Source organism: Exiguobacterium sp. JMULE1, from assembly GCF_013337175.1.
Classification (GTDB): Bacteria; Bacillota; Bacilli; order Exiguobacteriales; family Exiguobacteriaceae; genus Exiguobacterium_A; species Exiguobacterium_A indicum.
In genome coordinates, this window is sequence record NZ_SGWC01000002.1 from 691,888 (window position 1) to 807,230 (window position 115,343).

At 46.6% G+C, this 115,343-nt stretch carries 108 protein-coding genes and 2 pseudogenes (2 of these 110 only partly in view); 88 read left to right on the forward strand and 22 right to left on the reverse strand.

Annotated elements, in window-relative coordinates; translation table 11 throughout:
* The 7 genes from EXW93_RS03730 to EXW93_RS03760 form a co-directional block, all read right to left on the reverse strand.
* Positions 1–59 carry the start of a phytoene desaturase family protein gene (locus tag EXW93_RS03730; protein WP_035398446.1) on the reverse strand. Its footprint begins 1,414 nt before the window's first position, so only the first 59 of its 1,473 coding nucleotides appear in the window; it begins with the start codon at positions 57–59; the stop codon falls past the left edge of the window.
* A gap of 15 nt (positions 60–74) precedes the next feature.
* Positions 75–1,151: a glycosyltransferase family 2 protein gene (locus EXW93_RS03735; RefSeq protein WP_023467398.1), complete on the reverse strand. Its 1,077-nt coding sequence runs from the start codon at positions 1,149–1,151 to the stop codon at positions 75–77.
* The gene (locus tag EXW93_RS03740; protein WP_058712897.1) at positions 1,148–1,849 is read right to left on the reverse strand and encodes a lysophospholipid acyltransferase family protein; all 702 of its coding nucleotides are present in this window, start codon (positions 1,847–1,849) and stop codon (positions 1,148–1,150) included. Before EXW93_RS03740 ends, EXW93_RS03735 begins: the two co-directional genes overlap by 4 nt.
* Complete coding sequence (locus tag EXW93_RS03745; RefSeq protein WP_023467400.1) at positions 1,818–2,573, reverse strand: carotenoid biosynthesis protein; 756 nt, start codon at positions 2,571–2,573, stop codon at positions 1,818–1,820. The genes EXW93_RS03740 and EXW93_RS03745 overlap by 32 nt, the downstream gene beginning before the upstream one ends.
* Before the next feature lie 136 nt (positions 2,574–2,709).
* Positions 2,710–3,456: a CDP-diacylglycerol--serine O-phosphatidyltransferase gene (gene pssA / locus EXW93_RS03750; protein WP_174316042.1), complete on the reverse strand. Its 747-nt coding sequence runs from the start codon at positions 3,454–3,456 to the stop codon at positions 2,710–2,712.
* Between the two features lie 21 nt (positions 3,457–3,477).
* A complete protein-coding gene (locus tag EXW93_RS03755; protein ID WP_035398441.1) occupies positions 3,478–3,945 on the reverse strand; it encodes an aminoacyl-tRNA deacylase in 468 nt (155 codons plus the stop codon).
* Complete coding sequence (locus EXW93_RS03760; protein WP_055966974.1) at positions 3,905–5,287, reverse strand: MATE family efflux transporter; 1,383 nt, start codon at positions 5,285–5,287, stop codon at positions 3,905–3,907. The genes EXW93_RS03755 and EXW93_RS03760 overlap by 41 nt, the downstream gene beginning before the upstream one ends.
* A 193-nt stretch (positions 5,288–5,480) precedes the next feature.
* Between EXW93_RS03760 and EXW93_RS03765 the strand changes: the two genes are divergently transcribed.
* The gene (locus EXW93_RS03765) at positions 5,481–6,254 is read left to right on the forward strand and encodes an enoyl-CoA hydratase/isomerase family protein (RefSeq protein WP_035398437.1); all 774 of its coding nucleotides are present in this window, start codon (positions 5,481–5,483) and stop codon (positions 6,252–6,254) included.
* Between the two features lie 57 nt (positions 6,255–6,311).
* Here the strand turns inward: EXW93_RS03765 and EXW93_RS03770 are convergent, their stop codons facing one another.
* Both EXW93_RS03770 and EXW93_RS03775 read right to left on the reverse strand, forming a co-directional pair.
* Positions 6,312–7,463 (reverse strand): cation:proton antiporter, encoded by a 1,152-nt coding sequence (locus EXW93_RS03770; protein WP_055966971.1) that lies wholly within the window; start codon positions 7,461–7,463, stop codon positions 6,312–6,314.
* 140 nt (positions 7,464–7,603) lie between these two features.
* Positions 7,604–9,391, reverse strand: a complete 1,788-nt coding sequence (locus EXW93_RS03775; protein ID WP_058265058.1) for a glycoside hydrolase family 13 protein — start codon at positions 9,389–9,391, stop codon at positions 7,604–7,606.
* A gap of 455 nt (positions 9,392–9,846) precedes the next feature.
* Here EXW93_RS03775 and EXW93_RS03780 point away from each other — a divergent pair, with 455 nt between their 5' ends.
* The 7 genes and pseudogenes from EXW93_RS03780 (at position 9,847) to EXW93_RS03810 (ending at position 19,600) form a co-directional block, all read left to right on the forward strand.
* A complete protein-coding gene (locus EXW93_RS03780; protein ID WP_174316741.1) occupies positions 9,847–11,103 on the forward strand; it encodes an extracellular solute-binding protein in 1,257 nt (418 codons plus the stop codon).
* 126 nt (positions 11,104–11,229) lie between these two features.
* Positions 11,230–12,585 carry a carbohydrate ABC transporter permease gene (locus EXW93_RS03785; RefSeq protein WP_023467408.1) on the forward strand — a complete coding sequence of 452 codons (1,356 nt, stop codon included), beginning with the start codon at positions 11,230–11,232 and terminating at the stop codon, positions 12,583–12,585.
* A gap of 1 nt (position 12,586) precedes the next feature.
* Positions 12,587–13,420, forward strand: coding sequence for a sugar ABC transporter permease (locus EXW93_RS03790; protein ID WP_023467409.1), 834 nt, complete (start codon positions 12,587–12,589; stop codon positions 13,418–13,420).
* Positions 13,421–13,442: 22 nt separating this feature from the next.
* Entirely contained in the window at positions 13,443–14,966 is a 1,524-nt protein-coding gene (locus tag EXW93_RS03795; RefSeq protein WP_035398431.1) for an alpha-amylase family glycosyl hydrolase, read from the forward strand.
* A gap of 34 nt (positions 14,967–15,000) precedes the next feature.
* Complete coding sequence (locus tag EXW93_RS03800) at positions 15,001–16,032, forward strand: LacI family DNA-binding transcriptional regulator (RefSeq protein ID WP_035398727.1); 1,032 nt, start codon at positions 15,001–15,003, stop codon at positions 16,030–16,032.
* Between the two features lie 227 nt (positions 16,033–16,259).
* Positions 16,260–18,561 (forward strand): annotated as a pseudogene (locus tag EXW93_RS03805) (glycoside hydrolase family 65 protein).
* 187 nt (positions 18,562–18,748) lie between these two features.
* Positions 18,749–19,600, forward strand: coding sequence for a YitT family protein (locus EXW93_RS03810; RefSeq protein WP_023467413.1), 852 nt, complete (start codon positions 18,749–18,751; stop codon positions 19,598–19,600).
* A gap of 50 nt (positions 19,601–19,650) precedes the next feature.
* Here EXW93_RS03810 and EXW93_RS03815 read toward each other — a convergent pair whose 3' ends face one another.
* A complete protein-coding gene (locus EXW93_RS03815) occupies positions 19,651–20,460 on the reverse strand; it encodes a Cof-type HAD-IIB family hydrolase (protein ID WP_023467414.1) in 810 nt (269 codons plus the stop codon).
* 198 nt (positions 20,461–20,658) lie between these two features.
* On the opposite strand from EXW93_RS03815, the gene EXW93_RS03820 reads away from it, so the two are divergent.
* The 15 genes from EXW93_RS03820 (at position 20,659) to EXW93_RS03890 (ending at position 32,984) form a co-directional block, all read left to right on the forward strand.
* The gene (locus EXW93_RS03820; RefSeq protein ID WP_023467415.1) at positions 20,659–20,853 is read left to right on the forward strand and encodes a YjzD family protein; all 195 of its coding nucleotides are present in this window, start codon (positions 20,659–20,661) and stop codon (positions 20,851–20,853) included.
* 63 nt (positions 20,854–20,916) lie between these two features.
* On the forward strand, positions 20,917–22,050 hold the full coding sequence (gene iadA, locus EXW93_RS03825) for a beta-aspartyl-peptidase (RefSeq protein WP_055966962.1): 1,134 nt from the start codon (positions 20,917–20,919) through the stop codon (positions 22,048–22,050).
* A 13-nt stretch (positions 22,051–22,063) separates the two neighbouring features.
* On the forward strand, positions 22,064–22,552 hold the full coding sequence (locus EXW93_RS03830) for a thioredoxin family protein (protein ID WP_023467417.1): 489 nt from the start codon (positions 22,064–22,066) through the stop codon (positions 22,550–22,552).
* Complete coding sequence (locus tag EXW93_RS03835) at positions 22,545–23,324, forward strand: phosphatidylserine decarboxylase (RefSeq protein ID WP_051353617.1); 780 nt, start codon at positions 22,545–22,547, stop codon at positions 23,322–23,324. The genes EXW93_RS03830 and EXW93_RS03835 overlap by 8 nt, the downstream gene beginning before the upstream one ends.
* A 50-nt stretch (positions 23,325–23,374) precedes the next feature.
* The gene (locus tag EXW93_RS03840) at positions 23,375–24,724 is read left to right on the forward strand and encodes an ArsB/NhaD family transporter (RefSeq protein WP_023467419.1); all 1,350 of its coding nucleotides are present in this window, start codon (positions 23,375–23,377) and stop codon (positions 24,722–24,724) included.
* 136 nt (positions 24,725–24,860) lie between these two features.
* Entirely contained in the window at positions 24,861–25,445 is a 585-nt protein-coding gene (locus tag EXW93_RS03845; RefSeq protein WP_023467420.1) for a YqeG family HAD IIIA-type phosphatase, read from the forward strand.
* Positions 25,446–25,588: 143 nt separating this feature from the next.
* Positions 25,589–26,698, forward strand: coding sequence for a ribosome biogenesis GTPase YqeH (yqeH, locus tag EXW93_RS03850; RefSeq protein WP_023467421.1), 1,110 nt, complete (start codon positions 25,589–25,591; stop codon positions 26,696–26,698).
* Positions 26,698–27,486: a shikimate dehydrogenase gene (gene aroE, locus EXW93_RS03855; protein ID WP_035398421.1), complete on the forward strand. Its 789-nt coding sequence runs from the start codon at positions 26,698–26,700 to the stop codon at positions 27,484–27,486. Before yqeH ends, aroE begins: the two co-directional genes overlap by 1 nt.
* A 2-nt stretch (positions 27,487–27,488) precedes the next feature.
* On the forward strand, positions 27,489–27,782 hold the full coding sequence (gene yhbY, locus EXW93_RS03860) for a ribosome assembly RNA-binding protein YhbY (protein WP_023467424.1): 294 nt from the start codon (positions 27,489–27,491) through the stop codon (positions 27,780–27,782).
* Entirely contained in the window at positions 27,779–28,348 is a 570-nt protein-coding gene (gene nadD / locus EXW93_RS03865) for a nicotinate-nucleotide adenylyltransferase (RefSeq protein ID WP_174316043.1), read from the forward strand. Before yhbY ends, nadD begins: the two co-directional genes overlap by 4 nt.
* Entirely contained in the window at positions 28,338–28,913 is a 576-nt protein-coding gene (yqeK, locus tag EXW93_RS03870) for a bis(5'-nucleosyl)-tetraphosphatase (symmetrical) YqeK (protein ID WP_023467426.1), read from the forward strand. Before nadD ends, yqeK begins: the two co-directional genes overlap by 11 nt.
* On the forward strand, positions 28,910–29,257 hold the full coding sequence (rsfS, locus tag EXW93_RS03875) for a ribosome silencing factor (RefSeq protein WP_023467427.1): 348 nt from the start codon (positions 28,910–28,912) through the stop codon (positions 29,255–29,257). Before yqeK ends, rsfS begins: the two co-directional genes overlap by 4 nt.
* Positions 29,257–29,985, forward strand: a complete 729-nt coding sequence (locus EXW93_RS03880) for a class I SAM-dependent DNA methyltransferase (protein WP_174316044.1) — start codon at positions 29,257–29,259, stop codon at positions 29,983–29,985. Before rsfS ends, EXW93_RS03880 begins: the two co-directional genes overlap by 1 nt.
* A 228-nt stretch (positions 29,986–30,213) precedes the next feature.
* Positions 30,214–30,822 carry a helix-hairpin-helix domain-containing protein gene (locus tag EXW93_RS03885; protein ID WP_023467429.1) on the forward strand — a complete coding sequence of 203 codons (609 nt, stop codon included), beginning with the start codon at positions 30,214–30,216 and terminating at the stop codon, positions 30,820–30,822.
* A complete protein-coding gene (locus EXW93_RS03890; protein WP_174316045.1) occupies positions 30,822–32,984 on the forward strand; it encodes a DNA internalization-related competence protein ComEC/Rec2 in 2,163 nt (720 codons plus the stop codon). Before EXW93_RS03885 ends, EXW93_RS03890 begins: the two co-directional genes overlap by 1 nt.
* 36 nt (positions 32,985–33,020) lie before the next feature.
* On the opposite strand, the gene EXW93_RS03895 is transcribed toward EXW93_RS03890, so the two are convergent.
* Positions 33,021–33,182: a YqzM family protein gene (locus EXW93_RS03895; RefSeq protein ID WP_023467431.1), complete on the reverse strand. Its 162-nt coding sequence runs from the start codon at positions 33,180–33,182 to the stop codon at positions 33,021–33,023.
* A 100-nt stretch (positions 33,183–33,282) separates the two neighbouring features.
* Between EXW93_RS03895 and holA the strand changes: the two genes are divergently transcribed.
* Together holA and EXW93_RS03905 are read left to right on the forward strand one after the other, a co-directional pair.
* Positions 33,283–34,284, forward strand: coding sequence for a DNA polymerase III subunit delta (gene holA, locus EXW93_RS03900; RefSeq protein WP_023467432.1), 1,002 nt, complete (start codon positions 33,283–33,285; stop codon positions 34,282–34,284).
* 13 nt (positions 34,285–34,297) lie between these two features.
* Positions 34,298–34,741: a GNAT family N-acetyltransferase gene (locus EXW93_RS03905; RefSeq protein WP_041255011.1), complete on the forward strand. Its 444-nt coding sequence runs from the start codon at positions 34,298–34,300 to the stop codon at positions 34,739–34,741.
* Positions 34,742–34,867: 126 nt separating this feature from the next.
* On the opposite strand, the gene rpsT is transcribed toward EXW93_RS03905, so the two are convergent.
* Positions 34,868–35,128 carry a 30S ribosomal protein S20 gene (gene rpsT / locus EXW93_RS03910; RefSeq protein WP_023467434.1) on the reverse strand — a complete coding sequence of 87 codons (261 nt, stop codon included), beginning with the start codon at positions 35,126–35,128 and terminating at the stop codon, positions 34,868–34,870.
* A gap of 232 nt (positions 35,129–35,360) precedes the next feature.
* On the opposite strand from rpsT, the gene lepA reads away from it, so the two are divergent.
* The 15 genes from lepA (at position 35,361) to EXW93_RS03985 (ending at position 52,634) form a co-directional block, all read left to right on the forward strand.
* Positions 35,361–37,184, forward strand: a complete 1,824-nt coding sequence (lepA, locus tag EXW93_RS03915) for a translation elongation factor 4 (RefSeq protein WP_023467435.1) — start codon at positions 35,361–35,363, stop codon at positions 37,182–37,184.
* A gap of 58 nt (positions 37,185–37,242) precedes the next feature.
* Entirely contained in the window at positions 37,243–38,388 is a 1,146-nt protein-coding gene (gene hemW, locus EXW93_RS03920) for a radical SAM family heme chaperone HemW (protein ID WP_035398414.1), read from the forward strand.
* Positions 38,389–38,704: 316 nt separating this feature from the next.
* Positions 38,705–39,739 carry a heat-inducible transcriptional repressor HrcA gene (hrcA, locus tag EXW93_RS03925; RefSeq protein ID WP_023467439.1) on the forward strand — a complete coding sequence of 345 codons (1,035 nt, stop codon included), beginning with the start codon at positions 38,705–38,707 and terminating at the stop codon, positions 39,737–39,739.
* 24 nt (positions 39,740–39,763) lie between these two features.
* Entirely contained in the window at positions 39,764–40,321 is a 558-nt protein-coding gene (gene grpE / locus EXW93_RS03930; protein ID WP_023467440.1) for a nucleotide exchange factor GrpE, read from the forward strand.
* Between the two features lie 52 nt (positions 40,322–40,373).
* Positions 40,374–42,200, forward strand: a complete 1,827-nt coding sequence (dnaK, locus tag EXW93_RS03935) for a molecular chaperone DnaK (protein ID WP_035398411.1) — start codon at positions 40,374–40,376, stop codon at positions 42,198–42,200.
* Positions 42,201–42,332: 132 nt separating this feature from the next.
* Positions 42,333–43,439, forward strand: coding sequence for a molecular chaperone DnaJ (gene dnaJ, locus EXW93_RS03940; protein WP_174316046.1), 1,107 nt, complete (start codon positions 42,333–42,335; stop codon positions 43,437–43,439).
* Between the two features lie 25 nt (positions 43,440–43,464).
* Positions 43,465–44,412 carry a 50S ribosomal protein L11 methyltransferase gene (prmA, locus tag EXW93_RS03945; RefSeq protein ID WP_029341002.1) on the forward strand — a complete coding sequence of 316 codons (948 nt, stop codon included), beginning with the start codon at positions 43,465–43,467 and terminating at the stop codon, positions 44,410–44,412.
* Between the two features lie 4 nt (positions 44,413–44,416).
* Positions 44,417–45,163, forward strand: coding sequence for a 16S rRNA (uracil(1498)-N(3))-methyltransferase (locus EXW93_RS03950; protein WP_075642007.1), 747 nt, complete (start codon positions 44,417–44,419; stop codon positions 45,161–45,163).
* 5 nt (positions 45,164–45,168) lie between these two features.
* Entirely contained in the window at positions 45,169–46,503 is a 1,335-nt protein-coding gene (mtaB, locus tag EXW93_RS03955; protein WP_023467445.1) for a tRNA (N(6)-L-threonylcarbamoyladenosine(37)-C(2))-methylthiotransferase MtaB, read from the forward strand.
* 107 nt (positions 46,504–46,610) lie between these two features.
* Positions 46,611–47,306 carry a 23S rRNA pseudouridine(2604) synthase RluF gene (gene rluF / locus EXW93_RS03960; RefSeq protein ID WP_174316047.1) on the forward strand — a complete coding sequence of 232 codons (696 nt, stop codon included), beginning with the start codon at positions 46,611–46,613 and terminating at the stop codon, positions 47,304–47,306.
* A 47-nt stretch (positions 47,307–47,353) separates the two neighbouring features.
* Complete coding sequence (gene rarD, locus EXW93_RS03965) at positions 47,354–48,235, forward strand: EamA family transporter RarD (RefSeq protein ID WP_217448895.1); 882 nt, start codon at positions 47,354–47,356, stop codon at positions 48,233–48,235.
* Positions 48,236–48,251: 16 nt separating this feature from the next.
* Positions 48,252–49,136, forward strand: coding sequence for an EamA family transporter RarD (gene rarD / locus EXW93_RS03970; RefSeq protein ID WP_023467448.1), 885 nt, complete (start codon positions 48,252–48,254; stop codon positions 49,134–49,136).
* A gap of 76 nt (positions 49,137–49,212) precedes the next feature.
* Positions 49,213–49,878 (forward strand): deoxyribose-phosphate aldolase, encoded by a 666-nt coding sequence (deoC, locus tag EXW93_RS03975; RefSeq protein WP_023467449.1) that lies wholly within the window; start codon positions 49,213–49,215, stop codon positions 49,876–49,878.
* A 135-nt stretch (positions 49,879–50,013) separates the two neighbouring features.
* The gene (locus EXW93_RS03980) at positions 50,014–50,988 is read left to right on the forward strand and encodes a BMP family lipoprotein (RefSeq protein ID WP_023467450.1); all 975 of its coding nucleotides are present in this window, start codon (positions 50,014–50,016) and stop codon (positions 50,986–50,988) included.
* The gene (locus EXW93_RS03985; RefSeq protein ID WP_174316048.1) at positions 50,985–52,634 is read left to right on the forward strand and encodes a methyl-accepting chemotaxis protein; all 1,650 of its coding nucleotides are present in this window, start codon (positions 50,985–50,987) and stop codon (positions 52,632–52,634) included. The genes EXW93_RS03980 and EXW93_RS03985 overlap by 4 nt, the downstream gene beginning before the upstream one ends.
* A gap of 76 nt (positions 52,635–52,710) precedes the next feature.
* Here EXW93_RS03985 and EXW93_RS03990 read toward each other — a convergent pair whose 3' ends face one another.
* The gene (locus EXW93_RS03990) at positions 52,711–53,958 is read right to left on the reverse strand and encodes a murein hydrolase activator EnvC family protein (RefSeq protein WP_023467452.1); all 1,248 of its coding nucleotides are present in this window, start codon (positions 53,956–53,958) and stop codon (positions 52,711–52,713) included.
* A 334-nt stretch (positions 53,959–54,292) separates the two neighbouring features.
* Positions 54,293–55,042 (reverse strand): SDR family NAD(P)-dependent oxidoreductase, encoded by a 750-nt coding sequence (locus tag EXW93_RS03995; RefSeq protein ID WP_023467453.1) that lies wholly within the window; start codon positions 55,040–55,042, stop codon positions 54,293–54,295.
* Between the two features lie 136 nt (positions 55,043–55,178).
* Between EXW93_RS03995 and EXW93_RS04000 the strand changes: the two genes are divergently transcribed.
* The 3 genes from EXW93_RS04000 to EXW93_RS04010 all read left to right on the forward strand — a co-directional run bounded on the left by EXW93_RS04000 (position 55,179) and on the right by EXW93_RS04010 (position 56,951).
* Positions 55,179–55,613, forward strand: a complete 435-nt coding sequence (locus EXW93_RS04000) for a YkvA family protein (RefSeq protein ID WP_174316049.1) — start codon at positions 55,179–55,181, stop codon at positions 55,611–55,613.
* Between the two features lie 131 nt (positions 55,614–55,744).
* Positions 55,745–56,308, forward strand: coding sequence for a DedA family protein (locus tag EXW93_RS04005; RefSeq protein WP_035398399.1), 564 nt, complete (start codon positions 55,745–55,747; stop codon positions 56,306–56,308).
* A 13-nt stretch (positions 56,309–56,321) separates the two neighbouring features.
* Positions 56,322–56,951 carry an HAD family hydrolase gene (locus EXW93_RS04010; protein WP_035398397.1) on the forward strand — a complete coding sequence of 210 codons (630 nt, stop codon included), beginning with the start codon at positions 56,322–56,324 and terminating at the stop codon, positions 56,949–56,951.
* 86 nt (positions 56,952–57,037) lie between these two features.
* Here EXW93_RS04010 and EXW93_RS04015 read toward each other — a convergent pair whose 3' ends face one another.
* Positions 57,038–58,096: a PTS sugar transporter subunit IIC gene (locus EXW93_RS04015; RefSeq protein ID WP_055966945.1), complete on the reverse strand. Its 1,059-nt coding sequence runs from the start codon at positions 58,094–58,096 to the stop codon at positions 57,038–57,040.
* Positions 58,097–58,284: 188 nt separating this feature from the next.
* Between EXW93_RS04015 and EXW93_RS04020 the strand changes: the two genes are divergently transcribed.
* Positions 58,285–59,280: an NADP-dependent oxidoreductase gene (locus EXW93_RS04020; RefSeq protein WP_023467457.1), complete on the forward strand. Its 996-nt coding sequence runs from the start codon at positions 58,285–58,287 to the stop codon at positions 59,278–59,280.
* A gap of 58 nt (positions 59,281–59,338) precedes the next feature.
* On the opposite strand, the gene EXW93_RS04025 is transcribed toward EXW93_RS04020, so the two are convergent.
* Positions 59,339–59,503: a hypothetical protein gene (locus tag EXW93_RS04025; protein WP_023467459.1), complete on the reverse strand. Its 165-nt coding sequence runs from the start codon at positions 59,501–59,503 to the stop codon at positions 59,339–59,341.
* Positions 59,504–59,790: 287 nt separating this feature from the next.
* Here EXW93_RS04025 and EXW93_RS04030 point away from each other — a divergent pair, with 287 nt between their 5' ends.
* The 13 genes and pseudogenes from EXW93_RS04030 (at position 59,791) to pulA (ending at position 77,342) form a co-directional block, all read left to right on the forward strand.
* A complete protein-coding gene (locus EXW93_RS04030) occupies positions 59,791–62,415 on the forward strand; it encodes a glycosyltransferase (protein WP_174316050.1) in 2,625 nt (874 codons plus the stop codon).
* Positions 62,412–63,416, forward strand: a complete 1,005-nt coding sequence (locus tag EXW93_RS04035) for a class I SAM-dependent methyltransferase (RefSeq protein WP_035398389.1) — start codon at positions 62,412–62,414, stop codon at positions 63,414–63,416. Before EXW93_RS04030 ends, EXW93_RS04035 begins: the two co-directional genes overlap by 4 nt.
* Positions 63,311–64,627 (forward strand): glycosyltransferase family 4 protein, encoded by a 1,317-nt coding sequence (locus EXW93_RS04040; protein WP_235147622.1) that lies wholly within the window; start codon positions 63,311–63,313, stop codon positions 64,625–64,627. The genes EXW93_RS04035 and EXW93_RS04040 overlap by 106 nt, the downstream gene beginning before the upstream one ends.
* Complete coding sequence (locus EXW93_RS04045; protein WP_174316051.1) at positions 64,624–65,877, forward strand: glycosyltransferase family 4 protein; 1,254 nt, start codon at positions 64,624–64,626, stop codon at positions 65,875–65,877. The genes EXW93_RS04040 and EXW93_RS04045 overlap by 4 nt, the downstream gene beginning before the upstream one ends.
* Before the next feature lie 278 nt (positions 65,878–66,155).
* The gene (locus tag EXW93_RS04050; protein ID WP_023467466.1) at positions 66,156–67,448 is read left to right on the forward strand and encodes a nucleotide sugar dehydrogenase; all 1,293 of its coding nucleotides are present in this window, start codon (positions 66,156–66,158) and stop codon (positions 67,446–67,448) included.
* On the forward strand, positions 67,445–68,245 hold the full coding sequence (locus EXW93_RS04055) for an ABC transporter permease (RefSeq protein ID WP_023467468.1): 801 nt from the start codon (positions 67,445–67,447) through the stop codon (positions 68,243–68,245). Before EXW93_RS04050 ends, EXW93_RS04055 begins: the two co-directional genes overlap by 4 nt.
* Before the next feature lie 11 nt (positions 68,246–68,256).
* A pseudogene (tagH, locus tag EXW93_RS04060) lies at positions 68,257–68,997 on the forward strand (teichoic acids export ABC transporter ATP-binding subunit TagH); the annotation flags it as partial.
* A 112-nt stretch (positions 68,998–69,109) separates the two neighbouring features.
* Positions 69,110–70,210, forward strand: a complete 1,101-nt coding sequence (wecB, locus tag EXW93_RS04065; RefSeq protein ID WP_174316052.1) for a non-hydrolyzing UDP-N-acetylglucosamine 2-epimerase — start codon at positions 69,110–69,112, stop codon at positions 70,208–70,210.
* Entirely contained in the window at positions 70,207–70,692 is a 486-nt protein-coding gene (locus EXW93_RS04070; protein ID WP_023467474.1) for a hypothetical protein, read from the forward strand. The genes wecB and EXW93_RS04070 overlap by 4 nt, the downstream gene beginning before the upstream one ends.
* Positions 70,682–72,070 carry an MBOAT family O-acyltransferase gene (locus EXW93_RS04075; RefSeq protein WP_023467476.1) on the forward strand — a complete coding sequence of 463 codons (1,389 nt, stop codon included), beginning with the start codon at positions 70,682–70,684 and terminating at the stop codon, positions 72,068–72,070. The genes EXW93_RS04070 and EXW93_RS04075 overlap by 11 nt, the downstream gene beginning before the upstream one ends.
* A 15-nt stretch (positions 72,071–72,085) precedes the next feature.
* Positions 72,086–73,261, forward strand: a complete 1,176-nt coding sequence (locus EXW93_RS04080; RefSeq protein ID WP_058265078.1) for a DHHW family protein — start codon at positions 72,086–72,088, stop codon at positions 73,259–73,261.
* A 13-nt stretch (positions 73,262–73,274) separates the two neighbouring features.
* Positions 73,275–74,201 carry an LCP family protein gene (locus EXW93_RS04085; protein ID WP_023467480.1) on the forward strand — a complete coding sequence of 309 codons (927 nt, stop codon included), beginning with the start codon at positions 73,275–73,277 and terminating at the stop codon, positions 74,199–74,201.
* 228 nt (positions 74,202–74,429) lie between these two features.
* Positions 74,430–77,342 (forward strand): type I pullulanase, encoded by a 2,913-nt coding sequence (gene pulA, locus EXW93_RS04090; protein WP_174316053.1) that lies wholly within the window; start codon positions 74,430–74,432, stop codon positions 77,340–77,342.
* 68 nt (positions 77,343–77,410) lie between these two features.
* On the opposite strand, the gene EXW93_RS04095 is transcribed toward pulA, so the two are convergent.
* Positions 77,411–78,670, reverse strand: a complete 1,260-nt coding sequence (locus EXW93_RS04095) for a dicarboxylate/amino acid:cation symporter (protein ID WP_050678369.1) — start codon at positions 78,668–78,670, stop codon at positions 77,411–77,413.
* Positions 78,671–78,983: 313 nt separating this feature from the next.
* On the opposite strand from EXW93_RS04095, the gene rpsU reads away from it, so the two are divergent.
* The 21 genes from rpsU to EXW93_RS04200 all read left to right on the forward strand — a co-directional run bounded on the left by rpsU (position 78,984) and on the right by EXW93_RS04200 (position 98,141).
* Positions 78,984–79,157: a 30S ribosomal protein S21 gene (gene rpsU / locus EXW93_RS04100; protein ID WP_012369719.1), complete on the forward strand. Its 174-nt coding sequence runs from the start codon at positions 78,984–78,986 to the stop codon at positions 79,155–79,157.
* Between the two features lie 21 nt (positions 79,158–79,178).
* Complete coding sequence (locus EXW93_RS04105; RefSeq protein ID WP_023467485.1) at positions 79,179–79,625, forward strand: GatB/YqeY domain-containing protein; 447 nt, start codon at positions 79,179–79,181, stop codon at positions 79,623–79,625.
* Positions 79,626–79,806: 181 nt separating this feature from the next.
* Positions 79,807–80,316, forward strand: a complete 510-nt coding sequence (locus EXW93_RS04110) for an NfeD family protein (protein WP_023467487.1) — start codon at positions 79,807–79,809, stop codon at positions 80,314–80,316.
* The gene (gene floA, locus EXW93_RS04115) at positions 80,313–81,296 is read left to right on the forward strand and encodes a flotillin-like protein FloA (protein WP_023467489.1); all 984 of its coding nucleotides are present in this window, start codon (positions 80,313–80,315) and stop codon (positions 81,294–81,296) included. Before EXW93_RS04110 ends, floA begins: the two co-directional genes overlap by 4 nt.
* A gap of 13 nt (positions 81,297–81,309) precedes the next feature.
* Positions 81,310–81,780 carry a hypothetical protein gene (locus EXW93_RS04120; protein ID WP_023467490.1) on the forward strand — a complete coding sequence of 157 codons (471 nt, stop codon included), beginning with the start codon at positions 81,310–81,312 and terminating at the stop codon, positions 81,778–81,780.
* A gap of 171 nt (positions 81,781–81,951) precedes the next feature.
* Complete coding sequence (locus EXW93_RS04125; protein ID WP_023467492.1) at positions 81,952–82,914, forward strand: PhoH family protein; 963 nt, start codon at positions 81,952–81,954, stop codon at positions 82,912–82,914.
* Positions 82,915–82,950: 36 nt separating this feature from the next.
* Positions 82,951–85,008 carry an HD family phosphohydrolase gene (locus EXW93_RS04130; RefSeq protein ID WP_058265081.1) on the forward strand — a complete coding sequence of 686 codons (2,058 nt, stop codon included), beginning with the start codon at positions 82,951–82,953 and terminating at the stop codon, positions 85,006–85,008.
* Positions 85,005–85,481, forward strand: a complete 477-nt coding sequence (gene ybeY / locus EXW93_RS04135; protein ID WP_029341033.1) for an rRNA maturation RNase YbeY — start codon at positions 85,005–85,007, stop codon at positions 85,479–85,481. The genes EXW93_RS04130 and ybeY overlap by 4 nt, the downstream gene beginning before the upstream one ends.
* Positions 85,478–85,828, forward strand: a complete 351-nt coding sequence (locus tag EXW93_RS04140) for a diacylglycerol kinase (RefSeq protein ID WP_174316054.1) — start codon at positions 85,478–85,480, stop codon at positions 85,826–85,828. Before ybeY ends, EXW93_RS04140 begins: the two co-directional genes overlap by 4 nt.
* Before the next feature lie 48 nt (positions 85,829–85,876).
* Positions 85,877–86,275, forward strand: a complete 399-nt coding sequence (locus EXW93_RS04145) for a cytidine deaminase (protein ID WP_023467498.1) — start codon at positions 85,877–85,879, stop codon at positions 86,273–86,275.
* Positions 86,268–87,176 (forward strand): GTPase Era, encoded by a 909-nt coding sequence (gene era, locus EXW93_RS04150; RefSeq protein ID WP_023467500.1) that lies wholly within the window; start codon positions 86,268–86,270, stop codon positions 87,174–87,176. The genes EXW93_RS04145 and era overlap by 8 nt, the downstream gene beginning before the upstream one ends.
* Before the next feature lie 3 nt (positions 87,177–87,179).
* A complete protein-coding gene (gene recO / locus EXW93_RS04155) occupies positions 87,180–87,929 on the forward strand; it encodes a DNA repair protein RecO (RefSeq protein ID WP_023467502.1) in 750 nt (249 codons plus the stop codon).
* A 288-nt stretch (positions 87,930–88,217) separates the two neighbouring features.
* The gene (glyQ, locus tag EXW93_RS04160; RefSeq protein ID WP_029341034.1) at positions 88,218–89,108 is read left to right on the forward strand and encodes a glycine--tRNA ligase subunit alpha; all 891 of its coding nucleotides are present in this window, start codon (positions 88,218–88,220) and stop codon (positions 89,106–89,108) included.
* Positions 89,101–91,161 carry a glycine--tRNA ligase subunit beta gene (gene glyS / locus EXW93_RS04165; RefSeq protein ID WP_174316055.1) on the forward strand — a complete coding sequence of 687 codons (2,061 nt, stop codon included), beginning with the start codon at positions 89,101–89,103 and terminating at the stop codon, positions 91,159–91,161. Before glyQ ends, glyS begins: the two co-directional genes overlap by 8 nt.
* A 21-nt stretch (positions 91,162–91,182) precedes the next feature.
* Positions 91,183–91,812, forward strand: coding sequence for a transcriptional regulator CcpN (ccpN, locus tag EXW93_RS04170; RefSeq protein WP_023467507.1), 630 nt, complete (start codon positions 91,183–91,185; stop codon positions 91,810–91,812).
* Between the two features lie 12 nt (positions 91,813–91,824).
* Positions 91,825–92,634, forward strand: coding sequence for a pyruvate, water dikinase regulatory protein (locus EXW93_RS04175; RefSeq protein ID WP_029341037.1), 810 nt, complete (start codon positions 91,825–91,827; stop codon positions 92,632–92,634).
* A gap of 146 nt (positions 92,635–92,780) precedes the next feature.
* On the forward strand, positions 92,781–94,577 hold the full coding sequence (dnaG, locus tag EXW93_RS04180) for a DNA primase (RefSeq protein ID WP_023467510.1): 1,797 nt from the start codon (positions 92,781–92,783) through the stop codon (positions 94,575–94,577).
* Positions 94,578–94,611: 34 nt separating this feature from the next.
* Positions 94,612–95,697, forward strand: a complete 1,086-nt coding sequence (rpoD, locus tag EXW93_RS04185; RefSeq protein WP_023467512.1) for an RNA polymerase sigma factor RpoD — start codon at positions 94,612–94,614, stop codon at positions 95,695–95,697.
* 153 nt (positions 95,698–95,850) lie between these two features.
* Positions 95,851–96,192: a cytochrome c550 gene (cccA, locus tag EXW93_RS04190; RefSeq protein WP_023467513.1), complete on the forward strand. Its 342-nt coding sequence runs from the start codon at positions 95,851–95,853 to the stop codon at positions 96,190–96,192.
* Between the two features lie 117 nt (positions 96,193–96,309).
* Complete coding sequence (locus EXW93_RS04195; protein WP_326937793.1) at positions 96,310–97,029, forward strand: tRNA (adenine(22)-N(1))-methyltransferase; 720 nt, start codon at positions 96,310–96,312, stop codon at positions 97,027–97,029.
* Positions 97,029–98,141, forward strand: coding sequence for a Nif3-like dinuclear metal center hexameric protein (locus tag EXW93_RS04200; RefSeq protein WP_058712882.1), 1,113 nt, complete (start codon positions 97,029–97,031; stop codon positions 98,139–98,141). The genes EXW93_RS04195 and EXW93_RS04200 overlap by 1 nt, the downstream gene beginning before the upstream one ends.
* An 83-nt stretch (positions 98,142–98,224) precedes the next feature.
* On the opposite strand, the gene EXW93_RS04205 is transcribed toward EXW93_RS04200, so the two are convergent.
* Positions 98,225–99,172: a 4-hydroxy-3-methylbut-2-enyl diphosphate reductase gene (locus EXW93_RS04205; protein ID WP_023467517.1), complete on the reverse strand. Its 948-nt coding sequence runs from the start codon at positions 99,170–99,172 to the stop codon at positions 98,225–98,227.
* 144 nt (positions 99,173–99,316) lie between these two features.
* Here EXW93_RS04205 and EXW93_RS04210 point away from each other — a divergent pair, with 144 nt between their 5' ends.
* From EXW93_RS04210 to EXW93_RS04230, 5 genes are all read left to right on the forward strand, one after another.
* Complete coding sequence (locus EXW93_RS04210) at positions 99,317–101,080, forward strand: sensor histidine kinase (protein ID WP_023467518.1); 1,764 nt, start codon at positions 99,317–99,319, stop codon at positions 101,078–101,080.
* A complete protein-coding gene (locus EXW93_RS04215; protein ID WP_174316056.1) occupies positions 101,077–102,030 on the forward strand; it encodes a sugar ABC transporter substrate-binding protein in 954 nt (317 codons plus the stop codon). The genes EXW93_RS04210 and EXW93_RS04215 overlap by 4 nt, the downstream gene beginning before the upstream one ends.
* Positions 102,031–102,077: 47 nt before the next feature.
* Entirely contained in the window at positions 102,078–103,430 is a 1,353-nt protein-coding gene (locus EXW93_RS04220; protein ID WP_023467520.1) for a DEAD/DEAH box helicase, read from the forward strand.
* Positions 103,431–103,528: 98 nt separating this feature from the next.
* Entirely contained in the window at positions 103,529–104,431 is a 903-nt protein-coding gene (locus EXW93_RS04225; protein ID WP_174316057.1) for a deoxyribonuclease IV, read from the forward strand.
* 20 nt (positions 104,432–104,451) lie between these two features.
* Complete coding sequence (locus tag EXW93_RS04230) at positions 104,452–105,069, forward strand: hypothetical protein (protein WP_058712879.1); 618 nt, start codon at positions 104,452–104,454, stop codon at positions 105,067–105,069.
* Positions 105,070–105,190: 121 nt separating this feature from the next.
* On the opposite strand, the gene EXW93_RS04235 is transcribed toward EXW93_RS04230, so the two are convergent.
* The 3 genes from EXW93_RS04235 to EXW93_RS04245 form a co-directional block, all read right to left on the reverse strand.
* The gene (locus tag EXW93_RS04235; RefSeq protein ID WP_023467523.1) at positions 105,191–105,361 is read right to left on the reverse strand and encodes a XapX domain-containing protein; all 171 of its coding nucleotides are present in this window, start codon (positions 105,359–105,361) and stop codon (positions 105,191–105,193) included.
* 65 nt (positions 105,362–105,426) lie between these two features.
* Complete coding sequence (locus EXW93_RS04240) at positions 105,427–107,580, reverse strand: RNA degradosome polyphosphate kinase (RefSeq protein ID WP_023467524.1); 2,154 nt, start codon at positions 107,578–107,580, stop codon at positions 105,427–105,429.
* Positions 107,577–109,115 carry a Ppx/GppA family phosphatase gene (locus EXW93_RS04245; protein ID WP_174316058.1) on the reverse strand — a complete coding sequence of 513 codons (1,539 nt, stop codon included), beginning with the start codon at positions 109,113–109,115 and terminating at the stop codon, positions 107,577–107,579. Before EXW93_RS04245 ends, EXW93_RS04240 begins: the two co-directional genes overlap by 4 nt.
* A gap of 215 nt (positions 109,116–109,330) precedes the next feature.
* On the opposite strand from EXW93_RS04245, the gene EXW93_RS04250 reads away from it, so the two are divergent.
* From EXW93_RS04250 to EXW93_RS04270, 5 genes are all read left to right on the forward strand, one after another.
* Positions 109,331–110,098, forward strand: coding sequence for a metal ABC transporter ATP-binding protein (locus tag EXW93_RS04250; protein WP_023467526.1), 768 nt, complete (start codon positions 109,331–109,333; stop codon positions 110,096–110,098).
* A complete protein-coding gene (locus EXW93_RS04255) occupies positions 110,095–110,964 on the forward strand; it encodes a metal ABC transporter permease (RefSeq protein ID WP_023467527.1) in 870 nt (289 codons plus the stop codon). Before EXW93_RS04250 ends, EXW93_RS04255 begins: the two co-directional genes overlap by 4 nt.
* Positions 110,936–111,367 carry a Fur family transcriptional regulator gene (locus tag EXW93_RS04260; RefSeq protein WP_023467528.1) on the forward strand — a complete coding sequence of 144 codons (432 nt, stop codon included), beginning with the start codon at positions 110,936–110,938 and terminating at the stop codon, positions 111,365–111,367. Before EXW93_RS04255 ends, EXW93_RS04260 begins: the two co-directional genes overlap by 29 nt.
* 94 nt (positions 111,368–111,461) lie before the next feature.
* Positions 111,462–112,892: an NAD(P)H-hydrate dehydratase gene (locus EXW93_RS04265; RefSeq protein WP_174316059.1), complete on the forward strand. Its 1,431-nt coding sequence runs from the start codon at positions 111,462–111,464 to the stop codon at positions 112,890–112,892.
* 151 nt (positions 112,893–113,043) lie between these two features.
* On the forward strand, positions 113,044–114,873 hold the full coding sequence (locus EXW93_RS04270) for a GGDEF domain-containing phosphodiesterase (protein ID WP_174316060.1): 1,830 nt from the start codon (positions 113,044–113,046) through the stop codon (positions 114,871–114,873).
* A 59-nt stretch (positions 114,874–114,932) separates the two neighbouring features.
* Here EXW93_RS04270 and EXW93_RS04275 read toward each other — a convergent pair whose 3' ends face one another.
* Positions 114,933–115,343 carry the end of a GGDEF domain-containing protein gene (locus EXW93_RS04275; protein ID WP_052017187.1) on the reverse strand. Its footprint extends 669 nt past the window's final position, so the window shows 411 of its 1,080 coding nt (coding positions 670–1,080); its start codon lies beyond the right edge, outside the window; the stop codon is at positions 114,933–114,935.

A 115,343-nucleotide genomic window follows, 5' to 3' on the forward strand; every position in this document is an offset into this window, starting at 1 on the left:
AATGAGATAGCAGCGCTGAGTCCACCAAGACCGGCTCCGATGACAGCTATATGTTTCATGCTACTGATTCCTCCTTATGAATAGGTCCTACCCTTCCATGTGATTTCCCGTTTCCTAAAGCTTCGAATCATCGCACTTGCTAGCAAGATGACATAAAGGAATACCGCCAGTGGATGGAGCCACCAAACATGTCGGATTCGTGCCGCACGATCGATTTGAAATCGTGCTAAATAAAGAAGAATCAGTGCGAAACCCATCTGCCAGGATGGGTGGAGGATGAGATAAGGTAGGACACTTGCTTGAACCAAGTAAAAGAGTAGAAAGTATGATCCGACGATATAAGAATCGTTCATCCCACGAAAGACATTCTTTAGAAAACCTTGCCAGACTTCTTCGTTCGTGGCGTACATATCACAAGAGACTGCTGGGGCGACTTCGACGAGCGTCGTCGTCAACCCGTGTCGTTTAAACGTACGACAAAGTTCTAAATCGTCAACGAGAGCCGATTGGATGCTTTCATGTCCACCGACTTGGTCATACGCGTGTCGTTCGACGAGAACGACCATGCCGTTGGCTGCAGCAAACGCTGGATGCTTCACTTTGCGAAACGGAATCGGAAGATGTTGCGCGATAAGAACATGTTGCATTGGAATCAAACACTTTCCGAGAAACGTCGGTACAGGAAAGGACGGGAAACCGGAAAGGAAAACGGCTCGTTCTGTTCGTAACGTTCCGTATAAGCGACAAATCGCATCAGGTGTCAGTGTCACATCAGCATCGAGAAATAACAGATAGTCCTCTGTCGTTCGTTTCGCGAGTTGATGACATGCATGAACCTTTCCTGCCCAGCCTGCTGGTAAGGGAAGACCATCAATCACTGTAAAACGGTCGTCTTGACCAATCCGATCGAGCAATAACTCACGCGTCCGATCGGTCGAGCGGTCTTCATATAAGTAAACGTGCATCCCTGGTGTCAGAGCAGGTTCTAATGCGTCTAATAATTTTCGTACATTACGCTCCTCATTCCGTAACGGGATACAGATTGCTAGACTATCTGGTTGAACGGGATCCGTTAATCGTGGTAGAAAAGCTAAATTGATCCATGTATAGAGACAGACAGCTAGAGCGAAGAAGAGAAAGAACCAACTCATGACCGAAGTGCCCGTAACCAGCGCTCCGTTCGTGCAGGAAGTGGTTCCCTTCGGGTAGAGATACAGCGATACAAATCAACACGTTCCGCAATTGCATCTGCTCGAATGTCGTCGTATAAATCAGTTAGTTCTGCTGTCAGTCGTTTTGCCTGAGCACTTGACCGTTCGTCAGGTAATGGATGAAAGCGACGCGTCCGGATATAGACGTCCGGTTGCTGTTCATGACCATATGAATAATAAAAGGCGACGAGAGACACGTAATCCGTATGACGCGTCAAATGTGTGGCACCACTTGCTAAGCGAAGCGGACGGTCCTCTTGATGACGTTCTTCGCCTTGAGGAAACATCCAGACGCTGCTGCCATTTTGAAGTCGTTCTTTTGCATAATGAAGGCTTGTCTTGATATCAGCGAATGATGTCCGGTCAACAGAGAAAGCTCCGAGACGGGAGAAAAACGGGAAACGAGCAAGCCCTGCTTGATCAATCATGACATAGGGGTCGTGATGGAAACAGGTCTGATCCAAATGAAAAAGAATCATACCGTCCCACCAAGAACTGTGTGTAGCAAGCATGAGACCCGGGACAGGTAAATCGTCTGCTCGATATAAGACACGGTGGAAATGACGTCGGATCAAAGCATGATCGACATACGTATGAAATACGGATTCAGCTAATTTGCTTTTGTTTGCTTCTTTCAACGATAACCCCTCGTTTCACAATGAAATAGACGATGAATGCACTTAAGCTGACCAAAGTGACGCCATAGAGACCAGCAACTCCTGCTGTTACACCGAATAAAGTGTGCAACATCAAAAAGAGATACTGATTGTTTTGTTCGAGTGCGGCATCCGTCGCCTTGACTTGATATCGATTGATGAAAAAGGAAAAGACGAGCGCCGTTCCATACCACCCGAAGAAATTCTGTGTCGGAATGTCGTAATACCAGCCACCGTCTTGCCAAAGCCAATACGATTTCACGTTAGCAGCAACAGGATCGATCGCTAAATCGAGCCAGACGGCAAACAATGGAACGAGAATCAATGTACTATAGCGAAACGAGAACAAACGGGAGAAAGCGAGACTCGCCCCCATGACCGATAGCCATGCAGCCCCGATCGTAATCGGTACACCTAATAATTGGACACCGAAATCCGACTCGTAACGATATGTTCCGAACGGCCAACCGGTATGGACCCCAATCGACTCAATGATGATCGAACCAAAGAAGATAAAGGGGATGACAAGACGCCCCTTCGGTAAGACATGCCAAAAATAGAGAGCTGCGTATAAGCCGGAAGCGAATAAAAAGACGGCATTGGCCCACTCGAGCCAAGGGGGAAGTAACGAAAAACCGACTAAGATCAAGCCGATGGTGAACCAAATCGAAAAGAAAATCCAAAGACGTTTATGAAACTGCTCCATGCGTGACATTCCTCCATTTCCAAAATAGCTTCTGTCATAAGTATACCCATATATCTTGAAAACGAGCGAGGGAGAAGCGGTCTTATAAAAAAAGTGGTCCGGCTTCTCGCAAGAGAAACCGAACCACTTCCTATCATCATCCGTTTGAATGTTGTTTTTGCTTCTTCTTTTTGATGAACGAGAAAAGGAGAAACGCGATATACAACGGAACAGCAACGAACCAAAACGTCGACCACTCATTGCTACGCGCAATCATGACATACGTCACGTACAGCAACGTAAAGGTGATGACGAACGTATGGCGCGGAACGGGAATGTCTTTAAAACTTGGAATCTTGACACGACTGACCATCAAGAAGGCAAGACCTGTAAAGACGAGTGGGACCATCAAGTCGTTCATTCGTCCGCTAAACAACGTGACGACGGCCAAAATACCACCTGCCGCTGTAATCGGTACACCTGAAAAATAAGCAGATGCCACATTCGTTGCCGATAAATTAAAACGAGCAAGACGAAATGCGCCAAACAACGGGAACAGAGCAGAGATTAGTAAACCAACTTCTCCGAATTCATAGAAATACGTATAGTAGGCCATCATTGCAGGTGCGACACCGAATGTCACGATATCTGCTAATGAGTCCAGTTCTTTTCCGAAGTCGCCTGCTACACCAAGCATCCGAGCAAGACGTCCATCCAGACTATCAAGCATCATCGCGATGACGATTAGTAAGGTGGCATTTTGAAAATCACCTTTTGCTGCCATGACGATGGCTAAAAAACCACAATACAGATTTCCGAACGTAAATAGGTTGGGTATTGAATTACGAACACGATCTTTCCACAAAATGATTCCTCCTGCCACTTCATCGATACTACTCATCATACCATAATTAGGAGATGGAATTCAGCCGTTCGTAAAGAGAATCCCCTGAGTGAAAGATAAAAAATCATGAGGATTCAACCGAACTTGATGTCCACGTTTTCCAGCGGATATGATGATGAATGGTTCATGGATAGCACGATCCGATAAGAGAACCTGAAAATTCTTCTTAGCACCGATTGCAGAGACACCGCCTCGAATATAGCCAGTCAGGCCTTCTAACTCCTTCATCGGAACAAGCGCGACTTTTTTCGAATGCAATGCTTTAGCCGCTGCCTTTAGAGAGAGTTCTTCTTCCCCCGAAATGACGACGAAGACATATTTATTTTCGACCATTTTCAAAACAAGGGTTTTAAAAATGGTCGAAAGGGGGTAATTAATCTTTCTAGCGACGGCTTCAGCAGATAAATCATCAAGATCAACAGGATAAGTGAGGGATTCGAAGTCAATCTTAGACTGCTTCAGAAGCCTCTCGACGTTCGTTTTGCTCATGTGTTTCTCCTTTGACGAGTGAGTATTGGACCCATTTCCGTCCATGCCAACGCTTCATGGCGAAAATGCCACGGAACCATTCGTCAGCAGAGAAGGCAATCCAGATTCCAAGTAATCCAAGACCGAAACCAAGACCAAGCGTATAACTGAGGACGACCGCGATTCCCCACATCGATAGAATACCGATGGCGACAGGGAAACGAACATCTCCTGCCGATTTAAGAGTTCCCATGAGCACGATGTTCATCGCGCGACCTGGTTCAAGAATGACGCTTGCCCAGAGTAGTGGGATACCGATTGCAATGATTTCAGGACTCGATGTGAACACTGATAGAATCGATGAACCGAATGAAGCAAGAGCGACAGCTGAGATGAAGCTTGCGAAAACAGCAATCTTCAATGTTTTCACAGCACGTCCATATGCTTGTTCAAATTGTTGCGCACCAACTTGGCGTGCGACGAGTAACTGCGTTCCTTGAGCGATGGCAAGCGTGAATAGGAAACAAAGCATCGTGATGTTTGATACATAAACACGAGCAGACAACGCTGCTTCACCAATTGTTGCGATGAATCCTGTGATGATGAGTTGTGAGAATTGATAGGAGATCCCTTCACCAGCAGATGGGATTCCGATGTTCATGATTCGTTTCACATCTTCACGATTAAAATGAATCAAGTCTTTTACTGTAAAACGTAAAGAAAGTTTGCGGTAAACGACAAAGAACAACACAAGGACAGCGATTGTCCGGGCGACGACAATCGACCAAGCGACACCAGCAACACCGAGAACGGGAATGCCGAAGAGTCCAAGAACAGCGATGACGTTACCAAAAGCACTAACGAAATTCATGAGTAGCGTGACGTACATAGCATTTTTAGTGAATCCATGACTCCGGAGAATCGCACCCAGTGTCAATGAGATGGCTTCTAAGAAAAGGAATAGACCAACGATCTTAATGAACGTTTCGCCATAGACGAGCGTCTCTCCTTCTAACGAGAAAAATCCAAGAAGTTGTCTTCCGAACAACACGACGGTCAGAGAAACGATGAGACCGGTATACAAGTTAATCGCAAAAGCAGAACGAGCCGTTTGACGAGCGTTTTGCGTCTTTCTTGCACCGAGGTACTGACCAATGATGATCGTTGCACCGACCGAGGTGATGTTAAAGAGAATAATGAAGATATTCAAAATTTGATTGGATACACCGACTGCTGCAGCAGCGCTATCCGAGTAATAACTTAAAATCAACGTTGCAATGATCCCGAGGCTCATATGCAATGCAATCTCAATGAATAATGGCCACGTAATGTGGAATAAGCTTGGTTGCTTGACTGTTTTCATAAATAAATCCCCTTTGTTTCATAAAACGAATAGTGTTTCTTTATCTTTTTGAAACTATACGCCTTCGATTTTCATAATGAAAGAGGGTTTTTTGTCTTTCATCGAAAAAAAAGAGATTTAAAAGGATTTTCATAAAATATCACGAATACATCATAATGAACAATCATTCATTTTTTAAAGGTAGGGGAATCCGATGAAACGAGAAATGCATTATGTCGTCAAGGATCAAATCGCAACGCTAACGCTAGCTCGACCCAAACAACTGAATGCATTAACGTCGAATTTACTAGAAGAGTTGGCAGACGCTCTAGAAGAAGCGAATCAGGATGAGGAAGTACGTGTCATCGTCTTGACTGGTGAAGGACGTGGTTTTTGTGCAGGACAAGATTTGAAAACCGTCTCGCCTGAGCTCGATCATGGTGAATATCTACAACAGTATTATCATCCTGTCGTTCGGGCGCTCGCTAAATCGAAAAAACCGACGATCGCTGCCATCAATGGTGTAGCGGCAGGTGCCGGTTTGTCACTAACGCTCGCCTGCGATTTCCGGCTCGTCCACGCTGAAGCGAAATTATCGCTCGGATTCATCAATATCGGTCTTGTCCCGGATGCAGGAGCGCCGTATTTCTTACCCCGGCTAATCGGTGCGGCAAAAGCAACGGAGCTTGCGTTACTCGGTGACACGATTTCAGCAGAAGAAGCCGTTTCGCTCAACCTAGCAACACGAAGTATCGAATCAGAGAAATTTGTAGAAGAGGTCACAGCTTTTGCTCGTCAGCTGGCAGATCGTCCGACAAAAGTGATCGGATACATCAAGCAGCTGCAAGCAGCGAGTTATGAAAATAACTTGGAGGAAATGCTTGCTCAAGAAATCATCTATCAGTCACGTGCTGGAAAAACGGAAGACCATCGTCATGCTGTTGAATCCTTCATCGAAAAAAAACGCCCTGTTTTTGTCGGACGATGAATCGAGCATACTTTATAGAAGAAAGACGTCGGAAACGCACGATGCGCCGACGTCTTTTTAATTCAATTTCTTTTTGATTTTTCGTGCGGTCGCATGTGTACGGTTCGTCAATCCTGTAGAGATACGGAATAGTAGAATTCCAAGAAAAGCAGAAACAAAAATGTATATCCCGGTCAACGTCACGAATGCACCACTAGCGAGCGTGATGAAAAGTATCGAAAATTCACCACGTGGACCAAGACAAAAGCCAGATTCGATCGCATGATAATTCGATAAACCAAAGGACCTTCCGCCGAGGTAACCGACTAAGAATTTAGAGACGACTCCCCAAATGACAAGAGCGAAGAAAAATAGATCAATCGGTAATCCGTCAGTCAACTCGAATGACATTCCGAACGTGATAAAGAACAATGGTAATAATAAGTCTTGAAACGGAGTGACTAGTCGTCTAAGATAACGCGTCTCATCCAGTTCGGTTAACAGAATACCGATGATGAAGGCGCCAAGTACTTCTGACAAGCCGAATAAAATACCGATACCGGAAAATAACAAGATTAACCCGATGATTCCGATGCCGGCATCGGGATGACGATAGAGTGAATCGACGAGACGTTTCCGTCTTCGGATGAACAACGTCATGATGATTAAAGCAATGAAGAAGAAGCCAAATCCGAGAAAGATGATACTAATTTTTGCTACCGAGAACGTCTCAGTCCCTAAAACGAACGGTGCCGTCGTCAGTAGGATCGGTGCCATCAAATCTTCGAAGACGAGTAGGGACAGCACGAAGCGATTCACATCCTGATGTTTATCCGGTTCCCGATCGAGCAGTCGAGCTGAAATCGAAGAACTCGTCGCATACAAGACACAGCCAATTAAAAACGATTCGGCGACTGAAAAGCCAAACGATAGGGTCAACAGGATAGTCCCACCAAACGAAAGTAGAATATCGATGACTCCTGCTTTCCAAATGGAACGGAGCTGAATCAGCAAGTCCGCCACTGAAAATTTTAGACCGAGTAAAAAGAACAGGACGATGATGCCCGCTTCTCCTCCGAGTTTCAGCTCTTCGGGAGGGTCATAATAAAATCCAAGGACGATTCCGATCAAGATGAAGGCCAGAATACTCGGAACATGGAATCGTTCACTCAAATAACTGATCGTAAATAAGCCGATGAGGATGAGACCGGCGTAAAAGAAAATTTCCATGGAGGATGTCCTCCTTTCTGTACCCTATACCCTAATTCGCTGGCATTCATTAACTCGTTTCTCTCCTGGAGAACGGATACACAAAAAGCCTGGACACAAAACTTCTTTTTTAGAAGGTGAGTGTACAGGCTTTTAGATGGTTATAAGACTTGAACGATCGTTCCAGAATACGCAGGGAGAGAGACATCAAGTGTCTGTTGGTGCGTGTTCGTCAATAAATCAAGCCCTCGACCAGCTTGTGGAGCGGTCAATGAAACAGGAACATCTGAATTGTTGAAGTAGATATAATACAATCCTTCCGGGCTCATGCGACGCATGATGATTGTATTCGTCTCATCATTCGCATGAACGAAAGAGATATGTCCTTTGTTCGCAAGAGTCTTATGTTGCTTTCGAAGCTGTAACAAGTGTCGCGTATAGGCGAATAACTCTTGATCCTGCTCCTCTGGATCCCATGGCATACATTTTCGGCAGCCTGGATCTTGATCGCCATCGAGACCGATTTCATCACCATAATAGATGACGGGACTACCTGAGAACGTCAACATTGATAACAAGAGAAGACGAAGCTTCTGTTTGTTATTGCCAGCACGCGTCAACGCACGCGGTGTATCGTGTGATCCGATTAGATTGAAGGTCACTTCATTGACATTCATCGTGTTTGAGAACAACACATGCGACATATCGTTCGCATACGAGCTTGCTTTAGTCTTATCTAAGGCAAAGAAGTTCAAAGCGGCATTCGTAAATGGATAGTTCATGACGGCGTCAAACTGGTCACCGAGCAACCATTCCTGTGAGTCATGCCAAATTTCACCAAGGATATACGTGTCAGGGTTGACTTCCTTGACGACTTGACGGAAATCACGCCAAAATGCGTGATCAACCTCGTTGGCGACGTCGAGTCGCCAGCCATCGATTCCGAATTCTTCGACCCAATAGCGGGCGACATGGAGTAAGTATGACTTTACTTCATCGTTCTCGGTATTGAATTTCGGCATCTCAGGTACGAAAGCAAATGTATCGTAGTTCGGTAGCGGCTCGGTCACGAGTGGGAAATCACGCAGATGGAACCATTCTTTATAGGTGGAACGACTACCATGTTCACGAATATCAGCGAATGCTTTGTGGTGGAAGCCGGCATGATTGAAAACGGCATCTAGCATGATACGAATGCCATGTGCGTGTAACAAATCGACCATTTCCTTGAATTTCTCTTTCGTACCGAACTGCGGATCAATTTCTAAGTAATCGATTGTGTCATATTTATGATTCGATTTCGCCAAGAAGATAGGGCAGAAGTAAATACCAGTGATACCAAGTTCAACGAGATAATCGATGTGATCGATGACCCCTTGGAAATCTCCACCGAAAAGATTCGTCGTCGTCGGTGCTGTACTATTCCATGGGAGTGTACCAGCTGGATCATTCGTCGTATCGCCATTTGCGAAGCGATCTGGGAAGATTTGATACCAAACCGTATCCTGGACCCAATCTGGTGCAGTGAATACGTCGACTGCATTAAGAAAAGGAACGCAGAAATAGTAGCCAGTATCATCGAGCGGTTTTTCGTCGAACCATCCACGTTCCGTGAATACATGACTCGTTGAACCGTCATGGAGACGGAAACCATATCGTAGACGACGGAAGGGAGGTACGACATCGATGAACCAATAATCGTATAACTCATCTGATCCACTTCGCTTCATCGGTGTTTCAAATGTATTCCAGTAGTTTGATTTTGAGGGATCGAAGTTCCAATCGGCAGCATCCGGATTTTCAGTATGCCAATCGTATGGATCGCCCCATATCAAATCGACGCGATCAACGTCATTTTTTTTCGTTTGTAAACGGATGTGGATTGTTCGCTCATCATATTTATAGACGAACGGAGACATCGCACGGTGAAACACAGCTTCTTTGAACATGGCAGTCACTCCTTAACGCAATCGCTTGCATCATATTGATTATGTCTTCGACCTAAGAATAGTAAAGCGCTTTCTTAAAGTCAATTCCAATCCCGTGAAATCAAGGATTCCTGATAAAAGTCGAGAGTATGATGCAATCGTTTGCATCATGTTGTGCAAACAATAAAAATGAAAACGTTTTCTTTTTATGCACTTATTCTATCTAGCATTTGATTCAAATAATGAAATCAAAAATAAAAAGTTTTTGAAATGTAAGAAAATAATTGAATAAAAGGACTTGTCAAAAGGATTTTAGATTGTATAATAAAAATGTAAAGGTGATGCAAACGTTTTCATAAAACGCTTACAACCACTCGGTTGTTATCATGAGAAAATGGTTGTGCCTTTATGCAAACGTTGTGCATTAAAACTTATCATTCATAAGTTAACTTGGGGAGGAAATTTCAATCATGGAAATGAAAAAATTCGTAGCAGGTCTCTCTGTATCTGTCATGGCAATCGGTGCACTTGCAGCATGTGGCGGTGGATCAGACTCTGAATCATCATCTTCAGATTCAGGTAGTAAAAAACCAAGCAAGATCGTCATCTGGGAAGACACTGAAAAAGCTGAAACGACTAAAGCAGCAGCTAAAGCGTTCGAAGAAAAAGAAGGCGTCAAAGTCGAAGTCAAAGAAGTTAAGATGACAGATCAGCAGAAGAAAGTAGCACTTGACGGACCAGCAGGTAAAGGACCGGATATCATGCTTCTTCCACACGACCAAATCGGTACAGTCGTTGACCAAGGCTTGATCGCAGAGCTCAAGGATGGCGAAAAAGCACTTGAGCCATTCATCGATACAGCGAAATCAGCAGTAACGTTTGACGGTAAAGTCTACGGATATCCGAAAGCAGTTGAAACACCAATCCTCCTTTTCAATAAAGATGAATTAAAAGAAGCACCAGCTTCAATGGACGATCTGTACAAGATCTCAACAGAGCAAAAGAAAGACGGCAAATACGGATTCCTCGCGCTTTGGGATAACTTCTACTTCGCACACGGTCCAATTGGTGGCTACGGCGGATATGTCTTCAAAGACAACGGTGGCAAATTGGATCCAGCAGATATCGGCTTGAACAACAAAGGTGCTGTCGAAGGTATGGATTACATCGGCAAGTGGTACAAAGAAGGTCTCTTCCCGAAAGGTCTTATCGGTGGTGGCGGTGGTCAAGCACTTGACCAACTCTTCGGCGATAAAAAAGCTGTTGCTGTCATGAACGGTCCATGGGCAGTTGCGAGCTATAAAGAAAAAGGCATCAACCTCGGAGCTTCAGCTCTTCCGAAACTTCCAAACGGTGAGCCGATTAAAACATTCGTTGGTGTAAAAACATACGCGATTTCAGCATACTCGGAAAATGCAGAGTGGGCTGAGAAGTTCTTGGCATCACTCACTGGTGAAGAGAACGCGAAAGCAATGTTCGAAAAATACAATGAGATCCCACCAGTCACTGCGCTTCAAGAAGATGCAGCAATCAAGGATAACGAAGTCGCAGCAGCAGTCTTCGCACAATCACAAAACGGTGTGCCAATGCCGAACATCGCTGAGATGGGTCAAGTTTGGGAACCAATGGCAGCAGCACTCCAGCTTGTTGCAACAAACAAACAAGACGCACAAAAATCAGCTGATGATGCTGTCAAACAAATCAAGCAACAAATCGAAGCTAACAATCAATAAGCGTAAATGGAACGCGTGAATCCATGAAAAAGAGATAAAGAGAGGGGGATCTTGGATTCCCCCTCATCTTTATGGTTGGAAGAGAAGCCTGAGGTCAGACATGACCTTTGGAAAGGAGAACGGACGATGGCTGCGATTGCAACACCACACCCGACGAATCCAACGCCTGAAAAAAAGACGAACCACCGCACGATTGCGGCGCTGATGTCGATCATTCCAGGAGTAGGACAACTATACAATAAACAATTCCTTAAAGGCGCGACATTTTTTGTCGTCGTACTATCATATTTTCTCGTCAACTTTGAACTGTTCTTCAAAGGAGCCGGAAATGGTCCTGGCGATCGCGGAGCGATCTGGGGCTTGATTACACTCGGTGAGGTACCAGGCGTAAGGGGGGATCACTCGATCTTTCTAATGGTCGAGGGCATCATTGCCTTGATTTTACTTGTCTTTGGTATCGCCATTTACGTCTGGAACTTTATCGATGCGTATCGAATCGGTAAGTTGCGCGACATGAACCTCGAAGTACCTTCCTTGAAGATGCAACTACGGAACTTCCGCGATAATGGATTCCCGTATGCGATGTTGATTCCTTCGTTAGTACTTTTAGTGTTCACAGTCGTCTTACCGTTGATCTTTACTTTCTTAATTGCTTTTACGAACTATAAGTTCAACAACTCGCCTCCAGCAAAGCTGGTCGACTGGATCGGGATTCAAAACTTCTTGAATATCTTTACGGTTGATATTTTCCGCGATACATTCGTCAGCGTTCTTGGTTGGACGCTTGTCTGGACCGTCGCTTCGACGACAGGTGTCATCGCAATCGGTATCGGACTTGCAGTCTTGCTGAACCAAAAAGGACTCAAAGGAAAACGGTTCTTCCGTTCCATCTTGATCCTGTCATGGGCAGTACCAGCCTTCATCACGATTTTGATCTTCCGCTCGATGTTCAATGAGACATTCGGTGTCTTCAATACGACATTGTTACCAGCGATCGGTCTTACTGACGGTGTCGACTGGATGACAGATCCGACGTATACGAAGCTTGCTTTGATCGGGATTCAGTGGTGGTTAGGTTTCCCATACATCATGACACTGACGACGGGAATCTTGCAGTCGATACCAGAAGATCTTTATGAGGCAGCAACAATCGACGGAGCGACAGCAGGAGAGAAGTTCCGCTTGATCACATTGCCGATGATTCTTTTCGCAACAGCACCGATCTTGATCACGCAGTATACGTTCAACTTCAATAACTTCAATATCATCTATCTCTTCAACAACGGTGGACCGGCAGTGCCGGGTCAATCGGCCGGTGGAACGGATATCTTGATTTCGTGGATTTACAAATTGTCGCTTGGCGCGAACCCGCAGTATGGATTCGCAGCAGCGATCACGCTTGTGTTGTCGTTCTTCATCATGACGATTGCCGTCATTCAGTTCAAGCGTTCAAAATCATTCAAAGATGAGGATATGATCTAATATGAGAAAACAAAACCGAATCAACATGGCGTTGTCATATCTCATTTTGACGGTCGCCTCCATCATTATCGTCTATCCACTCCTTTGGGTCGTTGGTACTTCACTTAACCCAGGGAAAAGTATTACATCGGATATCTTCCCAAGTAATCCGACTTTGATTCACTACTTCGATTTGTTCGATCCATCAAAAACGGATTATGGCATGTGGTATTTAAACACAATCAAGATTGCCGTCATCACGATGGTCGTCTCCGTCGCTCTAATCACGTTAACAGGATACATTTTTTCACGCTATCGCTTCGTCGGTCGGAAAAATTCACTGATCTTGTTCCTCGTGTTGCAGATGGTACCGCAATTCGTTGCCATTATTGCGATTTATGTCTTGCTTAATATGTTAGAATTGTTTGATACGCATCTGGCGCTTATCCTACTCTACTCGGGTGGAGCGATTCCAATGAATACGTATCTTGCAAAAGGATATTTTGATACGATTCCAAAAGAACTCGATGAGGCGGCACGGATGGATGGTGCCGGTCACTTACGAATCTTCTGGCAAATCATCTTACCGCTCGCAAAACCGATGGTCGCCGTCATCGCGTTGTTCAACTTCATGGCACCATTCAACGACTTCATTTTAGCATCGCTCGTCCTGCGTTCTCCTGAGAAACAGACACTTGCGGTCGGGTTGTACAACATGGTGTCGGAGCAGTTCGACAATAACTTCACGTTATTTGCGGCAGGTGCCGTATTATCAGCAGTTCCAATCGTTCTTCTCTTCTTCGCATTCCAGCGCTTCTTCGTGTCTGGATTGACGGCTGGTGGAACAAAAGGATAATCATAAGGGGGAAATCAGCGGCATGAGACGAGGCATAATGCTTCTCCTCTTGCCGCTTCTCTTGTCTATCGGGCTTCAACCGATGACGGGTGAAGCAGCAGGTTGGGAAAAAGAACGAATGTATTTCATCATGGTCGACCGGTTCGAGAATGGCGATCCGAGTAATGATAAAGAGGCGGATCCTGAAAATCCAAAAGCGTTCCAAGGTGGCGATTTAGCAGGCGTGACGAAACGTCTCGATTACATCAAGGAAAAGGGATTCACTTCGATTTGGTTAACGCCGATCTTTAAGAACCGTCCGAACGGTTATCATGGATACTGGACGGATGATTATTACGAGATTGATCCGCACTTCGGAACAAAGGAAGAGTTTAAACGTCTCGTCAAAGAAGCGCATAAACGGGATATCAAGGTCGTCCTTGATCTTGTCGTCAATCATTTAGGACCAAATCATCCGATGGTGAAAGAAAAACCGGAGTGGTTCCATAAAAATCAACCGATCATGAACTGGAATAACCCGTCGGAAGTCGAGAATAACTGGCTGTTCGATTTACCGGACTTCAATACGGAAAATCCAGAAGTCGTCGATTATTTAGTTGATGTCGCGAACTACTGGGTCGATGAAACGGGTATAGACGGATACCGGCTCGATACAGTTCGCCATGTGCCAGCCTCATTTTGGGAAACGTTTATCCCAGCAGTCAAAGAAAAGCATCCAGACTTATTCTTGTTGGCTGAAGTATTCGATGGAGATCCGCGAAAAATCGCGTCCTATTCAAAATTAGGTTTTGATTCCGTGACGAACTTCCCGTTTTATTATGGAGTCAAGGATCAGTTTGCCCGCAAAAATGGTTCAGCGGAAGAGCTCGATTCAGTTTATAATCGAGATACTACGTTTAATCCGAATGCCAAGGGACTTGCAACCTTCATTGATAATCATGATGTCAAGCGCTTCATCACGGAAGCAAAGATTGGTGGAGCAGACGAAGAGGAACGGCAGCTTCGGTTGGCGCTGTTCGCACTCTATGCTGCCCCGGGGATGCCGATCGTCTACCAAGGAACAGAGGTGGCGATGCCAGGTGGCGAGGATCCTGGAAACCGGATGATGATGACATTTGATCAAAACAAGAAGATGCAACAGTACGTAAAAACGTTGAACGAGATGCGTCAGGACTACCCAGCGTTTGCAACAGGGAAGCAACGCTTGATCGCAAAAACCGATCATATGGCAGTCTACTCACGGGAGACGAAACAACAACAAGTCGTTTACGCGATTAATCTTGGAGAAAAAAAGACGAGCTTACGCGTGTCTGCGAAAGAAATCGGTGATGATCAGCGTCTAAGAGGACTTTTATTCTCAGACTTGGTGCGTCAAGATGGTGACGCCTATGAGATCACGCTTGATGCAAATAGTGCGAACAGCTATGTCATCGAAAAGTCACAAGTCAACTGGTGGTCGATCATCGCAATTGGTGCGATTGCTCCGATTTTAGCGCTCATACTTCTTCTCGTTCATCGTAAACGCATGCAACGTCAAACAAAATAAAATACTTAACTAGGGGAAATGTGAGGTGAAGGGGATGCAGGTAACAATCAAGGATGTAGCACGGGAAGCGAATGTCGCACCCTCGACGGTATCACGCGTCATTGCGAATAGTTCACGCATCAGTCAAAAGACGAAGGAACGGGTGCGGCAGGCGATGGATGAGCTCGGATATTATCCGAACGTTCATGCACGCAGTCTAGCGAATCGAACGACACAGGCGATCGGTCTCGTCATGCCAAGTGCTGCAACGAAAACACTACAAAACCCGTTCTTTTCGGAGGTCATTCGAGGAATCAGTACAAAAGCGCATCAAAATGGATATTCGCTCTATATGACGACAGGTGTCTCGGAAGAAGAAGTATATGAAGGTGTCGTCTCGATGGTTCAGGGCCGTCGTGTCGATGGTGTCGTCGTACTGTATTCCCGTACGGATGACAAAGTCGTTCAATTTCTACAAGACTCGAAGTTTCCGTTCGTTGTCGTCGGAAAACCATTCAGTGATTCATCACATGTCACGTATGTCGATACGGATAATTATCTAGCCGGTCGCGAAGTGACGAAGTACTTGCATCAACTTGGGCATGAGTGTATCGCATTCGTAGGAGGCGCACAGGACCTAGCTGTGACGCAAGAGCGTGTCGGTGGCTACAAGACGGCTCTCATGGAAGAGGGCATTCCGATTCAAGAGTCCTACATCGTCAGTGCACCATTCATGACGACAGGAGGAGCTGAGGCAGTCAAGCGACTGATGTCGCTTGAACATCCGCCTACGGCTGTCGTCGTTAGTGACGATATGATGGCACTTGGTGTCATGAGTACACTGAATGAGATGGGTATCGGTGTGCCGGATCAAATGGCCGTCGTCAGTTTCAATAACTTGTTCATCGCAGAATTCTCAAGCCCACCGTTGACTTCTGTTGAAATCAATATTTTTGGACTTGGTTTTGAAGCGACGAATTGTTTGATTGAACAAATCAATGAAGATGCGACCCCTTATGGAAAACGCGTCATCGTTCCGCATTATCTCGTCGTCCGTCAGTCTTGTGGCGGAAAATCTGAAGCATGAAATGATAGTCTATTTTTAAGCCGATTGGTTTGAAAATAGACTTTTTTTGATTCAAATGGCTATCGATTTCTAGTAAAAGGAAGCGGTTGCAGAAAAAGAAATTTATTTTCGTGCAAACGATTGCATTGATGCTTTTTATGTGTACAATAAAGAATGTATAGTATAGATGAAACGCTTACATGATCAGGGTGACCGACATGCGTAGCATAAAAAGGAGCGACTTGACGATGAAACGACTTTTTGAGGTCAATGAGTGGAAAATTACAGAGCTTGGTTTTCATCCAGAAGATAATCGATTGGCAGAATCGATGACATCGATCGGAAACGGTCATATGGGAATGCGCGGGACGTTTGAAGAAGAATACACAGGGGACACGCATCAAGGCATGTATGTCGCAGGTGTTTACTATCCGGATAAGACACGTGTCGGCTGGTGGAAAAACGGTTATCCGGAGTACTTCGCGAAAGTACTCAATGCTGTCAATATCATGGGATTGAAAGTATCCGTCAACGGAAAAGCTGTTGACTTGAACACGTGGGAAGTCATCGACTTCAAACGCGAACTTGATATGCAACACGGTGTGTTGACACGGACGATGCTATTGAAGAATGGTGTAGAAGAGACCAAGATCGAATCCAAGCGTTTCTTCTCGATCGTCGATAAAGAAATCGCTGCCTTGCAATATACGGTGACGCCTGTCAATTTTGAAGCAGAAATCGTCATTGAATCGTATCTCGATGCAGATGTTGAAAATGAAGACTCGAACTATGACGAGAAGTTCTGGCTTCCTGTCGAACACGGAATTGAAGAACGGTTTGGTTATGTCACATCACAAAACGAAAAAGCTCGATTGGCATGTGACGGCAGCGATGATCACGGACGTCGAAGGCGCACGGTGTGAGGTCGTCGATGGCAATACGCAGTACGTCGCGAATCGTTTCACGAAACAAGCCGCAGTAGGTGAGGGTGTCACAGTCGAAAAATTCGTCGCACTCGTAACGAATCGTGACCATGACATCGATGCGTTACTGGAGCAAGCGATGAAACGGGTTCACGTCGCATTCGAATCAGGCTTTGAACCATTGCTTGCGACACATGAAGCAGCGTGGTTGCACCACTGGGAAGAAGCGGACGTGAAAATTGAAGGTGATGTCGAGGCACAGCAAGGGATTCGTTTCAACATCTTCCATATGTTCCAGACCTACACAGGTGAAGATTCACGCCTGAATATCGGACCAAAAGGATTCACGGGCGAGAAGTATGGTGGTGCGACGTATTGGGATACAGAAGCGTACTGCTTGAACTTCTACCTTGCGACGTCGAAACCGGAAGTGGCTTGGAATTTACTCAAGTATCGCCACAATCAATTACCGCAAGCAAAAGAAAATGCGGATAAGAATGTCGGCATGAAGGGTGCACTTTATCCGATGGTAACGATGAACGGAGAAGAGTGTCACAACGAGTGGGAAATCACACATGAAGAAATTCACCGGAACGGTGCAATCGCGCATGCGATTTATAATTACACGAATTACACGGGAGACACATCGTACCTCGGACAATACGGATTTGAAGTATTAGTCGAGATTTCTCGCTACTGGGCAAGCCGTGTCAATTACGTCGCGCATAAGGACGTCTATATGATTCTTGGCGTGACGGGACCAAACGAATACGAGAACAACGTCAACAACAACTGGTATACGAACCTGATTGCGGCATGGTGTCTCGAATATACGCAGACCGTCCACCGTCATTTGGCACAAGAAGAGCCAGAACGTCTGCAAGAACTTATGCATCAATTAGCGTTGACGGATGAGGAGCTGGCGAAGTGGGCAGATATCGATGCGAAGATGTATTATCCAAAAGATGAGGCAGCACCAGGAATCTTCATGCAACAGGATGGCTTCATGGATAAGGAACAAATCTTGGTCGCTGACCTCGATCCAAAACATCTTCCGCTAAACCAGAATTGGTCATGGGACCGGATCCTTCGCTCTGTCTTCATTAAACAAGCAGATGTCTTACAAGGTCTTTACTTCTTGACGGATCGATTCAGTGTAGAAGAGAAAAAAGCGAACTTCGATTTCTATGAACCACGCACGGTTCATGAATCGTCATTATCACCATGTATCTACTCAATCATTGCGGCGGAAGTCGGTTATGAGGAAAAAGCGGTCGAACTGTACCAACGCTCAGCACGACTTGATCTTGACAACTACAACAATGATACGGAAGACGGGTTACACATCACGTCGATGGTTGGATCATGGATGTCGATCGTCCACGGATTCGCTGGATTACGGGTGGCGAACGATACGTTATCCTTCAAGCCGATGTTGCCAAAAGGCTGGACGAGCTATACGTTCCGGATGCAATGGCGCGGTCATCATATCCATGTCCATGTACAGCCAAATGCCGTCGAAATCGCCCAAACAGAAGGCGAAGCATTCAGCTTAAACGTTCATGGAACAACTGTTGAAGTTCCGGCAGGAGGACAGATTACAGTTCCTGCTTCGATGACAGTATAAGAGAGAAAAAAGAACCGATTTTTGAGTCGGTTCTTTTTTTGTGTGTAACAAGAAGCAGGACACCTTTGTCACAAATGAAAACGCCATCATGAAAAAGAACATCAATCTTTGGAAATCTTGACTATCCGACGACATTTGAATGTGCTAAAGTGTTTCAAGATAGTTATGAATGAGAGGAGAACGGCGTGTGACAGCAGTAGTAAAGGAAAGTATGTTAAAAGTGATCGTGGCTTCGATTGGGGGATTCGTCATTGCCGTTGCCATGAACTGGTTTTTGATTCCGAGTGGTGTCTATTCGACTGGATTTACAGGACTTGCCCAAATCTTGACGCAAGTCCTTCAAAATACAGCATTTGCGTTTGGTGAAAACGTCTGGTTCTTGGCGTTGAACATCCCTTTGATCGTGCTCGCATGGATCATGTTAGGTCGGAGTTTTACAATCATTACGTTGGTTTCGGTATTGGCAACGACGATTTTCATTGGTCTTATTCCTCAATATGCTGTCATACCAGGTGATCAAACACTGAATGCAGTGTTTGGAGGGGTCTTGCTTGCGATCGGTACCGGTATAACGATTAAGTTCGGTGCTTCGACAGGTGGTTTCGATATCGTTGCCCTCATCTTTGCTCGTTTCTCCGATCGTAGTGTCGGCTTGTATCTGTTCGTCTTGAATTTCTTAATCGCATTATTAGCAGGCGCATTGTTCGGTTGGTCGACTGCTTTATACACGATCGTCTTCATCTACGTGACGTCTAAGGTCGTCGATGAGATTCATACGAGCAATCAGCGTCTGACGATCTTCATCGTCACGAATCATGCGGATGACATCACGACGGCTTTGCATCAGCATATCATCCGAGGAATCACGCAAATTCCTTCGATTGGAACGTATTCGCGAGCTGAAAAAGCGACGTTGATGATGGTCATCGAGCGTCACGAATTGCGGGACATTGAACGAATTTGCCGGGAAGCGGACGAGACAGTATTCATCAACGTCGTCGCAACGGACTCGGTCGTCGGATACTTCCGAAAAGGATAATGAAAAAGGCACTTGCTCTGCGATATGCAGCAAGTGCCTTTTATCTGTTATCATGCGAGTCCAAGAACGTGTCTCAAGTAATACGCGATCCCGTCATCCTCATTTCGCTTCGTCGTGCCGTTTGCCAGATGCTTCAGCGCGGGGATGGCATTACCCATCGCGACACCATGTCCAGCATACTCGATCATCTCTAAATCGTTTTCCTCATCACCGAACGCAACGATCTGTCGCGAATCAATTCCAAGGTGGTGTGCGATATGAGCAAGACCGACCGCTTTGCTTGTACCTTTTCGCATCACTTCGACCATGAATTCAGGCTTCACCCATTGACGATTGAGTACCGTCTCAGCATGGATACCAGATAGTTCGGAGCGGATCTCGTCGACGTGTTCTCCTTTGGCGTGAATCAAGAGAGACGTCGGTTCGTGAAGAAGCAGCTTTCGTAAATCTCCGGTCGTGACAGATAAGGCATGGTCGGTATAAAATTCGTAAATGCCGACTGGGTCATATTGAAAATAGACATGATCCGTGACTTCGCAGACAATATTTTGTGTTTTCGTCTCAGCGACGGATTCTAAAATATGTTGAACAGTTTTTAATGGAATCGGATGATGCTGGACTTCAAAGTGATTATCTTGCGGGTGATGAACGAGACCACCGTTAAAATTAACGATCGGTGTCGTCAAACCGAGCTGTTCGTAATATTTCCTGGCGTGACGAAATGGTCGTCCAGTTGCGATGACGACTTCGTGACCGTTCGCACGCGCACGCTGGAGCGCAGCGATATTCGCAGCGCTGATTGTCTTATCATCTTTTAAAAGGGTGCCGTCGAGATCGACAGCAATTAAGTGACGGGTCATAATGAAATCCTCCGCTTTCTTTTCGTTAATTCTACTGTAGCATATGAAGCGATTGTCCTTCGTATGAAACGATTAAGTTTTTCAAGGAAAAGAAAGCGCTTGAAAAAATTAGAGAAAAGCTGTTGCTTGGATTAAAAAATGGTATACTACAAATCGTAGGATAACTCTATAGTACGTTATGGAAACGGAGGGGAAATCATGCGTTTTCTCGTTACATTCTTTTGGTCATTCTTACTCGTGAACACGGCTGTGTTCATCGTATCGGCAGTTGATGCAGTAACGTATAGCTTCGGATTCGCGACAGCTATGTCTGTCGTCACTTCACTTGTCGTCTTCGCACTCGATGCCGTCAATGAAGATTTAGGTCTTGGTCAAGGGACTAAGGCAGAATAAGGAAAAGCGAGATGTCGTCATATGGGCGATAGGCTCGCTTTTTGTCTTAAGGAGGAATGATTGATGATCGTCATCGAACAGGTTCTGTGGCAAGAGATGCCGCAAAATGTCTACATCGCAGGAAACCAGATCATCGGAATCGGTTCCTACACCATAGATGAAGCACTGATTACGCACCGGATTGATGGTCGCAACAAACGGCTAGTCCCCGGATTCATCGACGGACACTTACATCCGATCGGTGGAGGAGGAGAAGGCGGATTTGCCACGCGAACGGCACCGTTGACTGTTCGCGACATATTCGAAGGTGGTGTCACGACGGTTGTCGGATTGCTCGGAACGGACGGCTGGACGCGAACTGGAATCGATCTACTGGCACATATACGGGGATATGCTGCATCTGGTATCCGTCCCTTTCTATTAAGCGGAAGTTATATGGTTCCGCCGGTCTTTCTGACGCAATCGACAGGACATGATATCGTCCTCATCAATGAAGTGATTGGCATCGGAGAGATTGCCATCAACGATCACCGATCGACACAACCGACGGCTCATGAACTCGCGCGATTAGCGTCAGAAGCCCGAATTGCCGGCATGGTCAAAGGAGTGTCGGGAACGATGAACGTCCATATCGGAGACGGGAAACAAGGGCTCGATCTGTTACATGAGGTGATTGATACGACGGACCTCCCCATCGGACAATTCCTTCCGACGCATATCAACCGAAGTGAACGAATCTTTGAAGCGGGACTTGCCTGGGCGAAACGAGGAGGACGGATCGATTTCACGACGTGTACGACGGAAACTTTCATTGCGGAAGGCGAGATTCCAGCAGGACAGGCTGTCGCCCGTGCTTTAGCAGCGGGAATTCCACTCGAGCAGATCACGATATCGAGCGATGCTGGCGCAAGTCTTCCGGCGTTTGATGAGGCAGGTCGATTAGTGCGAATTGATACAGGAAAACCCTCTTCCTTGATGCAAGCCGTACGCGATGCAGTGGAGCAGGGTGTTGCTTTTGATCAGGCAATCGCGACGATTACGCGGCATGTCGCGGATGCATATGGTATACCGGGCGGGCGAATCGCGGTTGGAGAACGAGCGGATCTGTTACTGATTGATGACGCTTTGCAAATCGATACGATTCTTGCGAATGGTCATGCTATAATGATTCAGAAAAAATGGCTAATACCAGAATGACGGAGGGATAGACGTGTCAAAGAAGTCGAAACGAAAAAACACGAAAAAACCGCAATCCAAGGCGAATTGGATTACAGCGGGAGTCATCGCCTTGATCGTATTGGTTGGGGGGTTACTGCTCGTCTTCACGGATCGAGAAGATTCTGCATCGAAGAATGGCAATCTAACGGCTACACAAGTCGCAGATAAAGTGAAATCCGGTGATGAATTCTATACGTATTTCTATCAAACGGGATGCGTCCACTGTGAAAAAGTAAAACCATATCTCGTTCCGCTTGGTGAAAAACAAGACATTCCATTCGAACAGATCGATCTTGCTGTCGAACAGTCGGCTTGGGACACGTTTGGCATCGAGGGTACACCGACGGTCGTTCACTTTAAAGACGGTAAGGAAGTCGGACGCGTAGCAGGTGAACAAACAGAAGACAGCTATAAAGAGTTCTTCGCTGGAAAAGACGTAAAGGACTCAAAAGAAGAATCATCTGGTGATCTCAATGATTAAAAAATGGTTTTACTCTCGCGTGTTCGAATTAAATGGACACCCGCTTGTTGCTAAACAACTGAAACGGTTTGCGATGAGCCGTATCAGTCGTCCGTTCATCCGTCCGTTCGTTCAGGCATACGATTTAAATATGACAGAAGCGACTCAGAATTTAGAAGCGTATTCGAGTTTACATGACGTTTTCATTCGTCATGTCAAACCGGAAATGCGACCGATCGATCAAGCAGAAGGTGCATTCGTCAGTCCGTGTGACGGTGTATTGTCTGTCGTTGACGATTTGACGGCTGATAGCCGCTTTACTGTCAAAGGACAATCGTATACGGTATCCGAGTTACTCGGTTCCCATCATGAAGCACAGCAATATGTTGGTGGACGTGTGATGATCTTTTACTTAAGTCCGCAAAACTATCACCGGGTTCATGTGCCGATGGATGGAACAGTCCGGACGAGCTATACGCTCGGTCGCGATTCGGCACCGGTGAATGAGATTGGTCTTACACATGCGCTTCGCCCGTTGACACGTAATTACCGTCGCGTGACGCGCATCGTCCAAGGGAAACATGCACTTGAACATGTCATGGTCGGTGCACTGAACGTTAACTCGATCGTTCGGACGAACGAGTCGAAGGACCTTCGTCGCGGGGATGAGTTTGGATACTTCTCATTCGGTTCGACGGTCGTCCTGATTTGTCCGAAAGATGCATTGACGTTAGACAGCCAAGCGATTGGACCGGTTTTAATGGGGCAACGCCTCGGACAATGGCATTCATGATAGCGAGGCGCCCGTTATGGGCGTCTCCTTACATTTAGGAGGAATGAATCATGCCGGCACTGGCATTAGCAGAAATCGGAAGTACGCAGGTCCAAACGTATATCGCACTCATTATTTTTTTAGTGACCTATGGCTTCATCATCAGTGAAAAAATTAGTCGAGCAATCGTTGCCTTACTTGGAGCGCTCGCGATGGTCATCATCGGCATTGTGGATCTCGAGACTGCATTGTTTGAATATATCGAGTGGGGAACAATCGTCTTATTGATTGGGATGATGATTCTCGTCACGATTGCCAATCAATCTGGCTTGTTCGAATACATCGCGATCCGTGCTGCGAAGACGACAAAAGGTGATCCGATCAAGGTATTGGTTTTACTGTCCGCATTGACAGCACTCGGATCTGCATTCCTTGATAACGTCACGACGGTTCTATTGATCGTTCCAATCACGTTTTCGATTACGAAGATACTGAAGATCGCGCCGTTTCCATTCTTGCTCGCAGAAGTCCTATTTGCGAATATCGGTGGAACAGCAACGTTGATCGGGGATCCACCGAACATCATGATTGGTGCTGCGAATCCACACTTGACGTTCAATGCCTTTTTAGTGAATCTCGCACCAATCATCCTCGTCATCACGGTCGTAACGATCGGCATTCTTTACTTCGTCTTCCGGAAGCAACTACATGTTGAAGCGGAAGATCGGCAGAAACTGATGGAAATCGATGAGAAGAGTTATATCGTCAGTCGAAAATTGGTCGCACGAAGCAGTATCGTCCTCGTCAGTACGATTGCGCTGTTCGTACTGCATCCGGTGCTTGATCGCATCGGACTCCATCTCGAAGCACCGGCGATCGCGATTCTTGGAGCGACAATCCTGATGTTGCTGACGATTGAAAACGATCATCAGCTAGAAGGAATCTTTGCTCGTGTTGAATGGACGACGATCTTCTTCTTCGCTGGACTATTCGTGCTCGTCGGCGGGATTCAAGAAGCAGGTATCATTCGCTACCTTGCTGAAAAGACGATTGATTTGACAGGCGGTGACATTCAGACGACAGCGACTGCTGTTCTTTGGTTGTCTGGTATCGCCAGTGCGACGATCGATAATATCCCGTTCGTTGCGACGATGATTCCACTCATCAATGATGTAGCTGCTGGAATTGGATTATCACCAGCAGATGCGAAAGTGGACGTATTATGGTGGTCCCTCGCACTCGGTGCCTGTCTCGGTGGTAACGGAACATTGATCGGTGCATCGGCGAACGTCATCGTCGCGGGTCTCGCGACACGACAAGGTGAAAAATTCACCTATATGCGCTTTTTGATTTACGGAGCACCGATCACGATTGTGACGTTGATTCTATCCCAACTCTATTTGTGGATTCGGTATTACTAAGAAAACGGAAGGTCCGCCTTCCGTTTTCTTTTGTGCGTCGCTCTTACTACCTGATTGTGCTATAATCGAACGATAAGAGCATAACTGTTTCTTAAACTTAACTATAGAGCTAGACCATTATCTGGAGGTTTTATTCTTGTTCAAACGACTTTATCCGAAACATTTCGTGGCTTCGATCTACGATATCGACCTTGAAATGCTCAAACGAAACGGTGTCAAAGCGATTTTGACCGATCTTGATAATACGCTCGTCGCATGGAATATCGCAGATGCTCCAGACGAATTGGTTGCTTGGCTGGATATGGTGAATAATCAATATGGTTTCGACGTCATCATCGTATCGAACAATAACGGAGACCGCGTCAAGAAGTTTGCGGATCCACTCGGATTGCATTATATTGCGCCTGCTCGAAAACCGCTTCCTATCGGGTTTAAACGGGCATTGACGGAATTCGGTTATCACGCGAAGGAAGTTGTCTTCTTAGGAGACCAACTCTTCACGGATGTACTCGGTGCAAACTCCGTTGGAATCGAAGTCATCCACGTTCAACCTGTCGTTAAGACGGACGGTGTCGTCACGAAATTCAATCGCCTGATGGAACGTGTCATTTTCCGCCGGATGAAACGCAAAGGAATCTATAAATTGACACAACGCGTCAAGGAAGATCCTTCTGCACTGGAGCATCCGATCGAAACACTTCGTCAGGATAAGCAACAATAACCCTGTCAGATCGGTAGATGAAAGGGAAGGCAGCAGTCGCAACATGTACGGCGAGAGGTCGGAAGTTACGCTCTTGGAGTAGCGAGCAGGGCGCTACGGTGAAAAGAGAAGGGATATCGTTCCCGCATGCGGCTCAACATAATATGATCGAAGAAATCCACTGCGCTGGCTGTGGTGTCGCCATTCAAACGGAAGACACGAAAGCACCAGGATACGCACCTAAATCTGCACTTGATCGTGAAATGGTCATTTGCCAACGTTGCTTTAAATTAAAGCACTACAATCAAATTCAAGATGTATCGTTATCGGACGATGATTTCGTTAAAATCTTAGACGGAATCGGTCAAAAAGATGCACTTGTCGTTAAAATCGTTGATATCTTCGATTTTAATGGAAGTTGGTTACCGGGCTTACATCGGTTCGTCGGTAAAAACGATGTCTTACTCGTCGGGAACAAAGCCGATTTATTACCGAAGTCACTCAACCCGAACCGCCTCATGAACTGGATGCGTCAAGCATCGAAAGAACTTGGATTACGTCCAGTCGACGTTCATCTGATCAGTGCGAAAAAAGGGCACGGAGTCGATGAACTCGCTGAAAAAATCGATTATTATCGAAAAGGTCGCGACGTCTATGTCGTTGGTTGTACGAACGTCGGGAAATCGACACTGATCAACCAAGTCATCAAACGCTTCGGTGAAGAAGATGAAGCCGTCATCACGGTCAGTCACTTCCCAGGAACGACACTAGACTTGATCGACATTCCACTCGACGATAACTGTAACCTGTATGATACACCGGGGATCATCAATCATCACCAGATGGCTCACTATGTTGATGCAAAGGACTTGAAGCTGATCACACCGAAAAAAGAGATCAAGCCACAAGTCTTCCAAATCCATCCGCAACAGACACTCTTCTTCGGAGGTCTTGCACGATTGGACTATATGGAAGGGAACAAGCGTTCATTCGTCATCTACATGTCGAACGAATTGAAAGTTCACCGGACGAAGCTTGAAAAAGCAGACGATTTATACGCGAACCACAACGGTGAGCTGTTGTCTCCGCCAAACGAAAAGACGCGGGAGATGCTACCGCCGCTTGTCCGTCATGAATTCAGCCTCCGCGACAACATGAAGACGGATATCGTCTTCAGTGGACTCGGGTGGGTTGCGGTTCACGGAAAAGGTGGACGTGTCGCTGCTTATGCCCCGAAAGGTGTCGCTGTATCCTTACGTGAGGCGCTCGTCTGATGCGCTTTGCCGTCATCGGTCATCCGATTGCCCATTCACTTTCACCCGAGCTGCATACAGCTTGGCTGGAAGCGGCTGGGCTTTTCGGCTGTTATGACCTCATCGATGTAACGGAGCAGCAATTGCCGCAAATCATTACAAAATTACGCACACATCAGCTAGACGGAATCAATGTGACGATTCCACATAAAACAGCAATTATCCCGTATCTGGATCGGCTAGAGCCGGCAGCTCAAAAAGCAGGCGCCGTGAATACGGTATATCGGCAGGATGGGCAGTTGATTGGTGCGAATACAGATGGAATCGGATTCGTCCGCGCATTGATAGAACGTCGTCCGTCATTTCAAAAGACGCTCGTTCTTGGTGCGGGCGGTGCGGCGCGAGGCATCATTGCTGCGTTGCCCGGAGATGTGACGATCACGAATCGTACAGAAGAACGCTCTAAGGCAGTTGCCGATGAATTCGGAGCAACCGTTCTACCATGGCAAGAAACATTTGATTTAACGAGTTACGACGTCATCATCAATACGACTTCTGTCGGGATGGCGCCACATATCGAGGCACGTCCGATCGAATTGACGGAGACGCACGCCTTGATTTGTGATATTATTTATCGACCGACGCCGACCCGTCTATTGCGTGAAGCGACCGAAAAAGGTCTCGACACACTTGACGGCGTCCCGATGTTCGTCTTACAAGCGGCTGAAGCATTTGAACGCTTCACCGGACAAGCACCTGACCTTGCACTTGGCGAGCAGGTGATACGAAAGCAATTGGAGGAATTTTAATCATGTTAACAGGTAAACAAAAACGTTTTTTACGCGCGACAGCTCATGACTTAAACCCGATTTTCCAAGTCGGTAAAAATGGAGTCGGCGAAGCGATGTGCGCTGATTTGATGGATGCGCTCGAAAAACGGGAACTCTTGAAAGTACAAGTATTGCAAAATTGTGCGGACGCACCAAAGGATGTCGCACAAGAACTCGTCGCAGGAACGAATGCTGAACTCGTTCAAGTCATCGGAAAAGTCATCGTTCTCTATAAAGAATCAAAAGAGAACAAGACGCTCGAATTGCCACGATGAAAATCGGACTGATGGGCGGAACGTTCGATCCTCCGCATATCGGTCATCTCCTGATTGCCGAACAAGCGCAGGAACAACTCGAACTCGATGCGGTCTGGTTCGTACCAGCGAATGTGCCACCGCATAAACAACGTACAGTCACAGACGCAACCAAGCGTTTACGCCTTGTAGAAGAAGCAATTGCATTGAATCCTGCTTTTTCCGTCTCAGCAATCGAGTTTGAGCGCGAAGAGCCTTCTTATACGTATGATACGATTCGTGCACTCAAGCACCGGTACCCGGAGCATGAGTTTCTGTTTCTCGTTGGAGCAGACTCACTCGTGAGGCTCGATACGTGGTATCAAGCCGAACGGTTATACAAGGAAGTCGTCTTTGGTGCCGTCGCTCGACCGGGCAGTCGGTATCTGATTCCGCGCGGTGCCCGTGTGAAAGCGGTCGATATGCCATTGCTAGAAATTTCTTCGACGGATATCCGGCAACGGGTCGCGCGCGGACGGAGCATTCGCTACCTTGTACCGGAAGCCGTTCGACAACGGATTGAGGAGTGGAATCTATATGCGCCTTGAAGAAGCACGTCAAATCATTGAGCGTACGTTGCCTGAGCGACGCTATGTGCATACATTAGGTGTCGTCGAAACAGCGCGACACTTAGCTCTTAAATATGGTGTTGACGAAGAAGAAGCAACACTTGCTGCTATGCTTCATGATTATGCGAAATACCGCGATACGAATGAGATGCGTTCGATTGCCGTTGAATTGAATCAACGGGTTTTACTCGATTATGATGACGAACTGCTTCATGCGCCAGTAGGTGCGGAGCTTGTCCGTCGAGAACTTGGTCTTGATTCAGATGTAATTTATCAGGCCATCGCAAATCATACGACGGGGGCACCCGGTATGCCGTTGCTCGATCAAATCATCTTCGTCGCGGATGCGATTGAACCAAATCGCAGTTATCCAGGTGTCGAAGCGCTTCGTGAAGTAGCGGAGCAGGATTTGACGGACGCCGTCATTGCAACACTCAGTCAGACAATTCATTTTTTATGTAAAAAACAAGCCATCATCTTTCCGCGAACGATTGAGACTTATAATGCCTTCGTCGCGGCCAAACGAAAGGGGACCGTCCTATGACAGTCGAACAAGAATTACAATTAATCGTAAATGCCATCGACGATAAACGCGCTGAAGATATCGTCGTCCTGAATATGTCGAGCATCTCACCAGTTGCCGACTACTTCGTCATCTGTGAAGGGAATTCAGAAAAACAAGTACAGGCAATCGCACGTGAACTCAAAGAAGTCGCGCACGAACATAACCTGCCGATCAAACGTCTCGAAGGATTCGATGCGGCACGTTGGGTGTTAGCGGATCTTGAAAACGTCGTCGTTCACGTCTTCCACCGTGACGATCGTGATTACTATAATCTCGAAAAACTCTGGGCAGATGCTCCAAAGGTTGAAGTCGAGGTCAACTAATGGCATACGAACAGTTCGCCTACATCTATGATGAATTGATGCAAGACGTCCCGTACGATCAATGGGTCGACTGGGTCAAAGCATACGTTCCGACTGGCAGTACGATTGCTGATATCGGATGTGGAACGGGTACGGCGACGCTTGCATTAGCGGCACACTATGAGATGCTCGGAATCGATTTATCGGAAGAGATGCTCGAAGTCGCGCAGGAAAAAGCGATAGAAGAGGGATTACGCATTCAATTCTGGGCGCAAGACATGCGCGAAATCGAATTGCCGACACCTGTCGATGCCGCGACGATCCTATGCGACTCCTTGAACTATCTCCGGACGGAAGAGGATGTCAAACAGACGTTTACACATGTAGCAGCAATCCTCAAAGAGGGTGGACGTCTCTTATTTGATACACACTCTCCATACAAGATGGAAACATTGTTCAATGGAAAGACATATGCGACACATGCGGAGCAAAGTTCGTATATCTGGTTCGCGGATCCTGGTGAAGCACCGCTTTCTGTCGTCCATGAACTGACTTTCTTCATCGAGGAAGAGGACGGTCGCTATGAGCGTGTCGATGAAACGCATCATCAGCGGACGTATCCTCCAGCACAGTACGTGACGTGGTTACGCGACGCCGGATTCCGTGTTCTTGCGGTCACAGGCGATTTTGGACCGGATGCTCCTTCTGAGACAGCCGAGCGGATTTTCTTCGTTGCTGAAAAAATGTAAAAGTGATCTCATCCGTCTTCTTTAAGCGATACACGTTCGTGTTGCTTGAAGAAGACGGATTTTTTGTTCGTCAAACAGATGCTAATTCAAAGTAACGGTATGGATGATATGACCTTTATCCGACATAACACACCGTATCATGTTGTAAAAGAGTGGTTAGTACGTATTCCTTCGTTTCCTGAAGTCCGTAGCGACCTGTTAGAGTCGTGGAAAAAGGAGGGATTCGTCTTGACCGTTCCACGTTTGCAACAGATCGCAGGTCTCGTCGTCGTCCTGCTACTCATCATTTTATTGTTCGTACCATTACCCTCTTGTTCGAATGAAGCGATGGTCGATCAACCGTCCTTAACGGATAAACAACAAGAGGCAAAAGCAGAGCCAGCAGAAAAAGATACCTCGATTCGTGACAAACTCATCATGGTCGATGTGAAAGGGGCGGTAGAAGCACCTGGACCCTATCAATTTCACCTCGGTGATCGAGTGAAGGATGCAATCGAAAAAGCAAAGACGACTGAGAAAGCTGACATTCGACAAATGAATCTCGCGGCACGTCTCATTGATGGACAGGAAGTCATCGTGCCGGTAAAAAAGACGAAAGATCAGCCGAAACCAACGAAACGCTCAAAAGCAGAGATACCAAAAGGACTGATTGACCTCAATGCGGCAACGGCGGAACAGTTGATGGAGGTTCCGGGAATCGGTCCTGCCAAAGCAGAAGCGATCTTAGCCTATCGTGAGGAGAAGGGGGGATTTGCGACGTATGAATCACTCGGAGATGTGAAGGGCTTTGGGGAAAAGACGTTAGAATCGCTTAAATCCTACCTGATCGTCTACTGATGCCACTTCATGCGCTGTTCGTTCTCTTACTCATTGTCGCCATTAAAGAATCGATCTGGTGGTTAGTGACGCTGATGCTATTTACTGTCATGAAGTCATGGTCTTTTTCAATCGGTCGTCTTTTCTTTTTGTTCATTCTGAGTTGTCTATTCATCGGAATGGGTCATCTGTCACCTGAACCGCACGACGTCTCGTCTGTTGACATCTTATCAGGTAAGCGTAATGGGGATCGAATTCGCTATGAGGCGGAGAGCAACGGTCAATCGATTCTATTGACGGCAACGATTGCAGAAGATGAGACAGGATACGAACGAATCGGTTACTCCTGTCACGTCGATACGGAACCGCTCGATGTCCGTCAACAATCGAATGCGGGAGGTTTTGACGAACTGCAATTCATGCATACGAATCGTTACGCTGGAAAGTGGGAAGTACGTTCGTTTGATTCCTGTCATCCGACACTTGGATATGCGGCAGAAGGAAGACGGGTACGTGAAGCATGGTTGAAACGGATAGAAGACTTGTTACCACAAAAGCAAGCATTCTACGTCGAAGCACTTGTATTTGGTGAGGATCGATTAATGGATCAAGTGACGCTCGAACGGTTTAAGAAATTCGGCTTATTACATGCGATCGTCATCTCAGGATCACATATCGCTTTTTTAGTGTTTAGTCTGCTGTACGTCTTACGAAAAATCAGGATGACAAAAGAAAAACGACTTGATATCGTTCTGATTTTACTGCCGATTTACGCATGGTTGACGGAGTGGAGTCCTCCAGTCACTCGGGCTGTGCTCGTCGCGATCATTCTGTTGCTCGGTCGTCGTTTCCACAAACCGTTAGATCCGGTCGAGGTCATTGCGGGGGTCGCGGCTTTTCAATTAGCGATTCAACCAACTGTCATTTACGATATCGGATTTCAATTGACGGTCGGACTGACGCTGTTTCTTGTGCTGTCGAGACGACTCATGGGTTCGGTTCGTCGTCCTTGGAACTGGCTACTTATCAGTGCGTGGGCACAATTCGGAACCCTTTTGTTTTTACAGGGGATTGAACAAACAACGGTTTCAATCTGGTCTCCGTTGTTGAATTTATTAATTGGTAGCTGGATTGAGTGGGTGATTCTGCCAGGATCGTTCCTCCTTGCGACGCTTCCATTTTTACCGCTCAGTTCGACGTTTCAGATTGCGCATCAGTACGCGATTCAATGGATGGACCAAGCATTACAGCTAGCGGAACATCTGCCGTTAGCAATGGTTGCCGTTCCAACATTTTCTCCGATCGTCTTGACAATCGTCGTTGTCGGAACGGGAATCGCTTGGTTCATTGCTGAACGGAGATGGTGGGGGCATGCTCTCCCATTGGTCCTTTTGCTTACGGCATGGGGTTACACGGAGTGGCACGTACCTGAACAAATCACGTTTTTAGATGTCGGGCAAGGGGATAGTATCGTACTTGAGAAAGCAGGAGAGACGTTCGTCGTAGACACAGGTGGTGTTTATCAGCAAACGACGCATCCACTGCTTCGTCCGTTTGATCCGGGTAGTCATATCGTCGCGCCCTTTTTATTCACACGAGGAGAAGCAGAAATCGACGGTCTCATCGTGACACATGCTGATCACGATCACGTCGGTGGACTGCTAGGATTACTGCGTCAAGTTCGTGTGAAAACCATTTATTTAGGGGCGTATGACAACACGGATGAGAAGCGAAACGATTTGATTCATTCGATCGAAGCAACTGGAACGCATGTCAAGTTCGTTCAAAAGGGACAAACGATTCGTCCTTGGTTACATGTACTTGCACCGACTGGACGAGAAGAAGAAGAGAACGATCGGTCTATTATATTACTTGCACAGATTGCCAAACAACGTGTTTTACTGACGGGTGACGCTGGCCTAGCAATCGAGGACGAATTAACGATTGGTCCGATCGATATTCTAAAAGCAGGTCATCATGGTTCGAACACGTCGACCGGTGAAGAACTCTTGCAGAAGACAAATCCGAAGATTGTCATCTTATCAGTCGGACGAAAAAATCGATACGGGCATCCGCATCCGGACGTGCTTGAGCGGATCGGGACAGATCGGATCGTCTTTCGAACGGATGAGGACGGGAGTGTAACTTGTTCTTCAGCGGGCTGTGAACCTATGATAAAATAAAAAAACAGCAACCCCCCAAGGTTGCTGTTTTACTGATTATAGACTTAAGAACTTAATTGCGACACCGATGATGAACAAGACTGCGAAGAAGCCGAATGATGCACCAAAACCAACGGCAGAGTCGAGCGCATCGTTGCGTTTTGATTGAATATCGTTCTCGAACGCGTTTTCACTTGGTGGGCGTACTGAATGTGCCATGCTGCATTCCCCCTTAATAGATTCCGCTTCTAGTATAGCGGAATAAAAGAGGATTATCTATGATGAAGTTAAGAACAAACTGTGAAATGTGGTGGGAATGATGAAAACTCCTTGGCTCGTCAATGGAAAATTAGCGAATTTATACTTATTATATGGAACAGAACGACACTTGTTAGAAGAATGGGAACGTGAAATCGTAAAAGCGGCTCTTCCGGACGGAGAACGCTTTGATTATATGAAAATCGATTTGAACGACCAACCGCTTGATGCGGTACTCGATGAAGCGGAGACGGTACCCTTTTTAAGCGACTACCGTGTCGTCGTTGCAAAACCTGCAACGTTTCTGACAGGAGCGAAAGATAAAAAACAACATAATCTCGAACGGTTAGCAGATTATATCCTACAACCGGCAGACTACGCGGTGGTTGTCTTGATCGTCGAAGCAGAAAAGCTCGATGAACGAAAAACCGTCGTCAAACGATTGAAGGAGCGCGCGACTGTACTAGAGGCAAAAAAACCGACGACCGAAGAGTTGTTCCGCTTCGTTCTGGATGCTGTCAACGACAAAGGATATCGGATGGAACGTCCAGCAATCGAGCGACTCATTTTCTTGACTGCTGAGATGTGGGGGACATTAGCCCATGAACTTGAGAAGTTGATGTTGTTTGCAGGGGACCGACCAACAATCGAAATCGAGGATGTCGATTTGCTTGTTCCGCGGACATTAGAGGACAACGTCTTTCAATTAACGGACTACTTGATGAAGCGTCAACTCGAACCAGCGATCCGCTTGATTCGCGACCTTGAAAAACAAGGACAGGAAGTGTTGGCTCTCCTTGGACTGATGGCACGCCAATACCGGATGATGTTGCTGTCGAAACGATTAGCAGAACAAGGATACGGAGAACGACAAATCGCATCAAAAGTCGGAGCTCATCCGTATGCGATCAAATTGGCACTCCAGTCTGCCAAACGGTTTACGTTTGCGCAGCTCGAGCAAGCACTCATCGCCATCACGACGACAGATGAAGGTATGAAAACAGGACGCGGTGATAAGAAGATTCTATTCGATGCGTTGATTGTTCGCTTAGCGACGCTATAAGAGGAGGCAAACGATGATGGAAGTCCAGATCATTACAGCAGAAGAGGTCATCCCATTACGGCATGATGTGTTACGTCCCCATCAACCACGTGAAGCATGTATCTACCCAGACGATGCGCTTGCATCGACGTTTCATCTCGGCGGGATAAAAGCACAACAAATCGTCGCAATCGGTAGTTTCTCGGAACAATCTCATGCACAAGCGCCAGGAGCGACGTATCAGCTTCGTGGTATGGCGTCGAGTGAAGACGTGCGTGGTGAAGGGTATGGTCGGGCGCTGATTGAAGAAGCCCGTCGTCTATTGAAAGAACGACAAGTGACAGCATGGTGGTGTAACGCCCGCGTCACGGCACTTCCTTTTTATGAGCGCCTCGGACTGGAACGTGTTGGAGAACCGTTCCTCATTGAAGGGATCGGTCTTCACTATGTCATGATCGATCGTCTAGACGACAAGTAAGACAAGAAATGGCGGACGAAGGAATCGTTTTACACGAGTCCTTCGTCCGCCATTTTAGATCATATAAAAAATCGCCACTGGAGATACCTCCTAGTGGCGACCCATCACCGTATTCTTCGGAAAGAATTAAAGTGCGTTTACGAGTTTAGCGAGACGTGATTTGTCACGACCAGCTTTGTTGCTGTGGATGAGACCTTTAGCAGCAGCTTTGTCGATTTTTTTAGAAGCTGTAGCGAAAGCAAGGACCGCTTGGTCTTTGTTACCTTCAGCTGCGAAAGTTTCGACTGCTTTAATCGCTGAACGCATTGCCGATTTACGTTGTACGTTAGCGACGCGGCGTTTTTCAGCTGTTTTAACGCGTTTGATTGCTGATTTAATGTTAGCCATGGATGATTCACCTCCAATAAAACTCATTCGAGATTTATATTCGCATATCTGCAGTTATCGTTCAACAGAACAAACACAATTGTAGCAAACGTTTTTCTTAAAAGCAATACGACGTCTAGGGAATCTTCACATTTTGTTTTTCGGGTAAAACAAAACGAGATAGTACAGTGAAGCGCTTTTTGGTATAATGAACCGTATGTACGTTTGAAAATAAGGTAAGGTGACTCTAAACATGACGAATGAAGACCGTTTAAAGCGGCAGAAGAGTATTCGTAACTTCTCGATCATTGCCCATATCGATCACGGGAAGTCGACACTCGCTGACCGAATTTTAGAAAAAACTGGCGCGTTGACATCGCGCGAAATGAAAGATCAGACACTTGATGCCATGGATCTCGAACGTGAGCGTGGCATCACGATTAAACTCAACGCTGTTCAATTGAAGTATACAGCAAAAGATGGGGAAGATTACATTCTTCACCTCATTGATACACCTGGACACGTCGACTTCACATATGAAGTCTCGCGTTCACTTGCAGCTTGTGAAGGGGCTGTCCTCGTCGTCGATGCGGCGCAAGGAATCGAAGCGCAGACGCTTGCGAACGTTTACTTAGCACTCGACAACGATCTCGAAATCCTTCCGATCATTAACAAAATCGATTTACCTTCTGCGGATGTCGAACGCGTCCGTCAAGAAATCGAAGATGTCATCGGACTTGATGCATCTGAAGCCGTTCCGACTTCTGCGAAGGCAGGGATCGGTATTGAAGAAATTCTCGAACAAATCGTCGAGAAAGTACCAGCGCCGACGGGTGATCCGTCTGCACCACTCGAAGCATTGATCTTTGACTCCTATTATGACGCTTACCGTGGTGTCGTAGCATCGATTCGAATCGTCAACGGAACAGTTAAAGTCGGCGATAAGATTCGGATGATGTCGACAGGTAAGGACTTTGAGGTTCTGGAACTTGCCGTTGCGACACCAAAACCATTACGTCAGCAAGAATTGACGGTCGGTGATGTTGGGACGTTGTCTGCTTCGATCAAAACGGTCGGCGACGTACGTGTCGGGGATACGATTACGCTTGCGAAACAGCCAGCTACTGAAGCACTGCCAGGATACCGTAAGATGAATCCGATGGTATACTGTGGACTCTATCCAATCGATGCTGCGAAATACAACGATTTACGAGAAGCGCTTGAAAAACTACAACTTAGTGACGCGGCGCTTGAGTTCGAACCAGAGACATCACAAGCACTCGGATTCGGATTCCGTTGTGGATTCCTCGGGATGCTCCACATGGAAATCATCCAGGAGCGAATCGAACGTGAATTCAACATCGATATGATCACGACGGCACCATCGGTTATCTATCACGTGACGACGACAGCGGGTGAAGTCTTGCACGTCGATAACCCATCGAAGATGCCGGATCAGCAAAAAGTCGAATTCATCGAAGAGCCGTTCGTTAAGGCTGCTGTCATGACACCGAATGATTACGTCGGTGCGATCATGGAGTTGTGTCAAAAGAAGCGTGGGACATTCGTTGACATGCAATACATCGATACGACACGTGTCAAAATCACGTATGAGTTACCGTTATCTGAGATCGTCTACGACTTCTTCGATCAGTTGAAATCGAGTACGAAAGGGTATGCGTCACTTGATTATGAATTGATCGGCTACCAACAGTCGCGTCTCGTCAAGATGGACATCCTGCTCAACAACGAGAACGTCGATGCGCTCAGCTTCATCGTTCACCGTGACTTTGCGTACGAACGCGGGAAAGTCATCGTTGATAAGTTGAAAGAATTGATTCCGCGGATGCAGTTCGAAGTGCCGATACAGGCCGCTGTCGGAACGAAGATCGTTGCTCGTTCGACGATTAAGGCATTACGGAAGAACGTTCTCGCGAAATGTTACGGGGGAGATATCTCTCGGAAACGGAAGCTGCTCGAGAAGCAAAAAGAAGGTAAGAAACGCATGAAGATGGTAGGCTCAGTAGAGGTACCGCAAGAAGCCTTCATGTCCGTTCTATCCATGGACGAAGATTAAACAGGTGGGGGGCGCTTGCGTCCCCTTTTTGGTTTTTATAGAGAAAGGATGAGGCGAAATGGGAATACGCGCCGCATATGTCCACATCCCTTTTTGTGAACATATTTGTTATTACTGTGATTTCAATAAAGTCTTTTTAAAGAATCAGCCCGTCGATGAATACCTCGATGCGCTTGAACGCGAAATCGAACTGACGTTGAAACAATACCCGACGGATCATCTCGAGACGATCTTCATCGGTGGCGGAACACCAACCGCTTTAAATGAACCACAGATGCAACGGTTGATGGAAATCATCCAGAAACACTTGTTGCCACTGACAGGCGATGATTTAGAGTACACGGTCGAGTCGAACCCGGACGGTGTATCGGAAGAGAAACTCGATATCATGAAAGCGGGCGGTGTCAACCGCGTCAGTTTTGGTGTCCAATCGTTTGATGACGGGTTGCTCGAACGCATCGGTCGGACGCACCGGGAAGCGAAAGTCGCGCAGACGCTCGACGCAGCAGCGAAACGGTTTGATAACATCTCCGTCGACTTGATGTTCGGGTTACCGAATCAGACGCTCGATCAGGTTCGCTACGACGTCTCGCGGGCACTTCAATTACCGATCACGCATATCTCCTCCTATTCGTTGATTTTAGAACCGCACACGGTCTTTGCGATTCAAGAGCGAAAAGGAAAGTTACCGCTACCGACGCAAGATCTCGAGGCAGAGATGTATCAAGTGATGATCGATACGATCGAAGCAGGTGGATATGCGCAGTATGAGATCTCGAACTTCGCGCAAACAGGAAAAGAGAGTCGTCATAATCGCGTCTACTGGGAAAACGATGAGTACTACGGATTCGGTGCAGGATCACATAGCTATATCAATCAGACGCGTCGTGCGAACATCGCACCGATTCCGCACTATATCAAGGCAGAAGGGTTACCGGTTCGAAAAGAGACGCCGTTGACGAACGTCGAGCGGATGGAAGAAGAGATGTTCCTTGGACTTCGAATGAAGGATGGCGTATCACTCGAACGTTTCCAGACGAAATATGGAGTAGCGTTTGAAGATGTGTTTGGTGATGTCATGAAACGTTTGTTGCCAAACGGTCTCGTCGAACAGACGGAGACACATATCCGTTTGACGCCAGCCGGTGTTCCGTTAGCGAACGAAGTCTTTGCAGAATTCATCGGTGAAGCGCAGGTTCAATGAGTCTTGAATAAATGAAAGGAAGCGGTGTTCCCTTAATAAAGAGGAAGACCGCTTCTTTTCATTTTTTGGATTTCCTTAAAAAATAAGCAGTCGTTCCGATGACCGCGATGAACAGCCAGACAAAGACTCCTGCCATTGCCAATAATTCAATCATCCGATTCATCCTTTCCATTCTTTGTTTCACTGTATCGCAGAATGGGAAACTGTTCAAAGGGTCACGCAATTCGGTTGACATCGGACGGACAATTCCTTATAGTAAAAGATGTAATTAGCACTCGTTAAAAGTGAGTGCTAACAAAATAAGGTGGTGAAGAAGGTGCTGACGGATCGTCAATTGTTGATTTTACGTGCAATCGTCGATGATTACATCAAGACTGCTCAACCCGTCGGCTCACGGACGCTCTCCAAGCGAGACGACGTGACGTTCAGTTCCGCGACCATTCGTAACGAGATGGCGGACCTCGAAGAGATGGGTCTGATTGAAAAGCCACACACTTCCGCAGGACGGATTCCTTCCGAACTCGGATATCGTTTTTATGTCGACCATCTGATTCGTCCGGAAAGCATCACACCAAAAGAAGCGCAGGCATTGAAATCACTCTTTGCCCATTCCGTGAATGAGAATGATCGGTTGATTCGGCACACAGCAGACCTGTTGAGCGATTTAACCCATTACACGACGCTTGTACTTGGACCAAAAGAAGAGGGACAACGCTTGCATCATCTGGAATTGATTCCTCTTGCTGAAGGTCGTGTCGTCATCGTTCTCGTCACCGAGACGGGACATGTCGAACACAAGACTTTGCAATTGAATCAAGCGTTATCCCAGGAAGCAGCGAGCCGACTGATGGAACGTCTGAATCAGACGTTACGCGGTACGCCACTCTCAGCCTTGCGCAGTCGTCTGCTCGAGGAAATCCGTCGCTTCCGTTCAGAGCATTCTGAACAGACGGTGTTGCTCTCGAAGGCACTTGATCTCGTCTTGACGGATCAAGAGGAGCGACCGTTCATCTATCTGGGCGGGAAAGCTAACATGTTCGATCAGCCTGAATTTCAGGACGTCGCAAAATTACGACCTGTTCTCGAGTTGATCGAACAGCAAGAAGCCGTTCTCGATTTCCTCCGACCGAATCTCGATAATCAAATCCTGATTACGATCGGGAGTGAGAACAATGTGGATGCATTAAAAGATTGTAGCGTCATCCGGGCCCATTATTCGGTCGACGGTGTCTCGATCGGGACACTCGCCTTGATCGGACCGAAACGGATGGATTACAACCGGGGAATCAACTCGATCATCCATCTACTTCAAGCATTCCAAACCGAATTGCATAAGAACAATTTGGATTGAATATAGAAAGGGGCTCGATTCAGAGTGGAAGAAAAAGAACAGAATCAAAACCTCCAACAAGAAGAAAACGTGACAGAGCCGACTGAAACCGTCGAAGTCACAGAAGAAGAAGTCATTCAAGCGGATCTCGTCGAAGACGAGAAACCAGACTTCGAAGCACAACTCGCAGAAGCAAAAGCTTCAGAATTACGCCTCCGTGCGGATTTTGAGAACTTCAAGCGTCGTAACCGTGTCGAAGCAGAGAATCGCGCGAAGTATTCTTCACAAGCGATCGTCGAAAAGCTGTTACCACTCGTCGATAACTTGGACCGTGCGCTCCAAATCGAGACGGAAAACGAGGAGACGAAATCCGTCTTGACGGGTGTTGAGATGGTGAAACGTCAACTCGTCGAAACGCTTCAAAATGAAGGCGTCGTCGAGATTCCAGCAGTCGGTGAAGCGTTCGATCCGAACTTACACCAAGCGGTCGTTCAAGAAGCGAGCGAAGAACACGAATCAGGTGTCGTCATCGCTGAATTCCAAAAAGGGTACAAATTGCACGATCGTGTGATTCGTCCGAGTATGGTTAAAGTAGCTGAGTAATCAGCAAGTAGGCACTTGAATATTCTAATCATTGAAAGCGAGGAAATAGATCATGGCAAAAATCATCGGTATTGACTTAGGTACAACGAACTCATGTGTTGCAGTAATGGAAGGTGGCGAACCTGTCGTCATCGCTAACGCAGAAGGAAACCGTACGACACCATCTGTCGTCGCATTCAAAAACGGCGAGCGTCAAGTAGGGGAAGTCGCAAAACGTCAAGCAATCACGAACCCGAACACGATCATGTCGATCAAGCGTCATATGGGTACGGACTATAAAGTAGAAGTCGAAGGCAAAGACTACACACCACAAGAAGTCTCTGCGATCATCCTTCAAAAACTAAAAGCGCAAGCAGAAGACTACCTCGGTGAAAAAGTCACAGAAGCTGTCATCACAGTACCTGCTTACTTCAACGATGCAGAACGCCAAGCGACAAAAGACGCTGGTACGATTGCTGGTCTTGATGTAAAACGGATCATCAACGAGCCTACAGCGGCAGCACTCGCATACGGTCTCGAAAAAGGCGAAGATCACACGATCCTCATCTATGACCTTGGTGGCGGTACGTTCGACGTGTCGATCCTTGAACTTGGTGATGGCGTCTTTGAAGTTGTTTCAACTGCTGGTGACAGCCGTCTTGGTGGAGATGATTTCGACCAAAAAATCATCGACCATCTCGTAGCAGAATTCAAAAAAGAAAACGGCATCGATCTTGCTCAAGATAAGATGGCGCTTCAACGTTTGAAAGATGCAGCTGAAAAAGCGAAAAAAGACCTTTCAGGTGTTTCTTCAACACAAATCAGCCTTCCGTTCATCACAGCTGGCGCATCAGGTCCACTTCACTTGGAAATGACGCTCTCACGCGCGAAATTCGACGATCTCACAGCAGATCTCGTTGAACGTACTATGGAACCAACACGCCGTGCTATGAACGATGCAGGTCTGACACCAGACAAAATCGACAAAATCATCCTCGTTGGTGGTTCGACTCGTATTCCTGCAGTTCAAAAAGCAATCCAAGACTTCACTGGTAAAGAGTCGTTCAAAGGGGTTAACCCGGATGAAGTCGTTGCCCTCGGTGCAGCGGTTCAAGGTGGCGTATTGACAGGAGACGTTAAAGACGTCGTTCTTCTCGACGTAACTCCACTCTCACTCGGTATCGAGACAATGGGTGGCGTGATGACGAAATTGATCGATCGTAACACAACGATCCCAACTTCGAAATCACAAGTCTTCTCGACTGCAGCAGACAGCCAACCAGCTGTTGACATCCACGTCCTCCAAGGGGAACGTCCAATGGCAGCAGATAACAAAACACTTGGTCGCTTCCAATTGACGGACATTCCGCCAGCACCACGTGGTGTGCCACAAATCGAAGTTAAATTCGACATCGACGCGAACGGTATCGTTAACGTTTCTGCGAAAGATCTCGGAACGAACAAAGAACAGTCGATCACGATTCAATCATCAAGCGGTTTGACTGAAGCGGACATCGAGCAAATGGTCAAAGATGCAGAAGCAAACGCGGACGCAGACAACAAGCGTAAAGAAGAAGTCGAATTACGCAACGAAGCAGACCAACTCGTCTTCGCAACAGATAAAGCAATCAAAGACCTCGGTGAGCAAGTCGCTGACGCTGATAAAGAAAAAGCAGAAGCTGCAAAAGAAAAAGTAACAAAAGCTCTCGAAGGAACAGACATCGAAGCAATCCGTTCTGCAAAAGACGAATTGTCGACAGTCGTCCAAGAGTTGACACAAAAAGTCTACGAGAACATGGCACAGCAACAAGCGGGCGCTGAAGGCGCACAAGCTGGTGGTCAAGACGACAACGTCATGGACGCTGAGTTCGAAGAAGTCGACGAGAAAGACAACAAGTAATTCATCCGACCGATTTTTCGGGCGCTAGAGAGAGCCAAAGCGTATCCGCGCTTTGGCTCTTTCCATGTCGCACGAAGTTCGGTAAAATCAAACAGTATGAAATGAATCGGAATAGAGAGAGGAAGACTGCACGTGGAAAAACGCGATTATTATGAAGTACTAGGCGTCGCGCGCGATGCCTCATCAGCGGAAATAAAACGCGCGTACCGTAAGCTTGCCCGGACGTACCACCCGGACGTCAACAAGGAAGCGGATGCGGATGCGAAATTCAAGGAATTATCGGAAGCGTATGAAGTGTTATCCGATGACAATAAACGAGCACGTTACGATCAATTCGGTCACCAAGATCCATCGCAAGGTGGCGGTGGATTCAGTGGAGCTGAAGGATTCGGAGACATCTTCGACATGTTCTTCGGTGGCGGACGTCGTCAAGATCCAAATGCACCACGTAAAGGACAGGATTTACAATACGTCGAGGAAATCGACTTCATGGAATCGGTCACAGGTGTCGAGAAGACGATCACGATTCCAGTCGAAGAAGATTGCGGGACATGTCACGGTTCGGGTGCTAAACCAGGAACACATCCGGAAACATGTAAACGATGTGGTGGTTCGGGTCACATCAACGTCGAACAAAACACGATGTTCGGTCGTGTCGTTAACCAAACGACATGTTCGACATGTCATGGCCGTGGACAAATCGTCAAGGAGCCATGTGAAACATGTCGTGGAGCCGGTCGCGTCCGTAAAAACAAAGATGTCCGTGTCAAAATTCCATCAGGGATCGACAATGGGCAACAAATTCGTTTAGCAGGTAAAGGGGAAGCCGGTGTCAACGGTGGACCAGCGGGTGACTTGTATGTCGTCGTTCGTGTCGCAGCACACGAACTGTTCGAACGTGTCGACGATCATATCGTCATGGATATGCCACTTACATTCGCGCAAGCAACACTTGGCGATGAGATCGAAGTGCCAACTGTTCATGGTAAGGTCAGTCTGAAGATTCCAGCGGGCACACAGACAGGATCGCGATTCCGTCTCCGCGGAAAAGGGATGCCGAATGTTCGGTCCGGTCACCATGGCGACCAGTACGTCAATGTCGTCGTCATTACACCGAAGAATCTGACGGAACGTCAAAAAGAACTCTTACGGGAATTCAATGAAATCAGCGATGAAAAAGGTGTCGAAGAGCAACACGAAGGTGTCTTCAGCCGGATCAAGACATTCTTTACAGGGTGATCACTACAGAGGAGCGTGACAAGAAATGAAATGGTCAGAGATCTGTGTCCATACGACACAAGAAGCCATCGAAGCAGTTTCAAACATCTTACATGAAGCGGGAGCAAGCGGAGTCGTTATCGAGGATGTCGAAGATTTCGAGATGATGTCCCACCGCGAAGATAACTTCGGTGAAATTTGGGATGAGACGAAACGAGACGAGTATCCGACACAAGGTGTACTCGTGAAGGCGTATCTTGCAGAAAGCAGCGATTTGACGGACACGATCAAAGGCATCGAACATGACATCCAACAGTTGACGAACTTCGGTCTGTCGATTGGCACGGGTGCTGTCACGCTGACTCAAGTAGATGAAGAAGATTGGGCTCATTCATGGAAACAATTCTATAAGCCAGTCAAAATCAGTCGCCATCTGACAGTCGTCCCGATGTGGGAAGACTATACACCACAACCGGATGAAAAAATCATCGAGCTCGATCCAGGTATGGCATTCGGAACGGGAACACACCCGACGACGGTCCTCTGTATTCAAGCGATTGAGAACTACTTGCAAGAGCAAGACCGTGTCGTCGATGTCGGAACGGGATCCGGTGTCCTCGCGATCGCAGCTGCGAAGCTTGGGGCAAAAGATGTCTTTGCACTCGATTTAGACGAAGTCGCTGTCAAATCAGCGACGGAAAACGTCGCTTTGAACGAAGTCAGTGAGCAGATCACAGTCCGCCAAGGCGACTTGATGAAGGAATTGAGTGAGCCGGTCGAGTTGATCGTCGCAAACATCTTAGCGGAAGTCATCCTCCTCTTCGTCAAGGATGCCTATACGTTGACGTTACCAGGCGGTCATTTCATCGCTTCCGGTATCATTAGTCAGAAGAAGGATATGGTCGTCCAAGCGATGCAAGAAGCAGGATTTACGATCGTCGAGACAACGAAGCTTGAGGACTGGGTCGCGATCATCGCGAAACGGGAGGCGTAAACATATGCAACGGTATTTCGTCGAGCCCTCGATGCGTCAGGGAGAGGTGTTTCATCTCTCGAAAGACGACGCACACCATATGAAAAACGTCATGCGGATGGAAGTCGGCGGAGAGATTCTCGTACTCGACGGGACAGGTCTTTACCGGTGCCGTCTGGAAGCACTCGATAAACAAGCGGCTTCTGCCCGGATCGAAGAGACGCTACCGATCGAGACGGAATTACCGATTCGTGTGACGATCGCCCATGGATTGCCAAAAGGCGATAAGATCGAACTCGTTGCCCAAAAAGCAACGGAACTCGGGATCCATCATCTACGAATTTTCGAAGCCGATCGTTCCGTCTCGAAATGGGATCAGAAGAAGGTTCCGAAAAAGATTGAGCGACTCGAAAAAATCGTCAAGGAAGCAGCCGAACAATCGTACCGTGCCCACTTGCCGACAGTCGACTTCGTGGCGTATGATGAAGTCTTACAGGATGCATCGAACTATACGGCTTGTCTGGTTGCCTATGAAGAATCAGCAAAACAAGGGGAGGCCTCCGTCCTCGCTACGACGCTTGCTGGATTGCAAGAAGGTGATTCCCTTCTTGTCGTCATCGGACCTGAAGGTGGGTTCGCTGAAGCAGAAATCGCACGTTTGACGGATGCCGGTTTTAAAAAAGCCGCTCTAGGGCGTCGCATCTTACGGACGGAAACGGCACCATTTTATGTCCTTTCCGCCGTCTCGTATCATTTTGAATTGAAAGGGTGAACGAAATGGCAACTGTTGCCTTTCAAACGCTTGGCTGTAAAGTCAACCATTACGAAACAGAAGCTGTCTGGCAACTGTTCAAGGACGCTGGCTACGCACGCGTTGATTTTGCGGATCATGCGGACGTGTATGTCGTCAATACATGTACGGTCACGAATACCGGAGATAAGAAAAGTCGCCAAGTCATCCGACGGGCGATTCGCCAAAATCCGGATAGTGTCATCTGCGTAACGGGTTGTTATGCTCAAACGTCTCCTGCTGAGATCATGGCGATTCCTGGCGTCGATGTCGTCGTCGGAACACAAGATCGGCATAAAATGATTGGATACATCGAACAATTCCGTGAAGAACGCATGCCAATCAATGCGGTCGGAAACATCATGAAAGCAAAAGTCTATGAAGAACTGGATGTACCGGCCTTTACGGACCGGACACGGGCTTCGCTGAAAATTCAAGAAGGTTGTAACAACTTCTGTACGTTCTGTATCATCCCATGGGCGCGTGGTCTCATGCGGTCTCGTCAACCGGAAGATGTCTTGAAGCAAGCACAACAGCTCGTTGATGCGGGTTACAAAGAAATCGTCTTGACGGGAATCCATACAGGTGGATACGGAGAAGACTTGAAAGACTACAACTTAGCAAAATTACTTAAAGCACTCGAATCCGTCAATGGACTTGAACGCTTGCGCATTTCGTCGATTGAAGCGAGTCAAATCACGGACGAGGTACTTGATGTCCTGAAGGATTCGCCGATCGTCGTTCGTCACTTGCACGTTCCGATCCAGTCTGCATCCGATACGGTCCTTCGCCGAATGCGCCGCAAGTATACGATGGCGGAATTCGGAGAACGAATCACACGTCTGAAGGAAGTCCTGCCTGACTGTGCAATCACGTCGGATGTCATCGTTGGTTTCCCAGGTGAGACGGAAGAAGAGTTCATGGAAACGTTCAACTTCATCAATGATCATAAGTTCAGTGAATTGCATGTTTTCCCGTACTCGAAACGGACGGGAACACCAGCTGCGATGATGGACGATCAAGTCGAGGAATCAATCAAAGAAGAACGCGTCGCGCGCTTGATCGCATTATCAGATCAACTCGCGAAGGAATATGCTTCGAAATACGAGGGAGAACTGCTTGAGATCATTCCGGAAGAATTTTCGGAAGAAGCAGGCGGTCGTCTCGTCGGTTACACGGATAACTATCTGCGTGTCGCAATCGAAGGCGATGAGTCAATGATCGGACAACTCGTTCGTGTCAAAATCACGAAAGCCGGCTATCCGATGAATGATGGTCAATTCGTCCGCATCATGCAGACATTAAAAGACGCTGCGGTCTAATCGAAAGGGCAAAGGAAACCTCTGGTTTTCTTTGCCACTTTTTTTGTTTTCATTTCAGGAATGCGCTACACTGAATACAGTTCAATTAAGGAAAGAGGATATCATTCATGCGAATCAACAAATTCATTAGCGAAACGGGTTTTTGCTCAAGACGTGCTGCCGATAAACTGATCGATGCAGGTCGTGTGACGATCAACGGTCTGACAGCAGAACTCGGCTCGCAAGCTGAAGAAACGGACGTCGTCGAAATCGACGGTCAGCCGCTTCAGACAAAACCAAAACCTGTCTACATCGTCTTAAATAAACCAGTCGGCATCACGTGTACGACAGAGCTTGATATCGAAGGAAACATCATCGATTTCGTCAATCATCCGAAGCGGATTTTCCCAATCGGTCGCCTCGATAAAGATTCAGACGGCTTGATTCTGTTGACGAATGACGGTGATGTCGTTAACCGGATCTTACGAGCAGAAAACAATCACGACAAAGAATATATCGTAACCGTCGATGCACCAATTACGGATACGTTCATTCAAGGGATGGCGAGTGGTGTTGACATTCTCGGTACGACAACGAAGGAATGCATCGTTGAACCACTTGAGACACGGACATTCCGGATCATTTTGACGCAAGGGTTAAATCGTCAGATTCGCCGTATGTGTAAAGAGTTCGGCTACCGAGTTAAGCGTCTCCAACGCGTCCGGATCATGAACATCGAGCTTGGCGATTTACCGATTGGTTCTTGGCGAGATTTGACAGAAGAGGAATTACGCGTGTTGTTTACGACGCTTGACGGGCAATAAGGTTCAATGAAAGTCGCCACTGGCGGCTTTCTTCATACATAAGGGGGATGACCGTGGATAAACGGGGTATGAGTGCGACATTTGTCGCCTACGTGATTGGTGGACTGTTGCCGATCTACAAAGTATTTGCTGCTGGTATTCCAGCATGGACGGTCGTTTCAATTCGGATATTGAGTGCGTTCATCTTCGTGACGTTGTTACTACGCCTGACGAAGAAATTCCAATTCGTTCGTCAATTATGGCAAAACAAACGCCAGCGCTATACCGTGCTTGCGGCAGGGCTCGTATTAGGTGGGAACTGGTCGCTCTATCTTTACGCCATCGGGGAAGGGTATATCGTTGAGTCGTCACTCGGGTATTACATCAATCCGCTCGTCAGCGTCTTGTTCGGTTTGATCTTTTTTAAGGAACGATTGACGCGTCCGCAAGTGATTGCGATTTTATCAGCAATCATCGGTGTGATGATTTTAACGCTCGGTTATGGTCAATTTCCGATTATCGCCTTTTCACTTGCCGTCTCGTTCGCATTTTACGGTGTACTAAAGAAAAAGGCAGCAGCCGAACCATTATCCGGATTATTTTTAGAGACACTGGTCACGCTCCCGTTCGCTCTCTTGACGCTTGGTGTGACAGATAGTCAACCGCTTGCGATGCCGACGAGTGCGCTGGTTGCGATCATCATGCTCGGGATCGCAACAGCAGTCCAATTGATGTTATTCGGATACGGAATGCCGAAAATCCCGTTTGTCTACGTCGGGATTCTCCAATACATTGCCCCGACCCTGACGCTACTCCTTGGAATTTATCTATTTAATGACGTCTTTACGACGATTCACTTCATCGCTTTCCTGTTCATTTGGATTGCTGTTGCTCTCTTTACGATCAGCGGTTTATCGGCAGGAAAAATGCGAATGAAGAAGGTATCATAATGAAAGAAGGGATTACGTGAATCTACCAGGATTCTTTGCGACACTTGTCGCGTATATCATTTGGGGACTCTTACCGCTCTACTGGAAGATGCTCGCCAACGTACCGAGTGAAGAGATACTGGCACACCGGATCATCTGGTCATTCTTATTTCTGCTCATCTTATTATCATTTCAAAAAGCACTTGGGAAGTGGAAAACGGCGTTACGCGATCCGTTCACGCGGCGACTCTTTTTCTTAAACGGACTGATCATCAGTCTGAACTGGTTCATCTATATCTGGGCCGTCAATCATCAATTCATTGTCGAAGCGTCGCTTGGTTATTACATCAATCCGCTTGTCAGCATCGTCTTTGGTGTCGTATTCTTTCGGGAAAAGCTTTCACGGATCGAGTGGATCTCGATTGTCCTTGCGACGATCGGTGTCTTGATTTTGACGATTGGCTACGGCGAGTTTCCATGGATTTCGATCGCACTTGCCTTAAGCTTCGGCTTTTACGGCGTCGTCAAAAAGCGGCGACCACTCGAATCAACGGTCAGTCTGACGCTCGAGACGATGGCGCCGCTTCCGCTGGCTTTGATTTTCCTAGGCTATTGGCAAGTACAAGGGACGTCTTCGATGACCGAATCTGTCGGTACGACGACCGGACTCATCTTGACCGGGATTGTCACCGCTGTTCCACTTTTGTTATTCGGATTCGGGGCACAACGGATTCCGTTCACGTGGGTCGGATTCCTGCAATTCGTCGCACCAACCTTGTCGCTTGGACTCGGTGTGTTGCTGTATCACGAACCATTTACTAAAACGCACATGGTGGCGTTTACATGTATTTGGACAGCAGCAATCGTCTTTACGCTCAATGGTGTCTGGATTCGGAAAAAACAGCTCCGAAAAGTCGCGTAAAAAGATAGAAGTCTGACCTCTTGCGTGATAGAATAAAAACAGAGTCTAAGGGATACCCTTAAGGAGGACAACAAACATGAATTTAGCAGGAATGATCGACCATACGGCACTGAAGCCAGAAACATCACGTGCTCAGATCGAAACACTCTGTAAAGAAGCATTAGAATACAAATTCGCAAGCGTCTGTGTTAACCCAACATACGTCGCGTTAGCAGCAGAACTCTTAAAATCAGATGATGACGTCAAAGTATGTACAGTCATCGGCTTCCCACTTGGAGCAAACACACCAGAAGTAAAAGCATTCGAAACAAAGGATGCGATCCAAAACGGTGCAACTGAAATCGATATGGTTCTCAACATCGGCGCATTAAAAGATGGCGATCTTGAGTTAGTAGAACGTGACATTCGTGCGGTTGTCGAAGCGGCAAACGGTACACTCGTTAAAGTCATCTTCGAAAACTGCCTTCTTACAAAAGAAGAAATCAAAACAGCTGCTGAACTTTCAGTTAAAGCAGGTGCTAACTTCGTGAAGACATCGACTGGTTTCTCAACAGGTGGTGCAACTGTCGAAGACATCCGTCTCATGCGTGAGACAGTTGGTCCTGACATCGGTGTTAAAGCATCTGGTGGCGTTCGTGACTTCGAAGGTGCAAAAGCAATGATCGATGCAGGTGCATCGCGCATTGGCGCATCAGCAGGAATCGCAATCGTTACAGGTGGTACTTCTGATAGCGACTACTAAGAATATCTCAAATGTCCCTCTTTTTTTGAGGGGCATTTTTTTGTTATGGAATTATTCTGAATTTAAATTTTGTATTAAGAAGTCAGACATCGCTTCCGATAATCAGATGTAGAATGTCGGAAGGATGTGGAATGAATGAAACGGTGGAGTGGAATCATACTGGCATCGACACTTAGCCTCGCAGGGTGCGGCAGTGTCATCGATGATCCAGAACGGGCAGTCAAGGAACGAAAGGAAATGGCAGTCGTCTTGTCGGATGTGGGTCTTGGCGATCAATCATTCAGCGATGCGGCGATGAGCGGTATGGCGTTGTTACGCGAGAAGGAAGGTTGGTCAATCGATTACCGAGAGTTGAACGAAACGAAGACCTATAAAGTAGCATTCGAAGCGTTAGCGAAGAAGAAGCCGACCGTCATCGTCGGACTCGGATTCATGGGACAGACGGATCTTGAGACCGTTGCTAAAAAATATCCGAAACAACAATTCGCCTTGATTGATGCTGTATCGACGTTACCGAACGTACTCTCGGTTACGTTCAAAGAGGACGAAGGAAGCTATTTAGCGGGTGCGGCTGCAGGTATCCAAACGAAGACGAATACGATTGGTTTCGTCGGTGGGATGAAGTCACCTCTGATCGAAAAATTCGAAAAAGGATACATAGCTGGCGCAAAAGCCGTCAATCCAAAAACAAAAGTACTCGTCGAATACGCAGAGGACTTTGCAGCGCCTGAAAAGGGACGGACGCTCGCAAACGAAATGATGCAGAAAAAGGCAGACGTGTTATACGCAGCAGCGGGGTTGACGGGAAGCGGTGTCCTTGAGGCAGCGCAAACGAAGGGGAAAAAAGCGATCGGTGTCGATAGCGATCAGACCCCGATCGCACCTGACGCTGTCATGACGTCAATGCTAAAACAAGTTGATCTTGCGATCACGAAAATCGGACAAGATGTGGCTGCGAAAGGTCTACAGTCCGGACAAGTCGTCCTGGGTGTCAAAGAAGGGGCAATCCAGTTGGCTCCAATCCGAAACACGAACTTTACGGACGGGGAACGAAAAAAATTAGAGCAGCTACAACAAGACGTGCTCGAAGGTAAGGTGACGATCCAATGACGTTACGGAAACGATTTTTACTCTCCACGTTAGTGACGATTTTGAGTGTCGTCATCTTGATGGGATGGACTTTGTTCCAACTCCGTCAAATTCAGTCCTATAACGAAGATTACGGGAAACAGCTCGTTGAGATCTCAGAGCTTGAAACGAAGCTCTTATATGAACAGGCAGCATGGAACCGACTGGCAAGCCAACCGTCTGAAAGTCAGGCGGAGCAAGTACAGGCACTTAGCAAAAAGAACGAACAAGCCTTGAACCAGTTACAAAAGACGTATTTGATTCCAGCATTTCAAGAAGAGTTGAACCGGGCGGATATGAAATATAAGACGCTTGCTGCGAAACGGACGGAACTGACGGACGCGATGAATCCGATTGAGATTCGCTCCCATGCCGCACGAATCGAAGGTGTGCTCAGTGATCTCTATACGTTACATACGAAAAATGGAGAGTTTTATGGTGTCTTACAACGTGAAGCAAAAGACGAGACATTGAACCTGACGCGGACCGTCATGATTGCGACATTCATTCTCCTGATTGGTCTTGCGTTATACAACTGGTACTTCGCACGTAGCATCACGCGACCGATCAGCCGTGTCGTCCGGACAGCAGAACAGATTTCGGACGGAGACTTATCGCAGGAATTAGTCGTATCCGGTCGAAAAGATGAGATTGGTCGACTCGAGACAGCGGTTGCGCAGATGCAAGGAACATTGCATGAGGTCATCGGAACGATCAGTCGTTCGTCGAATACGATTCGTCAGATGAGTACGGAAGCGACGACGGAGAACGCGAACATCGTTGAAGTTTCTGGTAACATGACCCATGCGATCAATGAGATGGCGAGCGGGACACAAACGGTGTCGGACGATATCCAGACGACAGTCAGTACGATGTCCGATATGCAACAGCTCTTTGAAGAGAGTGAACAACGTGCACAAACGGCTTATGCAGAAGGACAGGCGGCCGATCACGTGATGGTTCAAAGTAGTTCCATCATGGAACAACAGGCCGCATCACTACGTGCATCAACAGAACAAAATCGCGAACTTGGTCAGAAACTGGAAGGTTTCTTAGAGCAGACGCAACAAATCGAACAGATGGCGCAACTCGTCGCTGGAGTTTCTGCACAGACGAATTTATTATCACTTAATGCGGCCATCGAGGCGGCGCGGGCTGGGGAAGCCGGTCGTGGATTTGCCGTCGTAGCAAGTGAAGTTAAAAAGTTAGCGGATGAGACAAATGAGGCGACGCGCTCAATCTTCTCACTCGTTCGTTCGATTCGTCAGGATGGTGCTGTCTTACAAGAAGCACTCGTGCAAGCGGAGCGGGAGCAGACGAATCAGGTCGAGAACTTCACACACGTTCAAGAAGCATTCGGTGAGACGCGTCAAAAGGTAGCAAGTGTGACGGAAACGCTCGATTACGTGACGAAACAACTCGTTCATTCGAAACAACAAGCCCGTCATGTCGTTGGTCAAGTCAGTACAGTCAGTGGCGTCATGGAAGAACTTGCAGCCGGAAACGAAGAAATTGCTGCTTCGATGCGTGATCAACAGGCATCGTTCGAACAGATTCATCAATTGATGCAAGAACTCGAATCGACGACGACGTCGCTTGACAGTCAGACACATCAATTCAAAATTTAATGAACACAGCAAAAAGTGCACGCTTTCTCAGGAAGAGAAGGCGTGCACTTTTTCTTGAATCGACTTATTAGACTTATTAGAAGAAGCTTTCTGGATCGAGCTCATTCGTCCGTCCATTCGCATCATACTGGTATCCACCATCGTGGATTTCAAAATGCAAGTGTGGACCAGTTGAGTTACCGGTGCTTCCGAGAACACCGATTTGCTGTCCTTGTTTGACTTGTTGTCCCTGTTTAACGTTTAAGGCATTCATATGAGCATACACGGTCGTATATGTTTTCCCGTCGATATTATGAGAGATATAGACGTGATTTCCGTAAGGACCACCTGAACTTGCTAAGATGACTGTTCCGCTTGCAGACGCAACGATTGGCGAGTTGAGTGGACCAGCGAAGTCTGTTCCGTTGTGGTACGCATAACCATTACTTCCGCTTGCTGCACCCATTCCTTGCGAAACAGAGCCTTGAGCAGGTTTGATGAATTTACCTTTTGCTTTTGAGATGACTTTCGTACTGGCCTTGCTAACAGATGCTGGCGCTGCCGATTGTTTCGCGGCTTTTGCGGCAGCTACTTTTGCAGCACGAGCTGCCGCTTTTTCAGCTGCTTCCTGTGCCTTCAGTTGGGCCGATGCCTCTTTCAGGCTGAGGATATTGGATTCTATTTTTTTCTTTTGTGACGTCAAGCGTTTCAAAAGGGCTGTTCGTTTTTGTTTCTCTTCTTTCAGTTCACGTTGTTTCTTTTTTAAAACATTACGATCTTCAATCAAGTCTTGGCGTGTCTGCTTCAATTCTTCTTTCGCAGCTGCCAGTTCTTTTTTGTTTGATTCGTAATCTTTTAACAAAGAAGCATCGCTTTCCGCAATCGTATTGAAGGCATTGAAGCGGCTAATCATATCACCGACATCTTTTGCGCCGAAGACGGCTTCAAGCAGCGGGGCATTATCGGCTTTAGACTGACGAACTGCCAGGCGATCACCGAGCATTTTTTCTTGCTTCTTGATTTTCTTTTGTAACTTTTCGATTTTATCTTCTAATCGAGCAATCTGTTTCGTGTTTTCGTCGATCTTCTTTTGATTTTCGACGACTTGTAATGTCAGCCCGTTAATCTGTTGATCCAGGGCGTAGACTTGTTGCTGTGCTTTAGATAATTGATTATTTTTTTGAGACAACGCCTCGCGTTGCTTCGATTGTTGTTGCTGGTTTTGTTGTTGCTTTTCTTTATATGAGCTTGCCGCGTCGACGGGAGTTGTCGTCATGAGCGGACTTGCGAGTAAAGTGAGTGTCATGAGCGATAGCCCGAGTGACTTTCCGAAAGGTCGTTTCATAAACTAAGCGTCATTCCTTTCCCTTGTGAAGTGTTACCTATCCCACTCTAACAAGAAAATCGAAAAATCCACTTTACAATTCTTTTAAAAAAATACAAGAGAAACTAGCAGAAAGTATGAAGAATTTATGAAAATAACGATAGAGAAGTAAAAGGACATGCTTGAATCGTTGATATAGAAGGAAAAATTGAGGAACGATTGATTGATTTCCGAATGATGTCATAGGATATATTTTTGTAACATCATATAAATAGAACGTTTATTAATGTTTGAAAAAGGTATAAGTATAGTTTTTGTGAAATGAAAAAGTGCCCCGAAAGGCACTCAGCACGAATCATTCTTCATAAATCATCTTTCGTGTCATTCCACCGTCTAGGACCAATGTTTCGCCCGTCAAGAAATCGTTATCTGGGTGTGTCAGATAGAGAGCCGCACGAGCGACATCACTTGGTTTTCCGACGCGACCAGCTGGATGTTGACTATGATCTTCAGGTGATAATTCTTGATAGTCACCGGTTTCAATCCAACCAGGAGCAATCGCGTTGACGAGAATTCCGTCTTCTCCAAGTGAGACAGCAAGTGCATGGGTCAGAGCAAAAATGCCACCTTTCGTCGACGCATAGGATTCCGTATGCGGTTCCGACATAAAGGCGCGGGTCGAAGCAAGGTTGATGATTCGACCACCACTTTTACTTTGTTTCAAATAGGGTGTAGCCGCCTTAGTTGTCAAGAAGATGCTACGCAGATTCGTATGATGAACTCGGTCCCATTCCTCAAGCGATAATTCGAGTAATGGTTTTCGAATCATAATTCCAGCGTTGTTGATGACAATGTCGATGCGACCAGTATGTTCAATCGCTTTTTCAATCAACAGTTGAACGTCTTTTTCATGTTGGATATCGAGGTGATAGAAGTAAGCCGTACCACCATCTTCTTCAATTTGTTGGACCAATTCGTCTCCTGTCATCTGATCGATATCAGCAAGAACGACATTTGCGCCATGCGCAGCATAGGTGCGGGCGAGTTCTGCACCAATTCCATTCGCAGCTCCTGTAATGATGACGGTTTGATTAACATGATTCATAAAAATCATCCTTTCTGTAACGCTTCTCTCCCTTTTTTACCGTTCCATCATATCCTGAAACCTGACAGGATTATCATCCGTAGGAACAGGGAAATAGAAAAGCGTTGAAGTTACTTTAGAATGGGGGAAAATAGGAATGAAATTCTCGAATCAACAATTAGAAAAACAACAAAATCAATATGCCGAAGATGCAAAAGATTATATCGATCGTCCGAAAAAGACGAATTCGTTGTTACAACGAGCAACTGCAAAGATAAACAGTAACTCTCGTTTGTCCGTCGTCTTCTCACCGTTGACGTTATTCGTCGATATGATTCGCGCGTACCAGTCAGGTGAATATCGCAACATTCGTCGTACGACGATCTTAAAAGTAATCGGAGCGTTGATTTACCTCGTGTCACCGATTGACCTCGTACCTGATTTCGTACTCGGATTTGGTTTCGCAGACGATATCGCGGTCATCCTTTTCGTCACGAAAACAGTCTTTGAAGAATTGACACGTTTCAGTGACTGGCAAGATGAACAACAAAAGCGCCGTACGCAACCAGTACAAAGTGAGGATGCGTATTAATCAAATAGATGATCCGAGCGACTTCACTATGAGAAGTCGCTCTTTCTGATGTAAAAAGAGCCGTTTCCTGTACGCCTTCTTGAAAGTTCGATACACTAGAAATAGTTGGTAAAGGGGGAGGAGGGACGAAGATGGGACATCACTGGATGGAGTCATACGGTTATATTGGCATCATGATGACGCTCATGTTTCCATTCATACCGAGCGAAGTGCCGCTAGCGTATGCCGGATATCTCGTCCACACGGCACAGGCGAATCTGCTATTCATGTTGTTCCTCGCTGTAGTGAGCTTCGTCATTAGTCAGAACCTCTTCTTTACGATTGGTCAGTTCGGGAGTGAACGGTTATTGAACCGTTTATTCAAATGGTTTCGGATTTCGGAAACAAAAATGCTTCAGTTTCAGACACAAATGGAGACGAAGGGACGCTATATTCTCCTTCTGTCCCCGATGTGGCGCATCGGATTTGCGATTGGTGCCGGTCTGACTGGTGTTTCACGCTGGACGTTTACCGTCGTGACGACGATTTCCTTTTTCCTTTGGTCGGCGATCTTCATTTGGGGCGGGAAAGCCGTCGGGCATGAATGGCGAAAATTGCACCATCTCAATCATCCAATAGTTTGGATTGGTTTAGGTGTGTTGATTACGGTTGGCTACTTGATTCAAAAAAAGAGAAAAGCAAAAAAAGAAATCTAAAAGGAGTGGGAACATGGCAATTATCTTATTCGATATTGACGGTACATTGATCGATTCAACGGAACAGATGACAGAAGCAATCCATCGGGCGATGGAGGACATGCCGCATCTTCCAAAACCTTCTAAAGCTAGTGTACAAGCAAGTTATGGTTTAGCAGGAAGTGCCTTTTGGCGTAAGGCGATTCCAGAAGCCTCAGAAGAGGATATTCGGTTGATTCGTAAAAAAAGACATGGTCATCTAGAAGCGACGATGGCAGAACAGAATGTCTTGTTTGATGGAATTCGATCCTTATTAGAAGCGCTAGTGTCTGCAGGACATACCATTTCAACAGCGAGTAATTGTGGCAACCACTATCTTAACCTTGTGCTGGATAGTCAAGACATTCGTTCGTTTTTCACGAGTCCGAAATGCTTAGAATCCGTCAACGGGAAAGAAAAGGCGGATATTTTACGAGCGCACCGTGAGGAGTTTGGGGAAGAGTCCTACTGGATGATCGGAGATCGGTCTTCCGATGTGGAAGCGGCTCGTAAGGAAAAGATGCCGGTCGTTTTATGCCAGTACGGTTTTGGGACACAATCCGAGTGGGATTCGGCAGACCATGTCATCGAGTCACCGCTTGACTTACTGACAGTGATCAAATAAATGCACCAAAAAGCCAAGCTCGATCCGTCGATTTTTTAGACGGTCGGCTTGGCTTTTTTTGTGATGAGAGAACGATAACGATGAACTTACTCGAAATCCAGTCGGTATGGTTCTGCACTCATCCATGGACGGAATCTCCGGAAGAGCAGGTGGAACACTAGACAAAGGATGACCGGCAAGAAGATGAATAATCCCAGAACAAATGTCATGTTGAACAATGTCCAGCCTCCTGACATCAGATGTAACGCATTGATCGGACCGATTAATCCAGACATTCCGAAGCCGGCACTAAACGGTGTACCTTGGATGCCGAGCATTCCTGCTAGTGCGCCAAGGATAGCAGCACTACACATGACAGGAAGAATCATCAAGGGATTACGGATGAAGTTCGCCATCTGGATTTTAGGAGAACCAAGAAAATGAGCAATCGACGTTCCGCGCGAATTGGCTTGCCACCCGGCAATCGCAAGACCGAATCCAGCGGCACAGACGCCTAGATTTGCAGCTCCGGCGGCAACACCCGATAGACTGATGGCGGTCGCAATACCGACCGTTGAAAGCGGAGAGACGATCAGTACGGAAAAAGTAATCGCAATCAGAATACCCATTAAGACGGGTTGAAGTGCCGTAAAGTCTGAGATGACATGTCCGATCGCTGTCGTGATCCGTGTCACGAACGGATACGTCAAAACACCAATCCCACCGGCACCGACAATCAAAATCGTTGGCATGACAAGCACCGTATACGTCTTGAAACGTTCACCGATCAATAAGACGATTGCCGTCGCAACAGCTGCCGTCAGTCCGGCATTGATGACGTCGCCCGTGCCGACGAAAACGAAGGTCGCATCTGCACGAGTTGCAACGCCTGAGCCAACGACCGTCGCGAGTCCAATCGACGTGGTCGCAATCGGTGTCACTTTAAATTGCATGGCTACGGCAACACCAATCACCATCGGCAAAAGGCGCATCGCGAGTGTAGTGGCATCTAAAACATGCTGGGCTCCGGATACGTATGGCAACAACGCCTTAGCGAGTTCACCGAGTAGTGCTCCCGGAATGAGGGCAACAAGAATTCCGATACTGAGTCCGTTTAAAACATGAACAGCGAATTGACGTGGCTGACGCAAAATAGATGAATCCATACAAATCCTCTCCTTATGTAATGCTTTTGTGCATAACAGTATAAAAGTTATGAATTGTGTTTTATCTTACGGTAAGAACAGAAGGACGTCAAGAAAAAGTTAGAAAATTCCAAACAAGCAAAGGATTCGTCTTTCAGAAACGGAATTGTTACAGTGAAGAAGTACATTGAATGAGGAGGTCATGAATCATGTCAGAACAACGTATCGTATTAGCAGCACGACCAAACGGAAAACCAACAGGGGAAACATTCCGCTATGAATCATTTGAGTTAACAGAGCTGAAGGAAGGACAAGTCGCACTGGAGTCACTCTATATCTCGGTCGATCCATATATGCGTGGTCGTATGAACGATGCGCGTTCTTATTCGCAACCATTTGAGATTGATGAACCGATTCACGGAGGTGTCGTAGCACGTGTCATCGAGTCTAAAAGTGAAGGGCTCAAGTCAGGTGATGTCGTTGTCGGGATGCTCGATTGGGCAACAAAAGTAGTCGTCGATGCGAAAACCGTTCGTAAAATCGATGAGCAAATCGCACCGATTTCAACAGCACTTGGTGTTCTCGGAATGACAGGGATGACAGCGTATTTCGGATTGCTTGATATCGGGAATCCACAACCAGGGGAAACGGTCGTCGTATCGGCAGCAGCAGGGGCTGTTGGATCGATCGTTGGTCAAATCGCTAAAATCAAAGGCGCACGTGTCGTCGGAATCGCAGGAAGTGACGAAAAGCTACAACACTTGAAAGCAGATCTTGGTTTTGATGAAGTCATCAATTATAAAACGGAAGACATCCGGGAAGCGTTAGACCGGACATGTCCAGACGGCATCGATGTCTATTTTGAAAACGTCGGTGGGGAAATCGGTGATGCAGTTCTTGATCGACTCAATCCATTCGCGCGGGTACCAGTCTGCGGTGCCATTTCTGGATATAACGCACAACAGGACATCGGTCCACGTGTTCAATCGAAATTAATCATCGCGCGTGCGCGCATGCAAGGTTTCTTAGTGGGCGATTATGGCAAACGATTCAAGGAGGCGGCTGAGCAACTCGGTCAATGGGTTAGTGAAGGAAAGTTACAATACGAAGAAACGATCTTTGAAGGATTCGATCGTGTACCAGATGCTTTCCTTGGCTTGTTCGATGGGTCGAACACGGGGAAACTATTAGTAAAAGTGAAGTAAATATGCCAAAAGAGGTTGCGGAATCATTTCCGCAACCTCTTTTTCAATGGCGTAAGATTCATGAATCTTTTCGATCGCGCTCGAGCTCTTCAGGATCAGGATCCGGATGTTGTGTTTCCGCAGGCTTGATTCCGGGATCGGATGTCTCAGCTGGATCAGGATCCGGGTGAAGACCAACGTCTGCCTTTTCATCTGGTAAATCATGATTTTTTTCGTTTAACATGTCCAGTCATCTCCTTTTATCAATACGTAGTAATGTTTCCCCGTTTTTTAAATCCAAAACAATCAGGGTGCATAGGATTCGTTTTTGAAAACATGTGAATGACTTCCACGGACAAGAAAGTGAAAGCGGTCGATTTCCTAGGAAATACAGGTTGACTGAACTGGAATGTAAGGAAAATCCAAAAAAGCTTCATGAAGTCTTTACAAAAACCTTGCAAGTCCTTCAAGTAGCCTTTGAACTGCTTCCGTAGACTAAGAAAGAGTTGAAAAGAGGAAGGGTGTTTACGTGTGAGTGATCAAAAATGGAAACGACAAATCATGCAACAACTGAACTGGGTCCGCGAAGAGAAAAAACGGCTGACGAGCGCGACGACCGCAAGTAAAGATGCACTCGAAAAACTCCGTCAGTTAGACGTCTTGCGACTGCCGACGGTTCGAACTTCTAATAACACGACGACACGTTACCGACAAAATAGCCAAGCGTCACTACTAGATCAATTGGATGTCTCACATATACCGATCCGGACGACGACGCGTTATTATGAAAAACGATCAATCGAAATAGCCATCGTCTGTTCGGAATTCATGTATGCCTACTATGAAGATGCGGCTCATCTTCATTACGTTAATTCTGATACGTTTGAGGATGTCTTCAAACGCCCAATTGATCTATTTTTAGTTATTTCGTCTTGGAAAGGACTCCAAAATGATGATTGGAAAGGTGTCGCCACACCGAATTCCAAGAAGCGAAACCGATTACTTGCGATGATGCAAGAAGTGAGAGATAAAGGCATTCCAGTCGTTTTTCAATCGACAGAAGATCCGAGCAATCATGAACGTTTTCAAGACGTGGCGCAAGCTGCGGATTACGTTCTGACTTCAGATGAGGCGATGATTCCTGAATACCGTGTCTTATGTGGACACGATCGGATCATGGCGATGCCGTTTGGTGTCAATCCACTGATTCATAATCCAATCGGGGCGACACGTAGCCGAAAGAAGGGCGTCTTATTTGCCGGTAGCTGGATGGCGAAATATCCGGAACGTGTGAAAGATACGGAAATGTTATTTGATGGGGTGATGCAATCCTCGCACGAACTCGATATCGTGGACCGAAATTATCATCTCGACTTACCAGCTTATCAGTTTCCGGAGCGCTATCAATCACGGGTCGCACCAGCGATTCCTTATGATGCCTTACAACAAGTCAGTAAATGTTATGACTGGGTTTTGAACTTGAACAGCATCAAATACAGCAAAACGATGTGTGCCCGTCGCGTTTATGAATCACAAGCACTCGGGAATTTGATTCTGTCGAATTACAGTATCGCCGTCAATAATGAATTTCCGAATATTTTTACCGTGCATGACGCACAAGAGGCGACGGCAATCGTGGAGCGCACGTCGCAAGAAGAAATCGAACGGTTACGAGCAGAAGGACTTCGTGCCGTCATGACGGGGCATACGGTCTTCGAGCGGATGGATCAGATTCTAGCGTTCATCGGGCGCATACCTGAGACACAAAAACATCGTTTACTAGTCGTCGTCGCTCAGGACGGAGAAGACATCCGTAACGTAATCGATCGCCAAAGTCTCACACCCGATGCAATCGTTTCTGTGGATGCATTAACGGAGCAACTTTACAATCAAGCAGATCTCGTTGCTTGGATGGATGGACAGGAATCCTATGGTGAGTATTATCTAGAGGATCTTGTGAATGGTTTTAAATACAGTGATGCCAGCATCGTTCGCAAAGGAAGTGAGTATCCGTATCATGTACAAGAGATGAGCGGTAGCCGAAACGGTGCGATTGTTTGGCGGTCAGCTATCGGATATGACATGTTCCAGGCAGATGAACTGAACGGAAAAACACTGTTGCTCGATCAATTTGAGTGGAACGAGCAGACGGTAGTTCCGACGAATCAGACTCCGCAACTGTCGGTCGTCGTTCCAATCTATAACAATGGAAAACACCTCACGTATAAATGTTTCGCCAGTCTCACGCGGATGGATCGATTCATGGAGTCAGAGATTTTACTCGTAGATGATGGATCGACGGACAGAGCGACACGTCAAGCCGTAGAGCGTCTCGCACGACGTCATGAAAATGTCAGAACCTATTTCTTTGAGACAGGTGGAAGCGGTAGTGCTTCACGTCCGCGTAACAAAGGAGTCGAGATGGCACGAGCTGACTACGTGACGTTCCTTGATCCGGATAACGAGGTGCTCAGTGATCGATACGCCTTTTTGCTTCAAGAACTAGAAAAAGATCCATCACTTGATTTTGTGGCAGGGCATATGAAAAAGCTTGCCGAGAAGACAAGTATCATCGCCTTACCGACGATTCGTAAACAAGGACGAACGGTTTGCGAGGATCCGAAAGCTTTTCTATTGAAACATCGGTTTGCGGTACAAAGCATTCAAGCACTCGTCGTCCGTCGCACCTTCTTGCTTGAACATCAATTGGAACAGGTCGTCGGTGCGGTTGGTCAGGACTCCTTGTTCTTCCAAGAATTGATGCTTCGCGCGAACCGTGTCTTACTCGTCAATCGAGTTATCCACTATTACTACGCAGCTGTTGCGGGGTCGACCGTGAATGCATTGACGGTGAAGTTCTTCGAACGAAGTGTCGTCCGAGAGCGGGCACGTGCTGAGAAATTCGCTCGTTATGGAGTGCTAGAGGAATACAAGGAAACTCGATTCGAGCATTTCTTTGAGCATTGGTATCTTGTCAAATTACGCTACTGCAGTGATAAGGATTTTGCACCGAGTGTCGCATTGTTGCGAACAATCATCGGATTCTATGAACCCATCACGTTGACGAACCCATTGATCCGTCAGTTCATAGAACTTGCGGATCGACAGGAGACGGATCGACTTCAACACTTATTACTCGAGGAGGTGCAGAAATGACGGCATCGATGAAAACAGCACGCCCCAAGGATCAAATCCGAGCTGCCTACTACGATCAGTTAGGTGGTGGATTCGGTAAAAAAGTTCGCGCACGTGTTCACTGGATCGTTCGACAAGCAAAAGGGGAGCACATTTTAGATATCGGGTGTTCGGGTGGAGTCGTTCCGATTTTACTTGGACGGGAAGGGAAACACGTCGTCGGAATCGATGTACTACCGGAAGCAATCATCGAGGCCAAACAAGCCTTACTGGAGGAACCAACATCCGTTAAAGAAAAGGTGGAATTACATGAAGCAAATGTTATGACATACACACCTGACATTCAATTCGATACAGTCTTGATGACGGAAGTACTGGAACATATCGGAGAGCCAGAGCGCTTTATCGCCCGTGCCGTCTCGTTCATCGCACCAGAAGGACGACTCGTCATCACAGTCCCATTCGGAGTAAACGATTATGCGGATCATAAACGGACATACTATTTAAATCAATTGCTTGAGCAGTTGACACCCTTCGGTAAAATCGAGACGATCGAGCGGATTGATAAGTGGCTCGGGGTCACGATCCAAGTCTATCCGGAACCTCGAGAGGGTCGAGCAATTTTACCAGCGGAAGTCGAATGGCTCGAGGATGCCTTTGAAGAGGTGGAACGATTGCATCTGGCAACGATCCTTGATTTAAAACGCAAGCAACAGAATCTAGAACGGAAAGTGCAACGGTTAGGAGAACAAACGGAAGAATTGGAGCATATTCGAGCAGAATCGCTACGTCATGAACAGCAACTGCAGGAACAGCATGAACAATACAAGATGCTTGAAGAACAATATGCCGCACTGCTTGATCGATTCGAAGGATCACTGGTGACAAATCTGGAATTGTTGGAGGCGAATGCATCATGGAAATCAAAATACCGCTCACTCGCGCGCTCAAAACTCGGAAAAGTCGTCGTCCGCTACTGGAAGTTCCGACGTCAACTCAAACAACACCGGAGTCGTCGATGAACGTCTTGATGATTTGTCAAAATTTCTATCCAGAAATCGGTAGTGCGGCAAACCGAATGAAGAATATCTTCAAGCGGATGGAACAAGCGGGAAATGATGTCCATGTGCTAACGTCAGAACCGCTCTATCCAACGGCAGAACTCTATACGGACTCGATGTTCTGGGATGAACCGAGCCTCGATACGGCTCATGTGACCCGTATTCAGCCGCGTGACGTCCGGGCAACGAATAATTTATGGCGACGTCTTCGCTTGTTCGTCGAACAATTCGTGCTCGCGATTAAAGAGGTGCGGCATGACCCGAAATCCTATGCCTACATCTATGCGACGACGCCATCCATCTTCATGGGACTCGTTGGGGTCGTCGCGAAACATGTCAAAAAGGCTCCTTTGATTCTCGATGTACGTGACTTATGGCCGGAATCGTTGATTGGCGTCGGCATCACGAAATCGCGTCTCTTATTGACTCCGCTCTACTGGCTTGAAAAGTGGATGTATCGTCAGGCCGATCAATTGGTCATCAACAGTGAGGGGTTTCGATCGTATATTGAAGGGCGGGGCATTGCACCGGAAAAAATTCATTACATCCCGAACTCCATCGAGGAAAATGAGTGGTTGATCAAACGCCGAAAAGTATCGGAACAAGTGCGCGTCGTGTATACAGGGAATATCGGACTCGCACAAGATGTGTTCTTGTTGCTTGACGTCGCACAGGAACTTCAACAAGAACAGGATATCTGCTTTCAAGTCGTCGGTTACGGCTATCACAAGCAAACGTTCGAACGACTCGTCAAGGAACGTGGATTGACGAATATCGAGTTTCTTGACGCGATGCCACGCTGGGATGCGTTGAAACAACTCGCGAAGAGTGACATCGCCTTTGCGACACTCGTCGAGAGTACAGCGTTCGATACAGTGACACCAGGCAAAATCATCGACTACATGGCGATGGGCTGTGCCATCGTCGGTGCGGTATCCGGTCATGCGGCGCATGTCATTGAAGAAGCAGGAGCCGGTTATGTGTCTGTCCAGCGGAAAAAAGAGGAGATCGTTGATCATATTCTCGAGTTATCACGAAATCCAGAGAAACGTGCAGCGATGGGACGGGCGGGTGTGGATTACGTCCAACGCCATTTCGATTGGGAACAAAATGAACAGCGCTTGTTTGAAGCCATCGAACAAACGCAGTCACGAAAGGCGGTCGCAGAATGAAGCGCATTGGAATGTTTGTTTGGAATCCGTTTACGAATGATGCCCGTGTCTTACGTGAATGTACGGCACTTGTCGAAGCAGGACACCGCGTAGACCTATACTGCTTAAATGACGGAACACTTCCAGAAGTCGAATACCCGATGTCTGGGTTTCGCGTCATTCGAATCGACCGGACGCCACCTTTTGCGAGGTGGCTCCCGTTCTTTCGCAAACGGAAAAAACGGACCCTTGTGATCGGATTGATGGGTGCGCTTCTTGCGCCATGGCTTATTCCCGTGATGCTCGTGCTCTTTTTACTCATGCGAAGTCGATTCATCCGTTACGCCCTATATAACAGTTTCGGCATTCTTCGTATGACACGTGCTGCCCGGAAGCATGATTATGACGTCATGCATGCGAACGATGTCAATACGTTACCACAAGCGATTGGAGCGGCGCGTGGTGCACAAATCGTCTATGACTCGCATGAAGTCCAAACCGATCGGACAGGATACGGAAGCATGCAAGGGAAACTAGAGCGCTGGTTGCTTCACTTCGTCGACCAGACGATCGTTGAAAATGACACGCGTGCAGATTATCATCAAAAATTATATGGAACCCGACCATCCGTCTTGCACAATTATCCGTTTTACGAACCGATTGTTCCGCAACCGCGACCGTTACGCGAAGAGTTAGCACTCGTACCAGACGAGCCGATTTTGTTGTATCAGGGCGGGATCCAGGAAGGACGTGGCCTAGAGCGACTCATTGAAGCGATGCCGTTCATCGATCGAGGAACACTTATTTTCGTTGGAGATGGAAAGTTAAAGGGGAAACTGATGCAACTGGCTACGCAATCATCGGAAAAGTCTCGTATCCGCTTCATTGATAAGGTTCCACTTGCTGAACTACCCAGTTACACGGCAGCGGCGACGGTCGGCTTTCAAGTCCTCCAGAACGTTTGCTTCAATCATTATTCCGCTTCTTCGAATAAACTATTCGAATACATGGCGGCGTTGATTCCTGTCATCGCGGCCGACTTACCAGAAATCCGTCGTGTCGTCGAAACAGAAGGAGTTGGATTAATCGTCGATGTCGAATCACCGCAGAGTATCGCCGAGGCGGTCAATCGTCTAGTGAAGGATGAGAACTTGCGACGGGCGATGCAGGAACGAGCAAGCGTAGCAAGGAGACAATACAACTGGGAGCAAGAAAAAGGTCGACTTCTTGCTGTCTATGACTCGATTTTCATGGAATCTAGCGCAAAATAAGAAAAATAGTCAACGACTCGAAGGGAAATCCACGTGCAATGAAGGAGGATTCCTGACGAGTCGTTTTGTTTCATTCGAATAGACACGAAGGATTCGCGAAAGCTTCATAAGATTTACAAAAACGATAGAAAACACTGGAAATGTAAGGTCTGTGAAGAATGGTTTAAGAGATGGTTAGAAGCATTGGAAAGCAAAGGAAATGTCGTTATGGTCTAGTTACAGCCAAGCCACAGACCGTTCGTTGGCTAGTATGACTAACTCGATGGAGGAATGACAAAATGAAACTTTGCACAATCGGACTAGGATATATTGGATTACCTTCTTCTGCGATGTTCGCGGATCATGGCACGGAAGTCGTAGGTGTCGACATCGATCCACAAATCGTCAATCTTCTGAACACGGGAACGATTCATATTGAAGAACCAGGACTCGAGGATGTCATCAAACGAGTCGTCGCGAACGGAAAATTCCGAGCGACACTTACGCCAGAACGAGCAGATGTCTTTTTAATCGCCGTTCCAACTCCTAACTTAAACGATACGTATAAATCGTGTGATTTGAAATATGTCATTTCAGCGGTTAACAACATGCTACCCTTCCTTGAAAAAGGGAACGTCGTCATCGTCGAATCGACGATTGCGCCACGAACGATGGATGATCATGTCCGTCCCTTAATCGAAGCAGCTGGATTTACGATCGGTGAGGACATTTATGTCGTCCATTGTCCCGAGCGTGTCTTGCCAGGACAAATCTTACATGAACTTATCCATAATAACCGAATCGTTGGTGGATTGACGCCAGCTTGTGCGGAGGCAGGTGCTGCCGTCTACGAAACATTCGTTCAAGGTGAAATCGTCCGGACAGATGCGAAGACAGCCGAAATGTCGAAGTTGATGGAGAATACGTTCCGCGATGTCAACATTGCTCTCGCAAATGAATTGACGCAAGTATGTCATCAGCTAGAGATCAACGTCTTAGATGTGATTGAGATGGCGAACATGCACCCACGGGTGAACTTGCATCATCCGGGACCGGGAGTGGGTGGTCACTGTCTCGCAGTGGATCCGTACTTCATCGTCGCAAAAGCCCCATCGCTTGCTCGCATCATTCATACGGCACGACAAACGAACGTTCAGATGCCACAATTCGTTGCCGAACAAGCAGCTCGTCTCGTCGGTTCGCGTGTCCGTCCAAAAATCGCCGTCTTTGGTGTCACGTATAAAGGAAACGTCGACGACATGCGCGAGAGTCCAGCTGTCGAAGTCATTGAACAATTACTCGACCGTGGACTTGACGTCGCTGTCTGTGATCCGCACGTCGAACGCTCGATTTCGACACGTTTCGAACTCGTCGATGAGCTGGAGGCGATTCAAGGCGCCGACCTAGCGCTTGTCTTAGTCGACCACGATGAATTCAAACAATTCGATTCACGTCGTCTCGCAAACTACATGCGGACACCGTTACTCTTTGATACGAAAGGGATCGTCAATGAGCTCGACGCTGTCAAAGTCCTGAACTTCGGTAATTTGCATACGCACCGCGTGACGGAAGTGGATGCGAAAGCGATATGAACGCGTTACGAACGATTGGGGGAGAGTTGAAGGATCATCTATATCTGATCTTTCGGCTCTCGCTTTATGAAACAAAGAGTCAATATAGCATGCAATACCTGGGTTGGTTTTGGGAGATCATGACGCCACTACTCCAAATCGGTGTCTACTGGGTCGTATTCGGCTTCGGGATTCGTGGTGGGCATCCAGTCGATGGAATTCCGTTCGTTTTTTGGCTCGTCAGCGGATTGATTGCTTGGTTCTTCATCGGCAGTACGATTCCAAGTGGTTCCCGGTCGATTTATGGTCGGGTCGCCCTCGTCTCGAAGATGCATTTTCCATTGAGTACGATTCCGGCGTATGTCATTTTGGCACAATTCTACCGTCATCTCGCGATGATTGCTTTGACGATCATTTTAGGATGTGCCTTCGGTTACTTCCCGGGATGGCATACGTTTGAACTCCTATATATCGTACCGGCGGGCGTCGTATTCCTCTATGCGGTTTCCTTATTGTTATCCGCACTTGCGACGATGATTCGAGATGTGCAAAACATGGTGACATCTGCGATTCGCATGCTGATGTATTTAACACCAATCATGTGGATTCCGCCAGATCACTCGTTATTTAAGATGTTGTTGATGTTAAACCCACTCGTTTATTTGATTGAGGGATATCGGTCCGCACTCATCGGAACGGGTTATCTGCTCGATCATATGTGGTACGGCGTGTATTTCTGGTGTATGACGCTCGCAATCTTACTTGTTGGAGCATCGATTCACATTCGATTCCGACGCTATTTCATCGATTACGTATAGGAGGGAGAACGATGGGTCATGTCGTGTTTGAGAATGTATCGAAACGGTACATGCTCTATGCCCGACCGATCGACAAGCTAAAGGAAGTGTTGTTCGGTAAGGTGAATGGAAAATCGTTCTATGCTCTGAAGAACGTCTCCTTTTCTGTGGAAGAGGGAGAAATCGTCGGTGTCGTTGGCATCAACGGAAGTGGGAAATCGACACTATCGCATCTGCTTGCTAACGTGACACCACCGACGTACGGTCGGGTCACATTGGGTGGAAAGTCAGCATTGATTGCCATCTCTAGTGGATTGAATAGTCAACTGACAGGGCGAGATAACATTGAATTAAAAGGGCTAATGATGGGCTTGACGAAACGACAAATCGAGACGATTACTCCAGAAATTCTAGAGTTCGCTGATATCGGGGAGTTTATCGATCAGCCGGTCAAGACATATTCGAGCGGCATGCGAGCTCGGATTGGTTTTGCGATCTCGATTCATATTAATCCAGATATCTTGATCATCGACGAAGCACTCTCAGTCGGAGACCAAACGTTTACCGAAAAGTGCCTCGATAAGATGCGTGAATTCCGCGATCAAGGGAAAACGATTTTTTTCGTCAGTCATTCGCTCAGCCAGGTAAAGAGTTTCTGTACAAAAATCCTTTGGTTGGAATACGGGGAAGTACGTCTATTTGGTCCGACGAACGAAACGTTGGCTGAATACAATAAATATCTATATTGGTACAAACAGTTATCAAAAAAGCAAGCCTCCCATTACGTAGCTAAGAAACGAACGGAACGGATCGGTTCCGTGGATCAGCAAATGATGGGCGAGACGATTGAACAATCGTCATGAAATGAGATAGGGGATGAAGTAAATGAAACGTGTCATGCTTGTATTCGGAACACGACCAGAGGCGATCAAAATGGCGCCGGTCGTCAAAGCACTTGAAAATCGTCAGGACGTCGAACCAATCGTCGTCGTTACAGCACAACACCGAGAGATGCTCGATCAGGTCCTTGAACTATTCGAAATCACTCCGGACCATGACTTGGATTTGATGCGTCCGCGTCAGACGTTAGAGGAAATGACGGCGCGTATTTTAAACGCGATGCGTCGCGTCCTCGAAAAGGAACAGCCGGATCTCGTCCTTGTCCATGGGGATACGACGACGACGTTCGCTGCTTCTTTAGCGGCGTTCTATCAACAGATTCCAGTCGGTCATGTGGAAGCAGGACTACGGACATATGAAAAGTATGCGCCGTTCCCAGAAGAGATGAATCGTCAATTGACAGGTGTGTTGGCGGATTATCATTTTGCACCGACTGAACAGGCTGCAATGAATTTACGTGCTGAGAACAAGCAGACACCAATCATCGTAACCGGTAATACGGTCATCGATGCGTTGAAGACGACTGTATCACCGACATATACGCATCCTGTCCTATCGCGCCTAGAGAAGTCGGGACGAAAACTCGTTCTTTTGACGGTTCATCGCCGTGAGAATCATTTACAACTGACAACGATTTTTGAGGCGATCGAACGGTTAGCAAATGATCATCCAGAAATCGAAATCGTCTATCCGGTTCATCCGAATCCGGTCGTACTAGAAGCGGCAGCTCGCTTGGAGCATCATCCGCGGATTCAATTGATCGAACCGCTTGATGTCTTTGACTTCCATAATCTTGCGGCTCGGGCATCCTTCATTCTGACCGACTCAGGTGGGATTCAAGAGGAAGCACCTTCGCTCGGTGTGCCTGTCCTTGTCTTACGGGAGACGACAGAGCGTCCAGAAGGGGTCGAAGCTGGAACGTTGAAGCTCGTCGGGACGAATCCAGAGATGATTTATACGATGAGTCATCAATTGTTGACGGATCAGGTGTTCTATCAATCGATGGCACAAGCGGCGAATCCTTATGGCGATGGACAAGCGGCGGAGCGAATCGTCGATGCCATCATGAGTGAGGTACCTGTATGAGTCAACGTATTCCTCCAGCGATTTATCAATTCTTTCCATTCGGAACGCAGGAAAAAATCTTGCTTGAGGATGCTACAGATGGTGTCTATTTTGATTTTCAAGAAGCGACGACAGACGACAAATTGTACATTCAGTTGTTTGATCAAGGATTTCAACATCCGCCTTCAAAGTTATACCGGTCAGACGCCACGATTACAGGAGATCTCATCGAGGTGACCTGTCATTTCGAAGTCGATGCACCATGTGTCGTTCAGTTATTCAAGATGCAATATGGACAGAAAAAACGGATGGGATCGGAAACGGAAACCGTCACATTGACGAATGCGACAGTCGTTCATGTACAGATGAAACGAGTACCAGGAGCCAAGTATTTCAAGGTGGCATGGAAGTTCTTGCAAGAGGGGAGCTTCCGGGTCCATCTCCGGGACATTCAGATTGTGCAACATGTCACGGCAGGGGAGGAAGCGACGTATGCTATTTAGTTCGACGATATTCTTATTTCTGTTCTTACCGACTGTGTTGATCGTCTATTACCTACTCCCACGCAGCTTCCGAAATGGCTGGTTATTAGTGACGAGTCTATTCTTTTATGCATTCGGAGAACCGCGTTTTGCATTGCTGATGCTACTGAGCGTCACAATCAACTACTTCTTCGCCTTGTTTGTCGATCTGTATCGACACCGAATCGGCGTCAAGTGGATCATGTTCAGCATGATCGTAGTCAATCTGGGGTTACTCGGCTGGTTCAAGTACAGCGGATTTTTTGTTCGTTCAGTCAACGAGACATTCGGATTAGGATGGTTCGTACCAGAAGTCGTCTTGCCACTCGGGATCTCGTTCTATACGTTTCATGCGATGAGTTATGTCATCGACATCTACAAAGGGAAGGAAGCGGTGCAAAAGAATCCGCTTGACCTCGCCCTTTATATCGCGTTCTTTCCCCAACTCGTCGCGGGTCCGATCGTTCGTTATAACACGATTGCGAGCCAAATCGAATCACGAGAAGAGACGGTTTCCGATTTTGCCCGAGGGGTTCGTCGGTTTACGATCGGCTTAGCTAAAAAACTGATTCTTGCCAATGGATGTGGTCAGGTCGCGGATGCCATCTTCAATATGAAAGATCTTTCGATGGGGCTTGCTTGGATCGGCATCATCGCCTACGCCTTACAAATCTATTTCGATTTTTCGGGATACAGTGATATGGCGATTGGACTAGCTTTGATGTTCGGATTTCATTTTCTTGAGAATTTTAACTATCCCTACATTTCAAAGTCAGTTTCTGAATTTTGGCGTCGTTGGCATATTTCGCTTGGATCGTGGTTCCGGGATTATGTCTACATCCCGCTTGGTGGAAATCGTGTCTCACCATGGTTACAGTATCGCAACTTAGCAATTGTCTGGATGCTGACAGGTCTTTGGCATGGTGCGAGTTGGACGTTTGTCGCGTGGGGAGCGTATTACGGAATCTGGATCATGCTCGAGAAAGCATTTCTCGGGAAATGGTTGGAGAAAATGCCAGTCTTCTCGACCGTTTGGACACTCGTACTCGTGTTGGTCGGTTGGGTATTCTTCCGTTCCGAGACGTTCCCAGAAGCCGTTACGTACATTCAAGCGATGTTCGTACCAGATGTAATCTGGGATGAACGCGCGAGCTACCAGCTTGTCCAAAATGGTGTTCTATTGCTTGTCGCGTGTATCGCAGCGACACCGATTCCGAAAATCATCGGAGAGCGATTAGTCGTGTCACTCGGAAGAATTGGTACGACGATGCAGTATGGGTATGCGATGTTGCTACTATTTTTGGCGACATCAGCACTTGTTGCAAGTACGTTTAACCCATTCATCTATTTCCGCTTCTAAAAAGGAGGTCTACTGATGGCACAGCCACTTGAAACAGAAAATAAGCAGGGACAAAAACGGACGACTTCTTTTGAACGGATCATGATGTGGGTGACGACGATTAGTTTTTTACTCATCTTGTTAACGATTGGTATCGGAACGATCGTCCGAGAGGATCGTGTGCGTTCCCAGTTAGAAAACCGTACACTCGCACAATCGGTCAATCCGACGATCGAAGGAATCGCGACTGGAAAAGACATGCTGAAGATGGAGACGTATTTCACGGATCAACTACTTTTGCGGGGAACGTTCGTTGAGATGCAAGCGCTACTATCGAAGGATGTCTTCAGACAGCCATTTCGTAATGGAATCTATACAGCTAAAAATGGCTATATGATCGAACCGAGTGCCTCGACTCAAGTCCAGATTCCAAACGCGTTTCAGCAATTCGTGCAAGAAGTCGATCGACCCGTATATATGGCGCTAGCTCCATCGAAGACGGTCATTGCTGAACGCGATCAGTTGATCCCATCGTATGTTGCTTCGAATGCACGGACACGTTACGCAGGAATGATTCGTGACTTCAAGGCTGCCGGGATGACGAATTTGTCACTTGATCAATTAAAACTAACGGACTACTTCAAGACGGACCATCACTGGAATATCGACGGGGCAGCGTCAGCATACCAGACGATTACGAAGGGGATGGGCTTGCAACCGGTCACACCATCAAAAGCAGATCGTAAAGAGGATGAGCATGCCTATTATGGTTCATTAGCGCGAAAGACGACGCTTGCGTACGCGACGTCCGGTGATCAGTTAGCTTATTATGGACCAGCATTCTTTAAAGGGATCGATGTCTGTTACGACGGGGCATGCGATCGCCCAGTCATTGATGAATCCTTCGTTCAGCAGGAGGGAGATTACGTCGATCGGTATGAAGTATTCTTGCGCGGGAATCACGGCATCATGTCGATGAAGGAGCAGACGAAGAATGATCGCCCAACGATTCTCGTCTTAAAGGATTCATTCGCGAATCCCGTCTTACCGTTTCTTGCTAAAAGTGCCAATCTGGAAGTCGTCGACGTTCGTTATGTGCCAAAATCATTCGACGTCTCGCAGTTCGCTAAACAAAAACAAGTCGACTCCGTATTGTTCCTGCATAACTCGAACATTGCTGGATTGATGAAGACGTATGAAAACACACTATGAAGGAGTTCATGACATGAGATCCCGAATGGCGAAAAGAAAACCACGCCTTGTTTGGCGCGTATTGAGTGCGCTCCTACTAGGGTTCGTTCTGATTGCTAGTACATCAGCTGGTTTAGCTTTTTTAAAAGTGAAGCAAACGGCAGACGCGTTCTTAACACCGTTAGATGGAGAGCGGCCGAAGCCACTCGAATCGATGAAGCCGGTCAATGTCTTATTACTGGGCGTGGATGAACGGAAAAACGATAAAGGACGTGCCGATGCCATCATGCTTCTTTCATTCAATCCAAAAACGAGACAAGCGACTTCCCTGTCCATTCCAAGAGATATGCAGGTAACCGTGCCGTCTGGCGAAAAGACTAAAATCAATCATACCTATGCCTATGGGGGGGTGAAAGAGACAGTCGAGACGGTGGAGCAGACGTTTGAGACCGATATTCCTTATTATGCGAAAATCAACATGGATGGATTGATTGAGTTGGTCGATGCTGTTGGGGGTGTCACGGTCGACAATCCATCTGCCTTCAGTTGGAACGACCGTCGTCTTCAAAAGGAGTATGAGAAAGGGAAAATTCATCTGACGGGTCTTGAAGCGAGTGGTTACGCTCGGATGCGAAAGCAAGATCCACTCGGCGATATGGGACGACAAATTCGTCAGCGTCAAGTGCTAGAAGCCGTCGGAATGAAGCTTGCTGGACCACAGTTGTTGACGCAACTCGAAAAGATTACGGACGTCATGAAAAACAACTTTACGACGAATATTGGACTCGATGTCGCAGCGCAACTAGCGCAGGAAAATCAGCGGGGGTTCGAACAATTAAAGCCGCTGAAAATCGAGGGAGAAGGATATATCGCAAGTGATGGTGTCTGGTATTTCTTTGCATCGGACGAATCAATGGAACAGACGAAGCAGACAATCGCTAAACTTCTTGCACGATCGTAAGCTATAACTAGTAGTACCATCAGACAAACCAGGATGAGCGTCTCTAGCACATGATTGTGGAGACGCTTTTTTTCTGTCTTCCTCTGATGTAACTCCCCATTCTTTTTGAAAAAAAGTGCTTGGTTCAAAAGTCTTATTTTCGACCAAACCGATGAAATAGGCTTTGACAGGACCTGTAAACGGATGCAAAATGAAAACGATTACATACCAAAAGGAGATGGCTACCGTATGAAACGCATGAGATTCGTTTATATCGTTGCGCTAACGTTTGCACTGATATTTAGTGGACTCTCTTTATCTGGTCAAGCACTGGAAAAAGGGAAGTCGACATTGGTCATCATTCACTACAAGGCAGACCCGAATGCCACGAAGGATTGGAATCTGTGGTTATGGGCAAATGGACCGGATTATTTTCCGAATAAAGCTCACGCTTTTAACGGCGAGGATGCTTACGGAAAAATCGCAGCTTATGAATTCCCAGTTGATCAGCCGGAAAAAATCGGCTTTATCGTTCGAGATGATAACTGGAACAAAGATGGGGGATCTGAGAATGATCGCTTCATTACGAAAGACATGATTAAAAATGGTGTTGCTGAAATCTGGATCGAGTCGGGAAGTAAGAACATCTCGACAGTCAATCCAAGCAATGGAGCAGATGTCGAAAATATCGACACGAACATCCACTATTACCGGTATGACAATGATTATGAAAAGTATGGCGTTTGGTCTTGGCCGGAAGAGCAGGATGGCAAGCGATTCGAGTTTGACAAGCAAGATGAGTTCGGTGCCGTTGCCAAGGTAACACTCGATAATCCGACGAAAGCACGTCTTGCAGGCGTCATTCCTCATCTTGAAGGATGGTCGGAAAAAGACGGAGCTGATCGTTTCTTTTATGCAGGGGCGAAAGACATCTGGTTGATTGAAGGGGATCAGACGGTATACTACAGCAAACCGGAAATCGATCGCACACCGAAAATCACAAGCTTTTTAGCAGATGACTTCCGGACGATGACATTAAAAACGAATGCACCGTTGACGGAAGAAGACGTAAAGGCATTTACGTTTGAAGGCGTGACGAATCCAGCCGTGTCAGCAATCGATGCCAAAACGGTAAAAGTCGAAGTCACTTCAGATATCGATTTAGCAAAAGTCGTCCGAGCGTCTCATCCTGTTTTTGGAGAAGCAGTCCTTGAAGCGGGTAAAGTGCTCCGTTCGAAAGCATTCGATCAAAAGTATGCCTACGATGGAAAACTCGGTGTCGACTATCAAAAGTCAAAGACGACGTTTAAAGTTTGGGCACCGACAGCACAAGCGGTCGAGCTCGAATTGTATCGCTTACCAAAGCAACAAGCTGCTACGACAAAAGATATCACGCGCGAAATCAAGATGGAACGAACGGATCGTGGTGTGTATCAAGTGACGGTCAAGGGCGATCTTGACGGTGTCGGATACACATACGAAGTCAAACATGCCAAAGAATCGACGCGTGCGGTTGATCCGTATGCGACAGCAGTCGCCGTCAATGGCGACCAAGGTGTCGTCGTCGACTTACGCGAGACGGATCCAAAACGCTGGACAAATGGAAAAATGCCACTTCGCCATGCGACAGATGCGATCATCTATGAATCACACGTCCGTGATTTATCGATGTTTGATGTGACGAACTCGGGTTACGATTCAGGTATCAAACAAAAAGGGAAGTATCTCGGCGTCATCGAGCCAGGTACACGTTTAACGAAGGATGGTAAAAAAACGAAGACGAAGACGGGACTTGATCATCTGAAGGAACTTGGCATCACGCACGTTCAGTTCATTCCAGTCTATGATTTCAACACAGCTTCCGTCGATGAGACGAACCCGCTTAAATCGTATAACTGGGGTTATGATCCAAAGAACTATAACGCACCAGAAGGATCGTATGCGACAAACCCCTATGATCCAAAAGTCCGAATCAAGGAAATGAAGCAGATGATTCAAGGGCTACATGACAATGGACTTCGTGCTGTCATGGATGTCGTCTACAACCACATGTTTGACGCAAAGGCATCAAACCTTGATAAAATCGTTCCTGGTTATTACTACCGTTATACAGAAGGCGGCGATTTAGCGAACGGAACGGGTGTCGGAAACGATACAGCGTCTGAGCGTCAAATGATGCACAAATTGATCGTTGATTCTGTCTCTTACTGGGCGAAAGAATACCACTGGGACGGATTCCGATTTGACTTAATGGGCATTCATGACGTCAAGACGATGAATGATGTCAAACAGGCGACAAAACGAATTGATCCGTCGATTCTCATATTCGGAGAAGGGTGGAGCCTTGGAACACCGCTTCCAGATTCAGAGAAGGCCAACCAAACGAATACAAAACAAATGCCAGGAATCGGACATTTCAATGACAACCTACGCGATGCGCTCAAAGGTAGCGTCTTCATCGATTCAGATGCTGGTTTCATTAACGGAGCAACGGGTCTTGAAACGCGCATCAAACGCGGAATCGTCGGAGAGATTGCTTATAACAAAGAGATTAAAGGATTTACGCAAGAACCAGATCAAGCGATCACTTACGTTGAAGCACATGATAACCATACGCTCTGGGATAAGTTGAACCTGACGAATCCGAAAGACAATGACGCAACGAAGACAAAGATGCATCGTTTGGCTTCAAGTATCTTGTTGACGTCTCAAGGAACAACGTTCATCCATGCAGGACAGGATTTCATGCGGACGAAGGGCGGCGACCATAACTCATATAAATCACCGGATTCTGTCAACCAGCTCGACTGGAAACGGAAGATGGACCGTCAACAAGACGTTGATTATATGACAGGATTGATCGAGTTACGCAAAAAGAATCCAGTACTTCATTTAGCAACAGCAAAAGACATTCGTCGTTACCTGACGTTTGAAGCAGCACCGGCTCAAGTCATCGCGTATCGACTAGATGATTCTGCGCCGAAACAAAAAGAGGATCTCTATGTCATTCACAATGCAAATCGAAAAGCAGTCGACATGAAGTTACCAAAAGGAAAATGGAAGCTGCTTGTAGACGGTAAACAAGCAGGAACCAAAGCAATCCGTAACGTATCAGGTACGGTTCGTGTCGAAGGACTTAGCTCATTCGTCTTATCAAAATAAGTGAATAGATAAAAAAGGACGTTCCGCAGTTGGCGGAACGTCCTTTTCGTCAGTCGAGAAACGTGCAATCAAGCGTAACGCTCATCCGTTTCTTCGTTCTCTTCTTCTTTCAGATTACCTTCTTCCGATTTCGAGACGATGACGGCACATGCTGCGTCACCAGTGATGTTGACGGCTGTCCGCATCATATCAAGAAGACGATCGACACCGATGATTAAAGCGATCCCTTCGACCGGTAGATTGACCGATTGAAGAACCATCGTCAACATGACGAGACCGACACCCGGTACACCGGCTGTTCCGACCGATGCAAGAACAGCTGTCAGGACGACAGTCGCAAGTTGACCTGGCGTCAAGTCAACAGCGTAGACTTGCGCGATGAAGACAGTCGCGACACCTTGCATGATTGCTGTTCCATCCATGTTGATCGTCGCACCAAGAGGCTGGACGAAACTTGAGACGGAACGCGGAACCTTCAACTCTTTTTGAGCCGTTTGCATCGCAACAGGGAGTGTTGCGTTCGACGAAGACGTCGAGAAAGCGAACAGCATGACAGGTGCGAACTTCTTAAAGAAGAAGAACGGGTTCATCTTCCCAAGAAGTGAAACAGTCGAACCATACGTCAATACGGAATGGACGAATAGTGACAAGATGACGACACCCATATAAAGTCCCATTGCTTTTAGCGAATCCCACCCTTGAGAACCGACGGCTGATGCAATCAAAGCAAATGCTCCAAGCGGTGCCATTTTCATGACGAGCGTGATCAAGTACGTCATTAAATCATTACCCTGCTCGATGAACGTCCGTAGTGTCGAGACTTTTTGACCGAGGAACGTGATCCCAAAACCGATAAAGACACTGAAGACGATGATTTGTAGCATATTTCCTTCCGCCATCGACGTGATCGGGTTCGTCGGGAACATACCAACGATTGTGTTGATTATGCTCGTATCTGGTAGATTTCCGTTATCATATTCCAGACCTTGCGTCTCGAAGTTACCAAACGTACCCGGTTTGATCAGTAATGACAAACCGAGAGCAATGACAATTGCGACAGCTGTCGTCGTCATGAAATAAGTGATGGCTTTACCACCAACACGACCAAGCTCTTTTGGATTTCCAAGTCCCATGACGCCAAGGGCGATTGAGAAGAAGACGATCGGTACGACGAGCATCTTAATTAAGTTCAGGAAGATCGTTCCGATGGGTTGTAAAGCATATTTATTCAATCCCTCATAAATCGACTTGTCCGGTAAGGAAGCGAGGACGATTCCGAGAATCACCCCGAGAATCAATCCCCAAATGATGCGCTTAGCTTCTTTCATAAGTAATGTCACACTCCTTTATTTGATAATTGTCTATATTTTGACACATCATCACCCTTTTTGACAAAACATTTTAAAAAATAGATGATAACGCTTACAAAAAAGTTTCTGGATTTTGATGCAGGAATGACTAGATTTTGTTGTCAAACGGATGCAACCATGAGAGGATAGATAAGAACAAAAAGGAACAGCGTAGGGTACAGAAAAGTCGCTAGAATCAACTGTTGACCAAATTGTATATTCCTACTATAATGTTGTATGACGTGTCTGACACGTTTCCTTTAGTCGGTAATATCGGAGGGAGGGAAAACTAGTGGAAACTCGTGTACGTAAAAATGAATCACTTGAAGACGCACTTCGTCGCTTCAAACGTGGTGTTTCAAAAGATGGTACGCTTGCAGAAGTTCGTAAACGTAAACACTACGAAAAGCCAAGTGTAAAACGTAAGCTTAAATCGGAGGCTGCGCGTAAGCGTAAGAAGTTCTAACGTTAGAGAGGGTGTATCCTCATGAGTCTTCAGGAGCGTTTGACAGCGGATATGAAAGAAGCCATGCGTCTACGTGAAAAAGATCGTCTTACGACGATTCGGATGGTGAAATCATCGCTGCAAAATGAAACGATCAAACTCGGTAAGCAAGAATTGACAGACGAGGAAGAATTAACAATTCTTTCACGTGAAATGAAGCAGCGCAACGACTCCCTCCGAGAATTCGAAAGCGCTGGTCGTCACGATCTCGTCGAGAAAATTCAAGCAGAGATTGTCGTGCTCGAAGCTTATATGCCAAAACAGCTTTCCGAGGAAGAAGTACAGGAAATCGTCGACGCAGCTATTGCGCAGACGGGTGCCTCTGCTCCTTCAGATATGGGGAAAGTAATGGGTATCGTCATGCCACAGCTTAAAGGCAAGGCAGACGGTGCGTTAATTAATCGACTCGTCAAACAACGGCTCGCTTAATACATGAAAAAGGTGTCCTTCGGGGCACCTTTTTTGTCGTTCCTGTCACAATTAAAAGTTTCTTAATGAATTCAGAATAGTCATGAAACCTTTTTGTTTTGAAAGCGTATATAATTATAGTAACGAATCAAAGTGCAAAAGAAGCAGCTTCTGACACGAATGAAAAGGGGTGAACGTACGCATGACGTTTAGCTTAGGAATGATTTTGGCGGTCTTCATGATTGGGGTCCTCATGTTACTGGTCGAAATATTCGTCACAGGGTTCGGAATCTTTGGAGTCCTCGGAATCGGTGCGGTCCTTGCTAGTCTGATCATGGCAGGCGCTACAGTTGGTCAAGTAGGTATCGCAATCGGACTTGCTGTATTTCTATCGCTTGCGGCCGGATACTGGGCGTATCGCAGAATTAAATCAAATCAGTCGTTACTATGGCGCGGTTTGATTTTGACGGATTCGACATCGTCTGAAAAAGGCTATCTCTCCCATCAAGACAAAGTACAACTGTTAGGACAAGAAGGAGTCAGTTTGACGCCTCTTCGTCCATCAGGAACGATTGAAATCGATGGGAATCGAATTGATGCCGTAACGGAAGGGACCTTCATTCAAGCGGGGGAAACAATCGTCGTAAAAGAAGTGACGCATGGACGCGTTATTGTTAGAGTCCAACATACGAAGGAGGAGTCCCACACATGACACCTGAACTATTGACCGTATTACTCATATCTGGAGGAATTTTAATTTTCCTCGCCATCTTCTTCACGCTCGTTCCGATCCCACTTTGGATCAGCTCGCTCGCAGCAGGCGTACGTGTATCGATCTTTACATTAGTCGGGATGCGACTACGTCGAGTGACACCATCTAAAATCGTCAATCCGTTGATTAAGGCAGTTAAAGCGGGATTGAACTTGAATACGAATCAACTGGAAAGTCACTTCCTTGCCGGTGGTAACGTTGACCGCGTCGTCAATGCCTTGATTGCAGCACACCGTGCGAATATCGAGTTGAGCTTCGAACGCGCAGCAGCGATTGATCTTGCTGGTCGTAACGTTCTGGAAGCTGTTCAAATGTCGGTTAACCCGAAAGTCATCGAAACACCATTTATCGCCGGTGTGGCAATGAACGGGATTGAAGTAAAAGCGAAAGCCCGGATCACGGTACGTGCGAACATTGATCGTCTCGTCGGTGGTGCTGGGGAAGAAACGGTCATCGCACGTGTTGGTGAGGGTGTCATCTCAACCATTGGTTCGTGTAATGACCAAAAAGAAGTACTTGAGAATCCAGAGATGATCTCACGGACGGTTCTTGCGAAAGGACTCGATTCGGGTACGGCGTTCGAGATTCTCTCGATTGATATCGCGGACATTGATATCGGGAAAAATATCGGTGCGGTTCTGCAGACGGATCAAGCAGAAGCAGATAAGAACATTGCGCAAGCAAAAGCGGAAGAACGTCGCGCAATGGCGATCGCAAGTGAACAAGAGATGAAATCACGTGTTGAAGAGATGCGTGCGAAGGTTGTCGCTGCTGAAGCGGAAGTGCCGCTTGCGATCGCTGAAGCGATGCGTGACGGTAACTTTGGCGTCATGGATTATGCAAACTACTTGAACGTGACGGCAGATACGAAAATGCGTCAAGCAATCGGTGGGCAATCATCACCAAATGACTCACAATAAAGGGTGAGACGGTATGGATATCATATGGGTCGGATTGATGATCGCATTCGGTGTCATCTCCGTCATCTCAAAAGCAGCGGATAAAAAACCGAAGCAGACGAACCGGACACCTTCAAAGGAGTTCGGCGACTATGTGAAACAAATAACCGAACAGGTCGATACGGCGCGACAAGAGATGGTACCTCCACCTGTCGTTCGTAAAAAAGCACCCGCGAAGAAACAACCGGGGGTAACGCAAACAAAAGCGCGACCCGTTCATGAACGAACGGAATTGCAACAACGTTTGGACCAGCGTCAGAAACAACATTCGAAAAAAGGGATGTCCTCTTCGACGATCGGTGAAATCAAAGATAGCGTCGCAGACGGTGCTATTGGAACGTCGAGTCGTTCAGCATCAGCGACGAGACTCTCACAGGATGAAATGCGTCGTGCCATCGTCTGGAGTGAGGTTCTGGGTGCACCCGTTTCAAAACGAAAACGATGATGATTAGACAGTGAGTCGATCCTACGAAACGCGTAGGATCGACTCTTTTTATTTCCCAAAAGGTGGGAACGGGTTTTTCTTTCCATCTTTTCGGCGGAAGTGCTAAAGTGGAAGAGATTAGATATGAAGCGATGACAACTTGTTATCCATGACTAGGAGGCCATTCACAACGTGATATTCAACGAAAGAATCCCATTTGCATTTTCGAATTCAGAACAGATTCAAGCATTCGTCGGTCCGAATGATGCAGTCTTACGTACGATGGAAGCAGAACTTGACGTTCAGCTTACGCATCGAGGAGATGAGCTGTTGGCACAATCCGAACAGGAGCAGTCTGTAATCTTAGCAGGACAGGTCGTAGGCGTCTTGAAACAACTTGTGAATCGTGGAGCTGTTTTGACGGAGCGTGACGCGACGAGCGCCATTCAACTGGCACGTCAAGATCGGGTGGATGAACTACTGGAACTTTACGATACGGTCATTCATACGAATCATAAAGGAAAACCACTTCGTGCAAAGACACTCGGTCAAGCACGTTACGTTCGGGGAATCGACCGCTGTGATTTGACATTTGGTATTGGACCAGCGGGAACCGGAAAAACGTATCTTGCTGTCGTGATGGCGGCAAAAGCGTTAAAGGAAGGTCACGTCAAACGACTTGTCCTGACGCGTCCAGCAGTAGAAGCAGGAGAAAATCTAGGATTCCTTCCAGGGGATCTGAAAGAAAAAGTCGATCCCTATCTACGTCCTCTATACGATGCGCTACATGACGTACTTGGTGTCGAACATACGGCTCGTCTGCTTGAGCGTGGCGTCATCGAGATCGCGCCGCTCGCTTACATGCGTGGACGGACACTTGAACATGCCTTCGTCATTCTTGATGAAGCGCAAAATACGACACGTGAACAAATGAAGATGTTCTTGACGCGTCTCGGATTCCATTCGAAGATGATCGTCACAGGCGATTTGACACAAGTCGATCTTCCGCGAGGAAAAACGTCTGGTCTACAAGAAGCGTTACATTTGCTCGGCAATGTCAAAGGGATTCATTTTGAGCACTTTGGCTCAGCGGATGTCGTGCGTCACCCACTTGTCCGAAAAATCGTTGATGCTTATAGTCAGGATTTGACCTAAGCCGTTACGAAAATAGATGGAAAAGGGGGAGATGATATGCGCAAGGTTGGGGTCTGGGTCGGGCTTTTGACAGTAGTATTCTATCTCGTCGTATCGACGATGATGTATGTCAGTGTTCGACCAGAAGCCTTGTCCGCAGAACCATTCTCAATTGCAGAAGAAGATATCCGGTCACCCTTGACGATGGAGGACCGGGTTGCAACAAATCAAATCAAGGAAAATTCGGTTGCTGCAATCGAGAGTCAGTATACGATCAAACAAGAGTATGCAGCACAACAAATTGATAAAGTCGAACAACTTTTTGCGAGTTTGTCTGGTATCAAAAAAACAAATGAGATCGGTAAAATCAAACAGCGTCTGCGTGGAACGGAGGCGGCAACTCTTTTGAAGGATGATGAGTTACGCTTGCTTGTGACGTCGACGACAGCACTACGGAATACGACACGTGACGTCGTCATCACCGCGATTGAAGAAGCGATGCGTCAACGTATCTCGTCTGATGGTGGTGAAGTAGCGGAGGCACGTGAGAATGCGCGAACGGATATTGAACGTTCGCCACTGTCCTTTTCACTAAAAGCAGTCGCTAAAGCGATGACCGATCAACTGATCGTGACGAACTACGTCTATGATCCGGAAAAGACGGAACAGCTTCGTAAGCAGACGAGTGATAAAGTTGAACCAGTCATCATTTCAGAAGGCGAAGTGATCGTTAAACGAGGCGAAGTGATTTCACAAGATGCCTATCGTCAGCTACAATTAGTCGGCTTGATTTCTGATCGACAGTCGTTGAAACCGTTACTCGGGGCGATGCTTGTCAGTGCGTTGATGACTGCCTTTTTATTTGGATTCATTCACCGTTCAAAACTGCGATACGCTCAAATGGGGCGGATTCGATTATTCGGGCTTGTCTACCTCGTCGTCAGTCTACAATTACTCGTCATGTATGGTATGGCGTTCTTAGCAGACGACATCAATCCAGCATTTTACTTACTCACGCCGACCGCTTTTGCTGCGCTCGTCTTGCGCAATTTATTGAACGAACGGATTGCATTATCGAGTTCTCTGTTTACGGCGCTTGCCGGAACGTTCTTCTATAGTACGAACCAGAACTTCAGCTTCAATATCGCAATCTATTTATTGGTCGGTGGTTTAGTCGCAACGTTTTTCCTGCGCTCTAGTTTGTCACGACGTCGTATTTTCATGAGCAGTGTTTCGATTGCCGGAGCAAACATCGCGATTTTCTTAGCATTCGTCCTGTTACGAAGTGGAACGTTCGAACTACGAGAAACGCTGATTTTAGTTGGTTTTGCGATTGCGAGCGGTATCTTGAGTGCCGTCCTAGCAATTGGACTATTGCCGTTTCTTGAGATGACATTCGGTATTTTAGCACCGACCCGCCTACTCGAACTGTTGAACCCGACGCATCCGTTACTCAAAAAACTATTAGTTGAAGCACCGGGAACGTACCATCATAGTATGATGGTCGCGAACCTAGCAGAAACAGCCTGTGAAGCAATCGGAGCAGATGGCTTGCTTGCACGAGTCGGCGCCTACTATCATGATTTAGGAAAAACGCGACGACCGCTTTATTTCATTGAGAACCAGCATGGACGTAATCCACATGATCGATTGACACCAGAAGAGTCGGCGCGTGTCATTTTGGCACATACCGAGGATGGTGTTGAATTACTCGAAGACGCAAAGCTGCCTGCAGCGATCATCGATATTTGCCGCCAGCATCATGGAACCTCTCTGCTGCGATACTTTTATGTCAAGGCAGCAGAACAAGGGGAGGTCGATGAGGAGACGTTCCGTTACACGGGTCCGAAACCACAAACCCGTGAAGCGGCGGTCATCATGATCGTTGACTCGATTGAAGCGGCCGTTCGTTCGATGAAAGCCCCTTCAGAAGAAGGAATTCGGGACTTGGTCGCGAAAATCATTCGTGAAAAGATGATGGATGATCAATTTGCGGAATGTGACATTACGACACGCGAGATTTATCGCGTCGGTGAAAGTGCGTGTCATACCTTATCCGGTTTGTTCCATGAACGAATCGAGTATCCAGAATTAAAGAAAGAGGCAACGACATGAATATTTATATGACAGACGAAAATAATCGTCTAACGGAAGAACAACGACAGCTTGTCGAATCGATTTTGATTTACACGGCGGAACAGGAAGAAGTCGATTCAAATAGTGAGTTGTCCGTGACTTTCGTTTCAAACGATGAGATTCAAGAGATCAATCGTGAATGGCGTGGAAAGGATCAGGCAACGGACGTCATTTCCTTTGCGATGGAAGAACTCGGTGAAGATGAAATCGATTTTGGATTGCTCGAAGACGAACCAATCGTCCTCGGTGATTTGATCATTTCCGTGGAACGGTGTCGCGAACAAGCGGCAGAGTATGGGAATCATTTTGAGCGAGAGCTCGGTTTCCTCGCTGTCCATGGTTTTCTCCATTTACTCGGATATGATCACATTGAAAAAGCAGATGAGGAAGTCATGACGAAGCGACAGGAGGAAATCCTGCATCACTTCGAGTTATATCGGGGCACATTGTGAAAAGCTGGTGGCAACCGTTTCGGCATGCCATGAACGGATTGCGCCAATCGATTCGAGAAGAACGGCATATGAAGGTTCACGTGGCAGTTGGTGCCATCGTGTTACTTGTCGCCTTTTTATTACCATTGACGTCTGTCGAACGAGCGATCCTCTTCTTGACGGTCGGGATCGTCATCAGTGCCGAGATGTTCAATACAGCGTTTGAACGCGTCGTTGATCTCGTGACACAGGAATGGCATCCGCTGGCAAAAGCAGTCAAGGATATTGCAAGTGGAGCTGTTTTAGTGTTGGCGCTTACATCTATTGCAATTGCACTATGCATCTTCATCCCATATTTGGTACAATAAGAATCCGGCCTTTTTGGCCAATACCGTTCCTAAGAAGGGGATATTCACATGAAAACAGAACAATTACTCGAACAAGCTAAACGTGCACGCGAAAAAGCGTATGTTCCATATTCGAAATTCCAAGTCGGTGCTGCTCTACTAACAAAAGACGGACAAGTCTTCCATGGCTGCAATATTGAAAACGCTGCATATGGTCTTTGTAACTGTGCAGAACGGACAGCAATCTTCTCTGCGTGGGCACAGGATGCGCGCGAGTATGCAGCGATGGCTGTCGTTGCGGACACAGAAGGACCGGTCGCACCATGTGGACAATGCCGCCAAGTGTTATCAGAGATGTGTGACGCGGATATGCCAATCTATTTGACGAACCTTAAAGGGGACGTCACAGAAACAACAGTGGGCGCCCTGTTACCAGGAGCATTCACGAAAGGGGATTTACATGTTTAAAGAAGGATTCAAATCGGGCTTTGTCTCGATCATCGGACGCCCGAACGTCGGAAAATCGACATTCCTCAACCGTGTCATCGGACAAAAGATTGCCATCATGTCTGATAAGCCACAAACGACACGAAATAAGATTCAAGGTGTCTATACGACAGAAGATGTTCAGACGATCTTCATCGATACACCAGGGATTCATAAACCAAAACATAAACTCGGCGATTTCATGATGAAGGTCGCAACGAACGCATTGCGTGAAGTCGATGCGATTTTATTCATGGTCAACGTGACAGAACCAAAAGGAAAAGGTGACGATTTCATCATTGAAAAATTGAAGGAACTCGATACACCCATCATTCTCGTTATGAATAAGGTCGATTTGATTCATCCGAATGATATTCCGCCCATCATCGAATCATATAAAAATGAGCTTGAGTTTGCGGCAGTCGTTCCGATCTCTGCGCTTCAAGGTAACAACGTCGGACCGTTACTTGAAGAAATCGCGAAGATCTTACCGGAAGGACCGATGTATTATCCGGCGGATCAAGTCACTGACCACCCGGAGCGTTTCATCATCTCAGAGATGATCCGTGAGAAAGTCTTGCAAAAGACACGCGATGAAGTACCACACTCGATCGCGGTCGCGATTGATCAAATCAAGACGCGTGAGAATGGAAACATGGTCGATGTCCATGCGACGATCTTGATCGAGCGTGATTCCCAAAAAGGAATCATCATCGGTAAACGCGGAGCACTTCTAAAAGAAATTGGCTCCGAAGCACGAACGGACATCGAGATGTTACTCGGAACAAAAGTTTACCTGAACTTGTGGGTCAAAGTCCAAAAGGATTGGCGCAATAAGGCCGGTCAATTGCGTGAACTTGGCTTCCGCGATGACGAGTATTAAGCGATGATCGATAAGGCGGAAGGGCTTGTACTACGAACGGTCGTATACGGTGAATCGAATAAGATCGTCACGCTACTGACACGTGAATACGGCAAGCTCGCCGTCATGGCGCGAGGAGCGAAGAAGCCGGGTAGTCGTTTCAACGCGGCAAGCCAGCCTTTCGTTCGAGCCGTCTATATCTATCCACGGTCACGTGGTCTCGGTCAGTTGAAATCAGCAGACGTCATCACGAGCCACGCGCATATCCGGCAAGATGTCGTCTTGATGGCGTATGCGATGTATCTACTGGAGCTGGCAGATAAAGCGCTTGATGAACGAGTGCCGCAACCGGCACTCTATGATTTGTTCGTCGAAGGACTGGAGGCGATGGATGAAGGACTTGATCCCGACGTCGTCTCTTTCATCATCGAGTTGCGCCTGTTGCGTCATCTAGGGATTGCGCCGCACTTGAATGGCTGTACGATTTGCGGGAGTGCTGAAGCACCGTTTGCTTTTTCGTTACACCACGGTGGTCTACTCTGTCGCCGGCATCGCCATGAGGATGAACATGCTGTCTTTATGTCAGAGGCAGTCGCGAAGATGCTCTATGTGTTTTCTGTCTATGATTTCTCGCGAATCGGTACCGTGACGGTGAAGCCGGAAACGAAGCGTCTACTACGTCAAATCATGGATGCTTATATGGAACGCTACAGCGGGTTACGTCTACGTTCAAAACGTGTCCTCGACCAGTTGATTGATTTCGGCAACGATTGACAGCAACAAGCGGGTTCGGTAGAATAAATGCGGTAGAAGCAACTAAATGAACACGATGACGAAAAGGAGTACCGTCTTTTTCTCAATCAAGCGATTCCAGGGTGGTGTGAGCTGGGAGTGAGAGGGGCGCGAATGGCGTTTCGGAGTGTTCTTTGTCAAAAAGAGTGGCATGCGATGCATGCAAGTAGGGTGGAACCGCGGGCTCGTCTCGTCCCTATGTGCAACGATTGTTGTACATAGGGGCGTTTTTTGCGTTCCTTAATCATTTCGGAGGTGAAAGTCGTGAAGATGACAGTACAAGACATGATCTTGACATTACAAAAATTTTGGGCAGAACAAGGCTGCTTGACGATGCAAGCATACGACGTAGAAAAAGGAGCCGGTACGATGAATCCGATGACGTTCTTACGGAGTCTCGGACCAGAACCATGGAACGTTTGTTATACAGAACCATCACGCCGTCCGGCTGACGGTCGTTACGGGGAAAACCCGAACCGTCTGTATCAACACCATCAATTCCAAGTCATCATGAAACCATCACCTGACAACATTCAGGAATTGTACTTACAAAGTCTCGAGTTGCTTGGTATCAACCCACTCGAACATGATATTCGTTTCGTAGAGGATAACTGGGAGAACCCGACGTTCGGTGCTGCAGGTCTCGGCTGGGAAGTATGGCTGAACGGGATGGAAATCACACAATTCACGTACTTCCAACAAGTCGGTGGAATCGAGTGTAATCCGATCGCAGTCGAGATCACTTATGGAATCGAGCGTCTCGCTTCGTACATCCAAGACGTCGAGAGTGTCTTTGATCTCGTTTGGACGGATGGCTTCAAATACGGTGATATCTTCTATCAACCGGAGTTCGAACATTCGAAGTATACGTTTGAAACGTCAGATGTCGCATTACTTTTCACGTTGTTCGATCAATATGAAAAAGAAGCGAATCGTGCCTTGGACGAGAACCTCGTTTTCCCAGCGTATGATTACATCTTGAAATGTTCACATACCTTTAACCTTCTCGACGCGAAAGGGGCGATTTCCGTCACGGAACGCACAGGATTCATCCATCGTGTCCGGAACATGTCGCGTCGTTGTGCGCAAAGTTTCATCGAAGAACGGGAACGTCTTGGCTTCCCATTGATCAAGTCGAAAGCAGGTGAGTCACATGCATGAATTATTACTTGAAATTGGTTTAGAAGAGATGCCGGCTCGATTCGTCCTTCAATCCGAAACACAACTCAAGGAGCGCGTGACGCGTTTTCTTGAAGAAGCACGGATTGAGTTCGCGAGCGTCGAATCCTTCTCGACACCACGCCGTCTTGCAGTGTACGTCAAAGGTCTCGCAGCACGTCAAAGCGACCTCGAAGAAACATTAAAAGGACCAGCAAAACGAATCGCGATGGATGAAGACGGTAACTGGACGAAAGCAGCCGAAGGATTCGCGCGTGGTAAAGGGTTAACGACGGACGATCTCTTCCTTGGAGAAGAAAAAGGAGTCGAATACCTTTATGCGACACGTAAGGAAGTCGGACAAGCGACAGCTGATTTACTTCCTGGACTAAAACAAGTCGTCGAAGCGATGACATTCCCGAAAAACATGCGTTGGAGCACACAATCGTTACGTTATATGCGTCCAATTCGTTGGTTGATTGCCCTGCTTGACGATCAAGTCATCCCGTTTGAAGTCGCATCCGTCGAAACAGGTCGGACATCGCGTGGACATCGTTTCCTCGGGCAGGACATCACGATCCTACGTCCGAACGCTTATGTTGAAGCGCTCGCAGGAGAAAATGTCATCGTCAGTTACGAAGCACGTCGTCAATTGATCGAAGAACAAATTGTAGCGCTTGCGGCACGAGAACAATTCGAAGTGCCGATCGATGCGTCTTTACTTGAAGAAGTCACGAACCTCGTCGAGTATCCGACAGCCTTGTTCGGTGCATTTGATGAAGCGTATCTTGAGTTACCAGAAGAAGTCTTGATCACGACGATGAAGGAACACCAACGTTACTTCCCGGTCAAACGTGACGGGGCGTTGCTCCATTATTTCGTGACGGTACGAAACGGAAACGCAACACATCTTGAAAACGTCGCACGCGGAAACGAAAAAGTCATCCGTGCCCGTTTAGCAGATGCGCAGTTCTTCTATGAAGAAGATAAAAAAGCAGATATCGATGAACAGGCGAAACGTCTTGATAAAATCGTCTTCCATGAAAAATTAGGAACGACAGGCGAAAAAGTCCGTCGCGTCCGTCAGATGGCACTCGCACTTGCAGATCGTGTCGGTGCAGACAAAACACGTGTCGAACGTGCAGGACAGATCTATAAATTCGACCTCGTCAGTCAAATGGTCTATGAATTCACAGAATTACAAGGTCTGATGGGTGAGCGTTATGCGAACATGAAGAATGAGGATCCGGAAGTCGCGGCTGCGATTCGTGAACATTACATGCCACGCTTCGCGGGTGATGCAAGTCCGGAGACACCGACAGGAACACTCTATGCGATTCTCGATAAGATGGATAGCGTCGCTGGATTCTTTGGTGTCGGTATGATTCCGAGTGGATCAGCGGATCCGTATGCATTGCGTCGTCAAGCACAAGGGATTGTTCAGATTTTATCAGATCGCAAGTTGAATCTGACATTGACTGAATTGATTGCCTTCGTCGTTTCAGAACAGGTGGCAGCAGGTCTTTATGCGAAGGATGCCGAAGAAGTTCAAGCTGCATTACAAGACTTCTTTGCACAACGCTTGAAATACCGTCTATCGGAAATGAACTTCCGTCATGATGTCGTCGAAGCCGCTCTTGATCATACGTTGACAGTCGAAGCGAATGAGCAGCGTGCTGCGATGCTTGAAAGTGCGACGAAAAAAGAATCGTTCAAGAAAACAGTCGAACAACTCAGTCGTGTCTTAAACATCTCGAAAAAAGCAGAAGACGTCACAACTGTTAATCCAGCGCTCTTTGAAAATGATGCGGAACGCGCGTTGCATGAGGCGATTGAGAAAACCTTACCAGAGGTCAATCAAGCTATCGCGTCACTTGATTATGAGCGAGCGCTTGAGGCACTTGAGGCAACCGTTCCGTCGATTACAGCATACTTCGACGGTACGATGATCATGACGGACGACGAAACGGTCCGTACGAACCGTCTTAGCGAAATGAAACGATTTGCGCAAGCCATCGAATCAGTCGCCCGGTTCAATGCACTTACTTTAGCGTAAAGAAAAAGGACGGATGAGCCGATGAAGTTAAATGAACGGCAAAAAAAGATACTCCAAATCGTCAAAGAGAATGGTCCGATCACGGGAGAGCAGATTGCTTCTGCACTCTCCCTGACACGGGCGACATTACGACCCGATTTGTCGATTTTAACGATGACCGGCATGCTAGAAGCGCGTCCACGTGTCGGCTATATGTACGTTGGAAAGAAAAATGCGTCCATGCTTCATGAGAAACTCGACACCTTGACCGTCGGCGAATTCATGTCGTCGGCAAAGGTCATTCATGAAGGGATGACCGTATACGATGCGATCGTTCACTTATTCCTTGAAGATGTGGGTTCGCTGTTCGTCGTCAGTAAGGACCATGCGTTAGTCGGTGTGTTGTCACGTAAGGATTTTCTACGTGCGGCAATCGGTAATCAAGAATTAGATACGTTACCGGTCAACATCATCATGACACGGATGCCGAATTTGACGGTCTGTGAAAAATCGGAAACGTTGATTGGTGCCGGCATGAAACTGATCGAAAAGCAGATTGATTCAATGCCAGTCGTCGAAGAGGAGAACGGCGTCTTGAAAGTCGTGGGTCGAATGACGAAGACGAACATGACGAAAGTGTTGGTCGCTTTAGCACGTGATGAAGAAATTTAAGGAGGGTTCCTGATGCGTCAACGGATTTATGTCGTGAGTGACTCTGTCGGAGAGACGTGTGAACTCGTCGTCCGCGCAGCTGCAATCCAATTCCCGGAACAAGCCATCGAAACGGTCCGCATTCCGTTCGTCGATGATGATCAAGTCATTTATGACTTGGTTCTTCATGCGAAAGAAGAACAAGCGACGATCGCTTTCACGATCGTTCATGCGACCCATCGTCGTCTGCTTGCAGACACAGCGCGTGCCCACGGTGTAAAAGCGATTGATCTACTTGGTCCATTGCTTGACACGATGGAAGATCGCTTGCAGATGCAACCGAAGGAAGAGCCAGGATTAATCTATCGCTTAGATGAGGAATATTTCCGAAAAATCGAAGCGGTCGAATTTGCTGTTAAGTATGACGATGGACGTGATCCAAAAGGAATTAAACGTGCGGACATCGTCTTGATCGGGGTGTCGCGTACATCTAAGACACCGCTTTCGCAGTATCTGGCTTTGAAACGATATAAAGTAGCGAACGTACCACTCGTACCTGAATCGATCCCGCCGACAGAGCTATTCGATATTCCAAAAGAAAAATGTTTTGGACTACTCATCTCACCGGAAAAGTTGATCGACATCCGAATGGAACGCTTGCGTTCATTAGGACTCAAACCAGAAGCAGCGTACGCGCAGATGGACCGAATCAACCGGGAACTCGAATACGCACGGAATTTATACGAACGAATCGGTTGCCAAGTCATCGACGTGACGAATAAAGCAGTCGAGGAAACGGCGAACCTGATTTTGACCGGAATTTCCGGGAAGGCGCATGACTAGTCAAGCAGTCAGGAACATAGTATACTTGTTTAGCTGATAAATGAGATAATGCCCTTTTTCTAATGAAACGGAACGAGTCATCGTTCCGTTTCATTGCGGGTATGGTCATGTAAGGATAAGTTCTCAAGGAAAGGGGAGAGGACGGAATGAAGCGAATTCCTGATGAAATCGTCGATCAGGTCCGCCAAGCAACGGACATCGTCGAATTGATTTCAGAACGTGTAGAATTAAAAAAACAAGGGAATCGATATTCAGGGCTTTGCCCGTTTCATTCTGAGAAATCACCTTCCTTTTCTGTTTCTCCTGATAAAGGGATGTACTACTGTTTTGGATGTGGTGCAGGTGGAAACGCAATCACTTTCGTCATGGAAACAGAAGGAATGAGTTTCAAGGAAGCCGTCTCTAAATTAGCTGATCGAAGCGATGTCACACTTCCGGAACTGGAGCCGGATCGATTCGAACAATCGGAATCGACACCCGAACAGGAAAAGAAGTTCCGGATGCGCGAGGCACATCGGATCGTCACCGAGTTGTATCATGAGGTGTTGATTCAAACGGAAGCAGGCGACGCGGGACGAATCTATTTAGAGAATCGTGGTATCCGTGAAGGTGCGATGCGTGAGTTCCGACTCGGGTATGCACCGGATCAAGATCGTTTTACAGTGGATTCCTTGGCACGACGTGGGTTTGATTTAGATGAGATGGTCGAAGCGGGATTGATTTCAATCGGACGCGATGGCGATTATCGAGATCGATTCAACGGTCGAGTCGTATTTCCTATCTCCGATCGTGATGGCACGATCGTCGGATTTAGTGGACGTTCGATTGATGGTCGTGATCCGAAGTATGTCAATACAGCGGAAACACCTTTGTTCAATAAAAGTGAACTGTTATTCGGATTCGCTCAAGCACGAGGAGCGATGCGCAAAATCAAACAAGTCGTCCTCGTTGAAGGGAATCTTGATGTTGTGCGTGTCGCTCAAGCGGGTATACCTTATACGGTAGCCTCTTTAGGAACAGCCTTAACACCGGTTCATGCCCAAAACCTAGCACGTATCGTCGATGAAGTCATTATTTGTTATGACGGAGACAAGGCAGGACGCGCTGCGACGTTGAAAGCCCTACAGTTGCTTGAAGCCGTTGCCGTCGACTGTTCCGTCATCCGTTTACCGGATGGCGAAGACCCGGATTCCTTCATTGGGAATCAGGGCGAAGAGACGTTTTTACACTGGATTGAACAAGAACGGGTTTCAAGTCTTGAATTCAAATCTTTTTATTTTCGACAAGGAAAAAACTTGCGATTAGAAGGAGAACGCGTTCGATATATTGAAACTATGCTTGAAGAGATTGGTCGAACATCCAATCCGTTGTTACGGGACATTTATTTAGGAAAACTTTCTGAGGAATTTAAACTCTCGAAAGACTCCTTGATCGCACAAGTGCGTCCAACCGTCCAACAACCGAAGAGAGAACAAATCGTTTCCGATCGCCCAGCTGCTCTACCGACAGCACCTCCTGACCGAACGTTCGCGAACTGGAAGAAGGCAGAACGCTTCTTGCTTGCCTACATGATCCGTTCAGAAGAAGTATGTCTTGAAGTGCGAGAGCAACTAGGTGTCCAATTCAATGATCCGGCACACCAATTGATTGCCGGCAAGCTATATGAATTTTACGGAGCAGGTACGCAAGGAAGTCCTGATCGTTTTTTGACGATGTTGCACGACGCCTCTTTGCAACGAATCGTAGCGGATTTAGAGTTCATGCTAATGCCTGAATATGATCCTGATTTACTCAGTCACTACATTCGTGCCGTCCAAAATGAACAGCAACGTCGGTTGTTAGAAGAAGAAAAGTCACGATTGAATCAACAAACAGATATCCGTGCTCAAGCGGAGCTGATGCAGGCGATCATAGAACGGAAGCGTCGTTTAAAAGATCGATGACCTGCTGCATGATGTGGAAGGAGTGTATGGTTCGATGGCAGAAAAAGCAAGATCAGAAGCTGAATTACTCCGTCTCGCGAAAGAGGAACTCATCGCGCTCGGACATAAAAATGGTGAATTGTCACACCAAAAGATCGAAGACAAACTAAGTTCGTTCGAATCAATGGATGCTCAGCAATTCGAGGAATTCCTTCAATTGCTTGAAACAGAAGGTATCAAGGTCAACAATGACGGTACAGGGGACGAAAAAGAAGAGGCGGATTTAAACGATTTGTCTGTTCCTCCTGGTGTTAAGATCAATGACCCTGTCCGGATGTATCTAAAAGAAATCGGTCGCGTTGATTTGTTGAATGCAGAAGATGAAGTCGAACTCGCAAAACGAATCGAGCAAAACGATGAAGAAGCAAAAAAACGATTGGCGGAAGCAAACTTACGTCTCGTCGTTTCGATTGCGAAGCGTTATGTCGGTCGCGGTATGTTGTTCCTTGATTTGATTCAAGAAGGAAACATGGGTCTGATCAAGGCGGTCGAGAAATTCGACTATACGAAGGGATACAAATTCTCGACGTATGCAACATGGTGGATTCGCCAAGCAATCACACGTGCGATTGCTGACCAAGCGCGGACAATCCGAATTCCGGTTCACATGGTTGAAACGATCAATAAATTGATTCGTGTCCAGCGTCAACTCTTGCAAGATCTTGGACGTGAACCATCACCGGAAGAAATTTCGAAAGAGATGGAAATCACGCCGGAAAAAGTCCGTGAAATCCTGAAAATTGCGCAAGAGCCGGTTTCTCTTGAAACACCAATCGGGGAAGAGGATGATTCACATCTCGGAGATTTCATCGAGGACCAAGATGCGACAGCACCACAAGATGCTGCGGCATACGAACTCTTGAAAGAACAACTCGAAGATGTGTTAGATACACTGACGGATCGTGAAGAAAACGTCCTCCGTCTTCGTTTTGGTCTTGACGATGGTCGGACACGGACACTTGAAGAAGTCGGAAAAGTATTTGGCGTTACACGTGAGCGGATTCGTCAAATCGAAGCAAAAGCACTTCGGAAGTTACGTCATCCGAGTCGTTCAAAACGCTTGAAAGATTTCCTCGATTAATTCAAAGTGTGAAGAATATATGAAATTTTAGTGGGAAGGAAGAAAAAAGTTTCGTTTTTTTCTTCCTTCCCTGTTTTTTTTACAGTAGAATAGTAACGGGGAATACCATTCAGTCACCAACTTGGTTGGGTATAGAATATGGGGGGAATCCAAATGCGTAATCCATTAGTACCGTTCGCGGCGATCGCAGTCATCGCCATCATCGCTATGATTTCATTGTCTTACTTTGGGGTCGATCAGGTGAAGGAAGCTCGCAAAGGGCCGTCAACTGCAGAAATGAAGCCAGAAGACTTGTTTGCATCTAAAGGATGTACAGGATGTCACGGTGGAAACTTAGAAGGCGGAACAGGTCCGAACTTAACAAAGATCGGCGCGAAGCTGAAAGAAGATGAAATTAAGAACATCGCAATGAACGGTAAAGGGCAAATGCCTGGCGGTCTTGCGAATGACGAAGAAGCAGCTGTTCTAGCCAAATGGTTAGCTGCTAAGAAATAAGAACAAGGGCATCTATCTCGTTACGAGATGGATGTTTTTTTGTGGTGTATGGTATCTTTTTTAGCGTAAATCCGCTATTTTTAAAAGAGAGTTTTTCGGAAAATAGGAAGGATGAAGATGATGCAAATGAACGTCGTATTGGATCAACGACTCCAAAAAGTCGTGTCGTATATTCCACAAGGAGCTATCCTCGCAGATATTGGATCAGATCATGCATTCGTACCATGTTTTTGTATCCAACAACAGAAAATCGAACGCGCGATCGCGGGAGAGGTAAACGAAGGACCGATGGAAGCGGCAAAAGGACAAGTGGCGCTTGTCGGGCTCGAGTCACAAATCGATGTCCGCCTTGGAAGTGGACTATCGGTTTTAAAGCCGGGCGAAGCAACAGCGATTACGATTGCAGGAATGGGCGGAACGCTGATTGCCTCAATCCTTGAAGAAGGCAAAGATCGGCTGTCGGGGGAGGAACGTTTGATCCTTCAACCAAATGTTGATGCAGTTGATGTTCGGAAGTGGTTGCTGACGAATTCATATGCGTTATTGTCTGAAGCCATCGTCGAGGAGAACGGAAAGATCTATGAAATTCTCGTTGCAGAACGTGGAGATGAAACACTTTACTCAGAGGACGAAACAACACGTCAGTGGGAATTGTTCTTTGGACCACAGTTAATGCGGGAACGTGCACCAGAATTCATTGAAAAATGGCAGATTGAAAAACAAAAGCGAGAGTATATCCTAGCTCAGATGAAACAAGGACAAGCAACGGAGGTTTTATCTGAAAAAATCGAAGCCATCGAACGATTGATTCAAAAGATGGAAGAGGTGACGAACTAATGGCGAATGGGAACCATGTCATTGAGCAGTTTGAAGCATTTGCTCCGAAAAAATTTGCACTCGAAGGTGATCCGATTGGTCTACAAATCGGAACATTGAACAAGGACGTCAAACGTGTGCTCGTGACACTTGATGTCTTGGAGTCTGTCGTCGATGAAGCGATTGAAAAGAAGGTCGATCTCATCATCGCGCATCATCCACCGATTTTTAGTAAATTAGCAAATGTGACGGATCGTTCTGCAACAGGACGGATCGTCACAAAATGTATCAAACACGATATTGCGGTGTATGCTGCACATACGAACCTTGACGTAACACCAGGCGGGGTCAATGACTGGATGGCAGATGCGCTTGGTCTTGAGTCTTGTGAAGTACTAGCACCGACGTTTGAAAACACGCAATATAAACTAAGTGTCTATGTACCGACCGAGGCTGTAGAGCGCGTTTCAACAGCCCTTGCACAAGCGGGAGCAGGAAAAGAAGGAGACTACAGTGATTGTCAATTCCACGTCGATGGAACAGGTCAATTCCGACCGTTGACGGAAGCTACCCCGTATATCGGTGAAGCAGGGCGACTCGAACGCGTTTCAGAAGTCCGAATCGAAACGATCGTTACGGAACTGAATCAGAAACAAGTCATTCGAGCGATGAAACAGGCTCATCCATATGAGGAAGTCGCCTATGATCTCATTCGCCAAGAACGCCCGGCAACATCACTTGGTCTTGGACGGATTGGTCGGTTACCGGAAGCAATGACGTTACGAGAATTTGCAGAACATGTTCGCGATGCGTTTGGTGTACAAAACTTACGCTTCGTCGGAGACGAATCGCGCCATATCCAAAAAGTAGCGGTCCTTGGTGGTGACGGCAATAAGTACGTCTCGACTGCAGCATTTGCAGGAGCAGATGTCCTTGTGACAGGAGATCTCTATTTCCATGTAGCGCATGATGCGATGGCACTTGGACTAGCAGTCGTCGATCCGGGACATCATGTGGAGTCGGTCATGAAAGAAGGCGTCGTCAACGAATTAAGCAAACGATTCAAAGAGAAGAAGATAGATGTGGAACTCATCGTCTCGACAGCCAATACGAATCCCTTTCATTTTTTGTGATATGTAAAGTAAAAAATGAGATAAAACACCGGACGGCGATGATTCGCTGTCCGGTGTTTGTTATTACTTCTATCATATTCAGGTTAAAGGATTTTTACTTTTGGTAAAATCCGTCGTAGTTCAAGGAATGGTGTCTTGTCATGTGTACTGATGTCTGATGGATCATATTGCTGTAAGAAATCAATGACCTTTTTCGTGATTGGTGTTGGTGTTGATGCACCTGATGTGACACCAACTTGCTGTACACCTTTAAGCCATGATAGATCGAGTTCTGTTAAATCACCAATCCGATGCGCTGGAGTTCCTGCGATATCGAATGATACTTGTGCCAATCGGTTCGAGTTGTTAGAACGTGGATCACCGACGACGATGACAAGGTCACAATCTCCTGCTTGATCAGCCACTGCTTCTTGCCGGACTTGTGTTGCGTTACAGATTTCATTGTGTACTTCTACATGCGGATACTTTTTACGCACGTGTTCCATCAAAGCTTGGACATCCCATTGGCTCATCGTCGTCTGATTCGTGACGATGATTTTTTTATGAGCGAGCTGAGGCGGGAGTTCATCGATATCTTCGACTTTTTCGATGAGGTGCACATGCTCTGGTGCTACACCGACTGCACCTTCAGGTTCCGGGTGTCCATGTTTGCCGACGTAGATGACTTCATAATCATCCGCGACGACTTGTCGAATCAAATCGTGTGTACGCGTCACGTCAGGACATGTTGCATCGACGACGTGCAGATTTTTTTCGGCGGCGCGTGCATAAACAGCAGGCGAAATACCATGCGCTGTAAAAATGACAGTTCCTTCTTGAATCGTCTCAAGTGCTTCGAGGCGATCGGGACCATCGACTGTGATGACACCCATACTTTCGAATTCACGTGTGACATGAGCATTGTGAACGATCATACCAAGAATATGAATCGGGCGTGGCAAGTCTTTATTCAATGCCGCTTGTTGTGCAAGTTTCATTGCATCGACGACACCGTAACAATAGCCGCGGGGGCTGATTTTTTTTACTAGCATAGTTGTAGATTCTCCCTTTGTGAAAAAGAATGATTAGTTAGAGTGTACCATTGTTTAGACGGGAATGAAAATAGAGGAGTCTGTTTCAGAAACAGAACATGGTATACTAATGAAGTTGCAATTATTTAATAAGGGGGCGAAAGGGTGGAGTCTAAGAAAATGATGCGGTCGTATTTTTTTCAAATCACCGCCATCTTATTCATCCTGTTATGTCTTGTCATTTCAGCGCTTGCCTTTACTGCGGATCGAGTCACGATTTCACGAGTCGAACAGCAAACGGAAAAGCAGAGTGAGAAAAGTGTCGAAGTTTCTGGAAACGCGATCCGTGATAACATTGGGAATTTACATGAGGAAATCATGAGTTTGCAGTTAAACGTCGAAAATCCTGATAAGCTAAGTCGAAAAATTGAAGAATCAAATCTTCTTGATATTGATACTGGATTTAAAAGTCTTTTTTATTTTGACAGAAAGACGAAACAGATTACTTGGTTCTCAAGTGAAGATCGTCGCGTACCAGATAGTACGATAGTAAAGGATGATGATTTTCTACAAACTCTGACAAGTACGGATTTTCATATGAGTAAGCTGTACTCAATGGAATCAGATGCCGTCACATATATGTTCGTGCCAGTTCGAGATGGTAACGAACGTGTAGGTGTGTTTGGTGGTGGACTAAGTGCGATGAATTCAATCATTTTCCGGAAATCATTAGAATCTTTTGATGATCAAACGATTGCCTATTTATTTAATAGTAAAAAAGAATTGCTAGCAACGTCGAGTAATCTTGTGACAGACGAAGAACGACTATTGTCGAGAAGTGTGATCGATCGTGCATTTCAATCCGTCGAACCATCTGAAATCTTTAGTACGAATCAAGATATGTATTACTTTGCAAAAGATTTAAAGGTGACGGATTGGAAAATTCTCGTTCGAACGCCGCGAAACGTTTTTTATGAACCTGTCTACACGACACGGCAGCAGTATTTGATCATCGCCGCTTTGACGCTCGTCCTTAGTCTGATTGTTGGCTATTTAATGTCACGACAATTGACATCTCCTTTACTTGAGCTTGTTCATAAAATTGAGAAAAGTAGTTCCCCGAAACCGATCGTTCTTGAACGTGCCGGATCAAACGAAGTGAAGACATTGGTCGCTGCTTATAATGAATACTCACAGCGAATGGAACATGCGCGACTTGAGCAGTTAAGTCAACAGCAAACCATGTTGCAGCAAGAGAAGCTAGCGTCACTTGGTCAATTAGCGGCGGGCATTGCTCATGAGATACGTAATCCATTAACACCAGTCAAAATGACCTTACAGTTATTAGCCGCAGAAAAGGATCGAGATACAGAGATGTTGATGTTAGCTTTATCTGAGCTTGATCGAGCGAACGGCATGATTCAGACGATGCTTGATTTATCCAAAGGCGAGAACAATGCGCTTCAAAAAACGACGATTGATATGAATGATTTAATGAAGAAGCTGACATATATCTTAGAAGCGGAAGCTCATCTTTACGAAGCGGATTGTAAAATTTATACACCGTCCTTTATGCCAAAGATTCATGCATCAGAAGAGGGGATTTTGCAGATTTTAGCAAACTGTGTTCGAAATGCCCTTCAAGCTGTCGCGTTTAAAGGGCCAGATGGGATTTGTCATTTGCATGTGCATATCTATCCGGAAGAGGTTGTCTTCATCATCCAAGATAATGGTGTCGGAATGGACGGTGATCAGATTGATCATGTTGGTCAAGCATTCAAGACGTCAAAAGTGGATGGAAATGGTCTTGGACTGTTCATGTCAAAACAAATCGTACGCGATCATAAAGGGAAGATGATTTTTGACAGTAAACCTGGAGTTGGCACAACGATTCAAGTTCACTTACCTCGAAAGGAGCAAACGGAATGAAATTCAATAAAGCGTGGCTATTCGTCTTAGTCGTTTGGATATCATCCGTTCTTCTTATATCCAATATGTTCGTGAATACGGATTCGAATCCGCGTCGTCATCTCATCGGTTTTACGATCGTCAATGATAAACATGAATTTGCGCAGCGGCTCGTTGATGCGTTCAAGACACAAGCGAAACTGAATAAATATGAAGCAGTCGTCGCGACGTCGCATAATTCACGCATTAATGAAAGAGAGCAGATTGAAGAATTCATTCGAATGAAAGTGGATGCAATTTTCGTTACCACACTCGACGATGTTTACATCGCTGAATCTTTAGAAAAAGCTGCCAAAGAAGATATCCCTGTTTTTGCGATCGATCGATTGATTCGCTCCGATGCAGTCGTCAGTTCGATTACCTCAAATAATCAATTGATTGGTGAACAACTTGCATCATTCATCAAACACGAACGCATCAAGCAGACGGGACGAGCCACCGCTAATATCATTGAAGTCGCAGGTACGGCAAACGTCAACACGACGAATGAACGACACCGGGGATTTTTGACTGGTCTTGAGCGGGAGTCGGATCTGAAAATCGTCGAATCCGTGAATGGAGATTACGACCCCGTCACTTCAGAACAGGTCATGACACAGGTGATTGAGTCGGGAATTCCGTTTGATGCAGTCTATTGTCACAATGATGATATCGCGCTAGGTGTCCTCGAAGCATTGAAAAAAGCAGGGATCAAAGGAAAAATAATTGTCGGCATAGACGGGAATCGTGCTATATTAGAAGCTGTTGACATGAAATCGATGGATGCGACGGTCGTCCAGAGTGCTGATGAGATGATGAAAGTCGCCTTCAGTGCATTGAAGCTTCATACGAAAAACAAAAAGATTCCAACTCGTTTTTATACGTACTCCTATCTGTATGACGGTAGTAGACCCATAACCATGTTGAACTAATCGAGAGGCAGAAGCCTCAGCAAATAAGGAAAGGACGGTGTCAATTCATGAATGGATTCAGCCATTATCAATTACACCCGTTCGTCATCGAAGCACTCGATGACGCCCGCATCACAAAACCGACCGACATTCAGTCGCGGATCATCCCAGCTGCAGTAAAGGGACGCGATATCATCGGTCAATCACAAACAGGAACAGGAAAAACGTTATCGTTCCTTCTTCCAATCGTTCAAAACGTCGATCCAAAGCTTCAAGAATTACAAGCCATCATCGTTGCTCCAACGCGCGAACTTGCATGGCAAATTCATGAAGAACTGAAATCGTTACTTGTGAAGGAACCAGACTTCATCAAGACGAGTCTTATTACAGGTGGAATGGATCGCGAACGTCAAATCGGTCGTGTGAAAGTCTCGCCCCAAATCGTCATCGGAACACCAGGACGTATTTTAGACCTATTCAAAGAACAGGCTTTAAAACCGCATTTCGTGAAGCACTATGTCATCGATGAAGCGGATCAAATGCTCGACATGGGCTTCTTGCCAGAAGTTGACCGGATTGCGCAAGCTCTTCCAGAACAGCTTCAGATGATGGTCTTCTCAGCAACGATTCCTGAGAAATTGCAACCGTTCTTGAAAAAATATATGAATAACCCGCGTTATGCGCATGTGGATCCAAAACAACAGACAGCGAAGAAAATCGTTCACCATACGATTCCGGTCAAACATCGTGAGCGCTCACAATTGACGTTGAAAGTCGCGAAAGCGTTAAACCCTTATATCTGTTTAATTTTTACGAATACAAAAGCAGAAGCAATCGAAGTCGAAGCTTTGTTCCTAGAAGCAGGACTGAACGTTGGTTCTCTTCACGGAGATCTTCCAGCACGTCGCCGTAAGCAAGCCATCAAAGAAATCAACGATGCGAAGTATCAATATGTCATCGTGACGGATCTTGCTGCACGCGGAATTGATATTTCAGGTGTCTCGCACGTCATTAACCACGGCATTCCAAAAGATTTAGACTTCTACGTCCACCGTGTCGGTCGGACAGGTCGTGTCGATCAAGATGGATTGGCATATACACTGTTTGAAGATCACGAGAACGGCATGATCAATCGTTTAGAGGACCGTGGCATTCAATTCACAAACGTTGATGTCAAAGGAACTCAAATCGTCGAAGTCAAAGAACGTCGCCGTGCGAAGCCGCACATGAAGACTGCCGTCTCGAAGACAGCACATAGCCGTCTTTCGGGTGAAGCAGCAAAAGCGAAAAAACGTGTTAAACCAGGTTATAAGAAGAAACATCAATACAAGCTGAAAGAAACAGCAAAACGTGAACGCATCAAAGAACAACGTGGTGTCGGTCGCGCGCAACGTAAAGAAAACGCACGCAAATCAAAATAATTCCATTGATGACACCCGTGAAATGAAAAAACATTTTTCGGGTGTCTTGTCGTTTTCAAGATTTGGTACACTGTAAAAAGAGAAAGGTGGAAAAGAACATGAAAATAGGTTCACACGTCTCCGTTTCGGGGAAAAAAATGCTATTAGGTGCAAGTGAGGAAGCGGCATCTTACAGTGCAACGACGATGATGGTCTATACAGGAGCACCTCAAAATACACGCCGTAAGCCGATGGAAGAGTTACGGATTCAAGAAGCATTGCAACATATGAGCGCTAATGGAATAGAGGAAATCGTCGTGCATGCGCCGTATATCATCAACTTAGGGAATACGACGAAACCCGAGACATTCGAACTCGCCGTTTCGTTTTTAGCAGCAGAAATTAAACGAGCAGAAGCGCTTGAAAAGGCGCAACACATCGTATTACATCCTGGTGCGCATGTAGGTGCTGGGGAAGAAATCGGAATCAAACGGATTGTCGAAGGACTCAATGAAGTACTGACAGGTGACGAACAGGTCAAGATCGCGCTTGAGACGATGGCTGGAAAAGGATCGGAAATCGGAAAAACTTTTGAGGAACTTGCTCAAATCATCGAAGGCGTCACACATCATGATCGTCTGTCCGTCTGTCTCGATACATGTCACGTGCATGATGCAGGATACGATATCGTGCACGACTTAGATGGTGTTCTTGAACAATTCGACCGGATCGTTGGACTGGATCGTCTTGGTGTCATCCATGTGAATGACTCAAAGAATATCCGTGGTGCTCGAAAGGACCGTCATGAAAATATTGGTTTTGGTGAGATTGGATTTGATGCCTTACATCGTGTCGTGCATCATCCTGCTCTGGCACATTTACCGAAAATCTTAGAGACGCCATACATTGGTCTCGATCCAAAGAAAAAAGTGGCACCGTATAAACAAGAAATCGATATGTTACGTTCGGGTGCGTTTGATGCAGACTGGCGTCTACCGATTCTAGGAGCACCAGTCGAATAACTCATAAAGGGGTGTCTGTGATGTGTCATATACTCGTCGTTGATGAGACTAGTTTTGCGATACGACAAGCTGTTGTCCACTACTATGAAACAAAGGAACCGTTTTATTTGCCGGCAGAACTGGTAGAGGGAGAAGAGGTGTTTCTTGCGACGACTGACGGTATCATGGCGTATGCTGAAGCCTTGTTCACCGAGTATACGACACGTCCAGAAGATCCATTTTGGTTGACGAATGCTGACGACTCAGAAGGGTCATATGTGTGCCTTGATCTCATCAGTGTGGATTTACGTCATCCCTTACTTGGACGACCACTCGATCAACTTGGTCTTAAAACTGGACCGGTCGAAGGAGTGTTTCGCACGCGTCTGCTTGATTCATGGCAGTATGGGTATTTCGAAACGGATGTACTGACACTCGAACAATCTAAACAACGTCGAATCGAGCGCTTCAAGGAGCGAAATCATCTGGAACAAGTCGCGCGTCAATGTATGCATTGTGAGGAGTCTAGGCAGTCGTTACTGGAATGGCATTTGACACCAGAAGGATATCAGACCGTTTGCCCGACCTGTCACCGATGGTTACATCAACAGATGCTTCATGCGGTGGATACGGCAGCAGCAACGGAAGAGAGTGAGTAAAATCTTTTCCTATTCAAGCAGAGCTCCCACGATCGACATTTAATCATTAAAACCTTAAAAAGAATCAAAAAAACAGTTCTCTTTTCTGCGCTGGCAGCAAAGAGAACTGTTTTTGTTTGGATTAGAAAAAGCGTTCTACTAAAAATAGATAGATTTTCATCCCAAGGAAGACACCGAAGATTCCGACGACGGCTGGAAAAACAGGTGGAGCAGGAATCGGCAGTTTCAGTGCGGTGAACACAACGCCGCAGATGACGCCGGCGAGAAGGGATAATAAGATTTGCTGAAGCATACATTTCGTCCTTTCTGCTGTAAATCAGCATTTGAAGTAGAGTACGTGGTAAAACATGACCAACATCATGTAGCATTTTGATCAAGAATGACTTTGTCCTCTTTCTTTTCAATCGTGATCCACTTGTGTGTCAATGGAGCTGTAAAACTAGGTTTTTGTTTTAGTTTGCCGCTCGTATAGTCTTGAATCAGCAGCTGGGATTCACAGCTCTGTTTTCCATCCTTCACGTAATGATAAGATCCATCGGCTGCCTGCTCACGCGACTTTACATTATCAGCAAGGGCGAGGGCGAGACAATCCTTTAAATACTCCTTATGTTCTTCGTCCATGATCGGGAACAAGATTTCAATCCGTTTTCGCATGTTGCGTGTCATCCAGTCCGCGCTTGACCCATACATCAAATCCTGTCCATTGTGGTGGAAGTAGAAGATGCGTGAATGCTCCAAGTAACGGTCGACGATCGAGATGACGCGAATATTCTCCGAAACATCTGGAATGCCAGGACGCAGACAACAGACGCCCCGAACGATAAGTTCGACTTGGACACCGGCGCGCGATGCCTTGTAGAGCCGTAAAATGATGTCTTTTTCCGTTAAACTATTCATCTTAGCAACGATTCGACCATTTCCGTGTTTTTTATGATGATGAATCTCTTCATCGATTAATGACAGGAACTTCTCAAGCATCGCGTTCGGTGAAGTTTGGATGACGTTCCATTCCGGCTGTTCCCCGTACCCGGATAACCAATTGAAGAAGTTCGTCGCATCTTCGGCGATCTCTTCCCGAGCGGTTAATAATCCGACGTCCGTGTATAGTTTCGCCGTCGAATCATTATAGTTGCCGGTACCAAGGTGGACAAAACGCTGAATTTTGCCTTCGTGGAGTCGGACGACGAGCGTGATCTTCGAGTGTGTCTTTAAATCACTATATCCGTAGATGACATGGGCGCCGACCTTTTCTAGTTGCTTTGCCCATTCGATGTTTTTCGCCTCGTCGAATCGAGCCTTGAGTTCAACGAGGACGGTGACCTGTTTCCCGTTTTCGGCAGCCGTTTTTAAGGCCTTGATGATCGGTGAATCACCAGATACGCGATAAAGTGTTTGTTTGATGGCAAGGACGTTCGGATCATTTGCCGCTTGGACGATGAACCGGACGATAGGATCAAACGTATGATACGGATGATGCAAGAGATAATCGCGTTCGAGTAATTGATTGAACAGATTTTTTGAACTATCGAGTGCTGGTGGGTCGACTGGCATGATCGTCTGATAAATCAAATGATCATATTCAATACCGATTTGACTGTAAAAGGCAAAGGAGAACGTTAAATCAATCGGACCATCCACGGCAAAGATGTCGCGTTCCTGTAAATCAAGTACATCGCGCAACATGTTGAGCAGTTCGGTATTGATGGCAGCTTTTTGAACTTCGAGTCGAATCGCGACTCCCCAACGCCGCTTTTTTAATTCTTTCTCAATCAGCTTTAATAAGTCATGCGTACCTTCCTCGTGAAACGGAAGGTCGGCATTCCGCGTAATTCGAAACGGCATCGCAGACAACACACGATAGCCTTTGAATAGACTATCGATGAAGGCGATGATGACGTCTTCGAGTAAGATGACAGCGGTCGTCTCATCATCTTCTACCGGTAAATCGACGAATCGTGGCAAGACAGCAGGTACTTGTACGAGCGCCAAATTCCGTTTTGTCCCGTCTTCTGCCTCGAGTACCGTCGCGATGTTGAGTGACTTTGACGAGAGCATCGGGAATGGACGATAGGCATCGACGGCGACAGGCGTGAGTACCGGAAAGACTTGTTCACGGAAAAAGGATTTTACATAGGTCGTCTGATCCGAAGTCAGGGCATCATATTTTAAGAATGTAATGCCTTCATCGGATAACGTCTGATTGATTGATTGAAATGCTTCGTATTGCCGATCGACTAACTCCTTTGTTTTCGCTGCGATCGCACGTAACTGCTGTTTGGGTGTCATTTGTTGTTTATTTTCCGGTTTATTGAATCCGGCGAGTACTTCATCCTTTAAACCACCGACCCGTACCATATAGAACTCGTCTAGATTGGAACTAAAGATACCGAGAAACTTAAAACGTTCCATTAACGGATTGCGTGTGTCAAACGCTTCATCCAGTACACGTTTGTTGAATTGGAGCCAGCTAAGCTCACGATTATTGAAATGTTCCGGTATGTCGAGCTTCATGAAGGAAAATCTCCTTTCGTTTCGAAGGTAATCGTACAATCAATGATTCGTTCCAGGTGTTTCTTTTGTTTTTCCGCTTTTTCGACTTCGAATCCATAATCATGATCCCCTGTATCGAGGACGAATTGGAGTTGATCCTTTTGAAGGAATAGCTCCAAATGATTGACAGCTTTTCGCTCCGTCACGTCGAGCGCATGACTTAATTTGAGGAGAGAACCAAGTAGATCAAAGCGATCCAGCGATTTTTCCGTAAACCAGTCCTTGAAAGGTTTCGCAAGCTGGTTCATCCGTTTGGCAGAAGAATAGGAGCTGACAAGCGAGAGAGCAACGCGATCCTTGTGCGTCATGCCATTCAATTCGGTATTCGTCAACAGGTAGAACGTCTGGTCCGATCGTGTATCTGGATTAATGTATTGTCCACAATAAAATAAGCGACTTGCTGAATCGAGCAGTCGTAGATCAGACGCGCGTTCTGAAATCAAGTCGAGCGTGACGAGCTGCCGGTACATCGATTTGGCGAGAGTTCCAATATATGACGCACGATCTCGATTGACCTTATAGTCGCTTTCGAGCTGATAGAGACTTTGCTCACGTACGTTTTCAATCCGACGGTATGCTTCGTCCTGCACATCGAACTCGTAAACAAGACCTTCGCGAAGACCGAGATTACTCATGACGAATTCTTCCGCTTCGATGTGATGAGCTAACTCTTGAATCGCAATCAATGCCGGCAGGAAGATATCAATTCGATCCTTTGAGAGTCCTTCGATTTTCGATAGTTGTTTCGCCGACTTGCCTTCGAGATCGTCCACCATCTTCGCGAGTTCCTTCGCTTTGATTTGATATTGGTGAACACTTCGTAGGGGATAGTCCTGATTCGACTGATGGATCCGAACGAAATTTCGGGCAGAACCACCGACACCGATTAAAGGAAGCTTTTTATCACTCAGCCATGGAATCGATTCGAATTGCTCCCGTAGGAATTTCACCAATTTTTTCTTATCGCTGGCACTTAGTGTCTCGTCCGAAACGAATTGCCGTGTCAAAGTGACGGCACCAAATGGAAAGCTGTGATACGCCACCATTTCGCGATTTTCAATCAAGGTGACTTCCATGGAACCACCACCGATATCGACAGAAAAGCCATCAGTCAGGAAGGTCGAATTGATGATGGCAAAATAGCCATAGTATGCTTCTTGTTCATCTGTCAGAACCTGAATGGAAAAAGGCGTGTTTTCTGTAACGGATTCAACGATGGCATCTCGGTTCGTTGCATTACGGATGGCTGCTGTCGCGACACAGATCGTTTCTTCGACTTCATGGGTGACACCAACTTCATAAAAACGATGTAACGTTTCTTCGAGTAAGGAGATGCCTTCATCATCGAGTGCTCCATCCTCGTTGATGTGAGCAGATAACCGGGCGACGACTTTAATATTAATCTTCTCGATATAGCGACCAGAAGCGATCGGATGGAAGATGACATAACGAATCGAGTTGGAACCGATATCGATGACTGCAAGTTCTTGTTTCAAATGACTCCGACTCCTCTCTGCGATGCGTGCACTAAAAGAATTCCCTCTCTGAACAAGCCGGAAACAGCTAGCTTCTTTCTTTATTGTACCTTGAATGTTTTCTAAGGAGGATAGGAAGTTGCTAGAGTTGCACCAATAATTGGCGGGCGCTATAATAAGACAGTTGATTAAGGCGTAATTATTCCGTTTTACGAAAACGGAAGGAGTGAAAATACATGGAAACACCAATCATCGAGATTGATCAAGTCAGCTATGATTACCCGGATCGTCGGGTGTTGAATCAAGTCTCGTTTCAGGTCGAGCAAGGGCAATTTTTAGCCATCGTCGGTGAAAATGGATCCGGAAAATCGACGCTGATCAAATGTATATTAGGGTTATTGCAACCGAAAGGAACGATTCGTTTATTTGGACAATCCCAATCACAATTCAATGAATGGTGGCGGATCAGCTATGTTTCGCAAAAAGCGGCAGCGTTCAACTCCGGTTTTCCGGTGACTGTCGCAGAAGTCGTTGAGATGGGACTGTACGCTAAAAAAGGACTCTTTCGTCGCTTGTCTCGCGACGATCGAGACAAAGTACGAACGGCCCTCGAAACGGTCGGCATGTGGGAGCGACGCGATTCAAAAGTCGGCGACCTATCCGGTGGTCAACAACAACGTGTTTTCATCGCACGTGCGCTCGTCAACGATCCTGATTTAATGATCTTGGATGAACCAACCGTTGGTGTCGATCAGCGATACGTGAAAGAATTTTATGAGATCTTAGAAGAACTTCGTCGAGATAAGCGCCGGACATTCGTTCTTGTCACGCATGATATTCATTTCGTCAGTAAACTTGTCACGGATGTGATTCATCTGGTCGATGGACGTTTAGGATGTAACTGTGGCATCAAGGAATACTGGGAACTAGATGAACAGACGATTCGCTCCCTCTATCCGGTTCCGGGACGTGTCCTCGTTCATGAAGGGAAGAGTGTCCAATGATTGAAGCGTTCATGACGTTAAAGTTTTTACAGTACGCTTTGGTGGCTGCCATTCTGATCGGATTCACGGCACCATTGATCGGTTCGTTCGTCGTCGTCCGGCGGATGAGCTTAATCGCAGATGCACTATCACACGTCACGCTAGCTGGGATTGCGCTCAGTCTATTGATTTCTGGAATGGTCGCACAATTAGCGGACTTGAATCCACTGTATTTAGGAATCGTGACGTCGGTCATCGCGGCACTGACGATCGATTGGTTGCGTGCGAAGTACAAGCACTTCCAAGAACTCGCAATCCCGATCATCATGGCGACGGGAATGGGGCTTGGGGCAACATTCATCAGTCTCGCGAACGGCTTTTCAATGGATCTCGTCTCCTTCTTATTTGGAACGGTCTCGGCTGTCGCCTTGACGGATGTGTACACGATTCTTATCGTGACGATCGTCGTCGTCATCTTCGTCTTTGCTTTTTACAAGGAATTGTTGTTCCTCTCCTTTGACGAGGAGCAGGCGCGCGTTTCCGGGATTCGCCTTCGCTTAGTGCATATTCTCTTTATGATCGTCGTTGCGCTTGTCATTGCGATCAGTATGCGAATCGTTGGGATTTTGCTTGTCTCAAGCTTAATCACGTTACCGGTTGCGGCAGCACTTCGAATTGCGAAGAGTTTTAAGATGACAATCTTTTTAGCAATCATCTTCGGCGAAATCGCTACAGTACTTGGACTCATCCTGGCTTATCAGTTCGATTTGGCACCCGGCGGAATGATCGTCTTGATTGCAGTACTTGAGCTGATCATCGTGATGCTGTTGGAACGTTTTTGGATAGGAGGGAAAACACATGAAGACGAACATCGAACAAGCGCGTGAACGCATGAAGGCTTCTGGGTTTAAAATGACACCGAAGCGTCTCGATTTGCTATCGTATCTGTTTGAAGTGAATCGTTATGTCAGTGCGCGGGAAGTAGCAGAAGCTCTTCGAACGTCTCATCCTTCGTTAAGTTATGATACAATCTATCGAAACTTGAATGACTTTTCGGAAATCGACTTATTAGAAGTGACGGAATTAGACGGTGAGATGAAATACCGAGCAGCTTGTGCTTCAGGACACCATCATCATCATTTGATATGCCGAATCTGCGGGAAGACGGAAACATTGAATGTCTGTCCGATGGAATGGGTTTCTCCGGTCCAAGAGACTGGCTTTGAAGTTGAGGATCATAAGTTCGAAATTTATGGACGCTGTGCGAATTGTCAACGCATGACATCTTAAATGAAAGAGGATACCCGGTCGGGCGTCCTCTTTTTGCGTTTTAAAAGACTAGTCCTGTTTAAAACGGGAATAGTCGAACAGAGGTGATGAGAAGATGATTTATGATACACAAGAAGCGCGACAAATCGATGAGTGGGCACGGACATCCGGACTGCCACTTGAAGTGCTGATGGAACGAGCTGGAAGTCACATCGCAACACGTATCAAAGAGCGTCATAGGAAGACGGAGCGAATCTTGATTTTATGTGGGACAGGCAATAACGGTGGGGATGGGTATGTCATTGGACGCGAATTGATACGCGACGGATTTGATGTCACACTACATGCACCATTTGGAGAAAATCGTTCGGATACATCCATCGTTCATGTTCATTATGCAGAAGCGTTTGGACTCGTGACCGAACAACCGTGTGGTCAATATGATGTCATTCTAGATGCCTTATATGGAACGGGATTTGATCCAAAGCGGATGAATCAGGTGTTCGAAGCGCAATGTGAATTCGTATCGGAACAAAAGCGACAAGGGGCACGTATCTATGCAGTGGATGTACCGAGCGGAGTACCGACGGATCATGCAACGGAATTTAAGGAGACAGCGATTCGCGCAGACGTGACATTCCAATTACATGCAATGAAACGATCTGCCTTTTTAATACGAACAGCACCGTTTTATGGCGAATTAGAAACGATTGATATCGGATTACCGACATTCGGTGAATGGCGCGTATCACCTAAGGGTGTGACCGCCTTGTTCAAGCGGGAACCATACGGTCATAAAGGAACGTACGGGACGGCGCTATTGATTGGTGGAAGTGAGACGATGCCGGGTTCCATCCAACTCGCGACACGGGCAGCCTTACGAACAGGAGTCGGTAAACTACAAGTGGCAACGACGGCACTTGCGAAACATGGAATCATCGCTCAAGCGCCGGAAGCGATGGTCATTGATCAGACGTTACCAGCAATTCAGGAGATGCTTCCCTCCGTCTCAGCAGTTGGAATCGGTCCCGGATTATCGCAAGAGGCAGTTGAAACATGGGTGGACTATCTGCTTGAGAGTGATTTGCCGGTTGTACTAGATGCTGCAGCTCTAGTAAAAGAAAGTTATCCCGAACGAACCGCGCCAATCATCGTCACACCGCATATCGGTGAATTCGCCCGGATGACGAATCAGAGTGTCGAAAGTATTCAAGATGATCTTTTTGGTCAGGCAACCGACTATGCCATCTTGCATCAAGTAACTGTCGTTTTGAAGTCTCATGTCATCTTAATCGCGAAACCAGATGGAGGCGGATTCGTCGTCTCTGGTGCATCAAGTGGTCTCGCCAAAGGAGGAAGTGGGGATACGCTGTTTGGCATATTAACCAGCCTTCTTGCACAACATCCAACAGGAGATATCGAAAGAACACTAGCGCAAGGAGCAGAGTGGTATGCACGTGCTTCAAAACAAGTTGAACGACGGTTACATCCCAGTAGTTTGTTAGCAACGGATGTCATCGAAGAGTTAGGACGACTTGAGTTATAGAACACTGGATGTGAGAGAAAAGTCTTCCGCAGCAAGTATAAGGGAAGACTTTTCTTTTTAGGGAATAATTGACACATTCTATATGACAGGAGTATCATCAAGCGATGTCGAAACCTATATACGGAAAATCTACTGGAAAGGAGGGAGATACATGGAGGACATTGTCCGGAAACAACAATGGTGGATTGGAAACTTTGCTCTTTTCATGATGCTTGTTGGTGCTCTAATCATTTATACGACGACGGAAGAGACAATCAGGAATGCATATTTGAGTCGTTCTGTCATTATTTCATTTTTAGTCATCATGGGAATTTTTATTTTTTATATCAGTCGTCGTAAGATGGAAATCGTTTTGCAAACGCACTTATTGTCCTTGATGTTGCTCGTCGTTCCGATTACATCGATTAGCTTTTTACCTTACGCGGCAGTTACCGTTTGGGCAAGTAGCTTTTTGTTTTTGATGATCGCTTTAATCTCCTATCAACGCATCATGATGTGGTACGCCATCATTGTTACCATCGCAACTAGTTTGTACGTCATGGGGAATGTCGATACCGTAACGGTGGAAATTGATCCGACCGACCATTATGGGCGGATTGGTATGATTGTGATTGGCGTATCGATTGCACTTGTCATCAATCACTTGCATATTCGCAATTTAAATCGTTTGAATGACCTTGCGATACAATTACACGATACGGCGCGACGTGATGAAGAAACAGGTGTCTTGAATCGCCAAGGATTAAACGAAATTGATTTTCCAAGATCCGAACAACAGCTCATTTTTGTCGGGATTCATTTAGAAAACTACTATGAGCTGGCACGTTATTTTGGAGAAGATATTCAGTTACAAGTACTACGCGCCTGTATCGAGCGACTCAAGAGACAACTACCTCCTTATCAAGCGTTTGCTCGGATTGAAGCAGGGACGTTATTGATTGTCATGGAAAAGCCGGACGAGGTGGCATGTAAGGAAGCGATGGAAGAATTGAGCCAAGAAATTTCCGTACCATACGAAATCGAGGGGCATCATGTCTATGTCAACATATCCATCGTCATTGATAATGGCGATGGGGCGACCGACAATCGAAAGCGTCGCGTGCAGCAATTATTGACTGCCTTACAAGAAGCAGCGCAACAAAACGAACGTGTGATGTGTATTGACCAAGAATGGCGTAAGGATCAAGAATTACGAGTCAAAGCAGCACAATCGTTAGCACAGGCTAATATTGAAACGGATTTTCACCTCGTCTATCAACTGCAATACGATGTTCGATCAGAGCAATTCATCGGTCTCGAAGCATTGGTTCGATGGAAGACCCCGCTACAGGGAGCCGATCGACCATCCGTGTTCATCCCGATTGCTGAAAAAAGTGACTTGATCATTCGTCTAGGTGAGTGGATCTTTGAGGAAGGATGTAAGACGCGTAAAGCATTGGTCGGTCTGGTTCCGGATGAGTTTACGTTGTCAGTCAACGTATCACCACGACAGTTGACGAGTGAGTCGTTCATGCCATTCATTGAACGAACGTTACTCAAGTATGCATTAAAGCCGCAACAGATTAAGATTGAGATTACGGAAAGTCAGTCGCTCGATTTTGAGAGTCAGTCGATTCATCGAGCGCTCAAGCGCATCAAAACGCTTGATTTCCCAGTTTCGCTTGATGATTTCGGTACTGGTCATGCATCTTATCACGTCCTCGAACGTTTATTACCTTTACGTCAATTAAAGATTCCGAAGCAATTCATTGAACAAATTGGAGCATCGGAGAAACGACAATCGATTCTTGAGTCGATTTTTCAATTGAGTGAGTCGATGCATGTCGAATGTATCGTCGAAGGAGTTGAGACGGGAGAAGAAGTACGCATTGCCAAGGAAATCGGCATTCATCTATTCCAAGGTTATTTCTTTGCTAAACCGGTACCACTTAAAGAAATCATCTGTCTACTACAAAAAACGAATGAAGGAACGGTCCGTTGACCAACAAAAGCCACTTCAGTCCGAATTTTTCGGAGAGAAGTGGCTTTTTCATACAATACTTATGATTGGTACAGTCGATACTGATTTCGACCTTGCGTTTTTGCCTCATATAAAGCGGCATCTGCTTGCTTAAAGACCATTTCAGCAGGCTGATGATGAGCGTAAGCAATTCCAGCGGATACGGTGATTGATACGGCATGATCCTGCATCACGAACGGTGTTTGCTGAACGGCTGTTACGATCGTTTCCGCTATGATAACAGGAGAGTATTGTTCGCTATCCGGAATGATGATAATGAATTCTTCGCCTCCATATCGACCGACCGTGACTGGTACAGGACAATATTCATTCAATATAATCGAAAAATGGCGTAAGACGGCGTCACCGATGGCGTGACCGTGTGTATCGTTCACAGTCTTGAAATGATCCAAATCGAATAGAATCACACTCCAAGAGGCGTTACTTTTTTC

Excerpts from the sequence above, each read along its gene's own strand:
- EXW93_RS03735 (WP_023467398.1), bottom strand. The coding sequence starts at position 1,151 with ATGAGTTGGTTCTTTCTCTTCTTCGCTCTAGCTGTCTGTCTCTATACA.
- EXW93_RS03745 (WP_023467400.1), bottom strand. The coding sequence starts at position 2,573 with ATGGAGCAGTTTCATAAACGTCTTTGGATTTTCTTTTCGATTTGGTTC.
- pssA (WP_174316042.1), bottom strand. The coding sequence starts at position 3,456 with ATGATGAGTAGTATCGATGAAGTGGCAGGAGGAATCATTTTGTGGAAA.
- EXW93_RS03755 (WP_035398441.1), bottom strand. The coding sequence starts at position 3,945 with ATGAGCAAAACGAACGTCGAGAGGCTTCTGAAGCAGTCTAAGATTGAC.
- EXW93_RS03760 (WP_055966974.1), bottom strand. The coding sequence starts at position 5,287 with ATGAAAACAGTCAAGCAACCAAGCTTATTCCACATTACGTGGCCATTA.
- EXW93_RS03765 (WP_035398437.1), top strand. The coding sequence starts at position 5,481 with ATGAAACGAGAAATGCATTATGTCGTCAAGGATCAAATCGCAACGCTA.
- EXW93_RS03770 (WP_055966971.1), bottom strand. The coding sequence starts at position 7,463 with ATGGAAATTTTCTTTTACGCCGGTCTCATCCTCATCGGCTTATTTACG.
- EXW93_RS03775 (WP_058265058.1), bottom strand. The coding sequence starts at position 9,391 with ATGTTCAAAGAAGCTGTGTTTCACCGTGCGATGTCTCCGTTCGTCTAT.
- EXW93_RS03780 (WP_174316741.1), top strand. The coding sequence starts at position 9,847 with ATGAAAAAATTCGTAGCAGGTCTCTCTGTATCTGTCATGGCAATCGGT.
- EXW93_RS03785 (WP_023467408.1), top strand. The coding sequence starts at position 11,230 with ATGGCTGCGATTGCAACACCACACCCGACGAATCCAACGCCTGAAAAA.
- EXW93_RS03790 (WP_023467409.1), top strand. The coding sequence starts at position 12,587 with ATGAGAAAACAAAACCGAATCAACATGGCGTTGTCATATCTCATTTTG.
- EXW93_RS03795 (WP_035398431.1), top strand. The coding sequence starts at position 13,443 with ATGAGACGAGGCATAATGCTTCTCCTCTTGCCGCTTCTCTTGTCTATC.
- EXW93_RS03800 (WP_035398727.1), top strand. The coding sequence starts at position 15,001 with ATGCAGGTAACAATCAAGGATGTAGCACGGGAAGCGAATGTCGCACCC.
- EXW93_RS03815 (WP_023467414.1), bottom strand. The coding sequence starts at position 20,460 with ATGACCCGTCACTTAATTGCTGTCGATCTCGACGGCACCCTTTTAAAA.
- EXW93_RS03820 (WP_023467415.1), top strand. The coding sequence starts at position 20,659 with ATGCGTTTTCTCGTTACATTCTTTTGGTCATTCTTACTCGTGAACACG.
- iadA (WP_055966962.1), top strand. The coding sequence starts at position 20,917 with ATGATCGTCATCGAACAGGTTCTGTGGCAAGAGATGCCGCAAAATGTC.
- EXW93_RS03835 (WP_051353617.1), top strand. The coding sequence starts at position 22,545 with ATGATTAAAAAATGGTTTTACTCTCGCGTGTTCGAATTAAATGGACAC.
- EXW93_RS03840 (WP_023467419.1), top strand. The coding sequence starts at position 23,375 with ATGCCGGCACTGGCATTAGCAGAAATCGGAAGTACGCAGGTCCAAACG.
- yqeH (WP_023467421.1), top strand. The coding sequence starts at position 25,589 with ATGATCGAAGAAATCCACTGCGCTGGCTGTGGTGTCGCCATTCAAACG.
- aroE (WP_035398421.1), top strand. The coding sequence starts at position 26,698 with ATGCGCTTTGCCGTCATCGGTCATCCGATTGCCCATTCACTTTCACCC.
- yhbY (WP_023467424.1), top strand. The coding sequence starts at position 27,489 with ATGTTAACAGGTAAACAAAAACGTTTTTTACGCGCGACAGCTCATGAC.
- nadD (WP_174316043.1), top strand. The coding sequence starts at position 27,779 with ATGAAAATCGGACTGATGGGCGGAACGTTCGATCCTCCGCATATCGGT.
- yqeK (WP_023467426.1), top strand. The coding sequence starts at position 28,338 with ATGCGCCTTGAAGAAGCACGTCAAATCATTGAGCGTACGTTGCCTGAG.
- rsfS (WP_023467427.1), top strand. The coding sequence starts at position 28,910 with ATGACAGTCGAACAAGAATTACAATTAATCGTAAATGCCATCGACGAT.
- EXW93_RS03880 (WP_174316044.1), top strand. The coding sequence starts at position 29,257 with ATGGCATACGAACAGTTCGCCTACATCTATGATGAATTGATGCAAGAC.
- EXW93_RS03890 (WP_174316045.1), top strand. The coding sequence starts at position 30,822 with ATGCCACTTCATGCGCTGTTCGTTCTCTTACTCATTGTCGCCATTAAA.
- EXW93_RS03895 (WP_023467431.1), bottom strand. The coding sequence starts at position 33,182 with ATGGCACATTCAGTACGCCCACCAAGTGAAAACGCGTTCGAGAACGAT.
- holA (WP_023467432.1), top strand. The coding sequence starts at position 33,283 with ATGAAAACTCCTTGGCTCGTCAATGGAAAATTAGCGAATTTATACTTA.
- EXW93_RS03905 (WP_041255011.1), top strand. The coding sequence starts at position 34,298 with ATGATGGAAGTCCAGATCATTACAGCAGAAGAGGTCATCCCATTACGG.
- rpsT (WP_023467434.1), bottom strand. The coding sequence starts at position 35,128 with ATGGCTAACATTAAATCAGCAATCAAACGCGTTAAAACAGCTGAAAAA.
- lepA (WP_023467435.1), top strand. The coding sequence starts at position 35,361 with ATGACGAATGAAGACCGTTTAAAGCGGCAGAAGAGTATTCGTAACTTC.
- hemW (WP_035398414.1), top strand. The coding sequence starts at position 37,243 with ATGGGAATACGCGCCGCATATGTCCACATCCCTTTTTGTGAACATATT.
- dnaK (WP_035398411.1), top strand. The coding sequence starts at position 40,374 with ATGGCAAAAATCATCGGTATTGACTTAGGTACAACGAACTCATGTGTT.
- prmA (WP_029341002.1), top strand. The coding sequence starts at position 43,465 with ATGAAATGGTCAGAGATCTGTGTCCATACGACACAAGAAGCCATCGAA.
- EXW93_RS03950 (WP_075642007.1), top strand. The coding sequence starts at position 44,417 with ATGCAACGGTATTTCGTCGAGCCCTCGATGCGTCAGGGAGAGGTGTTT.
- mtaB (WP_023467445.1), top strand. The coding sequence starts at position 45,169 with ATGGCAACTGTTGCCTTTCAAACGCTTGGCTGTAAAGTCAACCATTAC.
- rluF (WP_174316047.1), top strand. The coding sequence starts at position 46,611 with ATGCGAATCAACAAATTCATTAGCGAAACGGGTTTTTGCTCAAGACGT.
- rarD (WP_217448895.1), top strand. The coding sequence starts at position 47,354 with ATGACCGTGGATAAACGGGGTATGAGTGCGACATTTGTCGCCTACGTG.
- deoC (WP_023467449.1), top strand. The coding sequence starts at position 49,213 with ATGAATTTAGCAGGAATGATCGACCATACGGCACTGAAGCCAGAAACA.
- EXW93_RS03980 (WP_023467450.1), top strand. The coding sequence starts at position 50,014 with ATGAAACGGTGGAGTGGAATCATACTGGCATCGACACTTAGCCTCGCA.
- EXW93_RS03985 (WP_174316048.1), top strand. The coding sequence starts at position 50,985 with ATGACGTTACGGAAACGATTTTTACTCTCCACGTTAGTGACGATTTTG.
- EXW93_RS03990 (WP_023467452.1), bottom strand. The coding sequence starts at position 53,958 with ATGAAACGACCTTTCGGAAAGTCACTCGGGCTATCGCTCATGACACTC.
- EXW93_RS03995 (WP_023467453.1), bottom strand. The coding sequence starts at position 55,042 with ATGAATCATGTTAATCAAACCGTCATCATTACAGGAGCTGCGAATGGA.
- EXW93_RS04000 (WP_174316049.1), top strand. The coding sequence starts at position 55,179 with ATGAAATTCTCGAATCAACAATTAGAAAAACAACAAAATCAATATGCC.
- EXW93_RS04005 (WP_035398399.1), top strand. The coding sequence starts at position 55,745 with ATGGGACATCACTGGATGGAGTCATACGGTTATATTGGCATCATGATG.
- EXW93_RS04010 (WP_035398397.1), top strand. The coding sequence starts at position 56,322 with ATGGCAATTATCTTATTCGATATTGACGGTACATTGATCGATTCAACG.
- EXW93_RS04015 (WP_055966945.1), bottom strand. The coding sequence starts at position 58,096 with ATGGATTCATCTATTTTGCGTCAGCCACGTCAATTCGCTGTTCATGTT.
- EXW93_RS04020 (WP_023467457.1), top strand. The coding sequence starts at position 58,285 with ATGTCAGAACAACGTATCGTATTAGCAGCACGACCAAACGGAAAACCA.
- EXW93_RS04025 (WP_023467459.1), bottom strand. The coding sequence starts at position 59,503 with ATGTTAAACGAAAAAAATCATGATTTACCAGATGAAAAGGCAGACGTT.
- EXW93_RS04035 (WP_035398389.1), top strand. The coding sequence starts at position 62,412 with ATGACGGCATCGATGAAAACAGCACGCCCCAAGGATCAAATCCGAGCT.
- EXW93_RS04040 (WP_235147622.1), top strand. The coding sequence starts at position 63,311 with ATGGAAATCAAAATACCGCTCACTCGCGCGCTCAAAACTCGGAAAAGT.
- EXW93_RS04045 (WP_174316051.1), top strand. The coding sequence starts at position 64,624 with ATGAAGCGCATTGGAATGTTTGTTTGGAATCCGTTTACGAATGATGCC.
- EXW93_RS04050 (WP_023467466.1), top strand. The coding sequence starts at position 66,156 with ATGAAACTTTGCACAATCGGACTAGGATATATTGGATTACCTTCTTCT.
- EXW93_RS04055 (WP_023467468.1), top strand. The coding sequence starts at position 67,445 with ATGAACGCGTTACGAACGATTGGGGGAGAGTTGAAGGATCATCTATAT.
- wecB (WP_174316052.1), top strand. The coding sequence starts at position 69,110 with ATGAAACGTGTCATGCTTGTATTCGGAACACGACCAGAGGCGATCAAA.
- EXW93_RS04070 (WP_023467474.1), top strand. The coding sequence starts at position 70,207 with ATGAGTCAACGTATTCCTCCAGCGATTTATCAATTCTTTCCATTCGGA.
- EXW93_RS04075 (WP_023467476.1), top strand. The coding sequence starts at position 70,682 with ATGCTATTTAGTTCGACGATATTCTTATTTCTGTTCTTACCGACTGTG.
- EXW93_RS04080 (WP_058265078.1), top strand. The coding sequence starts at position 72,086 with ATGGCACAGCCACTTGAAACAGAAAATAAGCAGGGACAAAAACGGACG.
- EXW93_RS04085 (WP_023467480.1), top strand. The coding sequence starts at position 73,275 with ATGAGATCCCGAATGGCGAAAAGAAAACCACGCCTTGTTTGGCGCGTA.
- pulA (WP_174316053.1), top strand. The coding sequence starts at position 74,430 with ATGAAACGCATGAGATTCGTTTATATCGTTGCGCTAACGTTTGCACTG.
- EXW93_RS04095 (WP_050678369.1), bottom strand. The coding sequence starts at position 78,670 with ATGAAAGAAGCTAAGCGCATCATTTGGGGATTGATTCTCGGGGTGATT.
- EXW93_RS04105 (WP_023467485.1), top strand. The coding sequence starts at position 79,179 with ATGAGTCTTCAGGAGCGTTTGACAGCGGATATGAAAGAAGCCATGCGT.
- EXW93_RS04110 (WP_023467487.1), top strand. The coding sequence starts at position 79,807 with ATGACGTTTAGCTTAGGAATGATTTTGGCGGTCTTCATGATTGGGGTC.
- floA (WP_023467489.1), top strand. The coding sequence starts at position 80,313 with ATGACACCTGAACTATTGACCGTATTACTCATATCTGGAGGAATTTTA.
- EXW93_RS04120 (WP_023467490.1), top strand. The coding sequence starts at position 81,310 with ATGGATATCATATGGGTCGGATTGATGATCGCATTCGGTGTCATCTCC.
- EXW93_RS04130 (WP_058265081.1), top strand. The coding sequence starts at position 82,951 with ATGCGCAAGGTTGGGGTCTGGGTCGGGCTTTTGACAGTAGTATTCTAT.
- ybeY (WP_029341033.1), top strand. The coding sequence starts at position 85,005 with ATGAATATTTATATGACAGACGAAAATAATCGTCTAACGGAAGAACAA.
- EXW93_RS04145 (WP_023467498.1), top strand. The coding sequence starts at position 85,877 with ATGAAAACAGAACAATTACTCGAACAAGCTAAACGTGCACGCGAAAAA.
- era (WP_023467500.1), top strand. The coding sequence starts at position 86,268 with ATGTTTAAAGAAGGATTCAAATCGGGCTTTGTCTCGATCATCGGACGC.
- recO (WP_023467502.1), top strand. The coding sequence starts at position 87,180 with ATGATCGATAAGGCGGAAGGGCTTGTACTACGAACGGTCGTATACGGT.
- glyQ (WP_029341034.1), top strand. The coding sequence starts at position 88,218 with ATGACAGTACAAGACATGATCTTGACATTACAAAAATTTTGGGCAGAA.
- glyS (WP_174316055.1), top strand. The coding sequence starts at position 89,101 with ATGCATGAATTATTACTTGAAATTGGTTTAGAAGAGATGCCGGCTCGA.
- ccpN (WP_023467507.1), top strand. The coding sequence starts at position 91,183 with ATGAAGTTAAATGAACGGCAAAAAAAGATACTCCAAATCGTCAAAGAG.
- EXW93_RS04175 (WP_029341037.1), top strand. The coding sequence starts at position 91,825 with ATGCGTCAACGGATTTATGTCGTGAGTGACTCTGTCGGAGAGACGTGT.
- dnaG (WP_023467510.1), top strand. The coding sequence starts at position 92,781 with ATGAAGCGAATTCCTGATGAAATCGTCGATCAGGTCCGCCAAGCAACG.
- rpoD (WP_023467512.1), top strand. The coding sequence starts at position 94,612 with ATGGCAGAAAAAGCAAGATCAGAAGCTGAATTACTCCGTCTCGCGAAA.
- cccA (WP_023467513.1), top strand. The coding sequence starts at position 95,851 with ATGCGTAATCCATTAGTACCGTTCGCGGCGATCGCAGTCATCGCCATC.
- EXW93_RS04195 (WP_326937793.1), top strand. The coding sequence starts at position 96,310 with ATGATGCAAATGAACGTCGTATTGGATCAACGACTCCAAAAAGTCGTG.
- EXW93_RS04200 (WP_058712882.1), top strand. The coding sequence starts at position 97,029 with ATGGCGAATGGGAACCATGTCATTGAGCAGTTTGAAGCATTTGCTCCG.
- EXW93_RS04205 (WP_023467517.1), bottom strand. The coding sequence starts at position 99,172 with ATGCTAGTAAAAAAAATCAGCCCCCGCGGCTATTGTTACGGTGTCGTC.
- EXW93_RS04215 (WP_174316056.1), top strand. The coding sequence starts at position 101,077 with ATGAAATTCAATAAAGCGTGGCTATTCGTCTTAGTCGTTTGGATATCA.
- EXW93_RS04220 (WP_023467520.1), top strand. The coding sequence starts at position 102,078 with ATGAATGGATTCAGCCATTATCAATTACACCCGTTCGTCATCGAAGCA.
- EXW93_RS04225 (WP_174316057.1), top strand. The coding sequence starts at position 103,529 with ATGAAAATAGGTTCACACGTCTCCGTTTCGGGGAAAAAAATGCTATTA.
- EXW93_RS04230 (WP_058712879.1), top strand. The coding sequence starts at position 104,452 with ATGTGTCATATACTCGTCGTTGATGAGACTAGTTTTGCGATACGACAA.
- EXW93_RS04235 (WP_023467523.1), bottom strand. The coding sequence starts at position 105,361 with ATGCTTCAGCAAATCTTATTATCCCTTCTCGCCGGCGTCATCTGCGGC.
- EXW93_RS04240 (WP_023467524.1), bottom strand. The coding sequence starts at position 107,580 with ATGAAGCTCGACATACCGGAACATTTCAATAATCGTGAGCTTAGCTGG.
- EXW93_RS04250 (WP_023467526.1), top strand. The coding sequence starts at position 109,331 with ATGGAAACACCAATCATCGAGATTGATCAAGTCAGCTATGATTACCCG.
- EXW93_RS04255 (WP_023467527.1), top strand. The coding sequence starts at position 110,095 with ATGATTGAAGCGTTCATGACGTTAAAGTTTTTACAGTACGCTTTGGTG.
- EXW93_RS04260 (WP_023467528.1), top strand. The coding sequence starts at position 110,936 with ATGAAGACGAACATCGAACAAGCGCGTGAACGCATGAAGGCTTCTGGG.
- EXW93_RS04265 (WP_174316059.1), top strand. The coding sequence starts at position 111,462 with ATGATTTATGATACACAAGAAGCGCGACAAATCGATGAGTGGGCACGG.
- EXW93_RS04270 (WP_174316060.1), top strand. The coding sequence starts at position 113,044 with ATGGAGGACATTGTCCGGAAACAACAATGGTGGATTGGAAACTTTGCT.